This is a genomic window from Actinomadura hibisca NBRC 15177 (genome assembly GCF_001552635.1).
Taxonomy (GTDB): Bacteria; Actinomycetota; Actinomycetes; order Streptosporangiales; family Streptosporangiaceae; genus Spirillospora; species Spirillospora hibisca.
The window spans coordinates 1-114,388 of sequence record NZ_BCRO01000044.1; the positions used below are offsets into that span (position 1 = coordinate 1).

A 114,388-nucleotide genomic window follows, 5' to 3' on the forward strand; every position below is an offset into this window, starting at 1 on the left:
CGGGATGGTTCGGGCGCGGGGCTGGGGCAGGTGATCACGTGCAGAGCACGGGCTGAGGTCACTGGTCACGTGGGGCACGGGGCTGGCGTTGTTGGGCACGCGCGGAGCGCGGGCTGAGGTAGTAGCGCGGAGCGCCAAACGCGGAGCGTGCCCTTAGCGCGGAGCGTGAAGTTAGACGCGGAGCGTGAGCTTGGCGCGGAGCGTGGGGTTAAGCGCGGAACGTGCCTTTGGCGCGGAGCGCAGGGTTGGGCGCGGAGCGCAGGGTTAGGCACGAAGCGACAGTTTCAGGCACGAAGCGACAGTTTCAGGCAGTTGCACAAACGCGGAGTGCGGAGTGCGTATCCAGCAATGTCGGCCGCCAGACGCGGAACTCCGCGCAACTACACCCTCGCCGCCATACAAATCCGAGCCAGATCATTCAACGCATCCGCCCGCCGCTCGTCCAGCGTCCGCCCGTCCCCCGGACCCGCCTCCGCCAGCGTGTCTATCACCAGCGAGAACAGCGGCCACTCCGCAGGGCCGATCGCGCCCTCGAAGTCCACTCCCCCATCCAGATCGTCCAGATCCAGGTTCCGCGCGAAGGTCGCCAGTGCTGCCTCCGCCGCCACCACGCCGATCCGCATCGCCAGGGCCGCCGGTTCGCGTGTCACGCCCGCCGCTGTCACGTCCGACACCGCCGTAGCACCTGCCGTCGACACAGCCGTCGCCCTCGTCACGTCCGTCGCCATGGCCCTAGAACCCATGTTCGACAAAGTAGAGCATCGCGACGATCATCGTCGAACGTTCCTTCGAAAAGTCCGCCCCTTTCACCCCGCTATCGCCTGCACGAACACGTTCGTGTGCGTGAAGTGCGTCTCGCCCTCCACCACGCTCGGCCGCATCCCCGTCGCCGGGCCGCCCTCCAGCTCGTCGGCCAGTTCCTTCCGGATCTGCGCCGCCGCCTCCTCCGGCGTCTGCGACAGCGCCAGCCACGGTTCCAGCGGGCGTACGTGCTCGAACCGGTCCGTCCGCTTCACCTCCGCGCCCGCCTCCGTCAGCAAGTCCTTGATCTCCTGCTCGCTCAGCAGCGTGTTGTGCGACGGGTCCCGCAGGCGTTCCATCCGGTCCGCGTCGCCCTCCTCCGAGCTGCCCGAGCCCTCCGCGCGTACGAGGTCCGCCACGATCAGTGCCGCCCCCGGGCGGCTCACGCGCGCCATCTCCGCCACCACCGCCGCCGGGTCCGCCACCTGGTGCAACGAGAACCGCGTCACCACCAGCGTGAACGACCGGTCCAAGTACGGCAGCGCCGTCGCGTCGCCCCGCGTGAACGTCACGTTCGTCACGCCGTCCCGGTCGGCCTCGCGCTTCCCCTGCGCCAGCATCGCGGGCGTCAGGTCCAGCGCGGTCACGTGACGGACGCGGCGCGCGATCGCTCGCGACACCAGCGCCGTCCCGGCCGCTACTTCCAGGACCACGTCCTCCAGGTCCAGTTCCGGTTCCATGAACCGCACCAAGCGGTCCAGGTGGCGGGTGAAAGCGGTGTTCAGCCGCGTGTCCCCGAAGGAGTCCGCCTGCTTCGAGAACTCGCGTACGACCTTCTCGTCATGGGTCACCGTCACGCCGCCTCCTCCAGGTGTTGACCGGGATCATCCCCGAATAGCGGAGGCGTGAACAGTGGGCAGTGACGGTCATCACCCGGCCGCCGAGGTCAGGCCGCCGGGATCGTCTCCAGGAGTGCTTCCAGGCCCGCCGCGTCCAGCAGGTCGGCCGGGCGCACGGTCCGTTCCGCCTTCACGTAGTGGAACGCCGCGCTCACCTGCTCCACCGGCACGCCCGCCAGTTCCGCCCACGCCAGCCGGTACGCGGCCAGCTGCACCGAGATGTGGCGCAACTCCTCGTCATCCGGTGGCGCGCCCGTCTTCCAGTCCACGACGTCGTAGGTTCCGTCGTCGTTGCGGAACACCGCGTCCATCCGGCCCCGCACCAGGCGGTCGCCGATCATCGTCTCGAACGGCACCTCGATGTCGAGCGGTTCGCGCGGGCCCCACTCCGAGCGCTCGAACCGCTCCTGCAACATCGCGAGGTGCGTGTCGTCCACGGCCTCCTCGTCGGCGGCGCCCGGCAGGTCGTCCTCGTCCAGCAGGCGCTGCTGGCCCCAGCGCCCCTCCAGCCACGTGTGGAACACCGTGCCGCGCCGTGCGAACGGCGCGGGCGGGCGCGGCATCGGGCGGCGGATCTGGCGGGCCAGCGCCGCCGGGTCGCGCGCCAGCGTCACCAGTGACGACACCGTCAGGTTGGGCGGCAGCTCCACCAGCAGGCCGTCGGTTCCCCGGCCCCGGTCGCGTTCGGCCAGCAGCAGTTCCACGTCGCGCGCCCACGCCGACATCCGCTGCTTGTCGGCCGCGCCCAGGCCGTCGGTTCCCGCCCACGGGCGGGTGCGGCCGTGCATCGCGTCCTCGACCATCCGGGCCGCCTCGACGGTCGCCTCGTAGCGTTCGCGCGCGGTGGCGTCGGTGAGGCCGCGCTCGCCGGGCCACTGCGCCTCGTCAGGGTCGCTGAGCAGCGGGTTCGTCGCGTCCTCGGCGGGCGGGTCGGCCCACTTGGCGACGGGTCCGGCCCCCGCCAGGCACACCTCGCGGATCTCCTCCAGGAACGGCGACGGGCCGAGCGGACGCCCCGACGTCCCCCACCAGTACCCCGTGCACAGCAGCAGGCTCGACGCGCGCGTCACCGCGACGTACGCGAGGCGGCGGTCCTCCAGCAGGTCGCGGGCCGCGCTCTCGGCGTCGAAGTCGGCCAGGTCGTCCTTGGTCAGGCCGCGCAGCTTGGGCAGGTCCTGGTAGTCGCCGCGCAGCGGGAACGGCAGCACGCGCGGGTTGGCCGTCCAGCGCGTCGCGTTCTGCGGCGGGGACGGGAAGATCGAGCCCTTGGCGGGGCCGCCGTCCTTCTGCGGCGTGTAGGCCAGGCCCGGCACCACCACGACCGGCCACTCCAGGCCCTTGGAGGCGTGCACGGTGAGCAGCTTGACGCTGTCGGTGTCGCCGACGCGGCCGGACGCGAGGCCGAACTCCTCGGTCTCGGCGGCCTTGAGGTAGGCCAGGAACGCGCCGAGGGTGGCGTCCTCGGCGTCGCTCGCGAAGTTGTCGGCGGCGTCGATGAACGCGTCCAGGTCGGCGCGCGCCACGGCCGGGTCGAGCCCCGAGCGCGCCGCGACCTCGATGTCCAGGCCGAGGGTGCGCTCGACCTCGTGTACCAGGTCGGGCAGCGGCAGGCCGACCTGGTTGCGCAGGCCGCGCAGCTCGTCGCGCAGGCGGCGCAGGCGGCCGTAGCCCTCGGGCGAGAACTGGCCGGGGTCGCCGATGTCGTCCAGCGCGTCGACCAGGCTGCCGGTCTCGCGGTTCAGCTCCGCGACGAGCTGGCGCAGCGGGTCGGCGTCCTCGGGCGCGGGGGTCTCCAGGTTCTCCGGATCGACGGCCCCCTCGGGACGGGTCACGTCGCGCGAGGTCTCCTCGGCCAGGCGGCGGGCGCGGCGGCCGAGCGCGACCAGGTCGCGGGGGCCGAGCCGCCAGCGCGGGCCGGTGAGCAGGCGGGCCAGGGACGCGCCGGACGTCGGGTCGTGCATGACGCGCAGCGTCGCCACCACGTCCTGCACCTCGGGCACCGTCAGCAGCCCGCCCAGGCCCACGACCTCGACGGGGATGTTGCGCGCCTCCAGCGCCTTGCGGATCAGCGGGAACTGCGAGCGCTTGCGGGCCAGCACCGCGATGTCGGAGTACTTCAGCGGCTCGCCCTGCGGGCCGCCGTCCGGCGCGACGTCCGGATCGCCCGCCATCACCTTGGCGATGCGCGCGGCGATCCGGTCGGCCTCGTCCTCGACGGTGTCGAACAGCGCGCACTCGACGCGGCCGCGCTCCTCCCGGCCCGCGCCGGGCACCAGCACCGGCACCTGCGGCGTCTGCGCGCGCAACTCCTGCTGGACGCGCGCGGCCACGCGCAGGATGCGTTCGCCGTTGCGGAAGCTGCGGCTGAGCTGGCGGACCGGCGCGGGGCTGGGCGGCCGGTTCATGATCGGCGTCTGGAGCGGGAAGTCGTCGGCGAAGCGCAGCAGGCCGCCCGCGCTCGCGCCGCGCCACCCGTAGATCGACTGGCAGGGGTCGCCGACGGCGGTGACGGGGTGGCCCGCGCCGAACAACGACCGCAGCAGCACGAGCTGGGCGTGGCTGGTGTCCTGGTACTCGTCCAGCAGCACCACCGAGTAGCGGGAACGTTCGATCATCCCGACCTCGGAGTGGTTGAACGCGATGCGCGCGGCGGCGGCCATCTGGTCGCCGTGGTCGACGACCTCGCGGTCGGCCTTGGCCCGCCGGTACGCCTCGATCAGCGGGGCGAGCTGCTCGCGCACCGCCTGCTTGGCGAGGATGTCGCGCTGGGCCTTCAGCGGCTTGGGCAGCGCGGCGAACCGCTCCTCCAGCCACTGCCCGGCCTTGCGCAGGTCGGCGGGGGTCTTCAGGTGCTCGGCGAGGTCGCCGGCCAGGTCCATGACGGCCTTGGTGACGGTGTCGGGCGACCAGTCGACGTGGTCCATCGGGCCGTCGTAGGCGTCCACGGTGCGCGAGCAGATCTGCCAGGCGACGGCCGGGGAGATCAGCCGCATCGTCGGCTCCAGCGCCTCGCGCAGCGCGTGGTCGCCGAACAGCCGGGCGGCGTAGGAGTGGTAGGTGGACACGGTCGGCTCGCCGTCGAAGATCTGCTCGCCGCCGAGCCGCTCGACCTCGTCGTCGGGCAGCGCCTCGCGCAGGGTGTCCAGGCGTTTGCGGATGCGCGTGCCGAGCTCGGCGGCGGCCTTGCGGGTGAAGGTGAGGCCGAGCACGCGCTCGGGCCGCACGAACCCGTTGGCGACCAGCCACACCACGCGCGCGGCCATCGTCTCGCTCTTGCCCGACCCGGCGCCGGCGATCACCGCCATCGGCGCCAGCGGCGCCTCGATCACCCGGGCCTGCTCGTCGGTCGGTTCGGGCACCCCCAGCAGCCGCGCCAGCTCCGCCGGAGTGATCATGGCCCGACCTGTCCCCCCTCGTCCTGCACCGGACAGCAGGACCGTACGGGACACGTCCGACACTTCTCGTTGGCGCGCGCCTGGAACACGTCCGAGGCCATGCCGGTGGCCACGATCTCCACCAGCTTCTTGGGCCACTCGGGGTCGGGCGATTCGGCGGGCGGCGGCTGCTCCTGCTCGCGCACCTTGGCCGTGAAGGCGGCCTTGCCGACCTGGATCAGCTTGGCGCCGCCCGGCTCGATCAGGCCGTGCCGGGCGAACGCGCCCAGCATCACCGCGTACTGGTAGACGCCGAGCTGCGGGTGCTCGGGCAGCTCGTCCTTGGGCACGGCCTGGTTGGAGGTCTTGATGTCGATGATCACCGCGCGGCCCTGCTCGTCGCGCTCGGCCCGGTCGATCCGGCCCTTGATCACCACCCGGCCGAGATCGACCTTGAACGACTCCTCCAGCGCCACGATCTCGTTGGGGTTGTCGCGGTGCCAGGCCAGGAACTTGTCCACCATCTTCCCGGCCTGCTCGCGCTGCTTGTCGGAGTACCAGGAGGAGCGGAAGTCCAGGTCGTTCCAGATCTCGTCCAGCCGCCGCCCGACCTCCACGTCGGTGACGCCCTCGTCGGCCCCGGCCAGCTCGGCGACGGCGTGGATCACCTTGCCCATGGTGCTGAACTCGTTGGGCCCGCCCTCCTGCGCGCCGACGGCCGAGGTCAGCAACCAGCGCAGGCCGCAGGTGGTGAAGGTCTCCACCTGCGACGGGGAGATGGTGATCTGCTCGTCCTCGCCGAACGCGGGCGCGGTGTCCGACAGCGCGGTGATGGCGTACCAGTTCTCCGGCTTCGCGCCGCGCACGCCCGCGCGCGCGAGGCGCGCCAGGTGCCCGGCGGCGGCGCGGCGCATCGGCTCGGGGCGAGCCGGGTCGGTCACCGTGGCGCGCAGGTCGGCCACCAGCGAGGTCAGCGACAACCAGCGCGTCTTCTCGTCGAGCTGGGATTCCTCCAGCGCGCCGGGCAGCAGCTCGTTGAGGAAGCGGGACGGCCGCTCCTCGGTGTCGTCGCCGCCGACGGCCGTGACGACCAGGCGCTTGCGGGCGCGGGTGACCGCCACGTAGAACAGGCGGCGCTCCTCGTCCATCATCTTGGCCGCCATCGACCAGCCCGCCGCGCCGGTGCCCTCGTCGCCGGGCAGGTCGTTGCCCGCGTGGTGCTCGATCAGCTCCTCCACGCCCAGCAGCGAGCCGCGCAGCCGCAGGTCCGGCCACAGGCCCTCCTGCACGCCCGCGACGATCACCACGTCCCACTCCAGGCCCTTGGCCCGGTGCGCGGTGAGGATCTTGACGGTCTCGCCCTCGGGCGCGTGCTCGGCGAGGGTGGTGGCGGCGATCTCCTGGGCGGCGATGTCGTCCACGAACAGCTCGGGCCCGGCCTGCGGCAGCCGGTCCACGAACCGCGCGGCGTGGTCGAACAGCGCCACCACCGCGTCCAGGTCGCGGTCGGCGGCCGCGCCGCGCAGCCCGCCGCGCACGCTCTGGTCCAGCAGCGCGTCGCCGAGGCCGCTCTCCTGCCACACCTCCCAGAGCACGTCCTCGGCGGTGCCGCCGAGCGAGGCGTGCTGCCGGGCGATCTCGATCAGGCGGGCGACGCGCTCGGCGGGGCCGCGCACCTTCTCGTGCACCAGGGCGAGTTCGCGGGCGTCGTCCAGCGCGGAGATCAGCAGCTCGTTCAGCGGCCGGTCGCCGCCCGACAGGTCCTCCAGGTCGCGCAGGGCGCGCTTGAGGCGGCGCATGCCCAGCGCGTCGGCGCCGCCGAGCGGGCCGGTCAGCAGCTCCTCGGCGATCTCGGCGTCCAGGTAGTCCTTCTTCAGCGCGGCACGCAGCAGCACCAGGATGGGGCGGACGGCGGGCTCTCCCATGAGCGGCACCTCGTCGCCCGCGACCACGACCGGCACGCCCGCCTGCGACATCGCGCGGCGCAGCGCCGGGACCTGGAGGACGGCGCTGCGCACCAGGATCGCCATCCGCGACCAGGGGACGCCGTCGAGCAGGTGCGCGCGGCGCAGCTCGTCGGCGATCAGCGCGGCCTGCTGGGACTCGGAGTCGGCGAGGACGGTGCGGACCTCGCCGTCCTCGGCGTCGGGCAGCGGCTCCAGCGCGCGGTGCTCGGCGGCCCCGGCGGTGCCCGCCGGGAGGCGGCGGGCGATGTGCCGGGACGCCTTGAGGATCTCCGGGCCCATGCGGCGACAGGTCTTCAGCGCCACCACCGGCGCGGGGTCGCCGTCCAGCGTGCGGAACCGGGCCGGGAACTCCTGGATGCCGCGCACGTCCGCGCCGCGGAACCCGTAGATCGACTGGTCGGGGTCGCCGACCACGATCAGGTCGCGGCCCTCCCCCGCCAGGTGCCGCAGCAGGTCCTCCTGGGCGGGGTCGGTGTCCTGGTACTCGTCCACGAAGACCGCGTCGTAGGCGTCGCGCTCGCGGGCCTGGACGTCGTCCTCGGCCAGCAGCAGCGCCGCGACGCGGATCAGCTCGCCGTAGTCGTAGGTGGGCATCGGGTCGAGCGCGAACCGGTCGATATAGCGCTGCATGAAGCCGCCGATGGCGGGCCAGTCGTTGCGGCCCCGCAGGCGGCCGAGGCCGACCAGCGCGTCGGCGTCGTAGCCGCGTTCGGCGGCGCGCAGGGTGAAGTCGCGGACCTCCTCGGCGAACCCGCGGGTGGCGAGGGTCTGGTGCAGGCTCGCGGGCCAGCCGTACGCGCCGTCGATCAGCTCGCCCTCCAGCAGGCGGCGCACCTCAAGCAACTGCTCGGGGCCGGACAGCAGGCGGGGCGGGGGCTCGCCGTTCAGCACGGCGTCGCGGCGCAGCAGGGCGTAGGCGTAGCTGTGGAAGGTCAGCGCGAGCGGCGTGCGGGTGGTGCGGCGCAGGCGGCCGGTGATGCGGTGCCGCAACTCCTCGGCGGCCTTGCGGCTGAAGGTGAGGACGAGGACACGTTCGGGATCGGTTCCGCGGTTCTCGATGCGGTCGACGACCGCTTCCACGATCGTGGTGGTCTTGCCGGTCCCGGGGCCCGCCAGCACCAGCAACGGACCGCGCTCGTGGTCCACCACGCGCTGTTGCTGATCGTCCAGCCGGGGGGCGTCCGCACGCACCGCACCCGCGCGGCGGACGAGGCGGTAGGAGGCTGGCGGCACAAGAGAAGATTCCAGCAGATCATCGGGCCTGCTCTGACCACATTGGCGGCATGTCGCGCGGGCGACGCCGATGACCTGCGCAACCTTCGTGAAGTGAGGGGCGCGGGCGATGCGGTGTGACGGAGGTGACTAGGTGCGCAGCGCCAGCAGCAGATCCACCCGGTCGTCGAGCGACGACAGATCGCGACCGGTCAGCTCCTCGATCCGGCGTATCCGGTAACGCAGCGTGTTGACGTGCAGGTTCAACCGGCGCGCGCACGCCGTCCACGAGCCCGAGCACGCCAGGAACTGCGCCAGGGTGCCCAGCAGGTCGCTGCGGTGCCGGAGATCGTAGCCGATGACCGCGCCGAGCACCTGCTGCCGGAAGCGGCGGCGCGCGTCGGCCGGGAGCCGGGCCAGCAGCGCGGCGTGCGAGGCGGGGGCGTCGTCGGGCTCGCCGGTCTCGGCGTCCAGCCGCCGCAGCACCACCGTCATCACGCGCGACAGCGTCGTCTCGGCCGGGACCGCCACCAGCGGTATCCCGTAGCGCTCGCAGGCCGCCACCAGGTCGTCGGGGACCGGCGCGGTCGCCTCCCCCGCCGCCAGCGCCGTGATCCGCTTGGCCGCCAGCGCCGCCACGAACGGCACCGAGTCGTAGGGGCCGCGCCGCCACATCAGCCCGGTCAGCACCAGCTCGCCGCCGTCGAGGTAGCGCGTGGGGTCGGGCAGGTCGGTGACGAACACCTGCCGGACGGGACGGTCCAGCCGCTCCGGGCACGCCAGCGGCCGCAGCCGCAGTTCCGGATCGTGGAGCAGTTCAGCGGTTCTCACAGGACGAGAAGGTAGGAAAGGCGTGTTTCCGTACGTATGCACAACGTGTTACGTGCGTGAAACGCCGTCTTGGACGTCGCGCCATGACGGCCGCGCGCGGGCGGGCGGTGCACTGAGGGGGACCCCACCGCTGGAGGAGGACCCCCATGCCCACCGGCACCGAACCCCGCCCCGCCGACCCCCATCCCGTCGACGCCCGGCCGCCCGCGCGCAAGCTGGCCGCCTTCGGGCTCCAGCACGTGCTGGCCATGTACGCCGGGGCCGTCGCCGTCCCGCTGATCGTCGGCGGCGCGCTCAAGCTGCCGCCGCACGATCTGGCCTACCTCATCAACGCCGACCTGCTGATCTGCGGCGTCGCCACGCTGATCCAGTGCGTGGGGGTGCGGTGGTTCGGCGCGAAGCTGCCGCTGATGCAGGGCGTGTCGTTCGCCGCCGTCGCCCCCATGATCGCGATCGGCACGGCCGGGGGCGGGCTGCCCGCCATCTACGGCGCGGTGATCGCCGCCGGGCTGCTGATGGCGGTGGCCGCGCCGCTGTTCGGCCGGCTGGTGCGGCTGTTCCCGCCGCTGGTCACCGGCACCCTGCTGCTGATCATTGGGATCTCGCTGCTGCCGGTGGCGGTCAAGTGGGCCGCCGGGGGCGCGGGCACGCCCGGCTTCGGCACGCCGAAGAACGTGCTGACGGCGCTGGGCGTGCTGGTGTTCGTGCTGGCGGCGCAACGTTTCCTGCCCGGCTTCCTGGGCCGGATCGGGGTGCTGCTGGGCATCGTGGCGGGGACGCTGGTCGCGATCCCGCTGGGCATGACCGACTTCGGCGGCGTCACCGAGGCCGACCCGGTCGGGGTCAGCACGCCGTTCCACTTCGGCGCGCCGGTCTTCGAGGCCGGGGCCGTGGTGTCGATGCTGGTCGTGATGCTGGTGGCGATGACCGAGACGACCGGCTCGATTCTGGCGCTGGGCGAGCTGACCGGCCGCGAGGTGGACCGCCGCACGCTGGTGGACGGCCTGCGCGCCGACGCGGCGTCCACGGCGCTCGGCGGGCTGTTCAACACCTTCCCCTACACCGCCTACGCGCAGAACATCGGCCTGGTCGGGATCACCGGCGTGAAGAGCCGCTGGGTGGTGGCGTTCGCGGGCGGGGTGCTGGTGGTGCTGGGCCTGTTCCCGCCGGTGGGCGCGCTGGTGGCGGCGATCCCGGCGCCGGTGCTGGGCGGGGCCGGGCTGGTCATGTTCGGGACGGTGGCGGCGGCCGGGGTGCGGACGCTGAGCCAGGTGCGGTTCGAGGACAACCACAACCTGGTCGTGGTGGCGGCGTCGCTGGGCGTGGGCCTGATCCCGGTGGCGGTGCCGGAGTTCTACGACCGGTTCCCGGGCTGGACGGACGTGGTGCTGCACTCGGGGATCAGCGCGGGCTGCGTGACGGCGATCGCGCTGAACCTGCTGTTCAACCACACCCGCCGCCCCGAGGCCGGGGCTGAGGCCGGGCCCGAGGCCAAGGTCGCGCCTGAGGCCGCGCCGACGTCCGCGCCCACACCGGCGTCCGCGCCCGCCGAAGCCGCCCCGGCCTAGCGGCCGTCCCAGCGCGCGCGGCCCATGTCCACGCGGCGGCCGTCCGGGCGCAGCGGCGTGCCCTCGACGCGGTACTCCTCAAGGGCGCGGATCTCGTGCCCGGACGGCGGGCTGCCGTCCGCGCGCAACACCCGCCACCAGGGGACGCCGCCGCCGAAGTGCGACATGACGCGGCCGACCTGGCGCGGCCCGCCCTCCCCGATCAGCTCGGCGACGTCGCCGTAGGACAGGACGCGGCCGGGCGGGATGCGCTCGACCGCGTCCAGAACGGCTTCGGCGTACTCGTCAGGATCTGCCCGCATCCGACGATTCTGCCGGACGCCGCCGCACCGCGAGGAAGATCGCGGCCCCGAGGGCGACCAGACCGGCGACCCCGAGCGCGCCGAAGCCGATCAGCCAGGGGACGTTGTAGGGCACGGCCCGGATCGTCTCCGGGCCGCCGCCGAAGTGCGCGGAGTCGGCCACCGGGCCCTTGGGGATCGCAGCGGGGCCCGGTGTGAGCTTGGCGGCCTCCTTGAGGGCTCCCGCCGGGTTGACGTAGCCGTAGCCGATGTCGGTGTCGTATCGGCCCGCTCCGCTGGGGTGGCGGGCTGAACGGCTGATGACCTCGTTGACCTGGCCGGGGGGCAGTTTCGGGTACTTGGCCTTGACCAGCGTGACGGCGGCGGCCACCCAGGACACGGCGGGAGCGTCGCCCCAGTAGGCCCACTCCCGGCCGTCGGCTCCGATGCTGGGGGTCCTGATGCCGGGCGCGGAGACCAGCACCGTGCTGCTGGCCTTCGTGTACTTCTTGTCGCGGCGGCCGAACGCGTCGGTCGCGCCCACGCCGATCACGCCGGTCTGGGCGACCGGGTACCGGAGATCGGTCGGTGCCTGGAGCCCCGCCGCGGCGACCACGACGGCGTTCTTGCCGTGGGCGTGGGCGACCGAGCCGAGCAACTGGTCGTCCTTGCCGGCCCACGCGGACGTCACGATGACGTCGGCCCCGTGGTCGGCGGCGTAGCGGATGCCCCGGGCGATCAGGGCATTCCAGTCGTGGTTCTTCTCCAGCCAGCGTTTGCCGCCCGGATCCTCCTTGTCTGCGTGCACCCGCACGGGCAGCACACGGGCCTGCGGAGCCAGCGCGCCCTCCCCGGCGATCATCGCGGCCGCGAGGGTGCCCATCTTCCGGTACGGGCGGGGCGTGCGGACCAGATCGTGCTCCTTGTCCAGCCTCCCCTTGAGCGACGGGATCTCCGCGACGCCGTCGGCCAGTACGGCGACCTTGACGGAACGGCCCTGCGCGGACTTCTCCGCCGTATCGAAGTCGTCCAGCATCTGCTTGATCCAGTTGCCGTCGGCGCGGGCGGTCCCGCTCAGCGGCGGGGCCAGGGCGATCGTCAGTGCGGCGGCCAGCAGGCCCGCCGTGCGGCGTGTCAGCACTGCACCCTCTTCCGCTCGCACGGCTCGGTCCGGTCGCTCAGCCGGTCCAGGATCCGGCTCTGCATGAATCGGGCGAAGCTAAAGTCCTCTATCAACACCTTGCGGTCGGGTTTCCCGCGATCGAGCGTCCAACCGCTGGTCCGGAACATCAGGTAGGGCGCTTGCGGGACGTCCATCCAGAAGTCCTGCCGCAGGGCGTCGGTGAAGTCCTTCGCGGCCGTGCCGGGGAACGCGACCGCGCGCAGGCCGACGCTCTCTTTGAGCGCGCTGCCGAAGGCGGTGTTGACGGCGGCCTCCGCGCGGCCCGCCTGCCGTACGTCGCCCATCACCGCGACGCCGATCGTGGTGGCCAGCGTGCCGGTGGAGTCGATGTAGGTGGCGCGCAGCACGGTCTGGCAGCCATTCTTCGTGAGCACGTCCGCGAGCTTGGGGTCGAACGCCTGCGCGCAGGCCGCCTCCGGGGCGATCCCCGCACGCTGCACGAACCCTCTGCTGGCCTTGTTCTCTGGAGTCTGCCCGAACAGCCCTGACATGTTGCGCGGCGGGATGTCCTCCTTGACCCGCGCGGGGAAGATCTCCCCGGCGGGCAGGGTAGCCCAGCGCGTGGCGATCTCCTTCTCCCCCGCCGTCTCGATCTGCTTGGCGGTGGGCGCGCGCAGCACGCTCCAGCCGATGGCCCCGGCCGCGCCGAGCACGGCGGCCAGGCCCAGGGTCGTCAGGACCGCGATCGCCGCGCGCGGGCGACGTCGGGGCGGCGCCGGAGCCTCGGGCGCCTCGGCGGTGGTGGTTTCGGGCATCCGCCGATCCAACTGACACCGCGTCTCATTATGGCGACGATCATGCTTCGGAACGGGGACGGCGCACCGCCGCCGTCACCGCGATCACCAGGCCGATCAGCGCCAGCGCGCACACCGCCACCGACGCCACGATCACCGTCCCGTCGCGGCGCACCACCCGGATCGGCTCCGCCTCGCCCGCGCCGAACCGCTGCTCGGCCGCCGCCCCGAAGCCCGCCGGGCGCACGCCCGCCAGCCGTTCCGCCTCGGTCAGCGCCGCCAGCGCGTCCACCCGGCCGAAGCCCACGCCCAGGTCGTAGCCGCCTTGCGGGCGGTTCTGCGTGCTGGCCACGATCGCCTGGGTGACCAGCGCGGGAGCCAGTTTCGGGTGCCGGGACCGGATCAGCGCCGCCACCCCGGACACGAACGCGGTGGCGGGGCTGGTGCCGTCGCCGATCCAGTACTGCGTGCCGGGGCCCGCGCCGATGATCTGCACGCCGGGGGCCGACACCACCACCGCCGAGTTGCGGTTGGAGAAGCCCGCGTGGCGGCCCGCCGAGTCCACCGCCGCCACCGAGATCACGCCGGGGAACGAGGCCGGGTAGGTGAACTCGGCGTGCCCGCCGCGCCGCGCGGTGCGGTCGGCCCCGCCGTTGCCCGCAGCGGCCACCACCACAACGCCGCGCCGGACCGCGTAGGCGACCGCCTCGCGTTCGGCGCGCGTCGGGTAGGAGCGGCCGAGCGACAGGTTGACGACGTCCACGCCCTGGTCCACCGCGTAGCGGATGCCGGAGGCGATGGTGCCCTCGTAGCGCGGGTTGCCGGTGAACGAGGCGAAGCCCGGTTCGTCGCGTTCCAGGATCACGCGCAGGGCCAGCAGTCGCGCCTCGGGTGCCACGCCCATCATGCCGTCCGCGCCGCCGGGGCCGTGGCCGTGCCCGGCGATGATGGAGGCCATGTTGGTGCCGTGCAGCCGCTTGGGCTCGACGCCGGGCGGGATCGCGCCGCGCGTGTAGTCGGGGCCGACGGTCACCGATCCGGCCAGGTCGGCCTGGTCGGGGTCCACGCCCGAGTCCAGCACCGCCACGGTCACGCCCCGGCCGCGCGACAACGACCACGCGCGCGGCACGTTCAGCGATTCCAGGATCGGCGTCATCGCGTCCCGGACCTGGTCGGCGCGGGCGGGCGGCGCGGACGGGAGGACGAACGCGACGGCCGCCGCGAGCGCCGCGCCCCTGGTCAGGGCGCGTCTCAGCACGTCCACTCCGCCGTCCCGCACTCCACTTGGCCGGGCGCGGCCAGCGGTTTCAGGATGGCGTCGGCGAGCTGCGGGCCGAGCGCGGCCAGGTCGTTCTGCTGCTGGCGCGCCCCGATCGTGGGACGCCCGTCCGCGTAGCCCACGGTCGCGGCGACCAGGTACGGGCCGCGCCGCCGGACGGCCGCCGCCTGCCGTGCGGTGTCGCCGAACCGTGCGGCGGGTGACGCCTCGAACGGCAGCGCGCGCAACCCCGGCCGGGGCGCGGGCACCGGGAACCACGGGACGGCCTCGCGTGCGGCCCGCTCGTCGGGGAACACCACCACCCCGACCGTCACCGCCAGCCCCTGCAACTGGTCCAGGTACGTCGCGCGCAGCACCGCCATGCAGCCCCGGCTCGTCAGCGACCCGCTGAGCTGCGGGTCCACGGCCGTGTCGCAGCGCGTGCCGGAGTCGATGCCGATCCGGGTCGCCTGCTCGGCCGATCCCATGTCCAACGTGTAGGGCAGCGTCGCGGGAAACAGCCGCCCGGCGGGCCAGGTCCGGTAGCGCGCGGCGACCTCGGCGGACTGCGCGTCGGCGCGCTCGGCGGCGGTCGGGTCGCGGGTCAGCTCGCCGCCCAGCCGCAGCGCGGCCGCGCCCAGCACCGCCAGGCAGCCGAGCGCCGCGACCGCGGCGACGACCGTGCGGGACCGCGCCGGGCCGGGCTCGGGCGGCCCGTCCGGGTCGAGGTCCGGGGCTGAGAGCTCGGCGCGCGACACGGAGCGGAGCGTAGCCGACCCGGGGGTCACCTGGGGGCCTGGGACGCCCGTGGAGCGCGGCGCGCCAGCATGATCACGATCACCAGGGCGGCAACGGCGCCGAGCGCCCCGCCGCCGACCACGGCCGCGATCACCGGGCGCACCCAGAACGGCCGCTCGATCACCGGGACCGGGCCCGGCGCCGGGTCGGCGAACCGCTGCCCGGCCGCCTTGCCCTCCGCCCCGCCCGGACGCGGCGCGGTGAGCGCCGCGGCGGCGGCCAGTGCGCGGGCCGCGCTGACCTCGCCGAACCCGACGCCCGAGTCGTAGCCGCCGGTCGATCCGTAGCGGGACGCATTGATCAGCGCCTGCGCGACCAGCGGCGGCGGCAGCCTGCGGTACTTGGCCCGGATCAGCGCCGCGATGCCCGACACCAGGGCGCTGGAGTCGCTGGTGCCGGAGCTGATGACGTAGCGGCCCGGTTGGGCGGCCGGGATGCCGTCGCCGGGCGCGGCCACCAGCACCGAGTAGTTGCGGTTGGAGAACGCGGCGCGGCCGTGGCCGGGCTTGGTCGCCGCGACCGCGATCACGCCGGGGTAGGAGGCGGGGTAGGAGTAGGGCGCGAAGCCGTCCTCGTCCAGGCGGCGCTTGCGGTCGCCGTCGTTGCCCGCCGCCGACACCACCACCACGCCCTTGCCGATGGCGTAGCCGATGGCGGCGCGCTCCTCGGCGTTCTCCTGGTACTTGCCGAGGGAGAGGTTGATGACGTCGGCGCCGTGGTCCACCGCGTAGCGGATGCCGCGCGCCACGGCGCTCTCGGCGCGTTCGGAGGCGCGGAACCGCAGGTAGCTGGCGTCCTCGGGTTCGGCGATCGCGCGGACGGCCAGCACGCGCGCCTGCGGGGCCAGCCCCACGATGCCGTCGCGGCGGCCGGGCCCGTGGCCGCGCCCGGCGATCAGCGAGGCCATGGAGGTGCCGTGCAGCCGCCGGGGCGGGGACGAGCCGTCGATGTCGGCCAGCATGTTGGGGCCGGTGGTGACCGCCCCGGCCAGGTCGGGCTGGCGGGGGTCCACGCCGGTGTCCACGACGGCGACGGTCACGCCCGCGCCGCGCGTGATCTTCCAGGCGGCCTCGGCTTCCAGCAGGTCCAGCAGCGGTCGTTGCTTGTCGCGGACGATGTCGGCGTGCGCGGCGGGGGCCGAGATCGTGGCCGTCGCGAGGCCGGTGGCCAGCAGGGCGGCGGCGGCCCGTCGCAGGGTGCGCATCAGCATCGCCATTCGCGCTTGGCGCAGTCGGGCAGCGCGGCGGTGGACAGGGGCTGGGCAACGGCGCGGCCGAGCTGCGGGGCGAGCCGGAAGGGGTCGCCGGGACGGCTCTTGGGCACGGCGGTGGCGGGCCGCCCGTCGGATTGGCCGGAGACGGTCAGCACGACGTACGGGCCACCCCGGTCGGAGGTGCGGTCCTGCCGCGCCTGGTCGGTGAAGCGCGCGGCGGCCGTGCCGGGGAAGGCGGCGGCGCGCAGTGCGGGCGTCGCGCCCTTGGCCCGGTCGATCCCGGCCGAGCCGGGGAGTTCCTTCAGCGCCGCGTCGGCCTTCCACGCGTCGGGGAAGGCGATCACGCCCACGGTGACCACGACGCCCTGGAGCTGGTCGGCGTAGGTGGCGCGCAGCACGGCGCGGCAGCCGTGGCGTTGCAGGACGTTCGCCAACTCGGCGTCCACGGCGGTGACGCAGCCGGTGTCGGTGGCGATGCCGACGCGTGCGGCGTACTCGCTGCGCGCGCCCGCGACCTCGTAGCCGAGCCGTTCGGGGAAGATGCGCCCGGCGGGCCAGCTCTCCCAGCGGCGCGCGACCTCGGCGTCGGCGGCGCGCTGGAGCTCGGCGTTGGTGGGGTCGCGGTTCAACGTGGCCCAGGCCCCGGCCAGCCCCGCCGCGCTGAGCGCGAGATAGCAGCAGCCGATCGTGACCGCCACCAGCAGCCATTGCCGAGCGTGCAGGCCGAGGACGGTCGCCCGGGACGGCGGAAGGGGCGGCCTTCCGGCGGGCGGGTACCCCGGCGGCGGCCCGTACGCGGAACCGTGCGAAGGCCCAGGTGGAGGCCCGTACGGCGGCGCGGAAGGTGGTCCGGCGGGCGGCCCGAAAGAGGGGCCGGACGGCGGGACCGGGCGCTGGGAGGGGGGAGGCTGGAACGCCACAACCGTCAAGGTTACGGCCTTCCTGGGGGATCTGGGGGAACCGTCCGCTGTAGTGGCCATTTGGGGAGCAGGCCCGAGAGGAGCAAAGCAGAGCCCCGGTCCACGAGGGCCGGGGCTCACTTGCGCTGTCCAAAGGTCAGGCGCGCTTCACGGCCTCCACCAGGGCCGCCAGCGTCCCACGGTCAAGGGTGAGGTGCCCGGCGTCAGGAGCCTTGCTGTCTCGCACGCCAACGGACAGGCCAAGATCGGCAAGCTCGACGCAGTGTCCGCCGTCGTTGCCTGAAGCGCTGGCCTTACGCCACCTGATCACGTCTTCCATTTGTTCTCTGCCGTCTCCCTGATCAGCGCCTCGGACTGGTCGGCCGAGAGCGCGTACGTCCCGAGGTCCAAGAACTTCTCGTGAAGCCGTTCGATCTCCGAGGAGCCTTCTACGATCTTCCCGTGCGGCTCGCCCTCACAGTACGCGGCGTAGCCCCCACCAGGGAAGCGGGCGAGCGTGAAGGAACCAGCGTGCCCGGAATGGGGAGCGCCGTCCGGGATGATCTGGATCGACACCCGGGGCGAGATCGCGTCAGCCAGCCTCAACAACTGCTCATGCATGATCGGGGCCGTGCCGACCCGGTGCCAGAGCACCGTTTCGGGCAGCAGGTACACCAGGCGGGGAGGACTCTCCCGCCTCAGGATCTCTTGCCGCGCCATGCGGGCCTCGACCTTCTTCGCGTCGCCGTACAGCAACACCTCGGCGTAGGCCGGGGTCTGGAGCAGGCCGTCAACGAGCATCGTCTGGTAGCTGCGCAGCACCTCGGCTTCGCCTTCCCGCTCGGGCCACCCCATGAAGTACGAAGGGAACGCGGCCGACCTCCCGTCGAACAAGGCGCTGTGGAGCCTTACGAGCGCTCCGCCGGTGTTGAGGGCATCGTCGGCGTACTCAGCGAAGGAAAGATCACACCCCGTGTCGCCCCGCTCGATCTCGGAGATCGTGCTCGCGCTGAAGGGGATCATCTCCGCGAGGGCGCGCAGGCTGAGGCCCTCGCGCTCCCGGTAGAAGCGAGCCTCCGAGCCGAACAGTTCGCGTGGTCCGCGTGAGGGGTCGAGCTTCTTCGGGGCCTGCGCCATGGGGGGACTCCTATGACCGTCGATGACCGGGCGCGTCCGGGAAGTGACCGGCGTGTCCGTGAGCTGGGGGCTTGCCTCTCCAGGATGGGCCGTGCGGGGCAGCCTGTGAAGCAAGTCACAGACATCCCCCGAGGTGATCACTATGCGCGGGCCGCACACTCTGACCGTCGAAGCCAACGGGGCCGCCATGAAGGCGGCCCGCGACTGGGTGGGGAAGATCTTCGAGTCCTGGGGGCTGGACGACTACCTCGGCAAGCTGATCGTCACGGAGTTGGCGACCAACGTCGTCAAGCACACCGACGCGGAGCAAATGATCGTCCGCGTCTACGTGGCCGACGCCGGGCCCGTGGTCGAGGTGGAGGACGCGTCGCCCGTCCTGCCCGTCGTCCTTCCCCTGACCGAGGACTCCTTCTCGGGGCGCGGGCTGGCCATGGTCGAGATCTTCGCCGACGCCCTCGGCTGGAACGCCACCGGCGACGGCGGGAAGTGCGTCTGGGCCGTGCTCCCGGCGGTGGCGTAGTGCTGGACCGCGAGGTCGCCGGGCATGAAGAAGGGCCCCTCGCCGTCGAGGGGCCCCTTCTTCAGCAGCGCCTACTTGCGGAACGTGTCGCGCACTTCCTTGGCCGCGTCCTTCGCCTGCTCGCCGACCTGCTTCGCGCCGCCGGCGGTCCGCTCGCGGCGGCCCTCCGACTCCAGGTACGGGTCGCCGGTCTGGCGGCCGGCCTCTTCCTTGCTGCGGCCCTTGGTCTTCTGCGCCTTGTTCTTCAGCTTGTCGAGGAAGCCCATGTCCCCACTCCATTCGTACGAGGTCCGTACCGGGCGTGCACTGCCCGGTATCTGACGTTCTATGCGCCGGTCCTGATGTCGCGCCGGATCCGGGCCGCCTCCTCGTGGATGCGGATCTCGGTGTCCAGCAGCTTGGCCTCGGCCTTCTCCGTTCGCAGCCGCGCGCGCATCTCCCGGAAGCTGGGGGCGCGGCGGCGTTCGCGCACCGCCGTCCGCCGTCCGGCCCGCGCCCGCTGGAACCTGTTCAGCAGACTCATCTCCCTCATCCCCTCACCCGCTCGCCAGGACGACCGGGCGATGCCCCCTATGCGCCGTTTCATGCACGCTCGCGGGCTGACGTGCGGCTTTCGGGGACGGCCACGTTGGGGAATGCCGGGCGGCATGGCAAGGTTGTGCCGTGAAAGGACGACGGCGTCCGCCCCCGTAGCAGTCCGAGCGTCAACACAGGAGCACCCACCGTGTCGTTGCCACCTCTGGTCGAGCCCGCAGCGGAGCTCACCCGTGACGAGGTCAATCGTTACTCGCGGCACCTGATCATCCCCGATGTGGGCATGGCCGGGCAGAAGCGCCTCAAGAACGCCAGGGTCCTGTGCGTGGGCGCGGGCGGCCTCGGCTCGCCCGCCCTGATGTACCTGGCGGCGGCCGGGGTGGGCACGCTCGGCATCATCGACTTCGACGTGGTGGACGAGTCCAACCTCCAGCGCCAGGTCATCCACCGCCAGTCCTCGCTGGGCCTGCCCAAGGCCGAGTCGGCGGCGGCGACCGTCCGCGAGATCAACCCGCTGATCGACGTGGTCGTGCACAACGTCGCGCTCGACCGCGACAACGTCCTGGACATCTTCGGCCAGTACGACCTGATCGTCGACGGCACTGACAACTTCGCCACCCGCTACATGGTGAACGACGCCGCCGTGCTGCTCGGCAAGCCGTACGTGTGGGGCTCCATCTACCGCTTCGACGGCCAGGCCAGCGTCTTCTGGGCCGAGCACGGCCCCTGCTACCGCTGCCTGTACCCCGAGCCCCCGCCCCCCGGCATGGTGCCCTCGTGCGCCGAGGGCGGCGTGCTCGGCGTGCTGTGCGCCTCGATTGGCTCCATCCAGGTCAACGAGGCCATCAAGCTGCTGGCCGGGATCGGCGAGCCGCTGGTCGGCCGTCTGATGATCTACGACGCCCTGGAGATGAGCTACCGCCAGGTCAAGGTCCGCAAGGACCCCGAGTGCCCGCTGTGCGGCAAGAACCCGACGCAGACCGAGCTGCTGGAGGACTACGACGCCTTCTGCGGCGCGGTGTCGGAGGAGGCCACCGAGGCCGCCCGCGACTCCACCATCTCGGTGCACGACCTGAAGGCCATGCAGGACCGCGGCGACGACATCTACCTGGTGGACGTGCGCGAGGTCAACGAGTACGAGATCGTCTCGATCCCGGGCGCCACGCTGATCCCCAAGGGCGAGTTCCTCAACGGCTCGGCGCTGGAGCGGCTGCCGCAGGACAAGAAGATCGTGCTGCACTGCAAGTCGGGCGTGCGGTCGGCCGAGGCGCTGGCGGTGGTGAAGCAGGCCGGGTTCGCCGACGCGGTGCACGTCGGCGGCGGCGTGCTGGCCTGGGTCAACCAGATCGACCCCAGCCAGCCCACCTACTGACCCGCTGAACGCCTTCCCGAGCGCCCCGCGACCGTCCCCGGTCGCGGGGCGCTCGGCGTTTCCGAAAAAGATCGTCGTGCGACATCTACCAAAGCGCTTGTGATCTGCCCCACGCGCGGAAAGACTTGGGCCGACCGCACGGGCCCCGCCCGGACGCCGCGTCTCGCGTCGCCCCGGCTCGACCTGCCCGGCGGACCTCCCACATCCTGTACCGCCCTGGAGGCATGATGTCCGCGCAGGTGATCACCGAGGCCGAGGTGGCGCTCGGTCACCTGGAGCTGCTGACCGACGAGCTGCGTTCGCGCGGCTGGCGGGTCGAGGTCGCCGCGCCCGGCGACCGCTGGCCCTGCGCGACGGTCGCCAACCCCGAGATGCCCGCGTTCAACGAGACCGTCATCGCGGTGCTGGAGCAGGCCGACCGCTCCTGGTCCTTCTACTACGGCTGGGGCGAGCGCATCGCCCCGTGCGCCGACGTCGCGCGCACCGTCGCCCTGCTCGGCCGGGTGTTGTCCACCCGCCGCGACGCCTGACCCGGCGCGCCCCGCAGACTCCGCGGCGGCACGGTGCGGAGGGCCCGTGCCGCCGCGGACAGCAGCCCCACCCCGGTTCGGGGTGATTCCGCAGGTCACATAGCATCGCTCCATGTCTTGGACGCGTTATGTGGCGATCGGCGACTCCTTCACCGAGGGCATCGGCGACGCCTACCCCGACGGTTCCCCGCGCGGCTGGGCCGACCGCGCCGCCGAGGCGCTGGCCGCCCGCGAGCCCGGCTTCACCTACGCCAACCTCGCGATCCGCGGCAAGCTGCTCGACCAGATCGTCGGCGAGCAGCTCCCGGCCGCCCTCGCGCTCGGCCCGGACCTGGTGTCGATCTCCGGCGGCGGCAACGACCTGCTGCGCCCCGCCACCAAGGTGGAGGACCTGGGCGCCCGCATGGACGCGGCCGTGGCGCAGGTCCGCGCGACCGGCGCGGACGTCGTGCTGTTCACCGGCGTCGACCCCGCCGACTCGGCGGTCATCCGCCGCACCCGGGGCCGGGTCGCCGCCTTCAACGGGCAGCTCCGCGACATCGCCGAGCGGCACGGCGCGCACCTGGTGGACCAGTGGTCGATGGACATCCTGCGCGATTGGAGGATGTGGGGGGTTGATCGCCTACATATGTCGGCCGCCGGGCACCGCCGCGTGGCGCTCGCCATGCTGGAGTCCCTCGCCCTCCCCGAGGTCGAGAACTGGCGCGAGCCCGCGTTGCGGCCCCTGCCGGAGCTGAGCCGTGGCGCGCGGCTCCTGTTCGACCTGCGCTGGGCGCGCGGCTACCTCGCGCCGTGGGTGGGGCGGCGGTTGCGCGGCCGTTCCTCCGGCGACCAGATCACCGCAAAGCGCCCGACACTCGCACCTTGGGAATGACGGCCTCCCTCCCGTCCGGTGGGCATCATCGCGGTGTTCCATCCGCGACGAGAGGGAGACCATGCCACTGCTGAGGCGCACGACCATCACGCTCACCGCGGCGGGGGCCGCGGTGAGCCTGCTGTCGCCCCCCGCGCTGGCCCACGCGCGCCCGCACGTCGTCGAGGCGACGGGCCCGACCAACGTCTACAACGGCGCCTACGCCAAGGCCGTGACGAAGGTGCGCGTGACCACCCGCAAGAAGCGGACGACCGTCCGCTTCGCCGTGTCGGGCTTCCCGGACGCGGCGGCGGGCAGGCGCTTCGGGGTGCACGTCCACCAGAATGCGTGCGGCCCCAAGCCCGCCGACGCGGGCGGGCACTACCAGAACCCGGACGCCAGGCCCGACGCGCCGCCGCGCGCCAAGGAGGTCTGGCTGGACGTGCGGGTCGACCGGGACGGCAAGGGCCGGGCCCGGATGGTCGTGCCATGGCGCATCGCCAAGGGCGACGCGGGCTCGGTGGTCGTGCACACCAGGGCCACCGACCACCACACCGGTGACGCGGGCGACCGCCTGCTGTGCACGACGGTGCCGTTCGGCGACTGACGGGGCGAGCGCGCGGCCCGTCCTCCGTCGCGGGGCGGGCCGTGCCCCGTCAGGCGCTCCTGCGCCCGCCCTTCTTCGCGCCGGACTTCTCCCCGGCCTTCCGCTCGCCGCGCCCCTTCTTGGCCGCCTCGACGCTGGCGCGCAGCGCGCTCAGCAGGTCGGCGGCGGGCTCCTTGTCCTCGGCCTCCGGCCGGTGCACCTCGCGGCCCTCCACCTTGGCGTCGATGACCGCCTGCACCGCCTCCCGGTAGGCGTCGTGGTACTCCTCCGGGTGGAACTCCCCGCTCATCGACTCGATCAGCGAGGACGCCATCGCCAGCTCCTGCTTGCGGACCTCGATCTTGTCTTCGAGGAAGGGGAACTCGGGCGCGCGGACCTCGTCGGGCCAGAGCATCGTCTCCAGCACGAACACCCCGTCGCGCACCCGCAGCGTCGCCAGCGACTCGCGCTGGCGCAGCACCGCCTTCACCACCGCCACCTGCCCGGACTTCTCCAGCGCGTCGCGCAGCAGCACGTACGGCTTGACGCCCGCGTCCTCCGGCTCCAGGTAGTAGGACTTGGCGAACAGGATGGGGTCCACCTCGTCGCGGTCGACGAACCGCAACACCTCGATGTGGCGGCCGGTGGGCAGCGGCAGGTCGGCGAAGTCCTCGTCGGTCAGCACGACGATCTCGCCGCTGGGCAGCTCGTACCCCTTGGCCACGTCGCTGTAGGGCACCTCCTCGCCGTCCAGCGAGCAGATCCGCTGGTACTTGATGCGCCCGCCGTCCTGCCGGTGCACCTGGTGGAAGGCGACGTCGCGCTGCTCGGTCGCCGCGTACACCTTGACCGGGATCGTCACCAGGCCGAACGAGATCGCGCCCTTCCAGATACTGCGCATGTCCTGGCCCTACCCCGCATCGCCCCGCCGTCACCTCCCGCACCCCGCCCCGATGCACGATTTGCTCCAGTTCGTACGCTTGATCCTTTTCCCGGCGGCGGGCGCCGGGTAGAAGGCGGGTATGACGATGCCGTGGCCGATCGAGCCGATGATGGCCGCCACCGGTGACCTCCCCGAGGACGCCCAGCGCTGGGGCCTGGAACTGAAGTGGGACGGGGTGCGCGTCATCACCTACGTCTCCGCCGACGGGGTGCGCGGCAGCGGGCGGCGCTCCACCGACCTGGCCGGCCGCTACCCCGAACTGTCGGGGCTGGCCGACCTCCTCCCCCACCACGACGTGGTCCTGGACGGCGAGGTGGTGGCGTTCGAGGACGGGCGGCCGAGCTTCGCCCGCCTCCAGCGCCGCATGCACGTCGCCCGTCCCGACGCGCGCCTGATCCGCGAGGTGCCCGTCCGGTACGTGGTGTTCGACCTGCTGTTCCTGGACGGCCGCCTGCTCTACGACGTGCCCTACGCCGACCGCCGCGCCCTGCTCGGCGACCTCGACCTCGCCGAGGCCGGGGCCGTGGAGGTGCCGCCGTCGCTGCACGGCGGCGACCGCGACCAGGTCGCCGAGCTGCTGGAGTTCACCCGCGAGCAGCGGCTCGAAGGGCTCATGGCCAAGCGCCTGGACTCCCCCTACCGGCCCGGCCGCCGGGTCGACTTCTGGCGCAAGGTGAAGAACTTCCACACCCGCGACGTGGTCGTCTGCGGCTGGCGGCCCGGCCAGGGCCGCCGCGCGGGCGGCGTCGGCTCGCTGCTGCTCGGCGAGTACGACCCCAAGGGCCGCCTCTGCTACGCCGGGCACGTCGGCACCGGCCTCACCGACCGCGAATTGGAGGCGCTGCACCGGACGCTCGCGCCGCTCGCCCGGCCGACCAGCCCGTTCGACGAGCAGGTCCCCCGCGAGCACGCCCGCGACGCCCGGTGGGTTGAGCCGCGCCTGGTCGGGGAGGTCGCCTACAGCGTCCGGACCAGGGACGGAAGGTTGCGCTTCCCGGTGTGGCGCGGCCTGCGCGACGACAAGGACCCGCACGAGGTGACCCGTGACCCCTAAGAAGATCGACGTGGAGGTGGAGGGGCGCGAGCTGACCCTGTCCAACCTCGGCAAGGACCTGTACCCGGAGTTCACCAAGGGCGAGGTCATCGACTACTACGCCAAGGTCGCGCCCGCGCTGCTGCCGCACCTGCGCGACCGGCCCGCCACCCGCGTCCGCTTCCCCGACGGGGTGGACGGCGGGTCGTTCTTCGAGAAGAACGCGCCGTCCCACACGCCGGACTGGGTCCGCACCGTCACGATCAAGACGCCGGGCAGTTCGCGGGGCCGCGACACCCTCGACTTCATCGTCATCGACGACCTGCCGACGCTGGTGTGGTGCGCCAACCAGGCCGCGCTGGAACTGCACGTCCCGCAGTGGACGGTCGGGCCGCGCGGCGGGCGGCACAGCCCCGGCCTGATGGTGTTCGACCTCGACCCGGGCGCGCCCGCCTCGATCCTGGACGCCCGCAAGGTCGCCTTCCTGCTGCGCGACCTGCTCGCCGCCGACGGCCTGGACACCTACCCCAAGACCAGCGGCAAGAAGGGCCTGCACCTGTACGTGCCGGTCAAGGAGAACGACCGCACCGAGGAGTACGCCAAGAAGGCCGCCTACCGCCTGGCCACCGAGCACAAGGACCTGGTGGTGGCGAAGATGGAGCGGCAGGTGAGGCGCGACCGCGTCTTCGTGGACTGGAGTCAGAACAACCCGGCCAAGACCACCGTCGCGCCCTACTCGTTGCGCGGTGCCGAGCATCCGTGGGTCTCCACGCCGGTCACCTGGGACGAGCTGGAGGCCGCCGAACACCCCACCGACCTGCGGTTCACGCCCGAGGAGGTGCTGGCCCGCGTGGACAAGCACGGCGACCTGCTCAAGCCGCTGCTGGAGTCGCGGCAGCCCCTGCCCTGACTCGCGATCCGACTCCGCTGATGCCCTAAGTGTTTGAATCGCCACTCTCCGCCGTCGATTTCCGCCACTATGAGGACGCGGGAACATTGCGCGGAGGGATGAACAGGTGACGCAGAACCATCACTACGACGTCGTGGTGCTGGGCGGGGGGACGGCCGGCGAACTGGTGGCCGCCGAACTCGCCCGCGCCGGACGCGAGGTCGCGCTCGTGGAGAACCGCCTGGTCGGCGGCGAGTCGCCCTACTTCGCGTGCGTCCCGTCCAAGTCGCTGCTGCTGTCGGCGCGGCGCGGGGAGACGTGGGAGCTGGCCGTGGCGCGCCGCGACGAGGCCACCCGCCACCTCGACGACGGCCGCACCGTGGCGCGCATGGGCGAGGACGGGGTGACGGTGCTGCGCGGCTGGGGCGTGATCACCGGGCCCGGCGCGCTTTCCGTGGACGGCGTCGAGCACACCTGCACCGACCTCGTGATCTGCACCGGCAGCGAGCCCGCGATCCCGGCCGCCGACGGCCTGGCCGACGTGCCCACCTGGACCAGCGACGAGGCTCTGACGGTGCCCGACCTGCCGCGCCGCCTGGTGATCCTGGGCGGCGGCCCGGTCGGCTGCGAGATGGCCCAGATCTACGCCGCGTTCGGCTCGCAGGTGACGGTGGTGGAGTCCGCCGGACGGCTGCTGACCGCCGAGGCCCCGTTCGCCGGGGAGATCCTGGCCGAGACGTTGCGCCGGATGGGCGTCGACCTGCGGCTGGGCACCGAGCCCGCCCGCATCGAGCGCGGCGACGTCGGGCTGCGGCTGTGGCTCGACGACGGCGGCGCGCTGCACGCCGACCGCGTGCTGGTGGCCGCCGGGCGGCGGCCCCGGGTGGAGGGCTTCGGCCTGGAGAACCTGGGCCTCGCCGTCCCGCCCGGCCACGGCCTGCCGGTGGACGAGACCTGCCAGGTCATGCTCGGCGGCGCGCCCGGCCCGGACGGCGGCCCCGACGGCGGCGGCGTCTGGGCCGCCGGCGACGTCACCGGCGTGGCCCGCACCACCCACGCCGCCCGTCACCAGGCCCGCGTGGTGGTCTCCAACGTGCTCGGCAAGCGCCGCGAGGCCGACTACCGGGCCGTCCCGCGCGTGGTCTACACCACCCCGACCGTCTACTCGGTCGGCGTGTCGCCCGTGCACGCCGAGGAAAGGGGCTTCGAGCTGCTCAGCGCGGGGTACGACCTCGCCTCGACGACCCGGGCGGCGGTGGAGGCCGACGACCGGGGCAGGGTGGAGCTGTACGCCGACCGTTCCCGCGGCCTGCTGGTCGGGGCGGCGGCGGTCGGGCTCTACGCTGAGGAATGGATGAGCGAGATCGCGCTGGCCATCCGGGCGGAGATACCGCTGAGCCTGCTGTCCGACGTGGTGCACGCCTTCCCGACCTACGGCGAGGCGCTGGAGGCCCCGTTGCGGGCACTGGCCGACCGCCCCTGAGGCCCGTGCCGACCTACGGAGGACCTATGAGCGAGCAGACCGGTTCCGAGCCGCTGACCGACCAGGAGCCGCTTCCCGACGACGCGCCGGAGGCCGACGCCGCCGAGCAGCGCGCCGTCGTGGGCCCCGACGAGGGGGCGCGGTGGCCCGAGCGGGTGCCCTTCGACGCCGACGAGGCCGACGCCACCGAGCAGAGCCGCGAGGTCGCGCTGGACGAGGACGACTACCGCTGATCACCCGCCGCGCCGACACCGGACGCGTTGTTGGTGACCGGCGAGGTTACCGGCACGTAGGATGATGAGATTGCTTCCCGCGACGGGTACCCCCGTCCGTCGCACTGAACGGTGATCGGAGAGTGTGGTGACCGCGACCCCGGACGCCCGCCCCCGTGGCACGAGACTGCCGCGACTGGCGCGCCGTCGGCAGCTGCTCGGCGCTGCCCAGGAGGTGTTCGTCGCCCAGGGCTATCACGCCGCGGCGATGGACGAGATCGCCGAACGGGCGGGCGTCAGCAAGCCGGTGCTCTACCAGCACTTTCCCGGCAAGCTGGAGCTCTACCTGGCGCTGCTCGACGAGCACGCCGAGGCGCTGGTGCAGGCGGTGCGCGACGCATTGGCCTCCACCAACGACAACAAGCTGCGCGTGCAGGCCAGCATGCAGGCCTTCTACGACTTCGTGGCCGGCGACGGCGAGGCCTACCGCCTGGTCTTCGAGTCCGACCTGCGCAACGTCGCGCCGGTGCGCGCCCGGGTGGACCGGGCCAACCAGCAGTGCGCCGAGATGATCGCCCAGGTGATCGCCGAGGACACCGACGCGCCCGGCGAGGAGGCCCACCTGCTCGGCATGGGCCTGGTCGGCATGGCCGAGGTCAGCGCCCGCTACTGGTTGTCGCAGCACCGCTCGGTGCCCAAGGACACCGCCGAGAAGATCATCGCCCGGCTCGCCTGGCGCGGCATCTCCGGCTTTCCTCGGGTCTAGAGGCTTCGCGAACCGCCCCGGCTGGGGCCGCGCTCCACGGCGTCGGCCCTGCCGGGGCGGTCGCTTGCCCGCGCCCTTTCGGGGCGTCCCGGTCGAGCGGGCGCGGCGATCGCCGTGTCACCATCGGAGGAGGACACGGTCCGCCGAGCCGCGGCGGGCCGGGCGGAGCGCAGGGAGATCGCGTTGCAGGTTCGCATCGGCGTGCAGTTCGTGCCCAAGGAGCTGGTGGTGGAGACCGGCCAGTCCGCCGACGAGGTCCAGCGGGCGCTGGCCGACGCGCTGGCCGTCGAGCACGGGATCTTCGTGCTGCGGGACGAGCGCGGCGGCCGGGTGGTCGTCCCGGCCGACCGGGTGGGCTACCTGGAGATCAGCGAGGAGGCGGAGCGGACCGTCGGCTTCGGCGGCGGCACGCAGTACGCCTGAGCCGTGCCTGAGTTACGCCCGCGCCGGGCTGCGCGTTGTTTGAAAGCGGCACGGCGGGCATACCGATCACCGACCGACCCCGGGCGGGAACGAAGGACCCGGCCCACGCGAGACGAAATGGTGATCGACAAATGCTCACGGTTCTCTGGTTCATCATCGTAGGCGCCGTGATCGGGGCCGTGGCCCGCCTCATCGTGCCCGGCCGCAACCCGATCGGCATCCTGCTGACCGTCCTGGTCGGGATCGCGGGCGCGATCCTCGGCGGTGTCGTGGCCAACGCGCTGGGCGCCGGGACGCTGGTCGCCCTGGTGTTCGCCGTCGTGATCGCCGCGCTGGGCGTGGCCGCGCTGACCGCCTTCCAGTCGCGCAGCGCCGGTGGCAACCGCTTCGGCCGGACCCGCCGCCACAACTACTGATCCGCGGCACCACCCTCCGGAGCCGCGTTCCGGACATGAGGAAGCCCCCGTGCCGTGCGGGGGCTTCCTCATGCCCGGGGCCAGCCGGGGACCTGCGCGGCGATCTCGGGGCGCAGCAGCCCTGTCAGGCGCGCGGAGGGCACCGGGACGGAGCCGCCCCGGTGCGCCGTGCAGGAGCGCGGCTGCACCCGCCGGGTCATCGCGGCGCGCGGGTCACTTCACGCCGGCGCTGGCCAGCAGGCGCGGGTACAGCTCCGGCTTGATCATGTCCTTGACCTTCTCGAACGGCGCGGTGAAGGTGAAGTTGTTGCAGTCGGTGCCGGTGGTAGACCAGATCAGCTCCAGGCCCTTGGGCGTGAACATGATCCCGGCCGGGGCGGGCGACTCCACCGGGTCGCCGTCGCGCTTGCCGGGCGCGAAGTCCTTGCGCTGGACGTCCTCCAGATCGCAGTCCTTCCAGTCGTTCTTGGGCCCGTCCAGGGCGTCCCAGAACTTCTTCAGCCCGTCCTTCTCCAGCACCTCCGGCCGCAGCACGTCCTCGGCGGTGAGCGCCTTGCCCGCCTTGACGTCCACGATCACCGGGACGGTGGGCAGCCCGCCCTCGCCCTCCCAGCAGGGGATCATCTCGATGGCGTTGGCGGCCGAGACCACCTCGCCGCGCAGGCCGAGCCGCACCTTGGTCTGGATGGTGGTGTTGCGGTTCTCGCACTCCTTCTTCCGCTCGGGCGTCAGGGTGCCGTACGACCAGGTGATCGCCCACTCCAGCGGCGCGCGCAGCGCCTGGTTGACGCGCTGCTCGGCGGCCTTGTCCCGCATCCCGGCGATCTTGGTGGACTCGGCCTCCTTGAGCTGCACCTGCTTATCGGCCCGCACGAGGCTCTCCTCGATGACCCGGGGCCCCGATCCGGTGTCCCCGGACTTCCCGCCGTCCCCGCCGGAGCAGCCCGCCGCCCCCGCCACCGCCACGGCGGCCGCCGCGACGACCAGCCCGCCCCTGAACCTCGCCCGCATTCGTACCCGTCCTCCCAGACCGTCCCGGAGCCGTGATCGGCTCGGGCAATTGTGGCGGATGCCAGGATGTCAAGATCTGGCACCCCGGGTGGCCACTTCCGGAAACCGCGTAAAACAGGTACATACCAGGCTTCCAGGGGAGGTGGCCGACTGTGGCCGCGCAGGTCCGGACCGGGTTCGCGCAGGGTTCGGGCGGGGGTTCCGGGGCCGGCCGGATCGGTGCGCCGGGGGCCGCATGGAATACCCGGGAAGGGGGAACCGTTAGCACTGGTGATCGGCTATTGGTGTACGCATTCCAAGGTCGGTACACTGCGTCGCGGAGTGTGACCGCACGCAGCCACTCGGAGTGACTGCTTTCAACCCCTGACTGCGGTCGCCGGAAGAATTTTCGATTGACGGCCGGTCCCTCCCGCGCGAGCGCGCGGCCACGGGAAGCGATCCGGCGGACCTGTCCCCAGGCCCGCCGCCCGCACCGTGTGATCGGCCCGGACCACCGCTTCGGCGGGGCCGGGCACAGCGCAGCGCCGCGCTACGGAGTGAGGACCCCGCACTTTGGAGGCTGAAAGCCCTGACTACCTTCACCGAACTCGGGGTCGTCCCCGAGATAGCCGACGCCCTCAAGGCCGAGGGCATCGTGGAAGCGTTCCCCATCCAGGAACTCGCCCTGCCGATCGCGCTGGGCGGGCACGACATCATCGGCCAGGCCCGCACGGGCACCGGCAAGACGCTCGCCTTCGGCGTGGCGCTGCTGCAGCAGATCCGGCACGGCGGCAAGAAGCCGCAGGCCCTGGTCGTCGCGCCGACCCGTGAGCTGGCGCTCCAGGTCACCGACGACCTGCTGGTCGCCGGCGGCAAGCTCGGCAGCCGCGTGTTGTCGGTGTACGGCGGCCGCGCCTACGAGCCGCAGATCGACGCCCTCCGTGACGGCGTGGACGTCGTCGTCGGCACCCCGGGCCGGCTGCTCGACCTGGTCAAGCAGAAGCACCTGGACCTGTCCGAGGTCAAGATCCTGGTGCTGGACGAGGCCGACCGCATGCTCGACCTCGGGTTCCTGCCCGACATCGAGCGCATCGTCGAGCGCATCCCGGCCCAGCGGCAGACCATGCTGTTCTCGGCCACCATGCCCGGCGAGATCGTGGCGCTGTCGCGCCGCTACCTGACCCGGCCCACCAACGTGCGGGCCGAGTCGCACGCCGAGTCCGAGGCGACGCCGCAGGTCAAGCAGTTCGTCTACCAGGCGCACCAGATGGACAAGCCGGAGATGCTCGCCCGCCTGCTCCAGGCGGAGGGCCGCGGGCTGTCCATGGTGTTCTGCCAGACCAAGCGGGCCTGCGACCGGGTGGCCGCCGACCTCGCGCAGCGCGGCTTCGACGCCGCCGCCGTGCACGGCGACCTCGGGCAGAGCCAGCGCGAGCGGGCGCTGCGCGCGTTCCGCAACGGCAAGATCGACGTGCTGGTGGCCACCGACGTGGCCGCGCGCGGGCTCGACGTGGACGACGTCACGCACGTGGTCAACTACGAGTGCCCCGACAGCGCCGACACCTACGTGCACCGCATCGGCCGCACCGGCCGCGCGGGCAAGGAGGGCATCGCCGTCACGCTGGTCGACTGGTCCGACCTCACCCGGTGGAAGCTGATCAACAGCACGCTGGACCTGCCGTTCGCCGCGCCGGAGGAGACCTACTCCACCTCCGAGCACTTCTTCGCCGAGCTCGGCATCCCCGCCGGGACCACCGGCAAGCTCCCCAAGGCCCACCAGCACGAGCGGGCGGGCCTGGAGGCCGAGGAGCTGGAGGACATCGGCGAGACGGGCAAGGTCCGTTCGCAGGGCGGTTCGCAGGGCGGCGGCTCGCACGGCGGTTCGCACGGCCGTGACCGTGACGAGGACCGCGAGCGTCCGCGCCCGCGCCGCAAGCGGTCGCGCACGCGCACCCGCAGCGGCAAGCCCGTCGAGGGCGCCGAGGCCGGGGCTGTCAGCGGGGCCGCCAGCGGGGCCACCGCCGAGGCCAAGCAGTCCGAGGCCGTCGACAACGTGGTGGACGCCGTCGCGACCGAGCGCAAGCGCAGCCGGTCGCCGCGCCGCCGTACCCGTGGCGGCAAGACGGTCGCCGACCAGAACGGGTCGGCCGCCGAGGCGTCGTAACGCCGCAGTACCGCACCACCGCCTGAACAGGCATAACGTCTGCGGGATCACGTCGTGGGAGGTCGTGGTCTCGCGGCCGTTGGCCCGGCGCGCGCGCCGGGCCAAGCGTGAATCTCTTTCACATTTGTTACCGGGGCGACGCCGGACGGCCGTCGCCCCGTTACCGTCCGGCCGCACTGTTGCCCTCATGAGCACCGGACCCACACGCCGCTCCGTCCTCGCCTCCGGCGCCGCCGTCGCCGGGGGCGCCGCCGTCTCCTCGCTGCTGCCGCCCTCGGTGCACGCCGCGCTCGCGCGCCCGCTGCCGCCCGGCGGGCTGGCGTCGATCAAGCACGTGGTCTTCCTCATGCAGGAGAACCGCAGCTTCGACCACTACTACGGGACGCTGCGCGGGGTGCGCGGCTTCGCCGACCGCAACGCCATCGAGCTGCCCGACGGCCACCCGGTGTTCGAGCAGCCCGGCCTGGTCCGGCACGTCAAGCCGTTCCTGGCCCGCAACGCCATCGGCCACGGCCCGCTCACCGACGTGAACTACATCGCCGGGCTCGACCACTCCTGGGAGGGCGGCCAGAAGGCGCGCGGCGACGGCTGGCACAACGCCTGGATCAAGGCCAAGCTGATGCCGACGATGGTCCACTACGACCGCCGCGACCTGCCGTTCCAGTACGAGCTGGCCGACACCTTCACCGTCTGCGACGCCTACCACTCCTCGGTGTTCGGGCCCACCAACCCCAACCGGACCTACCACTGGACCGGAACCATCGGGTACGAGCCCAACGGCAAGCGCGCGATCGAGAACGACGCCTACTCCGAGGCCACCCACCCCGGCTACGATCTGACGTCCTACGCCGAGCGCCTGTCCAAGGCGGGCAAGACCTGGCGCGTGTACCAGGAGTGGGACAACTTCACCGACAACGCGCTGGAGTTCCTGACCACCTTCAAGCAGGTCATGCGCAAGGCCCTGCCCGCGCCGCACAAGAGCCTCACCGACTTCTACGGCGCGGTCGCCAAGGCCAAGCCGGAGGAGCGCAAGGCGATGCTGGCGGCGCTGGACAAGGGCGTGGCGGCGCTGTCCCCCGCCGAGCGCGACCTGTTCGAGCGGGCGCTGCGCCGCGTCGAGAGCGGCACGCTCGCCGACGCCTTCCGCGCCGACGTGGCGGCGGGCCGCCTGCCGGAGGTGTCCTACATCGTCACCTCGGCGGCCGACTCCGAGCACCCCAGCTCCGGCAGCCCGGTCCAGGGCGCGGGCGTGACCTACCAGGTGCTGGACGCGATCGCCTCGCACCCGGAGGTGTGGGAGTCCACGGCGCTGTTCCTGCTGTTCGACGAGAACGACGGCTACTTCGACCACGTCCCGCCGCCGCTGCCGCCCGCCGCCGAGCAGGGCGAGCACGCCGACGGCAAGCCGATCGGGCTGGGCTTCCGGGTGCCGATGACGGTGGTGTCGCCGTGGACGGCGGGCGGCTTCGTGTGCTCGGAGGTGTTCGACCACACCTCCACGATCCGGTTCCTGGAGCGCTGGCTCGGCGTGCGCGAGCCGAACATCAGCGCCTGGCGGCGGACGGTGGCGGGCGACCTGACCTCGGCGTTCGACTTCCGGCGGCCCGCGCGCCCGCAGCGGGTGCCCAAGCCCGCGACGCCGCCGAAGTTCTACTTCCGCTGGCCGCCGCTGCCGCCGATCGTGCAGAAGGGCGCGGCCCCCGAGCCCGGCACCCGCCCCGCCCGGCCGCTGCCCTACCGGCCCGAGGCGTCGGCGCGGTTGTCCGGCGGCACGCTGGAGATCACCATGACCGAGGGCGGGACACGGCCGTCGCACCTGGCGCTGTACCCGTACGCGGGCGAGTTCGCGACGCCCCGGCACTTCGACGCGGCGGGACGGCACGTGGAGCGCGTCGCCGTCCCCAAGGGCCGCTACCGCCTCACCCTGACCGGCCCGAACGGCTTCCGCCGCGAGTTCGCCGGGTCGGCGTCCGGCGCGGCGGCCGGGGCCGTGGTCACGGCGGCGGGGAGTGGCTCCCGGCGGTTGTCGATCACGCTGGCCAACCCGGGCCGCACGCCGCTGACCTTCGACCTGAAGGCGCTGGCCTACGGCTCGGCCGCGCGGCGCGTCACCGTCGCCCCGGGCAAGCAGGCCACGGTGCGGTGGACGACCGAGCACGGCTGGTACGACGTGCGGGTCACGGTCGCGGAAGACGCGGCGTTCCGCCGCCGCCTGATGGGCCACCTGGAGGACGGGAAGCCGAGCGTGTCCGGCTGACCCGTCCGGCTGACCAGGCCGCGTACATGAATATCTCTCGCATCAGCCACCGGCCGGACCCCTCGGGGATCACTACCGGCCATCCGGTGGCCCGACATTTCCCTGCATGACCACACGTCGCACGTTCCTCGCCTCCGGCGCCGCCCTCGCCGGAGGCGCGGCCGTCTCCTCGCTGCTGCCGCCCTCGGTGCACGCCGCGATGGCCCGTCCCGTCCGCGCGGGCGGCCTCAAGGCGATCGAGCACGTCGTCCTGCTGATGCAGGAGAACCGCTCCTTCGACCACTACTACGGGGCGCTGCGCGGGGTGCGCGGCTTCGCCGACCGCAACGCGATCACGTTGCCGGACGGCCGGTCCGTCTTCGAGCAGCCCAACGGAACCGGCTCGGTGCTGCCCTTCCCGCTGCGCGAGGCCGCGACCCTGGCGAACAAGGACCTCCAGTGGATGGGCTCGCTGCCGCACGGCTGGTCCGACGGCCAGGCCGCGCGCGGCGGCGGCTGGAACAACGGCTGGATCAAGGCCAAGACGCCCGCCACCATGGCCTACCTGGAGCGCGCCGACCTCCCGCTCCAGTACGAGCTGGCCGACACCTTCACCCTCTGCGACGCCTACCACTGCTCGGTGCTGAGCTCCACCAGTCCCAACCGCAACTACTTCGTCTCCGGCCACACCGGCTACGAGCCCGCCAGCACCAAGCGGGCCATCGACAACGCCGCCTACTCCGAGGACTCTCACTCCGGCTACACCTGGTCCACCTACGCCGAGCAGCTGGAGAAGGCCGGGGTGAGCTGGCGGGTCTACCAGGAGTGGGACAACTACCAGGACAACAACCTGGAGTTCTTCGCCGCCTTCAAGCAGGTCGCCCGCAAGGCCCTCCAGGGCGACTACAAGAGCATGGACGCCTTCTACGGCGCGTTCCGCAGCGCCAACGAGGCCAAGCGCAAGACGATGCAGGCCCGCCTGGACGAGGGCGTCGCCAAGCTCTCCCCCGCCGAGCGCAGCCTGTACGAGCGGGGCCTGCGCCGCGTGCCGACCGGTGGCCTGGCCGCCGACCTACGCGCCGACATCAGGGCCGGGCGGCTGCCCGCCGTGTCGTACCTGGTGCCGTCGGCGGCCGACTCCGAGCACCCCAGCGCGTCCTCGCCGATCCAGAGCGCGCGGATCACCTACGACGTCCTGGACGCCATCGCCTCCGACCCCGAGGTGTGGTCCAAGACGGCGCTGTTCATCACCTACGACGAGTACGACGGCCTGTTCGACCACGTCCCGCCGCCGCAGCCGCCCGCCGACCTGGCTTCCGAGCACTACCAGGGCAACCCGATCGGGCTCGGCTTCCGGGTGCCGATGACGGTGGTGTCGCCGTGGACGGTCGGCGGCTACGTCTGCTCGCAGGTGTTCGACCACTCCTCGATCACCCGGTTCATGGAGACCTGGTCGGGCGTCGCCGCGCCCGACATCAGCCCGTGGCGGCGCACCGTCGCCGGGGACCTGACCTCGGCGTTCGACTTCAAGCAGGCGGGGAAGCCGCCGAAGGTCGCCCAGCCCGGCCCCGTCCCGCCGTTCTCGGGCCGCTGGAAGCCGCAACCGCCCGCCGACCAGAAGATGCCCGTCCAGGAGCCGGGCACCCGCCCGTCCCGGCCGCTGCCCTACCAGCCCGAGGCGACCCTCCGGCGGCAGGACGGCAAGTTGCGGCTGTCGCTGTCCAACGGCGGCGCGGCCAGCGTGCACTTCGCGCTCTACCCGTACGCGGGCGAGCTGCCCGCGCCCAAGCACTACGACGTCGAGCGCACCGCCACGGAGGAGATCACTCCCGCTGGCGACGCCTACAAGCTGGTGCTGACCGGCCCGAACGGTTTCCGCCGCGAGTTCGCCGGGACCGCCGCCGACCGGGCCGAGGTCGCCTCCGCGCCCAAGCAGGACAGCCGCGACCTCACCGTCGTCCTGGAGAACACCAGCGACGCCGACCTGCACTTCACGCTGCGCGCCCTGGCCTACGGCAAGCGCTCGCGCAAGGTCGAGGTGGCGGCCGGGAAGCGCAGCACGTTGTCGTGGAACACCGACCACGGCCGGTACGACTTCGAGGTCACGATCGCCGAGGACCCGGCGTTCCGCCGCCGCCTGATGGGCCACGTCGAGAACGGCCGCCCCGGAATCGGGGGCTGACGGGGGGCGTCTCGCGCAGCTTCAGCGCGGTCTCCGGGTGGTCGGTGACCAGCACCGCCACCCGGGGATCGTGCAGGAAGCGGCGCATGAGGGGCTCGGCGTTGACCGTCCAGACCATCGCGGGGAACCCGGCGCGGGCGCACTGCCGCAACACCCCGGCCCGCGCCAGCCGGTGGTTGACCGCGACCATGTCGGCCCCGGACGCGCGGATCACCCGCAGCGGCGCGAGGTCGCCGACCGCGCCGCGCTCGAAGACCCCGCGCCCCACCGACAGGGCCGTGACGACCTCGGGGAACGCCTTCTTGATCCGCTGGAGCGAGCCCACCTCGCGGGTGGTCACGACGAACTCGCCCGCGCCGAACACCTCCAGCCCCAGGGCGACGGCCTCGTGCTCGCAGCCGTGCTCCTTGAGGTCGAGATGGCCACGCGCGCGGCGCGCGGCGATCAGCTCCATGGCGTCGGCGACCAGCGGCACCGGCCGCTCGGCCAGATCCTCGATGCGGCGGTAGGGCAGGCGGTTCAGCGGGAGCCCGGCGAGGGTGGCGTCGTGGTGGACGACCAGGCGGCCGTCCCCGGTGCGGCGCACGTCGATCTCGACGTACTCGGCGCCGGAGCGGGCGGCGGCGTGCAGCCCCGTCAGGCCCGCCTCGTCCCGGCGGTGGGCGGAGATCGCCGTCAGCACCCTCCGCACGCTACCACCGAACGTTCTTGACCGGTGTTTTCCGCAGCGTGTTTAGTATGGTGGCCCCCTGTGAGCACGCCCCCGTTCCTGACCTTGCCCGCCGGTGTCCGCCGGACGTCCGCCGAGACCTCCCGCGGCGCGTTCGCGGCCCTGGAGGCCCTGCCGGGGTCGGGCGTGCCGGAACGTTGTCCCGCCCTTCTGGTGCCCGGCTACACCGGCAGCAAGGAGGACTTCATCGCCGTCCTCCAGACGCTGGCCGCCTCCGGCCGCCGCGTGCTGGCCGTCGACATGCGCGGCCAGTACCAGACGGCGGGCGCGGGCGACGACCCGGCCGCCTACTCCCGCGCCGCGCTGGGCGAGGACGTGGCGGCCCTGCTGGAGGCGCTGGGCCCCGACCCGGCGCACCTGGTGGGCCACTCGTTCGGCGGCCTGGTCACCCGCGAGGCCGTCCTGTCCGACGGGGCGCGCCCCGCCTCCTACACGCTGATGAGCTCGGGCCCGGCCGCGGTGTCGGGCCAGGCCGCCGCCAAGGCGCGCGCGCTCAAGGAGGCCATCCCGCAGCTCGGCATGGCCAAGATCTGGGAGCTGAGCATCGGGCCGGACGCCCGCGCCCGGAACCTGGCCCCCGAGATCGTGGAGTTCCTCCGCGACCGCACCCTCGGCAACTGCGAGGCGGGCCTGATGGCGATGGCCGAGGAGCTGCTGACCGCGCCCGACCAAGTGGACGAGCTGGCCAAGGTCGCCGCCCGGACGGGCCTGCGCACGCTGGTGTTGTACGGCGAGGACGACGACACCTGGGACCCGCGCGAGCAGGCGGCGATGGCCGAACGCCTGGACGCCGCCCGCGTGGTGATCCCGGGCGCGGCGCACTCCCCCGCCGTGGAGGCGCCGGAGACCACCGCCAGCGCCTTGATCGACTTCTGGAACCAGTCCGAACGCTGCCCGCGCTGACACCGCCCTCTTCCGGACCCGCCGCTCGCCGAGCGGCGGGTCCGATCGTTTTCGCGGGGGGCGGGTATCGCCCGCCGATCGGGTAATGACACACTTACCTGAGTTTGTCTCACGACCGACCCCCCGGTGAGGTGCCCATGTCCGCGACGGTCCAGCCCCCCGAAAGTGTCACCTGGCGCGTGCACATCGACCGGTCCATGTGGATCGGCGGCGTCCGCAGCCTCATGCTCCAGGCTTTGCACCCCATGGCGATGTGGGGCGTCTGGCAGAACTCCAACTTCCAGGAGGACCCGATCGGGCGGCTCCAGCGCACGTCCGACTTCGTGGGCATGGCGACCTTCGGCAGCCCCGCCGAGATCGAGGAGCTGGCCGCCAAGGTCCGCGGCATCCACCGCAGCCTGCGCATCCTCAACCACGACACCGGCAGGAAGGAGCGCCTGGACCAGCCCGAACTGCTGCTCTGGGTGCACTGCGCCGAGGTCTACTCCTACCTGGAGGTGGCACGCCGCGCCGGGCTGCCGCTGACCGGCCGCATGGCCGACAAGTACCTCGACGAGCAGCGCCACACCGCGACCTACGTGGGCCTGCACGCCGAGGACGTGCCCGGCAGCGTGGCGGCAATGGAGGACTACTTCGCCGAGATGCGCCCCCAGTTGCGCGTCACCGAGGAGGCCGCCGCGACGGTGCGCTTCCTGATGTGGCCCACCATGCCGGAGAACCTGAAGTTCCTGAACCCCGGCAAGCCGGGCTACTTCCCGTTCGGTGCGCTGTGCTACTACTCCCTGCCGGACTGGGCCCGCCAGATGTACGGCTCGTTGCCCGAGGTCCCGCAGCCCGCGGTGACGGCGGCGCTCAAGTCGTTCCGTACGGCGCTCAGCACGGTGCCGGAGCGCGTGCACGACTACGCGTTCATGAAGCCGACCCGGGACATGCTGGAGCGCTCACGGCGGCGTCTGGCGGCCGAGGGCTACGACCTGAGCCGTGGCCTGTACGGGCTGCGCGACCCGCGCCGGTGGCCGTCCCAGCGCGAACTGGTGGACGCCTGACGCGCGGCTCCCGCTGAGGGCCCGGCCTTTCAGCGGGGGTGCCGGAGCGCGTCCCTGGCGGCGTCGGTGCCCCAACTGGCCAGCAGCCGCAGGTTCTCGACCGTGGCCGAGCCCGGCGGGGCGTGGTAGACGGTCAGGCACTGCTCGGAGTCGTCGGGCAGCCGGAACGACTCGAAGGACAGCTCCAGGTCGCCCGCCACCGGATGGTGTAGCCGCCGCGTGCCGTGGCTCTTCTCCTTGACGTCATGCGTGGCCCAAAGGCGGCGGAACTCCGGGCTCCTCGCCGACACCTCGTCCACCAGCGCCGCCAGCTCCGGGTCGTCGAGGCGCTGCCCGGCGTCCAGGCGCAGGGCACCGACGGCTTCGGCGGCTCTGGCCTCCCAGTCCGCGAAGAGCCGCCGGTGGTCGGGGCTCAGGAACAGCAGCCGTATCCAGTTGCGCTTCTGCGGCGGCGTCCCGTCCCAGTCGCCGAACAGGGCCGCCGCCATCCGGTTCCAGGCGAGGATGTCCGAGCGCCAGCCCGTGATGTAGGCGGGCACGTCCTCCATGGCGGCCAGCATCCCTTGCAGCGCGGCGCGCACCTGCCGTTGCTCGGGCGGCGCGGTGCCCTTGCGGTGCCGGTTCCGGGCCAGGTGGACGAGGTGGGCGCGCTCGTTGGCGGTGAGCCGCAGGGCGCGGGCGATCGCGTCGAGGACCTCGTCGGACACGTTGTCGCCCCGATCCTGCTCCAGCCGGGTGAGGTAGGCGACCGACACCCCGGCGAGCTGGGCCAGCTCCTCGCGGCGCAGTCCCGGCACCCGCCGGTACCGGCCCGTGGCGGGCAGCCCGACGTCTTCGGGACGCAGCCGGGCGCGGCGGCTGCGCAGGAACCCGCCGATCCCGTCGTCTGCGGCCCGTTCCGTCTCAGCAGGCTCGTCCATGGTGTCCATTATCGCCGTTCTCGCGCTCGCGCCCGCGTATGAGGCTGGTAACGGCAGTAGCAGGAACAGCGGTCGTAGGCGGAACGGAGGTCTGGGTGACCCCGTTCCGCCCAGGCAGGCTCGTCGGCACAGGATCACGACCTTGAGGAGCATCCGATGAGTCCTTCCGCCCTTCGCGACGGCCGTCCGGCGACCGCCGACGAGCTGGCCCCGCTCGCCTTCGCGGGCTACGCCCACTTCACCGCCATGCAGGTGCGCGGCGGCGGGGTGCGGGGCCTCGACCTGCACCTGGAGCGGCTGCGGCGCGCCTCGCTGGAGCTGTTCGGCCGGGCGCTGCCCGACGAGCAGGTGTTGTCCGACCTGCGGACGGCGCTGGAGACCGGCCCGGCCGACCTCTCGCTGACGGCCACGGTGTACTCGGCCGCCGGGGAGTTCACCGCCGCCGAGGGAGAGTTGCGGATGCTCGTCCGCACCGGACCGGCCGCGTCGGGTCCTGCGGGCCCGCTGGCGCTGGCGACCGTCGAGCACGAGCGCGTTCTTCCGCATCTCAAGCACGTCGGCGAGGTGGCCAAGACGTTCTTCCTGCGCCAGGCCGCCGCGCAGGGCTTCGACGACGCCGCTTTCCTCGACCGGCACGGCAGGCTCAGCGAGGCCACGATCTGGAACCTCGCCTTCTGGGACGGCAGGGCGGTGGTGTGGCCCGAGGCGGAGGTGCTGGGCGGCACGACGATGGGCATCGTGCGGCGGCAGCTCGACCGGCTCGGCGTGCCCCAGCGCGTTCAGGAGATCACGGCCGCCGACCTGCCGGACTTCGCCGGGGCGGTCGTCATGAACTCCTGGACGCCGGGGATCGCGGTGCGGCGGATCGGCGCGGTGCCCCTGCCCGACGCGCCGTCCTTCGTCGCGCTGCTGCACCGCGCCTACCAGGCCGAACCGCTCGTCGCGCCCTGACGATGCCTGACGATGCCTGACGATGCCCGACTCTCTCAGGTGATGTCGCGGCGCACCGTGGTGAAGGTCGCGATGGCCGCGAACGCCAGCCCGTACGCCAGCAGCAGCGCCGCCCCGCCCCAGGCGGGCAGGGTGTCCAGCTCCCCGCCCCCGCCGAACCCGATGTTCGCCCTGGTGATGGCGCGGACGGCCCCCGCCGGAAGCCACTGCCCCACCGACGGCAGCGCCACCGTCAGGATCGCCTCCACGAGCTGCGCCCACCCGACCGCCACGATGATCGCCGCGACCTGGTTGCGGACCAGCGCGCCGAGGCCGAGGCCCACCAGCGCGTACAGGCCCATCGCCAGGACGGTGCCGCCCAGGATCGTCGGCACGTCGTTGTCCAGCAGCGAGGTCGAGCCGCCCTTGACCGCCAGGGCGGGCAGCGCCACCGCCACCGTGACCAGCACGTTCGCCACGCCGAAGGCCAGCCCGAACAGGAAGTAGGCGACCAGCTTGGCGGCCAGCAGCCGGTACCGGCGCGGGGTGACCAGGAACGCCTGCGTGATGGTCTGGTAGCGGTACTCGCCGGTGATCCCGATGATGCCGAGGATCATCATGAACAACGTGCCCGCGCTCGCGGCGGCGTAGAAGCCGCGCACGGTGGCGGGGTCGGTGACCGGGGGCAGCGCCGCCTCGCCGTTCATCTCCACGCCCGCCAGCGCGATGTAGAAGCCCAGGCCGAGCAGCGTGAAGCCCAGGCTGAGGGCCAGCATGCCCAGCCACATCCGGGTGGAGCGGATCTTCAGCAGCTCCGCCCGGACCAGCGCGATCACGGGTCACCGCCCAGCTCGGCCATGGTCAGCTCCAGGAAGGTCTTCTCCAGGCCGGAGCGCTCCGCGCCCAGCTCGGTCAGCACCGCTCCGGCGGCCAGCGCGGCGCGGCCCACCCCGGCGGCGTCCACGCCGCTCACCCGGAGGAGGTCGCCGTCGCGGTGGACGGCGCCGCCCGCGCGGTCCAACTCGGCCGCCAGCTCGGCGGGGTGCTCGGTGCGCACGCGCAGCCCGTCCGCCTCCCCGACCAGCTCGGCCAGCGGGGCGTCCCGGACCACCTTGCCGCGCGCCACGATCACGACGTGGTCGGCGGTCTGCTCCACCTCGGCCAGCACGTGGCTCGACACCAGCACCGTGCAGCCGCCGTCGGCCAGGTGCCGCAGGAAGCCGCGCAACCAGTGGATGCCCGCCGGGTCCAGGCCGTTGGCGGGCTCGTCCAGGATCAGGACCGGCGGGCGGGCCAGCACGGCGGTCGCGAGGGCGAGGCGCTGCCGCATCCCGAGCGAGAAGCCGCCCACCCGGCGTCCGGCGGCGTCGGCCAGGCCGGTCAGGCCCAGCACCTCGTCCACGCCGTCCTCGGCGATCCCGGACGCGCGGCACACCACCCGCAGGTGGTCGCGGGCGGTGCGGCCGGGGTGGAAGCCGGTCGCCTCCAGCGCCGCGCCCACCCGGGCGACCGGCCGGTCGAGGTCGGCGTACCGCTCGCCGTCGATCAGGGCGCGGCCCGACGTCGGGGCCACCAGGCCCAGCAACATCCGCAGGGTCGTGGTCTTGCCCGCGCCGTTCGGGCCGAGGAAGCCGGTGACCTCGCCGGGACGGGCCGCGAACGACAGGCCGTCCACGGCGCGCACCGGTCCGAAGTGCTTGGTCAGCTCCTCCACGAGGATCATGACCACATCGTGTCATCGCGGGACGCGCCCGGCATCCTGCAAAGGGACGAGCTCAGCCCGCCGTCACTCGGCGGGCAGCGCCGCCCACGGCTCCTTGCGCGCGGCGGCGGCCTGGCCCTCGGGGCAGTGCCGCTGGAAGTCGCACCATCCGCACAGGCTGCCGGTGCTGGGCGGGAACACCGCGTCGAACGGCGCGTGGTCCGGGGCCTCACCGGGGCGGGGCTTGGCGGTGGGCTTGAGGCGCGTCCGGTACGCCTCGTCGGCGTCCTGCGCCTCGGCCGCGATCTGCTCGGCGCGCTGGAGATGCCGTCCCAGCGACTCGTCGGTGTGCTCCCACACCGCGACCTCACCGGACGGCAGGTGGTGCAGCTCCACCTTGTGGCAGGGCTTGCGCAGCACCCGCGACGAGGCGATCGCGTAGAGCGCCAGGGCCAGCGAGCCGCGCGCGTCGTCGGCGGTCTGCGCGCGCCGCCCGGTCTTGTAGTCGACCACGACCAGCTCCGCGCCGCGCTCGTCGAGCCGGTCGATGCGGCCCGACACCGCGATGCGGTCGGTGCGGGTGGCGACGGTGCGCTCCACGCCGACCGGCTCGTCGGACGGGTCGAGCCCGGCGGCGTAGCGCTCCACCATCTCCCGGGCCCGCGCCCGCTGCCCGGCGGACTGCGCCTGGTCGCGGAAGCCGTCGGTCAGCCAGCCGCGCTCCAGCAACGCCCCGGCGGCCTCCGGGGTGCGCTCGTGCTCGGGCAGCTTCCACCACGCCGCCAGCGCGTTGTGCACGCTGGCGCCCAGGCTGTTGTGCGCCCACGGCAGGCCCTTGGCGGGCATGGGCCGGTCCAGGTAGGTCATCCGGTACCGGCGGGGGCAGTCCAGCCAGGTGTTCAGCCGCGACGGCGTGCAGGAGTACAGCCGTCGCGGCATGCCCTCGAAACCGAGCTGCTCCATGGCGGGCGACGGCTAGTCGTCGGACTCCCGGGCGAGCGCGCCCCAGGTCTCCCAGCGGGCGTCCTCCTCGCCGACGGTGGTCTCCTCGCCCTGGCCCGGCAGCACCCGCAGGTCCTTGGGCAGCGGGGTGATCAGCGCGCCGATCGAGTTGAGCTGCTTGCGCAGGTCCTCGTAGGCCTCGCCGATCGCGCCGGGCCGGCCGCGGTGCAGGGTGTCGCCGGAGAACAACACGCCGAGCTGCTCGCTGATCACGCTCACGCTGCCGGGGGTGTGCCCGGGGGTGTGCACAATCTCCAGCTGGGCGCCGCCGATCTCGAAGATCCCGCCGTCCTCCAGCCAGATGTCGGGCTCCAGCGAGCGCAGCGCCTTGGCGTCGTCCTCGTCGTCCTCCTCCTTGGCGAGGCGGCCGAAGTAGTCGCGCCACAGCAGGCGGTCGGCGCGGTGCAGGGCGACCGGGGCCCAGTTCTCCTCGTCGTCCTCGCCCGCGGCGGCGACCTCCAGCGCGTCGGCCAGGTGGTGGTCGTTGCCGTCGGTGAGGATGACGGCCATGACCTCGCGTTCGCCGACCTTGGCGAGGATGGTCTCGGCGCTGAAGGCCGGGTCGATCACGATGACCTCGTCGTCGTCGCCGACGATGTAGGTGTTGTTCTCGACGTCGTACTCGGTGTCGTCCAGGGTGACCTTGCCCGACGTCACCACGGTTTCGATGCGCGCGTCCACGCCCCGCACCCTACCGCGCCCCGCGCGCGGCGGGGCGGCTCCCGACGATCACCCCGCGACGGGGGCGTGCCGGGCGGCCGCGACCAGCGCCTCGTAGGCGGCGGGGTCGGTGGTCTCGCAGCCGAGGCGGTCGCCGGTGAGCGCGCCGTGGTCGTCGCTGGAACCGGTCGTGACCAGGCCCAGCGCCGCCGCCAGCTCGCGCAGCCGGGCGCGGTCGGCGGCGTCGTGGCCGGGATGGTCGGTCTCGACGCCGGTCAGCCCGGCCGCCGCCATCCGCTCGATCAGTTCGTCAGGCAGTACGTAGCCGCGCCGCCGGACGCTCGGGTGGGCCAATACGGTCGCGCCCCCGGCGGCGGTGACCAGCTCGACGGCGCGGAGCGGGTCCAGCGCGTACCTGTCCACGTGGGCCCGGCCGCCGGGCGCGATCCAGTCGGCGGTGAACGCCTCGTCCACGCTCGCGACGGCCCCGGCGTCGACCATGGCGCGCGCCACGTGCGGGCGGCCCACCGCCTCCCCCTGCGCCAGCGCGCGCACCCGTTCCCAGGTGACGTCCACGCCCAGGGCCTGGAGCCGCTCCACCATGCCGCGGGCCCGGTGCACCCGGTCGTCGCGGATGTGCTCCAGCTCGGCGGCCAGCGTGGGGTCGGCCGGGTCGAACAGGTAGGCCAGCAGGTGCACGCTGTCGTCGCCGTACTTGCACGACAGTTCCATGCCGGGGACGAGGGTGAGACCCTCGGGCAGGGCGGCGGTCGCGGCGTCCCATCCGGAGGTGGTGTCGTGGTCGGTGAGGGCGAGCACGTCCAGCCCGGCGCGGCGGGCGCGCGAGACGACCTCGGCGGGCGGGCGGGTGCCGTCGGAGGCGGTGCTGTGGCTGTGCAGGTCGATGCGCATGGGCACGGGTCTAGCACGGCTCGGGCCCGGGTCTACCCGGCGGCCGGGCGGGCGCGCCTCACTCGTCCAGGCGCGGGCTGGGCGCGCCGTAGGGGAGATCGACCTCCATGCCGGGTTCGCGCAGGTCGAGCAGGGTCAGGCGGTCGGCCATGAGCACCCCGGCCTCGGCGGGCCACAACACCACCCACAACCAGTCGCCCATCGCCTCGCCCGCGTAGACCGCGCGGTCGGGCCCCGACTCCAGCGACCACAGCGGCACCGTGCGGGCGCAGGTCGCCGACGGGCCGCTCAGGTCGATCTTGGTGTGCGGCGGGCCGGTGTCGAAGCCGCTGCCGGGGTCGGGGCCGGGCAGCCCGGCGTAGTACGCGCCGAGGCCGACGCCGATCTCCTCGGCGATCAGCAACATGTCGGCCGGGCCGCTCAGCAGGTTCGGCCCCGACAGCGCGACCGCGCTGGCACGGCCGCCGCTGCGCTCGTCGCCGACCGCGCCGAACCCCGTGACCAGCCAGGCCGGGGGCAGCGGCCACGGCGTCCAGACCGGCACGCGGGTGTCGCGCACGACTGTCGCCAGGCCGTCGCCGCTGGGCCGCTTGGCGGGCGCGCGCGGCAGCACCGCGCCGTGCGCGCCACAGATCCAGTCGCTCGACCACGCGTTCGGGGCCCGGATCGGACCCGCGCAGCGTGGGCAGGTGGGCTCCGCCCTCATGACTACCAAGCGTGCGCGCCGGACCCCGCGCCGTCAAGGTCGTTACGGTCTGACCTGCGAAAAGAACGGACAAAATAGGGTCATGCGGGTGCGTTGTGTGGGCGGGATCGTACGGGACGGCGCGGGGCGACTGCTGCTGATCAAGCGGGGGCACGCCCCGGCGGCGGGCACGTGGTCGATCCCCGGCGGCCGGGTCGAGGCGGGCGAGGACGACGCCGCCGCCGTGGTCCGGGAGATGGCGGAGGAGACCGGGCTGCGGGTCGCGGTCGGGCCGCTGGTCGGCACGGTGGACCGGCCGGGCGCGGCCGGGGTCGTCTACGAGATCCACGACTACGCCGTCACCGTGACCGGCGGGACGCTGCGCGCCGGGGACGACGCCGCCGACGCCCGCTGGTTCACCCCGGCCGAGATCGCCGCCGCCGACACCGCGCCCGGCCTGGTCGAAGCGCTGACGTCCTGGGGCCTGCTGCCCTGACGCGCCCCTGCGCGGGGCGCGTCTTCCAGCGTCCGGGTTCAGCGTCCGGCTGATCCGGGGCTGAGCGGCGGGCTGTCGGCGGGCGGGACGTCCGTGGGCATGTCGTCGGCGGGTGGGGTGTCAGTGGGCCGCGCGTCGGGGGGCGGCGTGTTGGCGGGCGGGCCGTCGGCGGGCGCGCCGTCGGACGCCACGGCCACCGCCGCCGGGTCCGGCACCACGTTCTGGATCTTCTTCCGGCGCACCAGCCACGACACCGCAGCCGCGTAGAGCAGCATCGGCACCACGTCCGCGATCACGTACTGCCACGGCACGTCGCCCTGCTCCAGATCCAGCCGCCCGACCGCCGCTGGGAGCAGGAACGCCATCAGGTTGTTGAACACGTGCAGCGCGATCGCCGCCTCCAGGCCGCCGCTGCGCACGGTGATCCAGGCGGCGATCACGCCGAAGGCGAAGATGTCGAGCACGCCCCAGCCCGTGTAGCCGTGCCCGGAGGTGAACAGCGCCGCGCCCACCACCATCCCCGGCCACGGCGTGCGGAACGCCCGGCTCATCGCCCGCCCGAAGCGGCCCCGGCTGTTCTCCAGCGTGCACGCGCCGACGCCCTGGAGGATCCAGCCGCGGAACATGTACTCCTCGGCCGACGCCTGGAACGGCACCAGCAGCAGGATGATCGCGGCCGGGAGCAGGAACTCGCCCCAGCCCACCCAGTGCTGCGCCTCGTCCGCCGGGTCGTCCACCACCATGCTGGCCAGCAACGACGCCCCGAAGCCCGCGATGCAGAACAGCACCGCCAGCCCGGCGCACACCAGCAACCAGCGCCACCGCAGGCGGCCCGTCACCGACGACAACGTGCCCGGCCGCCGCCGCTGGATGCCCCACGCCGCCAGCAGCACCAGCGGCAGGAACACCGCCAGCCCGGCGAGGTTGAAGGCCAGCTCCGCGTTGACGCTGCCGAACATCGGCTCGCCGTCGGCGGGTTCGGCCGCCTCGCCCGTCACCGCGAACTGGACGATCGTGCCGACGATCATCAGCACCATCATCAGGCCCAGCCCGGCGGCCAGGATCGCCAGCGTGCCGACCAGGGGACGCCACCAGCGGTGCGCCGCCGTGCGGGCCATCTGGTGGAACGGCCGTCCCGGCTCGGGCGGCACGATCCACGGCTGCTTCACCTGCGGCGGCCCGTACTGCGGATATCCGTAGGGCGGGTATCCCTGGGGCGACTGCCCGTAAGAGGGGGCCTGCCCGTAGGGCGCGGGGTGCGGCGCGTAGGGCGGGGCCTGGCCGTACTGCGGTGGCTGGCCGTTTCCCTGCGGCTGGCCGTAGGGGACGGGATAGGGCGGCGGCTGCTGCGGGTTCTGCCCCGCGTACGGCTCCTGCCATCCCTGTGGCTGCTGCGGCTCAGGCTGTTGTGCCTGCGGAGGCGGCTCGGGCGACGCGGAGCGCCCCGGGCCGGGGTCGGGCGGCGCCCAGCCGTTCGCGTCCGACTGATCCGACACCGAAGACCCCCTGTCGCCGACCTGCTCCGAAGCACTTGGGAGGAATCGTACGCGTCAGCGGCGCGGCGACCCCGGCGACCAGGGCGGGGTCAGTCCTCCGGCGGCCGGAATTCCTTCGTGCGCGACAACCCGGCGGCCCGGCCCTTGGCGGCGATCACCAGCGCCATCTTCCGGGACGCCTCGTCGATCATCTCGTCGCCCAGCATCGCCGCGCCGCGCCCCTGCACGGTCGTGGCGTGCTCGTAGGCGTCCAGGATCAGTTCGGCGTGGTCGTAGTCCTCCTGCGCGGGCGAGAACACCTCGTTGCCCGCCTCCACCTGCGCCGGGTGCAGCACCCACTTGCCGTCGAAGCCCAGCGCCGCCGAGCGTCCCGCCACCCGGCGGAAGGCGTCCACGTCCCGGACGTTGAAGTACGGCCCGTCGATGGCCTGGAGGCCGTGCGCCCGCGCCGCCATCAGGATGCGCATCAGGATGTAGTGGTAGGCGTCGCCCTCGGTGTAGCCGGGCGGCTGCTCCCCCACCACCAGCGTCCGCATGTTGATCGACGCCATGAAGTCGCCCGGCCCGAACACCAGGGTCTCCAGCCGGGGCGAGGACGCCGCGATCGTGTCGATGTTCACCATGCCCCGCGCGTCCTCGATCTGCGCCTCGATGCCGATGCGCCCCGTCTCCAGGCCCATCGCCCGCTCGATCTGGGTGAGCAGCCGGTCCAGCCACTGCACGTGCGAGGGGTCCTGCACCTTGGGCAGCATGACGCAGTCGAGGTTCGCGCCCGCGCCCTCCACGACCTCGATCACGTCGCGGTAGGCCCAGTGCGTCTCCAGGTCGTTGATCCGCACCACCCGCGTCTTGCCCGTCCAGTCGCCCTCGTTCAGGGCGGCGACGACGCTCTTGCGCGCGTCCTCCTTGGCGGCGGGCGCGACCGCGTCCTCCAGGTCCAGGAAGATCTCGTCGGCCGGGAGGCCCTGGGCCTTCTCGATGAAGCGGGGGTTGCTGCCGGGCACCGCCAGGGTGGTACGTCGCGATCGCATGGGGCGGATGCTACCGAGCGCGCCGCGCCGCCCGGCGTCCCGGCCCATAGGACTTTCCGCTGATGGGTATCGGCGCGCCGGCGCCCGGCGCGCCGTGTGAGACGCTGCGGTCATGGGTGAGCTGAACGCCGCGCTGGTGGAAGAGGCGGCCAAGAAGTCGAGCCTGCTGTGGCTGGACCTGCCCGGCCTGCCGCAGCCCCGCGCCGCCTGGCACGTGTGGCACGACGGCGCGGCCTACGTGCTGACGGGCGGCGACGGCGAGCAGCCGCTGCCGGGCCTGCCCGAGGCCGACCGGGTCCGGGTGGTCCTGCGCAGCAAGGACAAGGGCGGGCGGCTGCTGGACTTCACCGCCGACGTGGAGGTGGTCGAGCCGGGCGGCGCGCTGTGGGACGAGGTCGCGCCGCTGCTGGCCAAGGACCGGCTGAACGCCGCCACCCATGACGGCCGGCTCGAAAGCTGGGCCGAGCACTCCTACGTCGTCCGGCTCACCCCGGTCGAGACCGTGGACGAGCCCGTCGACGGCTATGCGGCGGTGCGGCCCGTCCCGTCCCCCGCGACCACGGCCGGGCCGCCGCCGCGCCTGGTCGGCAGTAAGCGCCGCCGGGTGGACCGCTAGCTCACATCGTCAGCCGCCGCCCCTCGGCCAGCGCGCGCAGCTTGTCAGGGTTGGCGACCAGGTGGATGGCGTGCACGCGGCCGTCGTCGCCGACCTCCACGGCCAGGGTCGTGATCGGCCCGGCCGGGCCGTCGATCACGATGGCGGGCGCGCCGTTCAGCTCGACCCGCCGCAGCCGCATGTCCTCCGGCCGCACCCCCGCGTAGGGGACGCCGACGACCGCCGCCATCCAGCGGCCCACCTTGTCCGCGCCGTGGATGGTGCGCAGCGCCGCGCGGACCTTGCCGCCGCCGTCGGTCCACAACGTCACGTCCGGGGCCAGGACCTCCATCAGCTCGTTGATGTCGCCGCCGAGCGTGGCGTCCAGGAAACGTTCCGTCGCCGCGCGCCGCTCGGCCCGCCCCGTCTCGTAGCGGGGCCGCCGCGCCTCCACGTGCTTGCGGGCGCGGGTGCCGAGCTGGCGCACCGACGCCTCCGAGCGCTCCAGCGACCGCGCGATCTCGGCGTAGGGGTAGCCGAAGACCTCCTTCAGCACGAAAACCGCGCGCTCCAGCGGGCTCAGCGTCTCCAGCACCACCAGCATCGCCGTGGACACCGACTCGGCCAGCTCGGCGTCCTCGGCGACGTCCGGCGAGGTCAGCATGGGCTCGGGCAACCACGGGCCGACGTAGGTCTCGCGCTGCGCGCGGGCCGAGCGCAGCCGGTCCAGGGCGAGGTTGCCGGCGACGCGCACCAGGTAGCCCTTGGGGTCGCGGACCGCCGCCCGGTCGGCGGCCGACCAGCGCAACCACGCGTCCTGCACCACATCCTCGGCGTCGGCGGCGGTGCCGAGCATCCGGTAGGCCACCGCGAACAGCAGCCCGCGGTGTTCCTGGAAGACCTCGTCGTCCATGGTCGTCGTCCTTCCCTCGGCCGCACCGGACCACCACCCGTCACGACGGCGCGACGGGACCGGATGTGACATGCGTCCGGTTCCGGATGACCACAAAGATCATGGGTAGTGTCCCGTCCATGACCGGAACTCCGAACCGGGTGTTCACCGCCCGCCTGGCGGGGATCGCCGTCTTCGACCCCGCCGGTGACCAGGTGGGCCGGGTGCGCGACGTCGTCGTCGCCCTGCGGCTGGGCGCCCGCCCGCCCCGCGTGCTCGGCCTGGTGGTGGAGGTCGCGCCGCGCCGCGCGGTGTTCCTGCCCATCACCCGGGTCACCGTGATCGAGGCCGACGCCGTCATCTTCGACGGGCGGCTCAACGTGCGCCGCTTCCAGCAGCGCGCGTCGGAGACCCTGGTGATCTCCGAGCTGCTGGACCGCACCGTGCGCCTGTGCGAGACCGGCGACCCGGTGACGGTCGCCGACGTCGCGATGGAGCCCACCCGCACCCGCGACTGGCTCGTCTCCAAGGTCGCGGTGCGCCGGCACGGCGCGCGCGGGCGGGGGCTGCGCCGTAGCCGCGGCGAGACGATGGTGGTGGACTGGGACGCCGTCGAGGGCTTCTCCGCCGTCGAGCACGGCCAGGGCGCCGCCGGGATGATCGCGGCGTTCGAGAAGATGAAGCCCGCCGACCTCGCCGGGATCGTGCACGAGCTGTCGGAGAAGCGCCGCACCGAGGTCGCGGTCGCGCTGGACGACGAGCGCCTCGCCGACGTGCTGGAGGAGCTGCCCGAGGACGACCAGATCGAGATCCTCGGCAAACTGGAGGCCGACCGGGCCGCCGACGTCCTGGAGACGATGGACCCCGACGACGCCGCCGACCTGCTGGGCGAGCTGCCCGCCGAGCAGCGCGAGCGCCTGCTGACGCTGATGGAGCCGCGCGAGGCCGCGCCGGTGCGCCGCCTGCTCACCTACGCCGACGACATCGCCGGCGGCCTGATGACCACCGACCCGGTGGTGGTGCCGCCCGACGCCACCGTCGCCGAGGCGCTCGCGCACATCCGCAACCCCGACCTGAACCCGGCGCTGGCCGCGCAGGTGTACGTGTGCCGCCCGCCGACCGAGACCCCCACCGGCCGCTACCTGGGCACCGTGCACTTCCAGCGGTTGTTGCGCGAGCCGCCGCCCGCCCTGGTCAGCGGCATCGTGGACACCGAGCTGGAGCCGCTGCGGCCCACCATGACGCTGGAGGCGGTCGCCACGTTCCTGGCGACCTACAACCTGGTCGCGGGCGCGGTCGTGGACGACAACGGGCACCTGCTCGGCGCGGTCACCATCGACGACGTGCTGGACCACCTGCTGCCCGAGGACTGGCGCGAGACGGTCATGGACGCGACCGCCGAGCACGGTCCCGACCCCGAGGAAGAAGCGCTGCGCCAAGCCGAGGAGAGCCGATGACCCCGCGCCTGGACCAGCCCATCGAGGCCCGCCGGACGGTGCTGCCGCGCCCGCACTACGACCCCGAGTCGTTCGGGCGGTTGTCGGAGCGCATCGCCCGCTTCCTGGGCACCGCGCGGTTCCTGGTCTACATGACGGTGTTCGTGCTGGTGTGGATCGGATGGAACCTGGCCGCGCCCGCGTCGATGCGGTTCGACCCCTACCCGTTCATCTTCCTGACGCTGATGCTCTCGCTCCAGGCGTCCTACGCCGCGCCGCTGATCCTGCTCGCGCAGAACCGGCAGGACGACCGCGACCGCGTCCAGTACGAGCAGGACCGGGCCCGCAGCGACCGCAACATCGCCGACACCGAGTACCTCACCCGCGAGATCGCCGGGCTGCGGCTGGCGCTCAGCGAGGTCGCCACCCGCGACTTCCTGCGCTCGGAGCTCCAGCAGGTGATCAGGGAGCTGGACGGCAAGGACCGGCACGCGGGCCTGCCCTGACCCGGCCCCCGCTACAGGGCGGCGGGCTCGCGGGTCGGCGCGACCGGGTCGGCGGCCAGCTTGTCGAGGATCGCGCCGAACTGGCGCAGGTCCTGCTCGTCCAGGCGGCTCAGCACGTACTCGCGCACCCCGCGCTGGTAGGTCGGCGTCGCCGCGACCAGCCGGGACCGCCCGGCCGGGGTGAGCACCGCGTACAGCCCGCGCGCGTCGCTGGAGCACGACTCGCGCACCACCAGGCCCTCGCGCTGGAGCCGGTCCACCAGGCGGGTGAGGCCGCTGCGCGACAGCAGCACCCGGTCGGCCAGGTCGTTCATCCGGAGCCGCCCCTCGGGCGCCTCGCCGAGGTGCACCAGGACGTCGTAGGAGCCCAGCGCGAGGTCGTGGTCGGCCAGCAGGTCGGCCTGGAGGCGGCGCGAGATCCGTACCTGGGCGCGCAGCAGGGTGCGCCAGACCGTCAGCTCGGCGGTCGTGACGGGCCGGGACGGCCGCTGGTCAGGCTGGATGGCAGGGGACGACGTTGTCACGCCCCGATCGTACGGCGCGCGGTGACCGGGCGCGATGCTCCCCCGGAGCGGGCCGCGGTGTCGCGCGCGCCACACGCCCGGCCCCGGTTGCGCGTGTACCCGCCGGGAGTACATACCATGAAGGCATGGCCTCCCAGTTGACGATCGAGCAGGTGACCGCGGCGCTCGCCACGGTGAACGATCCTGAGATCCGCAAGCCCATCACCGAGCTCGGCATGGTCAAGAACGTCGAGATCGCGCCGGACGGGTCGGTGCAGGTCGCGCTGTACCTGACGGTGGCCGGCTGTCCGATGAAGGACACCCTGACGACCAACGTCACCGAGGCCGTCTCCCGGCTGGAGGGCGCGGGCCCGGTCAGCGTCGAGCTGGACGTGATGAGCGACGAGCAGCGCAAGGAGCTGCGCCAGAAGCTCAACCCGGGCGAGGGCCGCGAGATCCCGTTCGCCAAGCCCAACTCGCTGACCAAGGTCTACGCCGTCGCCAGCGGCAAGGGCGGCGTCGGCAAGTCCTCGGTCACCGTCAACCTGGCCGCCGCGCTGGCCGCGCAGGGCCGCAAGGTGGGCGTGGTCGACGCCGACATCTACGGCCACTCGGTGCCGCGCATGCTGGGCGTGCAGCACGCGCCGACCAAGGTCGACGACATGATCATGCCGCCGGTCGCGCACGACGTGAAGGTGATCTCGGTCGGCATGTTCACCGCCGGGAACCAGCCGGTGGTGTGGCGCGGGCCGATGTTGCACCGCGCGCTCCAGCAGTTCCTGGCCGACGTGTACTGGGGCGACCTCGACATCCTGCTGATGGACCTGCCCCCGGGCACCGGCGACATCGCGATCTCGGTGGCGCAGCTGCTGCCGTCGGCCGAGATCCTGGTGGTCACCACCCCGCAGCAGGCCGCCGCCGAGGTGGCCGAGCGCGCCGGGGCCATCGCCGCGCAGACCCACCAGCAGGTCGTCGGCGTGATCGAGAACATGTCCTACCTGACCTGCGCGCACTGCGGCGAGCGGCAGGACATCTTCGGCTCCGGCGGCGGCCAGACCGTCGCCCAGGCCCTCACCCAGACGCTGGGCACCCAGGTGCCGGTGCTGGGCCAGGTGCCGATCGACGCGCGGCTGCGCGAGGGCGGCGACAACGGCGAGCCGCTGGTGCTGGCCGACCCCGACTCCGAGGCGGGCAAGGAGCTGCGCGCCATCGCCGACAAGCTGGGCGGCCGCTCGCGCGGGCTGGCGGGCATGTCGCTGGGGATCAGCCCCCGGAACAAGTTCTGACCGGCACGCGCCGACCGACGCGAAAAGCCCCGCCCGGAATGATCCGGAGCGGGGCTTTCGCATAGGCGGGGCGGGGGCTCAGGTGGCCTCGTTGTCGAACGGCGGGCGCTCGCCGTAGTCCAGGCCGCCGGGCGTGGCGTAGGACGGCTCGTCGTCGAAGATCCGGCCGTTGGCGTAGGGGCGGTCGTCCTCGTCGTCCTCCAGCAGGTGCTTGCGGACGAAGGTCTTGGGGTTGAGGTCGGCGACGTCGAAGTCCTTGAACTCCGGCCCCAGCCCCTCCTGGAGCTCGGCCTTGGCACTGTTGGCCATCTGCCGCAACTGCCGCAACGTGCGGCCGGCCTGCTGCGCGGCCTGGGGCAGCTTCTCGCCGAACACCACCAGGGCCAGCACGACGAGAACCGCCATCTCGCCGATTCCGACGTCGAACAACCCGTCCTCCACAAGCGCCAAGGGGACCGGCCCCGCTCAGGCCCGGTCCCCCCAGCGTATCCCCAGCCGGGATGAACCCGACCTGAACGGCTTCCGGCGTGATTTAGCTGGCCGCGGCCAGGGTGACGTCGACCGTGGTCTCCTTGCCGCCCCGCACGTAGGTGATCTTGACGGTCTGGCCCGGGGCGCGGCTGCGGATCTGCGCCAGCAGGTCGGCCGAGTCCTCGATCGGCTGGTCGGCCAGCTTGGTGATCACGTCGCCGGGCTTCAGGCCCGCCTTGTCGGCCGGGCCGCCCTTGACGATCGGCTGCACGCCGCCGTTGGCCTGCTCGGTGATGCGCACGCCCGGCCCGGTGTAGCGGGTGTCGATGCCGATGCCGAGCTGGGCCCGCTTGGCGCTGCCGGTGTTGATGATCTCCTTGGCGACCCGCTTGCCCTGGTTGATCGGGATCGCGAAGCCCAGGCCGATGCTGCCGCCCTGCGTCTCGCCGCCCATCGACTGGCCGCCCAGGGTGGCGATGGCGGTGTTGATGCCGACGACCCGGCCCTTGGCGTCCACCAGCGGCCCGCCGGAGTTGCCGGGGTTGATCGCCGCGTCGGTCTGGATGGCGTTGAGCACCGAGGCGTCGCCGCCGCCCTCGCCCTTGGTGGGCACCGGGCGGTTCAGCGAGCTGATGATGCCGGTGGTGACCGAGCCCTGCAGGCCGAGCGGCGAGCCGATCGCGATCACCGGGTCGCCGACCGCGAGCTTGTCGGAGTCGCCGAACTCCAGCTGGGGCAGCGAGTGCCGGCCCTCGGGCTTCAGCACCGCCACGTCCGAGCTGGGGTCGCGGCCCTTGATCGTGGCGGGCAGCCGCTTCTTGTCGTTGAAGACGACCTCGACCTGGCCGCCCTGCGCGGCGGTGGACACCACGTGGTTGTTGGTGATCACGTAGCCGCCCTCGACGATGAAGCCGGTGCCGCTGGCCTCGGCGCTGCCCCCGCTGACCTGCACGGTGACCACGCTGGGCAGCACCTTCTGCGCCACCCCGGCGACCGACTCCGGCGGGCGGCTCTGCACGGCCGCGCCGCCGCCGGCCGGGGAGAAGCCGACCGAGCCGCCGTCGCCGCCGCCGGAGGCGACGACCGCGATCCCCGCGCCGACACCGCCCGCGACCAGCGCGACGATCAGCGCCATCACCGCGAACAGGCCGAGCCCGGGGCCGCTGCGACCGCCGGACGGCGGCGGGGGCACCGGGGACCAGTTCGGCGGCTGCCCGTAGCCGGGGACCGTGGGCGGCATGCCCATCGGGCGTCCCGGACCCCCGGGCGGGGGCGGACCCATCGGGCCGCCGGGCCGCGGGGGCTGCTGCCCGCCGTGGCCGGGCCAGCCGCCGTAGGGGCCGTTCTGGGCGCGCGGGTCGTGGTTGTGGGGGACGAAGCCGGGACGCGGCGGCCGCTGGTCGCCGTAGTCGCCGTCGGCGGGCGGGACGCCGGGCTTGTCGAGCGCGACCGGCCCGGCCGCCGCTCCCTGGCGTTCGCCCTGCCAGTCACCCTGACGTTCGCCCTGCCACTCGCCCTGCCGGTCGTCGCGCCGGTCCGGCGGCGCGAACCCGGCCACCAGCCGGTCCCCCGGCACCTCGGCCGGAGCCGCCTCGTGCGAAGCCGGGCCCGCCTTGTGCGCGGCCGGAGCCGCCTCATATGCGGCCGGGGCCCCCTCGTAGGCGGCCTGGCCCGCTTCATAGGCGGGGGTCGCCTCGTGCCCGGACTGGCCCGCCTCATACGCGGGGGTCGCCTCGTGCGCGGGAGTCGCCTCGTGCGCGGCCGAGCCCGCCTCGCGCGCGCCCGGCGTCTCCTCGTAGGCAGCCTGGCCCGCCTCGTACCCGGGCTGGCCTGCCCCGTACCCGGACGGAGTTCCCTCCTGGGCCGCTGCGGGACGGTTCCGGTCGGCGGCGGAAGCCTCCGGTGGGAGGGTGTCCTCCTGTGGTGTGTCCTCGGGGAGTCCCGCGTTCTCGGGTGCGCCCCCGGCCGATCCGGTTTCGGCAGGGACGACCAGCTCCTGGTCGACCGTCGTCGGACGGGGCGGCCGCGCGCCCTCCGCCCCGGCGTCCTGCCGCTCAGGCTCGCGGTTGTGTTCGGTCATCCCCATCTCTCCTACCGAGCATGGTTCTCAGATCTTCACGCCCATGGTGCCCAGCTGGGCATGTGATGAGCGTAAGGGCTCCTCAGTCGAAGGGGTTCACCCAGCCGCCCAGGCGGCGCAGCCCGCGGCCGATCCGGCCGCGCACCGCCGAGCGGTCGGGCGGCAGCGCCTTGGCGGCCGCGACGGCGGTGCTCTGCGGGGCCTCGGTGAGCACGGTGTAGACGTAGCCGCCGCGCTCGGCGACCGCCCAGCGGCGCAGATCGTCGCGCCGGTAGACGGTCCGGCCGCCGGAGGTGGAGCGGGTCCAGCCGCGCAGGCGGCGGCGGTCCAGCGCGCCCCGCTGGACGAAGACCGACACCGTCGCCAGCCCGTCGGTGTAGCTGAGGTGGACCGTGCCGTCGCCGGCGGCCCGGCGCGCCTCGCGCAGGCTCAGCGAGCCGAGCAGGGTGTCGGGCAGCGACCAGCCGGCGCGGCGCAGGGCGTCGAGCTCGCGGGCGTCCAGCAGGTCGGGCCAGGGACGGGTGGTGGCGGTGCTCGCCGGGACGTCGGCCCGGACGGGCTCGGGCTCCCCGGCGGCGAAGCCGCGTTCGGGCGGGCCGCCGCGCACGGTGACCGAGAAGCCGGGGCGCGGGGCCGGCATGCGGACCTGCGTGAATCCCGACACCGCGACCTGGCGGCCGGTGGCGTCGATCAGCTCGCGGTGCAGCAGCAGGCCGGTGGCGGCGTCGATCCAGAAGCGGCCCGCGGCCGAGCCGTCGGCGCGGCGGGCCTCGATCACCTGGGCGGCGCGGCCGCAGACCGTGCCGCCCGCGACCCGGACCAGCCGGTAGTTGCGGGCCAGCAGCGCGATGGTGGCGGCGTTCAGCCCGGCGTCGCGGGCGGCGGCGCTGTCGGGCTGGTAGCCGCCCGCGCTCGGCGGCCGGACGGCGGTGAAGGCGGTGCCCGCCCCGGCGGTGTGGCTGACGCGCACCTGGGCGGTGCGGGTGCCCGCCGTTCCCCAGGTGGTGAGGTAGCGCACGCCCTCGTAGGAGACCCGGCGGGCCGCGTCGGCGGCGGCGCGCAGCAGCCGGACGGCCTCGGGGTCGCCGGTGGCGCGGGCCGCGCCCGCGTCCCCGGCGAGCGCGCAGGCCGCGGCGAGCGCCCCGGCGACGCCGCCCGCCAGCAGGGTGGTCCGGCGGGCGCGGGGCGGGGGCCGCAGCGGTGCGGGCCTGGTCACGGCTCCGCGGTGAGGGGGACGGTGGTCGGTTCGGTGAGCGGGTCGGGCATCGGCGCGTCCCCGGAGATCAGGGCGTGCTCGACGGCGAACCGGTCGAAGGCCGGGGTGACGGCGGGCTCGTCGGGACGGCCGCCGACGGCGTAGGAGGCGGTGCCGAGGCCCAGCGCCAGGGTGGCGGCGCCCACGGCCAGGGCGCGGCGGCGGGTCGAGCGGTGCAGGGCGGCGGCGGCCGCGGGGCGCCCGCCGGGCCGGTTGTCGCGGGGCCGGTGGTCACGGGATCGGGCGGACGGGACGCGGCCCACGGGGCGGGTGGGGTGGTTCAGGATCGGGGCGAGGCTCGCGGGGTCGAAGGCCGCCGGGTCGAGGCTCGCGGGGTCGGCCGGGTCGCGGGCCGGGTCGGCGGCGTGCGGGCCGGGCTCGCCCATGGCGCGCAACTTCGCCAGGAAGTCGCCAGAGGGAAGATCGTCGGCGCCGTCGGACGCCGGTGCGCCGGACAGGCCGCGCAGCCTGCTCTTGAGCTGGCGCAGCCCGTCGGCCTCCGCCCGGCACCGGTCGCAGCGCGCCAGATGGGCCAGGGCGCGGTCGCGCTCCTCATGACCCAGCTCGCCATCGACCAGAGCGGTCAGGCGCTCCCCCAGACAACTCACGCGGCTCCCTCGTCATCAGATCGTCACGCGCCGGCGCTCGCGCGCCGGTGTCTCCCTGCTCTACGCGCTCTCCGGCACGCCGTCGCGCGCGCCACGGCGCTGCGGCGCCCGGTGGCCGAGCGCGGCGCGCAACTGCGCCCGTCCCCGGTGGATGCGGCTGCGCACGGTTCCCAGTTTGACATCCAACGTGGCCGCGATCTCCTCGTAGGACAGGCCCTCGATGTCGCACAGCACGACCGCGGCCCGGTACTCGGGGGCCAGGGCGTCCAGCGCGGCCTGCACGTCGGCGTCGAAGTTGCGGTCGTCGAACGCCTGCGCCGGGGTGGGCTCGCGGCCCTGGAGGCGCTCGGCGGCGTCGTCGGCCAGGCCCTCGAAGCGGATGCGCTGCCTGCGGCGCGCCCCGTCGAGGAAGAGGTTGGTGGTGATCCGGTGCAGCCAGCCCTCGAAGGTGCCGGGCGTGTAGTTGGACAACGACCGGAAGACCCGGACGAAGACCTCCTGGGTGAGGTCCTCGGCGTCGTGCTGGTTGCCGGTCAGCCGGTAGGCCAGGCGGTACACGCGGGCGGAGTGCTCGCGGACCACCTCGTCCCACGACGGCGGTGCCCACTCTGCCTCCGGCGCGTTCTCGCGCGTGCGCGAGCTGACCCCCACAGCGCCCTTAAATGTAAGTGCTGCCACTCCCATGGTGCCGGGTTGTTCCTCTCTGATGACCAACGCTGTCGCTTTGGAACGACACGGTCGCGCCTGGGCTGGGGCGGTTGTGGACCGACGTCAAGTAGAACGTGCTGACACGCCAGTTGGTTCCCGGTCAGCGATATGGTCTTTCCAGCATGAGCCAGGCGGGGGTCCCGCGAGGAGGCAGCCATCGACGCCATTCAGGCCACCCTGGCCTACGTGGAGGATTTCCTCCCCGAAGACGAGCCACTTCTGAACGCCCGGCGACGGGGCGAGGAGGTCGGCGCCATGCCCATCGGCCCGGCCGGCGGGGCGGCGCTGCGCTTCCTGGCGACCCTGCTGAACGCCCGGACGGTCGTGGAGATCGGCTCGGGCTGCGGCGTGTCCGGGATCTGGCTGCTGCGGGGCATGGCCAAGGACGCGGTGCTCACCAGCGTGGACGTCGACCACGAGAACCAGCGGCTGGCGAAGCTCGCCTACCGCGAGGCGGGCCTCGGCACCTCCCGCACCCGCATGATCGTCGGCCGCGCGCTGGAGGTGCTGCCGCGCCTCACCGACGGGGCCTACGACCTGGTCTTCTGCGACGCCGACAAGCGCGAGTACCCCGAGTACCTGGACGCGGCGCTGCGGCTGCTGCGGCCCGGCGGCGTGATGGCCTTCGACAACGCGTTGTGGCACGACCGCGTCGCCGACCCCGCCCACCGCGACCCCGAGACCGAGGCCATCCGCGAGGTGAACCGCCTGGTCCGCGAGGACGAGCGGCTGGTGCCGATGTTGCTGCCGGTCGGCGACGGCCTGCTGTGCGCGGTCAAGCGCGACTGAGGCCGCCGTGACGGACCGGGCCGACACCGGGCACGCCGAGGACGCCGAGCCCGGCGCGGTGTTCCAGGTGCGCGGGAAGCCCACCTGGCGCGCCGCCGGGCAGGTGCTGGCCTGCCTGATCCTGGTGCTGGCCTCGGTCGGCTTCCTGGGCGGCGGCGTGATGCGGGGCCTAGGCGCGGGCAGCGTGCTGTTCATGGCTCTGGGCGCGGTGGGGATCGTCCTGTTCGGCGCGGGCCTGCTGGTGTCGTCCGGCGCCCTGGCGGCCCGCCGCCCGGTCCTGGAGCTGGACGGCGCGGGCGTGCGGCGTCCGGCCCGCTGGCCGCTCCCCCGCCGCGCCGACCGGGTGTTGCCGTGGCCGGAGGTGACGGCGCTGGCGGCGCTGCGGCGGGGCGTGCACGGCTCGCGCCGGGGCGAGCAGGACTACCTGGTGTTCCTGCCGTCGCCGGAGCTGGCGGAGCTGGCCCGCACCGCCGAGCGCCCGCAACTGGTGGCGCTGACGCTGACGGACGTGCCCGCCACGGCGGCGGCGGTGCCGTGGTGCGTCCCGATCGACGCGAGCTGGGACGCGTCGCTGCCCGAGATCGTCCGGCAGGCCCGGCGGCGCAAGGAGATCCCGGTCATCGACCGCCGCAAGCGCTGAACCCTCGGCCAGGACGGGGCTCAGTGCGCCTCGTGGCGGCCCTCCCGCGCCTGCTCGGCGACCGACGAGGCGGAGTCGCGGGCCTGCCCCGCCACCTGCCCGCCCTGATCGCGGGCCTCGTCGGCGGTGGTGTGCACGGCGTCGCTCACGGTCTCCTTGACGTGCTGGGCCGCCGACGACATCGACTCCTTGGCCTGGTCCGCGATGTGCTGGGCGGACTCCTTGAGCGGCTCCGGCACCCCGTCGGCGTGCTCGCCGATCTGCCGCGCCATCCGGCTCTCGGCCCGGCTGGTCGGCAGCAACGTGGCGGCCAGCAGCCCCGCGCCGAAAGCGATCAGCCCGGCGGCCAGCGGGTTGCCCTCCGTCCGCCGCATGGCCTGCTCGGGGGCCGCCCGCACCGCCTCGACCGACTGCCCGGTGACGTTCCGGGCCGTCTCCGCGACGTGCCCGACGCCCTCCTTGGCCGATCCGGCGGCGTGCTCGGTGGCGTCCTTGACGGACCCGGCGGCGTGCCCGGTCGCGTCCCTCACCGACCCCATGGCGTCGCCGACGGCGTGGCCTGCCTGCGCGGGCTTCCCCATCACTCGCTCCTTGACCTCATGGAGACCGTGGCGCACGCGCTCGGTGCGGCGCTGGGCGATCCGGCGCGGGCTGGTCCGCTCGGCGAGCCGGTCGACGTCGGCGGCCAGCTCCGCCCGGGTGCGTTCGATCTCGCTTCTTATCTCGTCGGGTGACGAGCCCATTGCGCGTCCTCCTTCAACGTTTCGACGGTCTGCTCGGGCGTGGGCGAGACCTCGCGCATCCGGGACCGGCCGAGCGTGAACAGCACCGCCCCGGCCACCGCCCAGACGGCGGCGACCAGCAGCGCCGCCCACCCCGCGTCCATGACGTTCGCGAGGCCGAAGACGACGGCCAAGCTCACCAGCAGCAACACCATGTACGCGGCGAAGCCCGCGCCGCCGAGCATCCCGGCGGCCTTGCCCGACTTGACGGCCTCGGCGCGCAGCTCGACCTTCGCCAGCTCGATCTCCTGGCGGAACAACTTCTGGAGGTCGGCCGTGACCTCTCCCAGCAGCTCCCCCAGGGACGGCTCTTCCTGCGGCGGCGGTTCGCCGGGCGGGTAGTAGGGAGTGGCCATCTCACCTCACCTCGCCGTACGGCGGCGGACCGTCCGGCTGCCCGCTGCCGGGCACGGCGGGCCCGGACGGGTAGACGCCGCCGTCGGGCCGCAGCGGCGGCGGCCCCGCCGGAGGCCCTGACGGAGGACCGGCCGGGGGCTGGGCGGGCGGTCCCAGCGGAGGCGGCGGCTCGTTGGGCGGCCGGCCCGGTGGCTGAGCGGGCGGCTGGGTCGGCGGCTGCGACATCGGCCCCGCCGGTGGCGGAGGCGGCGAATGGGGCGGCGGCACGGGAGCGGGCGGCGGGGGCGGAGGCGGCGGTGCCGGAGCGGCGGCGGGCATCGGAGGCGACGGAGCGGGCCTGGACACCGGAGACGGCGGGACCGGAGCGCGGTCACCGTGCCGACCGTCACGATCAGCCGAGCCGTCCGACTGGGCCTTGGCCGCCTTCGCCATCCGCCCGATCGCGAACCCGGCCAGGGCGGCACCGGCGAGGAACATCCCCGGACGCCGCCGGGCGAAGTTCTGGACCTCCTCAACCACGCCGCCGACGCCGCGATCCTCCAGGTAGTCGGCGGTCTGGCGGCCACCGTCGGCGATCTGGTGCACGACCTGGCGGGCCGGGGAGTCCTCGTCGGCCTCCGAGGCCATCCTGGCCAGGTCGTCCGACCACTGGCGCAGGGTCTGCGCGGCCCGCTGCGTCTGGGAGGTCACCTCGCCGCCGACGCGGTCGCGCACCTCCCGCACGACCTGCTGCGCCTGGGCCTTGCCCTCCTCCGCGACGGTCCGGGACTGCTGGGCGGCGGTCCCGGCGACCTCGCGGACGGCCGTCTTCGACTGGTCGGCGGTGACCGCGGCCTCGTGCCGCCCGGCCTCGCCGAGCCCCCGGCCCGGCCCGGGTGGCGATTGCGGGTGTTCGCTCACCGTGGCTCCTCAAAAGTCGATGTGCTGACCTGATTCGCCTACCCGCCCTGAACACCCGTGAGCAGCGAAAACGCTATCGAGGCGCAAAAATAGGGCGTTCTTCGCCACCGTTGACCTTGCAGTGACCCCCCGGAACGACGCGTGCCCCCGGTGCCTGGAGAGGGCATCGGGGGCACTCGCGCAAGGTCAGGCGGGCAGCCGCACCGCGAAGACCGGAGCCTGCGTCGGAGCCTTCGGCCCCGGCGCGTCCTCCACCGTGATCCCCACCTGCGTCGCGCCGCCCAGGCCGCCCAGCACCACCGGCGCGGACGCCGTGGTCATCGTGCCCGCCGGGCGGGGCGCGCCCGCGCCCAGCAGCCACAGGGCGTAGACCTTGGCCGACGGCGCGTTCGCCAGCCCGTTCATCGCGACCACGGCCCGGTCGCGCGACCGGGAGGTGACCACCGTGCCCCGGCCGCCGCCCTGGACCGTCCCGGACACCGCGCGGGCGTCCGGGGCCGTCAGGACGGAGTACAGCTCGTCCTGCTGGGCCTGGACGCGGTCGGCGCGCTGGTCGGCCCGGATCGCGGCGACGCCCAGCGCCGTCATGATCACCAGGCAGGCCGCGGCGGCGAGGGCCAGCAGCCGGGGCCCCACGCCGCGCCGCGCGCCGAACACGCCGCGCGCCGCGTCCGGCCGGGGCGGCACCTGCCGGGTCCGCGCGACGGTGGCCAGCACCCGGTCCCGCATCCCGTCGGGCGCGGGGACGGCCGCCGCCGCGCCCAGCCGGGCGGCGGTCTCGTGCAGCCCCCGCACCTCCTGGGCGCAGGTGTCGCACTCGGCCAGGTGGTCCTCGAACTCACGGCGCTCGACGTCCGACAGGGCGTCCAGCGCATACGCGCCGGCCAGGGTGTGCACGGTGTGGGAGGCGTGCGTCATCGGTCCACTCCCAGGCAGTCGCGCATCCGGATCAGCCCATCGCGCATCCGAGTCTTGACGGTGCCGAGCGAGGCCCCCAGCAAATCGGCCACCTCACGGTAGGTGTACCCGCCGTAGTAGGCCAGCGTCACCGACTCGCGCTGCAACTCGGTGAGGCCGCCCAGGCAGCGGCGGACCCGTTCGCGTTCCAACCTGCCCTCCACCTCCTCGGTGACCTCGTCGAACGCCGGGACGTCGGCGCGGTGCGCGCGCTCCTCCCGGTCGCCGGCGGCCTGCTCGGACCGCACCCGGTCCACCGCGCGGCGGTGCGCCATGGTGGTCGTCCAGGCCATGACGCCGCCGCGCGCCGGGTCGAACCGGGACGCGGTGCGCCACAGCTCGACCAGCACCTCCTGCGCGACCTCCTCGGCCTGGGCCCGGTCCCGCAGGACCTTCAGGACCAGGCCGAACACCGGTCCCGACAGGCGGTCGTAGACCTCGGCGAAGGCGGCCTCGTCACCGCGGGCGACCCGGCCCACCAGCTCGGCCAGCTCGTCGCGCTCGTCGGCGCCCCGGCGGGGGGAACGTGCGTGCGGTAGCTCCACGATGGGTATTCGCCGCCCGTCCCCGTTCCGGATTGGTCGTGGGCTCACTTCGGCATGAGCACCGTGTCGACGATGTAGACGGTCGCGTTGCCGGTGGGCACGTTGCCGCACACCACGTTGGCGTCGTTCACCTTGAAGGACTCGCCCGAGCCGCTGGTGGTGACGCTACCGCCCTGGAGGGTCTTGAAGTTGCCGCCCGCCAGCGCCGCCGGGTCCTGGCGGCCGCTCACCACGTGGTAGGTGAGGATGTCGGTCAGCTTCTTCTTGTCGGCGAGGACGGCGTCCATGTCCTTCTTGGGGATCTTGGCGAACGCGTCGTTGGTGGGCGCGAACACCGTGATGTCCTTGGCGGAGTTGAGCGTGTCGACCAGCCCCGCCTTCTGCACGGCGGTGACCAGGGTGGACAGCACCGGGTTGTGCGAGGCGGCGGTGGCCACCGGGTCGTCGGCCATGCCGCTGAAGCTGCCCTCGCCCGAGGACGGGACGGCCGAGCAGGCGGGGCCGAACGGCCCGGCCATCGCCGACGCCGAGGTGCTGGCCTGAGTCGTGGGCGTGCCGGTCGAGCCGGTGGCGGCGTCCTTGGTGTCGCCGCCGCACGCCGCCGCCCCGAAGGCCAGGCCGAGGGACAGCGCGCCGATGCCGAGAATACGAGCCTTCATGATCTTCTCCTCTGTGGTTGTCAGGTGCGTGGTTGTCAGGTGACCGTGACGACGGTCGAGTGCCATCCCGTGGCCCCGTCGGGGTAGGGCGTGGCACGTTTTTCGAGCTGGACGGCCCCGGTGGCGTCGATGGCACGGGCCTCCAGCCGGTGCCTGCCGGGCGTGGCGTCCCACTCCAGGACCCACTGCCGCCAGGTGTCGGTGTGGGGCACCGGCGCGAGCCGGGCCCGCCGCCAGGGGCCGCCGTCGATGCGGACCTCGACGGCCTCGATGCCCCGGTGTTGCGCCCAGGCCACGCCCGCGACCGGCACGCGACCGGCCTTCACGCTGGCGAGCGGCTTGGGCAGGTCGATGCGGGCCATGGTCTTGATCGGGGCGTCGGCGGCCCAGCCGCGCTTCGTCCAGTACGCCCGGTCGGTGGCGAACCGGGTGACCTTGAGATCGACGACCCACTTGGTGGCCGACACGTAGCCGTACAGGCCGGGCACCACCATGCGGGCGGGGAAGCCGTGCCGGACGGGCAGCGGCTCGCCGTTCATGCCGACCGCGAGCAGCGCGTCGCGGCCGTCCAGGACGGTGGCGAGCGGCGTGCTGACGGTGAACCCGTCGATCGAGCGGCTGAGGATCTGGTCGGCCCCCGCCTGGACCCCGGCGGAGCGCAGCAGGTCGTCCAGCGCGACGCCCAGCCAGCGGGCGTGGCCCGCGTAGGGGCCGCCGACCTCGTTGGAGACGCAGGTCAGCGTGATGTCGCGCTCCAGCAGGGGGCGGCGCAGCAGGTCGTCGAAGGACAGCTCGACGGGCCGGTCCACCATGCCGTGGATGCGCAGCGTCCACTGGGCGGGATCGATCTGGGGCAGCACCAGCGCGGTGTCCACGCGGTAGAAGTCGTTGTTGGGGGTGGTGAACGGCGTCAGCCCGGGAATCCGCAGGTCAGAGCCTGCGGGCAGTGGGGGCGCGGGACTGGCGGGCCTGGGCAGCCGCACGCCGTTCCGGATGGCGGCGACGTCGCGCCGGGCGTTCCGAGCCCGCCCCAGGGCCCCGGCGGACGCCGCCGCCACCGCCGTGCCACCGGCGGCGGCCAGGAAGACGCGGCGTTGCGCGCCCGTCCCGGCCTCGTCGGCGGCAGGTCGTGCGGCGCGCAGCAGGAACAGCAGGGCGGCGATCCCCGCCGCCGTCCCCACCAGCACCGGGATCGTGTCGGCCGGTCGGGCGTCCGGCCTGCTCAGCGCCGCAACAACGCCGAGCAGGCCGAACAGCCCGAACCCCACGACGGCGGGAAGGCGCCGCGCCCGCCCCACCAGCCCCAGGATCCCGGCCAGGACGATCACCCCGGCCAGCAGCCCGCCGAGCAGGACCTGCTTGTCGTGGGTGCCGAAGGTGCGGATCGCGAAGTCCTTCAGCCACTCGGGCGTCAGGTCGATCCCCGCGCCGCCGACCGTGATCAGCGGCGCGGCCTGCGGCCGGACGAAGGCGGCGGCCAGCTCGGCGACGCCGAGCGCCACGGCCCCCGCGAGCACGCCGGCCAGCACCGCGCGGAGCGGTCCGGGGCGCTTCTCTTCATCCGTCACACAGGGGATTCGGAGCGCGCGGAGTTAAGGATGGGTGGCGGACGGTGAGAATTTTTTGCGGCTCGGCGGCTCAGCGCGATGGAAGGAGCGGGGTCAGGGCCTTCGCCGAGAGCGCGTCCGCCGGCTCAGCCCTCCTGGGCCAGCCAGTCCAGCAGCAGCCGTGTCCCGTAGCCCGTCGCGCCGCGCGTGATCTCCGCGTCGTCCGACGCCGCGCGGCCCGGCCCCGCGATGTCCAGGTGCGCCCACGTGCGCTCGCCCACGAACTCGCGCAGGAACAGCGCCGCCGTGATCGCGCCGCCGCCGTAGCCGGGGCGGCCGATGTTGGCGATGTCGGCCACGTCCGAGGTGATCGCGGGCCGGTAGTCCTCGATCAGCGGCAGCCGCCACAGCGGCTCGCCCGCCGTGCCGCCCGCCTCGGTCAGCGCGGCGGCCAGGGCGTCGTCGTTGGCGAACAGCGCGCCGTGGCGCAGGCCCAGCGCCAGCTTGGCCGCGCCGGTCAGGGTCGCGACGTCCACGACGACGTCGGGGTCCAGCTCGGCGTCGGCGTAGGCCAGCGCGTCGCCCAGCACCAGGCGGCCTTCGGCGTCGGTGTTGAGGACCTCGGAGGTGGTGCCGCCGAAGTGGGTGATCACGTCGCCGGGGCGCATGGCCGAGCCGGACGGCATGTTCTCGGCCGCCGCGACCAGGCCCGTGACGCGGGCCCGCACGCCGAGGCCGCGCAGCGCGCCCATGACCGCGAGGACGACGCCGCCCCCGGCCATGTCGGTCTTCATGGCCTTCATGTTGTCGTTGGGCTTGAGCGACAGGCCGCCGCTGTCGAAGGTGATGCCCTTGCCCACCAGCACGACGTGCCGGTCGGCGTTCCCCGGGTCGTAGGACAGCTCGATCAGGCGCGGCGGGCGCGGGGAGCCCGAGCCCACCGCCAGCAGGCCGCCGAAGCCGCCCTCGGCCAGCTCCTTCTCGTCGCGGACGCGCACGGTCAGCCCGTGGGCGTCGGCGATCTCCTGGGCGCGGGCGGCGAGCCAGGACGGGTCCTTCTCGCCGGACGGCGTGTTGGCCAGGTCGCGGGCCCGCGCGGTGGCCTCGGCGCGGGCGGCGCCGCGCTCCAGCACGGGCGCGGCGGCCTCGGGGCCGCCCTCGGTCAGCACGGCCAGGGTGCCCAGCGGGCCCCGGGAGGGGGCCTCGCCGATCTTGAAGGTGTAGGAGGCCAGCAGCGCGCCCTCGGCGAAGGCGGCGAGCGCCGCCGGGTCGCCGTCGGGCACGCCCGCGGCCAGCACGCCGCGTCCCCTGCCGCGCCGGGCCAGCGCCGCACCGGCCTTGCGCAGGTCGGCGGGGGTGCCCGCGCCGATGCCGTACAGCAGCAGCTCGATCAGGCGGTCACCGGCCTTGACCTGGGTGGCGATGACCTCGCCGGGCTCGCCCTTGCCCTTGTGCAGGGCCAGCAGCTCGTCCAGCGAGAACGGCAGGAGGCTCGCGATCTCGGCGGCCGGCGCGGCCGGACCCGCTCCGACCGGCACCGCCGCGACGTCGGCGCCCAGCTCGGCCGCGGCTTCGGAGAGGCGGCCGCCCACGGCGCGCACCCGGGTCTCGATCGGCATTGATCCCCCTGATTGGAACGTCTGGCGACTTGCGTGCGCTGCGTCTTAACGTTGGTGCTGATACGGCGAAGGTCCCGGCGGCACCGCCGGGACCGTCACCGCTGTCGGAGCCCGCGCCGCTCACGGCGCGGCGGGCGTCAGCCCACCACTTCCTTGAGGGCCGCGCCCAGGTCCTTGGCCTCGTCGGCGGAGAGCTCGACCACCAGGCGGCCGCCACCTTCCAGCGGGACGCGCATGACGATGCCGCGCCCCTCCTTGGTCACTTCGAGCGGACCGTCTCCCGTCCGCGGCTTCATCGCCGCCATGCGTGCATCCCCTTCCTGCCTAGGGCCGCGCGGGGCCGCCGGGCCCCGTTGGCCGCGTGGCCGCCTGTCAGCATCCGCGTCATCAGTAGTGGTCCATTATCTCGTCTTCCGGGCGCGAAGTGGTAACGATCAGCATCCAGATCACGAGAGTGCGGGGATGCGGGCGGCTTCGGCCCCGTTCGCCCCGGCTGACAATGATCTTCGACGCGTCGGAGAAAACGCCCTTATTGCGAAATTTGTCCGCGCGCAGGCGGCCCGCGCCGCGCCTCTTGCCCTCAGCCCGCCCCGTCCTCGATCGTTGCCTGGGTACGCACCGTGACCCGGCGCTGGACGATTGCGAGGACGAGGATGTCTGAGACCGTGCGGTACGACGTGACCGACAGTGTGGCGACAATCACACTCGACCGACCGGACGCGATGAACTCGCTGACGCTGGAGACCAAGGTCGCGCTCGGCGCGGCGGTGGAGCGCGCGGCGACCGACCCGGCGGTGCGCGCGGTCGTGCTGACCGGCGCGGGCCGGGCCTTCTGCGCCGGGCAGGACCTGCGCGAGCACGCCGACAACCTGGCGGCGGGCAAGGGCCTGGACGACACCGTGCGGCGGCACTACAACCCGGTCGTGCGGGCGATCGCCGGGATGCCCAAGCCCGTCGTCGCGGCCGTCAACGGCGTCGCGGCCGGGGCCGGGGCGGCGCTGGCCTACGCCTGCGACCTGGTGGTCGCCTCGGAGAAGGCCACCTTCGTCACCTCCTTCACCACCATCGGCCTGGCCCCCGACTCGGGCATGTCGTGGACGCTCCAGCGCCTGGTGGGCCGCGCCAAGGCCGCCGAGCTGCTGCTCCTGTCCGAGCCGGTGAAGGCCCCGCGGGCGCTGGAACTCGGCCTGGTGAGCCGGGTCGTGCCGCCGGACGAGCTGGTCCCCGCCGCGACGGAGCTGGCCCGCCGCCTGGCCGCGGGCCCCACCGTCTCCTACGGCGCGGTGAAGGCCGCCCTGGACCACGCCGCCACCCACGACCTGGCCTCGTCGCTGGAGAAGGAGGCCGAACTCCAGGACCTGTGCGAGAAGACCGCCGACCACCACAACGCCACGGCCGCCTTCCTCAAGAAGCAGAAGCCGGAGTTCGAGGGCCGCTAGCGCAGCAGCGGGGCGAGTTCGGCCGGGAACGGCTCGAAGTAGGTCTGGGCGTCCAGGTAGGCGATCTCCTCGCCCCGGGCGTGGTGCCGCAGCAGCGTCATCGGCACGTCCAGGTCCACCTCGCCCCGCCCGTAGGCGTCGATGACGCCGGTGATGTCGAGCCGCCGGATCTCGTCCAGGTGGCGGGCCATCGGGCTGTAGACGTGCAGCAGCGCGTTCACGTGGCGGCCCCGCCGGGGCCGGACGGCGAACGCCCGGCTGAACACCTCGGCGTACTCCCGCTCCAGCTCGGCGGGGGGCCGCGCCCCGGCCTGCGCGACGACCCGGCCCGCGATCCGGTAGCGGGCCGGGTCGTGAGCGAGCATCTGGAGCTTGTGCGCGGAGTGGAAGGCGACCAGCTCGCCCGGCGTCCAGCCGCCTTCGAACAGCGCGCGCAGCCGCGCGTGCGCGAAGATCCGCTCGACGAAGTGGCGGCGCAGCACCGGATCGTTGAGCCGCCCGTCCTCCTCGATCGCCAGCAGCGGGCGGCGCTCGGCCAGCTCGGCGGCGAAGACGCCCACGCCGCGCCGGTCCACCGGCATGTCCTTGCGGTAGCGCGACACCCCGCGCGGCCCGCAGCTCGGCGAGCGGGACTTCAGGATCCAGCCCTCCAGCTCCGGCAGCTCGGCCGCCCGCCGCTCGGCGAGCGCGACCATGGCGTCGGTGTGGTCGGCCGACCGGTCCTTGGTGGTGATCCGCACCGGCCCGTCGTCGGTGGTGAGCCGGAGCGTCGGGCGGGGCGCGCCGAGGCCGATCTCCATCTCCGGGCACACCGGCACCCAGTCCACGTACGCGCTCAGCGACTCGGTGAGGAACCGGTTGCGGCTGTGGCCGCCGTTGTAGCGCACCGGCTCGCCCAGCAGGCAGCTCGACACCGCGATCCGGGGCCGCAGGCTCTCCGGGCGCGGGATGGGCGTGGGCCTGTCGCGCAGCCGCTCCGGCCGGCCGACGGTGGTACCGCCGCTCATGGTCTCCCCCTTCATGCCGACGGCCTCATGCCGACGACCTCTTGCCACGGCTTCATGCCACGGCCTCACGCCGACAGCAGCACGCTCAGCCGGTGCAGCCCCCGGGCGGTGCGCGCCTTGACGGTGCCGAGCGGCGTCCCGAGCCGCTGGGCGATCTCGCGCTGGGTCAGGTCGCCGAAGTAGGCCAGCGCGATCGCCTCGCGCTGCGTGGCGGGCAGCGCGGCCAGCGCGCGCCGCACGTCCTGCTCGCGCGCGACCCGCTCGGCGGTGTCGTCGGCGGCGGGACGCTCGGCCGCCCCGGTGAGCGGTAGCGCGGGCGCGGGCCGGGCGCGCAGGTGGTCCACCGCGCGGCGGCGCGCGATGGTCAGCGTCCACGCCTCGAAGCTGCGCGCCTGGTCGAAGCGGTCCCGGCAGCGCCACAACTCCACCAGCACCGACTGCACGACGTCGTCGAGCAGGTCGGGCGGCACCCGGTGCCGCAGGTGGCGGCGGACCAGGGGGCCGAGCACGGCCTGGCACCCGGCCAGCGCCGACTCGTCGCCGTCCGCCAGCCGGGCGGCCAGGGACGCGGGGTCATCGGGCCCCCTCCGGCCCGGTGTTCCCGCCGTCGTGCCCGGCCCCTGCTCCATGCGGCCCTCCCGTGGAAAGCTGTTCAAAACTTGTTCATACCCGGGAACGGGGAGGGACACAACCCGTTCCCGGCAAAAGAGCGGGCAGGAAAACGGGCGCGCGGGACGGACCGGGCGAGCCGGGCGGGACAGAACGAGCGGACCGGGCGGACCGGGCAGGGCGGGAGCGCGGCCGGGTCAGCCGCGGCCGAAGGTGGCGCGGATCTCCTTCAGCGCCTCGGGCAGGCTGCCCACCAGCCGCGCCTCCGGCGGCAGCCGGTCGCCGGGCCAGCCCGGACCGCCCACCAGCAGGTGCGCCGGGGGCCGTCCGCCGGGCAGTTCGGCCAGCGCGGCGGGGTCGCCGGTCTCGGGCATCTGCGACCACACGAACACCACCGCCGGGCCGAGCCGCCGCATCGCGTCGGCCAGCGACCAGGCGGGCACCCGCGCGCCCAGCACCCGCACCGCCACGCGCTCGGCGGCCAGGGCCGCGCCCAGCGCGTGGATCGGCAGGCTGTGCTGCTCCTCTGCGGCGCAGGCCAGCAGCACCGGGCGGGCGGTGTCGGGCGGCTCGGCGAGCGCGATCTCCGAGGCCAGCGCGTTCTGCACGCAGCCCGACAGCAGGTGCTCCACCTCGACCAGCGCCCCGGACGCCGCGTGCCGCTCGCCGATCGCGATCAGCGCCGGGGCCAGCAGCTCCTGCCAGGTGTGCTCGACGCCGTCGCGGCGCAGCGCGGTCTCGATCTGCTCGCGCATCGCCCGCGCGTCCAGCGCCCGCGCCGACCGCATCAGCGCACGTCCGGCCGGGGTGGCGGCACTCGCCACGGGGCCGGGCTCCGGCCGGGGCTCGTCAGCGGCGGGGCGCGGCGGTCCGGCCGCCAGCGCCGTCTCGTCGGCGGCCAGCGCGGCGCGGGCGGCCTCCTCCGGTGGGACGCCCTCCTGCACCAGCCGGACCATCAGCTCCAGCCGGGCCACGTCGCGCTCGTCGTAGCGGCGGTGCCCGCCGGGGCTGTGGCGGCTCGGGCCGATGCCGTAGCGGCGGTCCCAGGTGCGCAGGGTCGAGGCGGCCACGCCCACGCGGCGCGCGACCGCGCCGACGCCCCAGCCCCATTCCTGGCCCACGTGACCGTCCCATCCGTCCGGGCTCCACAGGTCGCCCAAGATTAGAGCCCTCTCCCGACCTTCGCACGGGACCGCCGGAGAGGTTGCAACCGGCGACGGCCGCCGCCGCGAAGACAGGGGTGATGGACACCGTAATCATGCTGTTCACCCGCGACCTGCGGGTGCACGACAACCCGGCCCTGGCGGCGGCGTGCGAGCGGGCGCGGCGCGTGGTGCCGCTGTTCGTCTTCGACGACGCGCTGCTCGCCCGCTCCCCCAACCGGACCCGCTTCCTGCTGGACGCCCTAGACGATCTGCGCGCTGAGCTGCGGCGACGCGGCGGCGGGCTGGTGCTGAGGCGCGGCGACCCGGCCGTCGAGACCGCGCGGCTGGCGCGCGAGACGGGCGCGGACGCGGTCTTCCTCGCCGACGACGTCAGCCCGTACGCGCGGCGTCGCCTCGCCCGCCTGGAAGAGCTGTGCGGAGCGGAGGGGGCCGAGGTCGTCGGGCATCCCGGGCTGACGGTGGTGCCGCCGGGCGAGGTCACCCCGGCGGGCGGCGACCACTACAAGGTCTTCACGCCGTACTGGCGGGCGTGGTCCGCCACGTCCTGGCGCGCGGCCGTCCCGCCGCCCAAGCGCGTGCCGCTGTCCGATCCGCCCGCCGACAAGGCCACCCTGGACGACATCGCCGCCGCGTTCGCCAAGGACACCTCGCCCAAGCTGGCCAAGGGCGGCGAGCGGCGCGGGCGCGCCCGCGTCCGCGCCTGGCTGGACGACCACCTGGCCGACTACGACGGCGTGCACGACGCCCTGGCCGCCGACGGGACCTCCCGGCTCAGCCCCCACCTGCGCTTCGGCTGCGTGTCGCCGCTGGAGCTGGCCGCCGGGGCGCTGCGCCGTCCCGACGGGGAGCCGTACGCGCGCCAGCTCGCCTGGCGCGACTTCCACCACCAGGTCACCGCCGCGTTCCCCGAGATCGGCACCCGCGACTACCGCCCCCGGGGCGGCGGCTGGCACGACGACGCCGACGCCCTGGAGGCCTGGCGCGAGGGCCGCACCGGCCTGCCGATCGTGGACGCCGGGATGCGCCAGCTCCTGCGCGAGGGCCGGATGCACAACCGCGCCCGGATGATCACCGCCTCGTTCCTGACCCGCGACCTCAAGGTGGACTGGCGCGAGGGCCTCGCGCACTTCGACCGCTGGCTGGTGGACGGCGACCTCGCCGACAACGCGGGCAACTGGCAGTGGGTCGCCGGGACCGGCAACAACCCCCGGCCCGACCGCGTGCTGAACCCGCTGCGGCAGGCCGCCCGCTTCGACCCGCGCGGCGAGTACGTGCGCCGCTACGTCCCCGAGCTGGCCGACGTCCCCGACCCGCACCGGCCCTGGCGGCTGCCGCCCGACGAGCGGGGCGGGATCGACTACCCGCCGCCGGTCATCGAGCCGCCCGCAGGAAGGTGACCACCGCCAGCACCCGGCGGTGGTCCTCGGGCGTCTGGTGCAGGTCCAGCCGCGTGAAGATCGACCCGACGTGCTTGACCACCGCGGCCTCGCTGACCGTCAGCGCACGGGCGATGGCGCCGTTGGAGCGGCCCTCGGCCATCAGCGCCAGCACCTGGCGTTCGCGCTCGGTCAGCCGCTCCAGCGGCGAGTCCGCGCGCCGCCGCGCCAGCAGCCCGCGCACCACCTCCGGATCGATCACGGTGCCGCCCGCCGCGACCCGCTCCAGCGCCGCCACGAACTCGGCGACCTCGCCCACCCGGTCCTTCAGCAGGTAGCCGACGCCGCCGCCGGTCTCCAGCAGGTCGGCGGCGTAGGACTGCTCGACGTACTGCGACAACACCAGGATCGGCAGGCCGGGCCGCTTCGCGCGCAGCGCCAGCGCGGCCCGCAGGCCCTCGTCGCGGAATCCGGGCGGCATCCGCACGTCGGTCACCACGACGTCCGGCTCGTGCTCGTCCACCGCCGCCGCCAGGTCGGCGGCGTCACCGACGTCCGCGACCACCTCGTGGCCGAAGCGCGCCAGGATCTGGCTCAGGCCCTCGCGGAGCAGGACCGAGTCCTCGGCGATCACGATTCGCACGGGATCTCCACTTGCAGGATCGTAGGGCCGCCCGGCGGGCTGGACAGCCGCACCGACCCGTCGTAGACGGCGACCCGGTCCGCGAGGCCCTGCAAGCCGGTGCCTCCGTCCACGCGCGCGCCGCCCGTGCCGTCGTCGTGGACCTCGACGCATAGGCCAGGCCGTACGACGACGCGCGCCCGCGTAGCGCCGCTGTGCTTGGCGACGTTGGCGAGCGCTTCGGCGATGACGAAGTAGGCCGCCGATTCGGTCCCCTCAGGCGGCCGGTCGGGCAGCTCCACGTCCACCTCCACCGGGACCGGGGAACGTTCGGCCAGCGACTCCACCGCCGCGCGCAGGCCCCGGTCGGTCAGCACCGACGGGTGGATGCCGCGCACCAGGTCGCGCAGCTCGGCGAGGGCGGCGCGCGCCTCGTCCTGCGCCTTGCCGATCAGCTCGGGCGCGCCGGAGTCCAGCTTCGCCAGGCCCAGCGTCATGATCAGCCCGGTGAGGCGCTGCTGCGCGCCGTCGTGCAGGTCGCGCTCGATGCGGCGGCGCTCGGCCTCGAACGCGTCGGCCATGCGCGCCCGCGAGGCGCGCACCTCGACCAGCTCCTCTTCCACCGGCCGCACCAGCAGTGTGCGGGCGAGCGCCGCGCGGGCCCCGGCGAGCGTGCTCAGCGCGTACAGGGTCACGACGATCAGCCCCACACCGACGACGGCCAGCGCCCACGCCTCGCCCGGTTCGTCCACGGTGCCGCCGGACCCGAACTGGATCTGATCGCCCTGCTCGACCAGCATCGGGGAGGCGGTCGCCAGGCCCGATCCCACGACGAACGTGAACGCGACCACCACGTCCACCATCCCCAGCGCGACCGCCAGCAGCGCGTATCCCAGCTCGCGCCAGGTCGCCGTCTCGCGCAGCCGGAACGCCGCCCACGCCCGCAACCCGGCCTGCGCGGGCCGCCGGTGCGGGGACGGCGCGGGGCGCGAGTCCACCAGGCGCAACCGCCGCCGCTCCACCGCCGCGAGCCCAACGGCCGACAGCGGGATGCCAGCCAGCAGCGCCACGCCGACCACCACCGGCGCCAGCACGACCCCGGCTATCGCCAGCGTCACCACCAGCACCGCCCACAGCGCGCCGACCAGCGGCCCGGTCGCCACGTACAGCACCGACCGCCAGGGCCACGACGAGCAGACGAAGCGCAGCGGGTTGCCCGCCATCGCCCGCCACACCGTCCGCTGTGTCACGCCTTGACCGTATGGGACCGATCCAGCAGGTGACGAAGCCGCTCGGCCGACCGGTCCCAGCCCCACTCGTCCCGCACCCACGCGCGGCCCTTGGCGCCCATCGCGCCGGGTTCGGTCAGGAGCGTGACGAGCTTGGCGGCGATCTCGGGCACGGAGTCGTCGGTGACGAGGCCGGTCTCGCCGTCCCGCACGGCCTCGGGCGCGCCGCCGGAACGGCCTGCCAGCACCGGCAGGCCCGCCGCTGCGGCTTCCAGGAAGACGATGCCGAGCCCTTCGGTTTCCAGGCCGAACCTGCGGTCGCGGCACGGCATGGCGAACACGTCGGCGGCGGCGTAATAGCCCGGCAGCTCGGCGTGCGGCAGCCCGCCCGCGAAGCGCACCGCGTCAGGCGCGAGCTTCCCGGCCAGACCGCGCAACCAGAAGTCTTGGGGCCCTGAGCCGACGATCAGCAGCATCGCGTCGGGCACAAAGGCCCGGACGATCGGCATAGCGCGGATCAGCCGGTCCTGCCCCTTACGCGCGACAAGCCGCGACACACTCAGAATGAGCGGCCGATCCCCCAGCCCATAGGCGCGCCGAACGTCACTCCCACGGGGCCGAAACACGTCGGCGTCCACGCCAGGCACGAGCCGTTCGAGCGTCACCCCAGGCCCCCACGCGCCCGCCATCCTTGCCCGGCTGTCGGCCGTCAGGTAGGTGACGACGTCCACCTGCTCACCGATGCTCCGCAACATCTGCCGCGCGCCCGGAACCGCCGCCCACCACACCTCATGGCCGTGCGTGGTGGCCACCGAGGGCAGGCCAAGCCGTCCGGCCAGCAGGCCCAGCGGCGCGGCGGCCCCGAACCAGACCCGGTCGCACCCGTACCGCGCGATGAGCGCCCGCGCCGTCCGCGCCACGCGTCGCGTGGGCAGCAACGTGCGGGCCCGGTCGCGCACCACGGGGAACGGAAGCGTCCGGTCGAACGCGCGGTCCCCGGGCTCGGCGGAGGTGTAGACGACGACCTCGCCGGGCGGGAAGCGCCGGGCGATCTCGTACACGAAGGTCTCGATGCCGCCCTGCCGGGGCGGGAAGTCGTTGGTGATGATCAGGCAGCGCGGCATGCGCGTCCTCCGAAGTGCGCCCAGCACGCCAGCACGGCCGGGTAGACGAGGTAGCCCCACCGGGTGGCGGGCATCAGAACGGCGGCGAGCAGCAACCCGAGCGTCGGCAACACCGCAGGAGGGTTGGAAAGTCGTGCCGTCGCCATGTCACCCCTACCGCTGAGCTGCTTTTTCGCTTGTTCTCAGCGAAGCGGGGCGGCGCGCCCGGATCTCTAGGTCTGGCCGCCGACCTGAGGTAGGGCCAGCCCTACCCCCGGCCTCCACCGGAGTGGAGGTAGGGCTGTCCCCAGTACAAGATCTCCAGTGCGCGTCACTGTGCCCGAAGCCGCCCGTCGCTTGGCTGGAGGGCATGACACGAGCACAGCAGAGGGCCCGGACGGCGCGTCCGCCCGCCGACGACCGGCCGGTGGCGGTCGCGTCCGGCGTGACCAAGGTCTACGGGACCGGGGACGGCGCGGTCGCCGCGCTGCGCGGGGTGTCGGCGGAGGTCCGGCGCGGCCAGTTCACCGCGATCATGGGCCCGTCCGGCTCCGGCAAGTCGACGTTCCTGCACTGCCTGGCCGGGCTGGACGCGGTCAGCGGCGGCAGCGTCCTGATCGGCGGGGTGGACATCACCGCGCTGTCGCGCACGCGCCTGACCCGGCTGCGCCGCGACCGCCTGGGCTTCGTGTTCCAGTCGTTCAACCTGCTGCCGATGCTGACCGCCGAGGAGAACATCCGCCTCACCGGCCGCCTGGCGGGCCGCCGCGCCGACCGGCAGTGGTTCGACACCGTCGTGGACGCCCTCGGCCTGCGCGAACGCCTCGGCCACCGCCCGTCCGAGCTGTCCGGCGGCCAGCAGCAGCGCGTGGCCGTCGCACGCGCACTGCTCACCCGTCCCGAGGTGTTGTTCGCCGACGAGCCCACCGGCAACCTCGACTCGCGCGCGGGCGCGGAGGTGCTGGGCTTCCTGCGCCAGGCCGTGGACGGCTACGGCCAGACGGTCGTCATGGTCACCCACGACCCGGCCGCCGCCGCGCACGCCGATCGCGTGTTGTTCCTGGCGGACGGCCGGATCGTGGACGAGCTGGCATCGCCCGGCATCGACGAGGTCCATGCGCGCCATCCGCAGCGAAGCGAGGAATGGCGCGCAGCGCTTGCCGGGGGGTCAGGGGGGTCGCCCCTCCTGACGGAACGCAGCATGCGCCGGATGGAGGGCTGAACCCGATGTGGCTCATCGCGCGCCGCTCGTTCACCGAAGGCTGGGGCCGCCTGGTGGCGACGCTCCTGGCGGCGCTGTTCTCGGTCGGCCTGATCGCCGGATCGCTGGACTTCACGTTGCGGGCCCAGGACGCGGTGTCGGGCAACAACGCCAGCGAGTACGCCAAGGCCGACGTCCTCGTGCAGGGCGGCACCGTGGACGAGACCGACCTCTACTCCCTCCCAGACGGCCGGATCAAGCCCGCCGACGTCGCCGCGCGCCCCGGCGTCGCGGCGGTGGCAGGTGACGCCATCCTTCCCGTCACAGCGATGTCCCCCGAAGGCAAGCAACTGACCCCGTCCGCCGGAGGCCGCACGCTGCTGCGCCCCTGGATCGCCGACGCCCGCCTCAGCCCCTACAAGCTGGAGTCGGGCCGCGCGCCCGCCGCCGAGAACGAGGTCGCGGTCGTCCGGCACCTGGCCGACGCGAACGGCAAGCACGACGGCCTGCGCGTGGTGCTGCCCCAGCAGGCCCGCGACGTGAAGATCGTCGGCGTGGTGACCGTCAGCGGGCGCGGCGCGGTGGCCGGAGGCGACCTGATCCTCGCCCCGCCCGCGACCGTGCGACACCTGGCCGGACTGCCCGCCGACGCCTGGCAGACCGTCTGGGTGAAGGCGGCCCCCGGCATCACACCCGCCACGCTCAAGACCCGGCTGGCCCGCGACTTCAAGGGCACCGCCACCGTCCGCGCCGCCAAGTCGCTGCGCGACGCGCAGGCCGCCGAGATCGCCTCGTCCGGCGCGTCGGTCGGCGGCGCGCTCAGCCTCATCTCCTCGGTCGCGGTGTTCACCGGCCTGTTCGTCGTCGCCAACACCTTCGGCACCCTGGTCCGCCAGCGCACCCGGCGGCTGGCGCTGCTCAGCGCGATCGGCGCGACGCCGCGCCAGATCAAGCGGCTGATCAAGCTGGAGGCGCTGGCCCTCGGCGCGGTCGCCGGGATCGGCGGCGCGTTCGTGGGCGTTCCGGTGTCGGCGCTGCTGGCCCGGCAGTTCGCCCAGGACGGTTTCGACATCTCCGCCGGTCAGACACGGTTCGGCTGGGTGGTGCTGGTGTCGGCGCTGGCCGGGTTGCTGGTCACCCAGTTGTCGGCGTGGCGAGCGGCCCGCGCCGCCGCGCGCGTCATGCCGATGCAGGCGCTGCGCGACACCGCGACCGAGCAGCGCGGCCCGGTCCGCAAGCGGGTGTTCGGCGCGCTCGGGGTGCTCGCGCTGGCCGGGCTGTTCTGGGGGCTGGTGTTCGCCGTGCGCGCGGAGGAGCCGCCCGGCCCCGAGCGCACCGTCGGCGTCACGATGGTGTCGCTGATGGGCTCGATGATCGCGACGGCGGCGCTGGCGGTGTTGTCCCCGCTGGTCGTCGGCCCGCTGGGCGGCCTGGTGGGGCGGCTCGGCATGGCGTTCGGCGGGGAGGCGGGACGGCTGGCGCGCGCCACGATCGTGCGCAGCCCGCGCCGGGTGTCGGCGGCGGCCGCGTCGCTGATGCTGGGCGTGGCGCTGGCCGTCTCCACCGCGCTGCTGGTGATGTCGGCCGACGCGCGGTTCGCCGAGACGGGCGCGCAGGCGATGCGCGCCGACCACGCGCTGGCCCCGGACGCCCGCACGGCGGACGGCGCGTCCGCGCTGCCCCGCGACGCGGCCGGGCGGGTCGCGACCGTGCCGGGCGTGACGGCGGCGGGCACGCTCACCGACACGACCGTCACGCTGGTCCGACCGCGCGGCCGGACCATCGAGGAGGCGGTCCCGAACACCGTCCAGGTGACCGGGGCCGACCAGGCGACGCTGCCGAAACTGGTGAAGCTCGGCGGCGCCCTGCGGCCCCTCCGAGACGGCGAGATCGCCCTGACCTCGGCCATTCTGGAGACCCACGGCCTCAAGGTCGGGCAGACGATCGTGGTACGCGGTGCGCGCGGCCGCGTCACCCTGAAGATCGCCGACGCCTACCACGACCCGTCGCACGTGTTCGCCGACCAGGCCCTCGCCGGGACCGCCACCATGGACCGCCTGGACCCGGCCGCGCCCGCCAGGGCGGTGCTGGTCAAGGGCGGTTCGGCCGCCGCGATCGAGCGGGCCGCCGCCGTGCCGGGCGTGCGGGTGCTGGACCGCGCCGCCTACGTGGAGGTCGCCGCCAGCGCGATGACGAGCGGCACCCGGCTTATCTACGGGTTCATCGGGATGGCGCTACTGCTGGCGCTGTTCGGGATGGCGACGACGGTGTCGATGAGCGTCGGCGAGCGGACCCGCGAGTTCGGGCTGCTCGGCGCGGTCGGCACGACGGCGAAGCAGGTGCGCGAGATCGTGCACTGGGAGGCGGCGGCGGTGGTGCTGATCGGCACGCTGCTGGGCGTGGGCGCGGCGTTCGGCGCGCAGACGCTGGCGTACGCGGTGAGCGGCAGCTCGTTCCTGCGGCCCGCGCCGCCGTGGTGGTTGTTGCCGCTGGTGGCGGCCGGGGCGGCGGCGGTGACGCTGGGCGTCTCGGCGCTGCCGGGCCGCCGCGCGTCACAGGTGCCGGTCCTGGAGGCGGCACGTGCCGAATGACAGGGCCGAGTGATCAGCGGTACGCGCCGCGCCGGTGGCAGGCGGCCAGGTGGTCGTCCACCAGGCCGCACGCCTCCATGAGGGCGTAGGCGGTGGTCGGGCCGACGAAGCGGAACCCGTGCTTTTTCAACTCTTTGGCCATGGCCTTGGAGGCGGGCGTGGCGGCGGGCACGTCCTCGGTGGTGACGGGGGCGGGGGCGTCGGGGTCGGCGTAGCGCCACAGGGTGGCGGCGAGGCCGTTGGGCAGATCGAGGGCGGCGCGGGCGTTGGCGATCGTCGCCTCGATCTTGGCGCGGTTGCGGACGATGGCGGCGTCGTCCAGCAGCCGCACCACGTCGCCGTCGCCGAAGGCGGCGACCTTCTCGGGGTCGAACCCGGCGAACGCAGCGCGGAACGCCTCGCGTTTGCGCAGGATCGTCAGCCACGACAGGCCGGACTGGAAGGCTTCCAGGCAGAGTCGCTCGTAGAGGCCGTGATCGTCGCGGACGGGCCGTCCCCACTCCTCGTCGTGGTAGGCGACGTACTCGGGCGTGACGGGCCTCCAGGGGCAGCGCAGCAGGCCGTCGGGGCCCTCGGCGGGACCGCTCACGGCACCGCCAGCGGGGACGGCGCGGTCGCGGCGAGCCGGGCGAGACGGCGCAGCCCCAGCCCCATGAACGCGCGGACGACGGGCCCGGCCACCAGCCAGCCGACCCGGCCGAGCGGCCCGAACGGCAGGTCGACGCGCTCGGCCCACACGATGCGGCTGCCGCCCCCGGGCTCTTCCGTGATCTTGAACCACGCCTCGCCGCGCACGATCTTCCCGGTGTGCCGCACCGCGACCCGGCGGCCCGGCCGCCAGTCGGTGATGACCATGGTGTCGAGGAAGCCCACCGGCCCGATCCCGGTCCACGCCTCCAGCCGCCCGCCGACCTCGTGGCCGCCCTCGGCGCGGGTGAACGGCATCCACTCGGCGTGCCGGGGCCAGTCGGTGAGGACGGCGAACAGCGTGTCGGCGGAGACGTCGGCGCGGCTCTCGGCGTGGACGGCGGCCTGGCTCACGTGATCTCCCTGGGCTCGGGTTCATCGGCGAAGTCGGCGGCGGGCCGCTTGACCAGCACGACGGGCGCGGTCTCGGACATGGGCGCGGGGTCGTCGAACAGGCCGTCCTCGAACTTCTCGTCCTCAGCATGGTCGGCCGACGCTTCGACGGGGGCCGCGACGTCCTCGGGGCCGTAGAGGCCGTCCCACTGCTCGCCCTCGTCCTCCACCTCGCCGAGCCGGTGCCGCAGCTCGACCAGGTGCTGCTCCATGACAGCCATGCGCGCGTCGCGCTCGGCCAGGGCGTAGGCGAGGCGTTGCAGGGCCTCGTCGGTGATGCCGACCTGGTAGCCCCAGAGCCCGCGCGGCAGCCGCAACAGGGCGACCTCCGGGCCGGTGATCGGCCGCCCGGTGGGCAGCGGCAGCGGTGGATGATCGGGATGGGTCTCGGCCAGCTCGCCGCCCCGGCCCATGGCGAGGACGACGACGGCCCCCAGCACGGCCAGGCCGGCCAGGATGAGCACCACGATCACGATCATGCTCCGTTCTGTCTACGGCTCCGCCTCCCGATCGTGCCATGCTCGGGGTCATGCAGGCGCAACAGCACACACCGGTTCCGTTCGGGACGATGCCGGACGGCCCCGTGATCGACGCGGGCGTGATGCCGTCGGCGGCCCGCGTGGCGGCGCTGGTGGCGGCCGGGGAACCGGTGCGGGTGACGTTGCGGGCCGAGTCCGAGGAGGACCCGGGGATGCTGGCGGCGGCGTCGGTCTACGCGTGGCTGGGGGTGCGGCTGTTCCTGACGCCGCCCGCGAGCGTCCCGGCGCTGCGGCAGGTGCTGGACATGGTGTCGGCGATCCAGGGGACGACCCAGCCGGTGTTGTCGCGCCGGGGCCTGGCATAGGAAAAGGCCCGCCGCCTCGAAGGCGACGGGCCCTGCCCCATCCCTACGCGCGCAGGGTGTCCCAGGGGCCGGAGATGGCGAAGGTGACGCCGGGGTCCTGCCGGTTGGCGAACAGGGTGCGCCCGTCCGGGGAGAAGGTGACGCCGGTGAACTCGCTGCCGTTGAAGGCGTTGCGGCCGAACGCGAACGGCTCGCCCTTGCCGGTCGCGCCCACGAGGTACTGCTCGCCGTCGCCGTCCTCGGCGAGGATGACGCCGCCGCCGTAGGGCGAGACGGTGATGTTGTCGGGGCCGTCGAACCGGCCGCCGGGCTTGAAGACGAGCTCCAGCTCGATGGTGTCGGTGATCGGGTCGTACTTCCAGACCTGGCCCGCGTGGTCGGCCGCCGCGCCGTCCTCCTTGCGGGAGTAGCTGGCGACGAAGTAGGCCTTGCCGTGCCCCCACCACGCGCCCTCCAGCTTCTGGCTGCGCGTGATCTTGTCGAACTGCTTGCGCGTCGAGAGGGCGGCGGCGGACGGGTCGGGCACCTTGACCCAGCGGCACCGGAACTTCTCGCCGGGCTCCTGGGCGAGCGAGAGGTCGGGCAGGTCCCGCACATTCAGCGCTTCCAGCCGCCCGCCCTGGAGGTAGGAGTGGTAGTCGCCCCGGTGCGCGCGGGGACGGAAGCGGTAGAAGAGGCCGAAGGGCTTGCTGGCGTCCTCGGTGAGGTAGGCGGTATGGGTGTGCGGGTCGATGGCGACGGCCTCGTGCGCGAAGCGTCCCATACCGGTGATGGGGAGGGGCTTGGTGCGCTGGCCGGTGGGGTCGACCTCGAAGACCCAGCCGTGCGACTTGGTCTGCCCGGCGAAGCCCTCGGTCTCCTCGCAGGTGAGCCAGGTGCCCCAAGGGGTGCGGCCACCGGCGCAGTTGGTGGCCGTGCCCGCGATGCTGATGCGCTGCGCGACGACCTTGTTGTTGCGGTCCAGCTCAACAGTGGTGGTGCCGCCATAAGCAGCGGGGTCGTAGACAAGCTCGGCAGGCGCAACGGGCTTGACCCCACTGGCGGTCTGCTCGTGATTACGCACCAACCGCAGGTTCCCGGCCTTGCTGCCGGGGAAGGTGGCGGTCCCGTCATGCTTGCCGGGGACCTTGACGCCGTCGGCGATGACGTCGCCCTCGGCGGAGAGGGTGGTGTAGGAGAACCCCTGGGGGAGGTCGAGCACACCCTTGGCGTCGGGCACGAGCGGCCCATATCCGAAAGCCTCGGCACTGGCGGCGGTCTGAAAGACGGTCTCAAGGCTGCCTGCGAGCGCGATGGACAGCGCACCGGCCGCGCCGCCCTTCATGACCCCACGACGGGAAACGGACATCAGGGCTCCTTCGCATGACGGAATCACGCGAACCCTCCCGTCCGCCTCTGAACCTCACGTGAACGCCCTTCCAACACCACCCCAACCCTTAGCTCACCCGAGAAACCGAACAAAAGTTCGTGGCAATAAAGACAAAACAGGACACCAAGCAGGAAGAAGGTGGCCAATTTTCCAAAAGATATTCCCTTAACAGAAGTTTTCTTGATAGTCATGGCGATCTGACTACGCACAGCACCAATGCGCCTACGCCCCAGGGAGGCCGCCGTGGAGAAGCCCCGCCTCTGGTGGCAGGCGGTTTACCCCTCCGACTGGACCGTCTTCTCCCTCTCCGACGACCTGGCGCGCGAGCGCAACACCGCCCTGCTGGCCGCACTCGAAGAATTGTCGACCCGAGGCCCCATGGCCGACCTGGACGAGGTCGCGGCCCAGATGCGCAGCGTGGGCTTCCACGATCCGCTTTCCGAGCATGACCTCCGGATCGCGCTCGACCGGTTGGCGACGGCCGGGCTGGCCGAGCCGTTCCGCGACTACACCGCCCCCGTCCGCAACTACCAGGGGCTGATCGTGCGGCAGGAGGCGTGGGCCCTCACCCGCAAGGGGCGCAGCGTCGTCGCGGCCGTGCGGACCGCCGTGCTCGACGCCGGCCGGGCGCTCCAGCTCCCCAGCCGCCTGCTCGTCAGCGTCGCCAACACCGTCACGGCCCTCGTCGAGCACTTCGGGCCGGAGCGCGACCACGGCCTGCTGCCCATGGACCTCAACGACGTCCGCACCCGCATCGACGAGTTGCAGCGCGTGACCGCCGACTTCTACACCGCCCTCGCCCAACTGGTCCAGGCGGACGTCACCGACGACGCCCTGTTCGGCGAGAACCGGGACCGTGTCATCGAAGCCCTGCGCCAGTTCCCCCGCGAGTACGAACGCGGCCTGGCCCAGGTCGAGCAGCGGCTGGCGAACCTGAGCAAGGTGGGCCACCGGCACATCGTCGAGGCCGCCGTCGCGCACGCCGGGCTCATCGACGCCCGCGACCAGCACCACTGGATCGAGGAGCAGGTCCGGCGGTTGTCGGACCTGGAGGCGTGGTTCGTCCCGGACGGCACCGTCCAACAACTGATCACCTCGGCCTCCGGAGCCGTGCACACGCTGCTGGTCGCCATCGACCGCCGCTACTCGGCCCATCGGCGCGGCTCCGACCTGGGGGCCGACTTCCACGCGCTCGCGCGCAGCCTGCACCGGCAGGCCAGCGATGAGGACGCCCGCCGCGTCCATGCCGCCGCCTTCGGTGACTGGCCCGCCTGGCACGCGGTCACCCCGCTCTCCGAGGAGGACGTCGCGCACGGCACCGAGGCCGCCACCAGCCCCAACCCCCGCCGCATCGAAGTCACCCTTCGCGAGCACGAACGGCAGGGGCGCATCAGCGGCCGCCCTCGCAAGGTTCCCGACACCACCGCCGAACGCGACGCGGCGCTGGCGCAGGCCAGAGCCGAGGCCGAACGCAGACGCCGCCTGACCGCACTGCTGGTCACTCCCGGCGAGGTCTCCCTCGACCACTTCAACGGCCTGGACGCCGAGGCCGCCGACGCCCTGTTCCGCGCCGTCGAGACCGCGCTCGCGCAGATCAACTCCACCACCGAGGCCGGCACCGGGCGGGTCGACGGCGCGAACGTCCTGGTCGAGGTCCGCTACGGCGACACGCGCCTGACCCGGGCCGCCCTCGCCGAAGGCGGGCTGACGACCCGCGATCTGCGCATCTGCGTCATGTCCGCCGAATCCGCCCAGAGCCGGAACGCCGTCCGGAGCATCGCATGAGCGACCGTCTCCTCGACCCGGACCTGCGCACCGCCGCACGTGTCCTGAACGCCACGGGCGGCCTCCGCGCCGAGACCGATCCCGAGCAGTACCGGAAGGCGCTCAAAGGACGACAACAGCTCGCCGAGTTCTTCCGCAAGGAGCTGGACTGGACGCTGGAGGTCCTGGAGACCGCCGAGCTGATCCGCCTGCACAAAAGGAGGACCGACGTCCCCGCCGACCGGGGCCCGTGGCTGCAACGCTCCCGCGGCGACGGCCCGCTCGCCTCCAGGGCGGTCCTGGTGTGCGGCGCGCTGGTCTGCGAACAGCTCTGGCGCAGATCCCGGATGAGCCTGCGCGACCTGCTCCAGGCGATCGCCCAGACCTGCGCCGCCGAGGCCGAGGCCGGCACGCTCCCGGAGTTCCCCGTGGTCGTCGCCGAAGGCGTGTCCAAGCAGGAGGCGCGCGGCAACCGGCAGACACTGGTGGACGTCCTGAAACTCCTGGTCGCCGAGGGCACGGTCACCGTGGACGCCGACCTCGACCAGGCGGTGGACGACGAGGACGCCGACCTGGTGGTCGCGGCCTCACGGGAGCGGCTGGCCGCCAAGTTCTCCTCCCTCTCCCCCCTGCTGCTCGATCTGGAGTCGCTGCCCCCCGAACAGCACGCGGCGGCGCTCTCGCAGGGCACGTTGCCCGACCGCGTCGAGCCCGGCACCCCCGCCTCCGCCCCCTCCCTCGAAGACCGGCGCCTGCGCCTGCTGCGCCGGCTCGCCGACGACCCGGCCACCGACCCGACCGACGACGCGACGGAGGGTTCGCCCTACCTCCACACCCTCACCGGACGCGGCGTCGCCCTGGACCTGCTGACCTCCCTCGGTTACACCGCGACGGTCCGCCGGGACTGGTGGGAGGTCACCGACCCGTGCGGGGACGGCACCGTCCTCGAGTTCCCCAACGGGCGACGCACCGAACGCCAAGCAGCCCTGGCGCTCCTCGCCTCGCTCGCCAAGCGGACCGCGCCCATGTCTCCCCTGCGCATCGACGAGGTGGTCGAGATGTTGGAACAGGCGCGTCAGGACCGGCCCCGCTGGGCCGCCGCCTACGCGGAGCGCCTCCCTGCCCTCGCGCGGGCCGCCGCCGCCGAGTTGACCGCCGTCAAGCTGCTGCGCCCCGCGCCCGATGCCGCGGACGTCTGGCTCCCGACGCCCGGCATCCACCTGTGGCAGGTCAAGGTCCGTTCCGGTGCCCCTGGCAAGAGCACTCCGGCCCAGGCGGCCCGCACCACCCAGGACGCCCTGCCGCTCACCGACGAAGGATGAAGGAGCGTTCCGTGGCGAAGGACGAGGAACCGTTCCGATCGGTGGAGACGGCCGCGTTCGGCGAGCCGGGCGCCACAGGGCGCTGGCAGCCCACTCGCGCCGGTGCGGTCAACACCTGGGCGTGGGCCTACGAACCGCTGTGGTTCGCCGACGGCTGGCTCGCCCTGGCCGGCCCCAACGGCTCGGGCAAGTCCCTCACCGCCTCGATGCTGATCACCGTGCTGCTGGACGCCGAGACCTCGCAGAAGGCGCTGTCGGTGTCGGGCAAGGCGAGCGGCACGCTGCTCAGCAGGCACACCGACCGCAAGGAGCAGGAGGACCGGACCGGCGCATGGTGGCTGGAGTACGGGCGGCGGGACGAGGAGACCGGGGCCACGGTCTACCTGACGACGGGCATGTGGCTGCGCGCGGTCGGAGGCAGGCTGCACCGCGCCTTCTTCATCGTGCCCGCCCGGGTCGGACACGACCTGGTGCTGCGGCGTGCGCAGGAATCGGTGCGCATCGACGACCTCGCTGCGCAACTGGCCGCCTGCGACGGCGAACTGTTCACCTCCTCCGCCAAGCTCCATGCGCCGGCCGCCGCCGAACTCGCGTCCGTCGGCGACGAGCCGGAGTTCCGCCACGCCGTCCGGACCAGGCTGTTCGCGCCCCTCAACGAGATCCAGTTCGACGCGCTGATCGGGGTGCTGCGCAGTCTGCGCAGTGTCCGCACCGCCGAGGCGATCTCCCCCGACCGGATGCAGCAGGTCCTCACCGACGCGCTGCCCGCGTTGGAGCCCGACCGGCTCAAACTCGTCGCCGACACGATGGAGCGGATCTCCGAGCTGGAGCGGCAGCTCACCCTTTCCCGCGAGGAAGCCGATTCCCTCACCAAAACAGAACGCAACTACCGCAGCTACCGCAACGCGATCACCCAACTCCAGGCCGCCGAGCTGGCCACCGCCAACAACGCCTGTGACGACCTGACCCGGGACGCGCGCCAGGCGACCGAGGCGCTGGCCGCCGCGCAGCAGACGGCCGACCAGGTCGACGAACGGTTGCGGCGGACGCGCGCCGAAGCCGACCGCCTCGAAGGCGAGTTCTCCGCCGCCGACCGTGCTCTCAACGAGCACGCCGGAGCCGAACTCCCCCTGCGCGAGCAACGCGCCACCGAGCTGGACGACGCCGCCAAAGCCGCCGAGCAGCGAGCGGAGCAGGCGGTCCGGGCCGCCGCCGACACCGAGCAGCAGGCGGCCGATGCCGCGACCGACGCCCAGCAGACCCAGACCCATCTGGAGGATTTCGCCGACAACCTCCACAAGCAGTCCGGGCGCCTGGGAGCCGAGTCCGCCGTCGACCGGCTGCTCGCCGCCTTCCGCAACCTCATCGCCGCCGAGCCGCACGCTGTGCCGGCCGATCTCGATCTGAAGACGTTGTCCGGCACGCCGTTGGCGTGGACCGAGACCCGCACCGAGCAGGTCCGCCGCGTCCAGAAGACCCTGCTCCGGCACAGCGAAGCCCAGACGACCGAACGCATGCTCGCCGCGGCCCGCCGCAAGGCCGACGACGACGAGTCCCAGGCCCGCGACGACGCCGAGGCCGCCGCCCGGTCCGCCCAGCAGGCCGAAACGGCCTTCCTCGACGCCCTCACCGCCTGGGCCGCTTCACTGCGCCAGCTCCAGGCCCCTCCACCCGAGTTCGCCGCTCCCGAGGGCGACGACCGCTACCCCACCGACCGCTTGCGGATGTGGCTGAGCAACGAGGTCACGGCGGCCCGCGACCGCATCGACCTGACCGGTCACCAACAGCGCGCGGCGACCGACGACGCCCGCGCCCGCGAGGCCGAACGGAACGCCGCCAACGCCCGTACCGCCCATCACGGCACCCTCGCCCGGGTCGAGACCACGAACCGTGAACTGCACACCGTCCAGACCGCAACCGCCGCCGAAGCAGAAGCCGACGCGACGACGCTCGTCCAGGCCCGTTCCGACCACACCCAAGAAATCTCCGCGGCGCAGAACGCCGTCTCCGCTGCCAGGCGTCAGAGGACCGACGCCGAGGCCGAAGCGATCCAGGCCGCCCACGACTGGCTCACCGAAACCCACCGCTGGCGAGCCTCCCTGAGCTTCCTGGACCCGAACGCCATCCCGCTCCCCACCCCAGCCGACCTCAACGAACTCGACCCGGCCCCCATCCGGATCGCGGCCCACGCGGCTCACAACTCTGCCGCCGAAACCCTCCACCACCGCGTCGCGGCCGCACGCAACGCCGTCACACAGATCACCGAACGCAGGAATGCCCTCCGCGCCGACCTGGCACAGGCACGCCAGGCCGCGCCCGTCCCCGGCGCCCCGGCATGGCGCACCCGCAACACCGGCGACGGCACACCCCTGTGGGCTCTGGTCGGCTTCGCCGAACATCTCTCCCCCGAGGACGCCGACCGGATCGAAGGCGCGCTGCTGGTGTCCGGTCTCCTTGACGCCCTGGTCACCCCGCACGGCCTGCCCACCCGGGGCGATCTCGTCCTCAACGCCGACCTGCCCGTCCCCGGCCAGACGCTCGCCGACCTGCTCCGCCCCGAGCACCACCCGGACGTCCCCGCCGAGCGGATCATGCAGCTGCTCCGTGCGGTCCCCGTCGATCAGCCGGGAGCCAGGCTCGCCGACGGCGTCCTGAACCAGGGCGTGCTCACCGCCGCCTGTCCTGACGGTTACCGCGCATCGTTCATCGGCCGCACGGCCCGCGAACGCGCCCGGCAGCAGCGCGTCGCCCTCCTGGAAGCCGAACTCACCGCACTCGAAGACGACCTGTCGGCCGCCGAAGCCGACCTCCGCCGGTATGAGACCGACGTCATCGCCGCCACCGCCGAACACGACGCGCTTCCGCCGACCGACACCCTCACTTCGGCCCGGCAACGTCTGGCGGAGTCGGACCGGAACCTCGCCGCCACCGAGCAGCAAGGCGGACAACGCACCGCCCGAGCCGAAGCCCGTCTCCAAAAGGTCATCGCTGACCTCAACCAACGGGTCTCCGAGCGCTCCGCGCGGCTGGCCCACGTCCGGCAGAAGCTCGATCACGCCGAGCAGACAGCTGAAGCAGCCGCCTCCGCCGCCGCCCAAGCCGAGGAACACGCCTACGAGCAACGCCAGACCGCCGAGGCCAGCGAGACCGCCCGTCAGGAAGCCGCCACTGCTCAGCAGGAGGCGGACACCGAGCACACGCTCTTCCCCCGCACCGCGCTCGATGCCCTGAACACCGCTCACCAGGCCGGAGACCGCGCCGAAGAGGCCCTCGCCCGCGCCCGCAGCGCCGCCATCGACGCCGCCGGGCACTACGAGAAGGCCGCCGAAGAGGTCAGGAAGACCCTGCGCGTCCTCAACCAGGCGGCGGCCCTCCCCGACGGCTCGCTGCTGCCGACCTCCCGTGACGCGCTCGACGACCACACTCTCGCGATCGCCTCCCTCGAACGGCTGGTCCTGGACGCGACATCGGCGGCCCGCCGCTGCGTCGACCTCATGCAGCATGCCCATCGGGCCCACCAGGCCGCCGCCACCGCCCGGACCGGCGCCGTCCGCGTCGCCGAGCAGGCGGCCGAAGCCCGCGGCGTCGCGACGACCGCGCTGGCCGAGGTCCGCAAGCTCCGCGAGCTGCACGGAGCACGCTACGAGGAGCTGCGGCAGACCCGGGTTCAGCTGTTCGAGCAGCTCAAACAGGCCAAGGGCCAGATCGTGACCCTGGGGAACGAGCGCCATGCCGCCGCCATCGAGCAGAACACCGCCAAGCTCACCCTCGACAACATCAAGCCCAAACGCGAAGCGGCCGAGCAGCACCGCGACCGCTGTCTGCGCACCCTGGGCCGCCTGGTGGACGAGGGCCTGGCGAAGGTGCCCGACGACATCGCCACCGCCCCCTCCGGCCGCCCCGCCCACCTGACCGCGGGCCTGACGTGGGCGCGGCAGTTGCTGGCCGACCGTCCTGGCCACGCCGAACGCCGCACGCAACTCGCGACGTTCCGCGACCGCGCTCTCTCCACCCTGGAGAACAGCGCCCGCCAGACCAGCTCCGACCTGGCCCGCTTCAACCGCCAGGTCATCCTCGTCACGGTCGAGGAGACCGGCTGGCGACGCGCCCTGGTCGCCGAACCCGACGCCGCGCGCGGTGAGGACCTGATCGTGGCGCTGGAGTCCCTGAACGCGGGCATCGCCCAGCTGGAGAACGATCTGCGCGACGATGTGAAGCACGCGATGCGCACCGGCATGTTCACCCGGCTCCGCAAGGACATCCTGGTCCGCCGGGACGCCGCCCTCGAACTGGTCGGGCAGATCCGGGCGACGCTGAAGGACGTGCGCACCGGCGTCGCACAGGTCGGCATCCAGGTCGACTGGAGGATCAGGCAGCAGGACGAGCACGCCGTCCAGATGATGGACCTCATCACCCGGGCCGCGTCGGAGGAGACCTTCGAGCGGATGTACGACGTCCTGCGCAAGCGCATGGACCAGAAGGCCGGGGAGCCGTGGGTCGAGCGTGTCGCCTACGCCTTCGACTACCGACAGTGGCACGAGTGGAAGATCTCGGTGACCCACTCCTCCTTCGGCGACTCCGCGTCCGCCTCCGCCGCGTTCAAGGAGATCACCACCCGCTCCAACCCGCTGGAGTCGTTGTCCACCGGCGAGCGCAGGCTCGCCACCATGCTGCCGCTGTTGGCCGCCGCCTGGTCGATGTACTCCGGTGCAGGCTACCGGGGTCCCCGGCTGCTGACGATCGACGAGATCGACGCCGCCTTCGACGAGCCGAACCTGCGGCAGGTCCTCGCCCTGCTGCGCTCCTGGGACTTCGACGTGCTGGCGACCACCCCGTCCATCACGCCCATGATCAAGAAGGAGGCGGGCCGCGCGATGGTGCACCAGGTCGTCGCCGACGGGCGCAAGCGCATCACCGTCCCCTGGCTGTGGGAGGGCCACGGCGAGCCTCAGCCGCTCACCATCGACCTGGAGTCCGTGTCATGACCGGCGGCCTGGTCTCGCTCGCGGACGACCCGGACTTCGCGCCGTTCTGGCGAGCCCTGCACGACAGACTTTGCGAGAAGGGCTCTCCAGAAGGAATCGCCACGTTGAAGGTGGAGGGCCTGTCGTTGTACGCCCTCGCCGAGATCAGGACGTTGCTGGGCGCCACTCCTCGGCGCCGTTCACCGGTCGGCGTCTCCGGAACGACGACCACGATCCCGCTCCGTGCGCTGCTCAAGGCGACCGGCACCTCCCCGCAAGACCTCGTCGCCTTGGCCGAGCAGGTCGTCGGTAAGAACGTGGAGAGCCGTCTCGCAGTCCGACAGGCCGAGGCCGGACGTCGTCGTACTCTCTGGGAGCACGCAACCGTCCTGCTCGCCCGCTTCCCCCGCCTGGTCGACCGACTGAAAGCCAGCGGGATCGGAGCCAACGAGCCCGAGGCCCGCCGCCTCGTCAACGCGCTGGCCCAAGCGACCGGCGGTCTCCCCTACGACCCTCCGGTCAGCCTGCCGAAGCTCGCCCACGACTGCGCGGGCGACCCGCACTACTTCGATCCGGGCACCCTCAACAGGGCACGGCTCATCGACGCGGTCGCCGAGTTCACCGACCGCGCCGATCCCACGCGTCCCCACCAGGTCCACGTCCTGCTGGCGGAGGTCGGTATCATCACCGACCGTCTCTCGGCCACCGTCCTGCTGCACCGCGTCAAGACCACCGGAGACGGCGTCATCGACCGGCGGCTCCAAGATTCGGTCACCCCGGTCGCACTCACCCTGCTGGACCTGACGCGCAACCCGCCGACCCTGGCCCCGCAGACCGTGACGGTCGTGGAGAACCCCTCCCTGTTGGAAGCGGCCATGGCCCGCGGCTCCGACGTGGCGCTCGTCTGCACCAGCGGACAACTCGGCGCGGTCGACCACGTGTTCCTCCAACTGGCACGCGACCAGGGCGTCACCATCCGTTATGCGGGCGACCTCGACCACCACGGCTTCCAGATCGCGGCCACCGTCGCCGACCAGTACGGCGCGGAACTCATCGCGATGGACGCCGCGACCGTAGCCGAAGCGGCGGCCGCTTCCCCGGCGGCCTCCGCGGTGTCGCTCCTCCCGCAGTTCGATCCCATGCTCAAGCACACGCTCGGCCTCGCCGAGCACGCGGTCTTCCAGGAGAACGACGCGGTGATCCGCCGTGTCCTGGCCGTTGGTGAGCCCCATGAGACCTGAGCGGCATCCGGCCCGTCCGCCGGTACGCACCTATGACATCTTTCCATCAGCAGCCGGTCCCGCGGCCGGTGCGAATCACGGCGAAGTGCGGGGTTGAGCGGGATGCGCGAGGGGCGCTGGACGACGGTCACCGAGTCCGAGTTCGACCACGAACGCCGCGGCCTGGAGGCCATCCGCGACCGCCTGCCCGACGGCGGCCCCTGGTACGCCTGGTCCAACTTCACCTTCACCGCCTCCACCGGACACGTCCGGGAGGTGGACCTGCTGGTGATCACCCCCGGCGGCGTCCACATGATCGAGCTGAAGGACTGGCACGGTCGCCTGGCCGCCGAGAGCGGCACCTGGGTGCAGACCACGCCAGGCGGCCGCCGCATCTCCCACGGCAACCCCCTGCACCTGGTCACCAAGAAGGCCAGGGAACTCGCCGGCCTGCTCGGTCAGCACGGCCAGCGCGTCTGGGTCGGGGCCGGGGTCTGCTTCACCGCCTCCGGCCTGAGAATCCAACTGCCCGCCAACGACCAGAACGGTGTCCACTCGACCGCCGAACTCCTCCAGATGTTGCAGCACCCGCCCCACGACGCGCGCCGTCGCATCGACGGCCCCCGTGCCAAGGCGATCAAGGCGGCGCTGGAACAGGTCGGCATCCGGCGCAGCGACGCCGAGTTCAAGGTCGGCCCCTACCTGCTGGAGCGCCGCTCGTTTGAGACCGGCCCGACCTGGGCCGACTACCTGGCCAAACACAGCACGCTGCACGAGATGGCACGCGTCCGCATCTATCTGCGCGAGCGCCGCTCCGACGCGACCATCCGCCGGTCGGTGGACAACGCCGCCCGCCGCGAGGCCGCCGTCCTGCAACGTTTCCGCCACCCCGGCGCCGTCCAGCTCAAGCAGTACGATCCGTCCGGCCATTCCGCCGGGCCCGCCCTGATCTTCGACTACCACCCCGACACTCTCCGGTTGGACGAGTACCTGGTCCGCTACGGCGACAAGCTCGGCATCCTCGGCCGGATGGCCCTGGTCCGCCAACTCGCCGAGACGATCCGGTCCGCCCACTCCAGCCGTATCCACCACCGCGCGCTCGCCGCGAACACGGTGCACGTGATCCCGCGCGCCCGCCGCAAAGGTGACCCCTCCGCCGACGAGGACACCCGCTGGTTGTCCCCGTCGCTCCAGATCTCCGACTGGCAGATCGCAACCCAGCGGTCCGGATCCGCGGGCTCCACCCGCTTCGCCCCGACCAAGCTGTCGGCGATCCACCTGTCCGAGGGCTCCGACGCCTACCTGGCCCCGGAGCTGACCGCCGTCAAGCCCGACCCGGTCTCCCTGGACGTCTACGGCCTCGGCGTCCTGACGTACCTGCTGGCCACGGGCCGACCGCCCGCCGCGTCCCAGGCCGAGGTGCTGGCCCAGTTGGAGGCGGGCGACGGCCTACGTCCCAGTGCGATCGTCGACGGGCTCTCGCCGGACATCGACGAACTCGTCCAGGCCGCCACGGCCTACGCCCCGGACCGCCGCCTGTCGACGGTGGACGAGTTCCTGGAGATGCTGGAGTCGGTCGAGGACACGCTGACCACCCCGTCGAGCGTCCCCGACCCCGCTCCGACCTCCACCCCGGAGAAGGACCCGCTGGAGGCCGTCCCCGGTGATGTGCTGGCGGGACGCTGGGAGGTACGACGGCGGCTCGGCACCGGCTCGACCAGCCGCGCCCTGCTGGTCCGCGACCTGGCGGCCACCGAGCAGCTCCCTGGCGGCCGCTCCCTGGCCGTCCTGAAGATCGCGCTGTCGGACGCCCGCGCCTCGATCCTGATCCGCGAGGCCGAGATCATGCGGCGGCTGCGCGCCCACCACGGCACGATCCGCCTGGTCGAACCCGAGCCACTGCTCATCGGCGGCCGCACTGCCCTGGCGCTGGAGTACGTCGGCGACGAACGCGTCACCGACGACCAGCCGGGGAAGGGCACCCGGCACCGGCACGAGACCGTCGCGCGCCAATTGCGCGAACAGGGCCGTCTCCAGATAGACCAGCTCGAAGCCTACGGCGAGTATCTCTTTTCGGCGGTTGATTTTTGCGAAGGGGAAGGCGTCTGGCATCGTGACATCAAGCCCGACAACATCGCCATTCGAATTCGCCCCAACCGCACGCGTGAACTCGTCCTAATCGACTTTTCGCTGGCGGGTTATCCGGTGCGGCAGATCGATGCCGGAACGGATGGGTATCTTGATCCATTCATCAGCGATGTGCTGCGTTCGGTGTACGACGCGCACGCCGAACGGTACGCCGTCGCCGTCACCCTCCACGAGATGGCCTCGGGCGAGCTGCCCAAGTGGGGCGACGGCAAGGTCTCCCCCCGCCAGCTCGATGCCGACGCGTGGCCCTACCCCACCATTGCCGCCGACGCGTTCGACCCGGCGATCCGCGACGCCCTGGTCGCGTTCTTCCGTAAGGCCCTGCACCGGGACGCCGCCCAGCGGTTTCCCGATCTCAAGCCCATGCGGGACGCCTGGCGCAAAATCTTCCTCCAACTCGCCGAGACCGTCCCCTCCAATGGCCACAGCAGCCACCATCCCGTCCCCGCAGCGGGCATCGCCGACGCCGAGCCGGAGAGCGCTCAGCAGCAGCGCGACAAACTCGCCGCCCAGGCCGCTCGTGAAACGCATCTGTCGGCCGCCGGCCTGACTCCGGCTGCCGAGTCGTTCCTCTACGGCCTGAGCGTCACCACGGTCGGCGAGCTGCTGGAATACAGCCGGCGCAACCTCGTCAACGCCCCCGGCCTGGGCGCCAAGACCCGCACCGAGATCCAGCGCCGCCAGCGCGAATGGGCCGAGCGCCTCGGCCGAGCGCCACGGTCGCCGCTCACGCCTGAGGGCCGTAAGGACGCCGCCCAGGAAATGAAGGGCCTCAGCGACAAAGAATCGGCCTTCTTCGACTCGCTGGGGACGAGCGAACATGCCGACACTCTGTCGACGCACACCCTGCGCAATGTCAGCCTCGACGCGCTCGCCACCCTGTTCGTGCCGAAACTGAAGACCGACGGCTCGAACCGCAATGAGGTCGAGGCCATGCGGCTGCTGCTGCGGCTGCCCGACGAGAGCGGCGCACTACCCGACATCCCCCTATGGCCGACGCAGGCGAAGGTGGCCGAACCCTTGGGCATCACTCGGGGGCGGGTCCCGCAGATTCTGGGCGATCAGCGCAAACGTTGGCGCAAGCTGCCCGCCGTCAAGGAGCTGCGTGAGGAGATCCTGGAGCTGCTGGCCGATCTGGGGCGGATCGCTTCCGCCGTCGAGATCGCCGAAACGCTCGCCGTCCGACGCGGCACCCAGCTCCACGACCCCGTGGCGCGCCGTGCGCTCGGTTTGGCCGCCGTGCGCGCCGTTGTCGAGGTGGAACAGTCCGACCCGGAGAACAGCCGCTTCAGCTACCTCGCCAACCGCGACGGCAAGGGCAACGCCGCCAACGGCGGTCTGCTGGCCTTGGAAGTCGGCGAGGACGACGCTCCCGACACCCCTTCGGCTCCCGGCCTGCTCGACTACGCCCAGCGCCTGGGGAAGGTCGCCGACCGCCTCGCCCGCCTCGAAGCGCTCCCCACCGCCTCGACCGTGCTCGGCGAACTCAGCGCGATCACTCCGCCGCCCGGCACGATCGACTGGGACGAACGCCGCACGGTCGCGATCGCCGTCGCAGCCGCCAAGAACGCCGCCGCCACCCCCCGCTTGGAGATCTACCCCCGCACCCTGCCGCTGGTGCGAGCGCTGCGTCTGACACAGGCGGGCCTGATACGCGTACTGCCCGGCGTCCTGGAGGAGAACCAGCCCGGTCTGACCGCCGAGGACATCCATGACCGGGTGCTGGCCCGCTTCCCCCGTTTCAACGACGACGGCAGACGACTGCCCACCGGCGGTCCGCTGACCAAGGCGCTGCGGCAGGCGGGCTTCGACCTGATCCTGGCCAAACGCAAGGACACCGGAACCTACCGCTACCGGCCTACCAGGTTGGACAACGTCTCCAGCTACATGACCTCCACGGCCGACCGGCACTCCACCCGCCGGGGTGGCGCGGCCCGCTACTCCCAAGACCCGGAGCTGGCCGCCGCCTCCGAGGCCGAGGAACGTCTGGAGGCCTCGCTCCGCCGCGACGGCTTCCGGGTTCTGACGGTCCGGGCAGGCCTGAGTGAGAACGCGGTCGCCGAACTGACCAGCACCCGCTTCAATGCCCAGGCGCTGTCGGTGACGCAGTTGTTCTTGGAGACGATGCACGGCCTGGTCCCGCCGAGCGGCAAGCCGACCTGGGAAACGATCCTGCGTGCGGACGTCGCCGAACCCGGCAGCCGCGCGGCGGCGAAGTTCAGTGAATACGCGCGAACGGCGTGGGGTCGCATGGAGCCGGTGGTGCGCGAGCGGTTGACGTCAGGCAGCGGGCCGCTGCTGCTGACCGACACGACGGTCTTCGCGCGCTACCAGGCCATGGGGATGCTGACCTCGCTGGCCGCGACAGCCCGCCTGGGCGGAGGGGGACTGTGGGTGCTGTGCCCGCAGAACGACCCGTTCCGGGAGCCGCGCTTGGCGACAGTGGCGGTGCCTTACCAGGAGGCGTTGGGCGAGTGGATTCAGCTCCCCGACTCCTGGATCAGGAACGTGCACCGGGCGGGCTGACCTGGTTTCGCTGGTCGAGTGAAACTCCCTGAGAAATCGAAACGAGCCCCGGTCCGATCCGGACCGGAGGCTCGTTCGGTGCTTGGGGTCAGGTTAAGTCGAACTCGCCGCGTTTCACACGCTGAGCAAACGCGCTCCAGTCGGTAGGGGCGAGCAGCAGGTGAGGAGCCGCGAGGTTCTTGGAGTCCCGCAAGCCGATGTTTCCTGCGAGATCCGCAACTTCGACGCAGTCGCTCTGGCCAGACGTGCTGCTGCTACGGCTGGACTTACGCCAGACGGGAGCCACTGAACCCCTCCATGCTTGCATGATCACGTCGATCGAGGCATCGACGGGTAGGGCCTGATCGCTGATGCGGTCGAACCACAACCGGAACGAACGGACCTCTGTCATATCCATGACCAGTCTTCCACCTCCGTGGGCTTCGACCTAAGCCACCTCGTTACGCCCGACGTTCATGATCTTGAAGGAGCCGTCCCGGCCGACATGTTGTGCGCCCGCGCTCCGGGGGACGATCCGGAACGTGATGTTCGGTCGTTTCGCCCATTTTAAGATCGCCGCGAGCTGCTCGTACATGACTTCGGGGCCACCGACCGGCTGCTCGATGATGCCCTGATCGAGGATGACGCGGGTGAGTGGGCCGTTCTTGCGGTTCAGCATCTCCTGACGCGGCATCCGCTGGGCGAGGTGGTTGTCGATGTCCTGCAAGCCCGCCCCTTCGAACGAGGCCCGCGCGTACGCCTCGGCCTGGAACAGGCCGGGGATCCAGGCCAACTGCCAGATCCTCAACTCCGACGCACGCACCTCCATTTCCAGGTGCGCCTTGAACCACTCGGCATTATGCCCGGTTATGGCGAATCCGACCAGGGATGTGAACAGGCCGCCGGTCCGCCATTCCTCGTCGAGGATCTTCGCGTGCTTGAGTTGCAACTTCATCCCACCGGACTCAAGGCGCGAAACACTCGACCTATCAAGATCGAGGGTTCTACCCAACACCGTTCCGGAGATCTTGTGCTCCTCTTGGTGTCTGCGCAGTTGAACGGCCATGAGATCCCAGAGCGAACCGGCCGGATCGAGCGAGTCTCGGGCGCTCACCATCCACTCCTCTTTGTTGCGCTTCAAGGGAGAACGTAGCGAAGGTAATCTGCTCCTCTCATGCTTGGCCCAAGAAAGGCGAAGATGCGGAGGCCGCCATGAGCACGCAAGCAGATCTTGAAGCGAAACAAATTAATCAACTTCGTACTCAGTTCACCGGTCACCGAATCTGGCGATCGGTCCGTTCCGACGGTCTCCTCGGCGACTGGGTGGCAAGCCTCCACGATCCGGCCCACGGCGTCGACCCCACGGTGATCCGTTCGGACGCCGACGAGCCGCGCAAGGCACTGCTTGCAGAAGCCGGCCGGGCCCCCGCACGGAGCCTCCGGTGATGGACCAGGCAGGGTGGGGAGCCGCCTGGCCGCCGGGGAATGGGGCCGCGTCCCCCAACGCGGCCCCTTGGGGGAAGGTGGGGACGGCGCGGGTGGTGGGCACCCCCTCGGGCACACCACCCGCGCCGTCCCACCGCACACTCGCGCCCGTCACCAGTCCGGTCCCGATCATCGAACAGGCACACCAGACGGCCATCGCTCGCATCCAGTTCCGCTTCCCCGGAGTTCACACCCGGTGGGGCCAGCACACCAACCACTGGTGGGCTTACGTACCGACCCAACGGGGCGGGCGCTTACTGGAGGCCGTCACTCTCGAAACATTGGTGGCCTTGATCGGCCAGAGCAGGTCAGGGGACGCACAACAGTGGCGGAAGCCACCTCAGACGAACTGATGAACCTTTGGGTTCCACCTGACGCGTGCCGCGGCGCCGGAGGCGCAAACCACCTGCAAACCCTCCGAAGACCACCCCTCTTAAAGGCGCTACGGAAGAGAAGCCGCACCCGGCCTGCAGCAAGGCGAGGAGCCGTGGGCTGGCGTCGAACAAATGGTCGATGGCCATGATCAAAACGAGGTAAGCCAATATAATTTCTCACACCTCTCCCTTTTTGGAGGGTTAGCCGATAACCTGTACCCCGGACACCGTCCGGAGTTCCACAGTTGATCGGACCCCCCTCATGATCGACCGTAAAGCTCTGCTGAAAGGTCTAAGGAAAGAAGTTAAGAATCTTCAAGACGATCTGGTGCAACAGGTCAAGGTGTTGCCCGACACTGATGCGCGCCTACGGTCGGAATATGCCATGGCGCGCAAGATCAACCGCACCTCGGCGTCTTGGGGTTCCTGGCTGAGCGAACGCATCACGCAGGCCGCCGTCGCCTGGGTGCTCGGCACAGTCTTTGTCCGCTTTACTGAGGATAATGGGCTCATTTCCGAGCCGTATCTCGCAGCACCCGACCCTGACCGCCAGGTCCTCGCCCGTATCCGTTACGAGGCGTATGTCGATGAGGTCGATGACCCGACCTACCGAGGCTGGCTCGAACAAGCTTTTGCGGAACTCGGCGCAGGTCCGGCCGGACGGCTGCTTTTCGACCCGAACCACAACCCGCTCTTCCAGATCCCGATCAGTCACGATGCCGCAGGCGCTCTCATCACCTTCTGGCAGATGCGTGACGATCATGGTTCTCTGGTTCACGACTTCACCGACCCTCTAAAAGAGAACGGCACTGAAGGCTGGGACACCCGTTTCCTCGGTGACCTGTATCAGGACCTTTCCGAGGAGGCCCGCTCAACTTTTGCCTTGCTCCAAACGCCAATTTTTGTCGAGGAATTCATCCTCGACCGAGCGATGGATCCGGCCCTCCGCGAGTTCGGCCACGAAGACTTCAAAATGATCGACCCGACCTGTGGTTCAGGCCACTTCGTCTTAGGAGCCTTCCACCGCCTTCTCCGCCGCTGGCAGGACAAGCCCCTCGGCCGCGACCGACCTGAACAGGTCCGCGAAGCGCTCAACTCGGTCCACGGCGTGGACATCAATCCGTTCGCCGTCGCCATCGCTCGCTTCCGCCTACTGATCGCAGCCATGGCTGCTGCCAGCATCCGCACTCTCTCGGCAGCCTCCGCGTATGACTGGCCTATAAACCTGGCCACTGGCGATTCACTAATCAGTGATCGTCAACTTGCATTAACTATAACTAGCGATAAGACTGATATTTCACTTGCCGAATTCATCTATGACGTTGAGGACGTTCACTATTTTCCACATATTCTACAGCCAGGACGCTATCACACTGTAGTAGGAAACCCACCTTACATTGTAGTAAAGGACAGAAGCCTCAATAAACTATATCGTCAACTATACGATGCGTGCACTGGAACGTATGCACTATCAGTGCCATTTGCTCAACGCTTCTTCGAGTTGGCCAAGCAAGGCAAGGCCGAACGTGGCTATGGCAGAGTCGGTCAGATCACCGCCAATTCTTTCATGAAGCGCGAATTCGGATCTAAGCTCATCGAAAATTACTTCGGGCATCAAGTAGAACTAGCCGAAGTTATTGACACGTCTGGCGCTTACATTGCCGGCCACGGGACACCAACAGTAATTCTGATCGGCACTAGGCGGTCTGGGGCCAATAGGTCAAGTACGGTCCGCACGGTACGGAGCATTCAAGGCGAACCGGCCGTACCGGAAGATGGAGATGTTGGTTTCGTCTGGTCAGCAATCGTTGAACTGATTGACAAGCCGGGCTCAAGAAGCCAATGGGTCTCCTGCGAAGATCTCGACCGAAACCGTTATTTTGCGAAGCAGCCATGGGTGCTAGTAGACGGCGGCCTCGAGATGATCGAGCAAATAAATATCAAATCAAGAGAGAAGTTGAAGGCTAACCAAAAAACAATCGGTCGCTACACCCACACCGGTAGCGACCCTTCATATTTTGCCCCTATCGGCACGTGGTACCGTTTCGGCGTTAACCCAGAACACATCATGCAAATAATAGAGGGCGACCGAGTTAGAGACTGGAACATCTCTCCCGTCACAGAATCGATCTTCCCTTACTCCTCCTCTCTTGCCGCCGAGCTTACGCTAGACGTTAGCAAGAAACTCTGGCCGCAGCGAGCAACCCTTCGCCAACGCAGAGAGCCCGGCGGAACACACGAGCAAGTCGGCCTCACTTGGTATGAATGGAGCAGGTGGCATCCAGAACGCTTTTCGTCTCCGCTCGGGATATCTTTTGCAGAAGTTGCCACACACAATCACTTCTCACTAAGCCGCAATCATGGGGTCTTCAAACAAACGGCGCCAGTAATTAAGTTGACCGGATATAAAAATGAAGATTACCACATTGCCCTTATGGGAATTCTCAATAGTTCAACTGCCTGCCTATGGCTGAAGCTAAATTGCCATGACAAGGGGATTCGCGGCGAAGGCGGAGGCTTTACCAGTACAGAGTGGGAACGCTTCTATCAATTTAACAGTACAAACATCGAACGCTTTCCCCTTCCGACGACATATCCTACCTCCATCCCCTTCCTCCTTAATCATAAATCTCAGGAGGTTTCAACTGCCGCACTCTCAATCAGTGATTTGAATACCATACCCACTAGTTCCAAGGTGAGAGAATCGCAAGCAAAATGGCAATCAGCGCGCGCTAATATGATTGCTCTTCAAGAGGAGTTGGACTGGCAGGTCTACTCCCTCTACGGCCTCTACCCGGAAGACCTACGCGCCCCTGAGCAGGACGTCCCCAACCTCGCCCTCGGCGAGCGGGCCTTTGAGATCGCCCTAGCCCGCCACGTCGCCAACGGCGAAGCCTCCGGCGAGTGGTTCAAACGGCACGGCTCCACTCCCATCACCGAAATCCCCTCCCACTGGCCCGAGCCCTACCGCCAGACCGTCCAGAAGCGCATCGACGCCATCGAGTCCTCCCGCGCCATCAACATGATCGAGCGGCCCGAATACAAGCGTCGCTGGGCCGCCGAAGGCTGGGACTCCCTCCAGGAGAAAGCCCTCCGCTCCTGGCTACTGGACCGCATCGAGAAGCGTGAGCTCTGGTTCGACGAGATCGACGCTCCCGCCCTCGTCACCCTCTCCAGGCTCATCGACATGCTGACCCGCGACGACGATTTTGTTTCCGTCGCCAAGCTCTACCGGCCGCACGAAGAGCTTTCCAAGGTCGTCATCGGACTCATGGCCGACGAGCACGTGCCTTTCCTGCCGTCGCTGCGCTACAAGCCCTCCGGGCTCAAGAAGCGCGCCAGCTGGGAGCACGTCTGGGATCTCCAGCGCCAAGAAGACGCCGCGTCCGACGAACTCCTCAAGAGGAAGATCCGGGACTCCATTCCCGCCCCTCCCAAATACACCTCGGCCGATTTCCTCAAGCCGTCGTACTGGCGGGCCCGAGGCAAGCTCGATGTGCCCAAGGAACGCTTCATCTCCTATCCGACCGCCCTCGGCGGTCAGCCCCAACTGTTCGGCTGGGCCGGATGGGATCACCAAGAGCAGGCGTTGGCGCTCGCGACCTACGTCACCAATCAAGCTCTGTCGAGCGACGAGATCGCCCCCTTCCTCGCCGGGCTGCTGGAACTCCAGCCGTGGCTCAACCAGTGGCACGACGACTTCGACCCCCTCTACGCCGTTTCACCTGCCGCGTACTTCAACAGTTACCGACAGCAGATGCAGGGCGAGCATGGCCTGACCGACGACGCCCTCCGCACGTGGCGGCCCGATCCGTCCACGAGGGGTCGCGGAGCGACCAAGAAGTAACTCCCGGACAGCGGAAGGACACGAGAAGAAATGTCACAGCACCCCCCGCTGCTCCGTGAGGTCATCGACATCCCGGAAAAGGTCTCCACCTCGGACTACGTGCTGAGCCTCGCCGAGGCCACCACGACCGAAGGAGCCGAGCGTGCTCTCAAGAACTACGTGGTCACCGACCGTCTGCGGGACAACTTCAACGAGTCCCTCGACCTCATCAAGTCGGCCGTGGACGGGCATGCGTCCAAGGCCGCCTACCTGCACGGTTCGTTCGGCTCCGGTAAGTCGCACTTCATGGCCGTGCTGTACGCGCTGCTGTCGGGGAACCGGACCGCGACGGGCAGGTCCGACTTCGACTCGGTGCTGACCCGCCACGAATGGCTCCAGACCGACGGTAAGAAGTTCCTGCTGGTCCCGTACCACATGCTCGGCGCCAAATCTATGGAGCAGCGCGTGCTGGGCCGGTACGTCGAGTACGTCAAAACGCTGCACCCGGACGCGCCGACTCCACAGGTCTATCGCAGCGACGCCCTGTTCGCCGACATCCGCCGGTTGCGCGATCAGATGGGCGATCAGGCCGTGATTAGCGGTCTCAGCCTGTCCGGCGGCGGTGACGAAGACGAGGACGAATGGGGCGACTCCTTCGCCTGGACGTCTCTCCTGCTCGACCAAGCTCTGAACGCCGAGGAGTCCCACGAGGACGACCAAGCGCTGGACCTCCTGCAACCCTCCACCCCCGCCGAGCTACGCGCCAAGCTGGTTCAGGACGCCTCCACCCACCTGCTGCCCGGCTTCGCGCAGAACGCGGCCGAGGACGAGCACGGGTTCGTCTCCCTCGACAAGGGCTTGTCGATCATCGCTGGGCACGCCAAGACCCTCGGCTACGACGGGCTGATCCTGTTCCTGGACGAGCTGGTGTTGTGGTTGGCCACGATGATCCACGACTCCAGGCTCGTGGCGCGCGAGGCCGGGAAGATCACCAACTTCGTGGAGGGTGGGGACGCGCGGCGCGCGATCCCGGTCGTGTCTTTCATCGCCCGGCAGCGCGACCTGCGCGAGCTGGTCGGAGAGGGCGCGTCGGCGGGCGCGGCCGAGGCCGCCATCCAGGACACCCTCAACCAGGCGTCCGGCCGCTTCGACAAGATAGAGCTGGAGGACCGGAACCTCCCGCAGATCGCGCACGCCCGGCTGCTGACGCCCAAGGACGCCGACGCGGCCCGGCTGGTGGACGAGGCGTTCGAGAAGACCAAGCGGCTCGGCCCCAACATCTGGGACACGCTGCTGGGCTCCGACAAGAGCACCACCGGCGCGGACGAGGAATCGTTCCGGCTCAGCTACCCCTTCTCCCCCGCGTTCATGGACACCCTCGTCCACATCTCCTCCGCGCTCCAACGGTCCCGGACCGGTCTGAAGCTGATGGGCGAGCTGCTGGCCTCGGGCCGCGACCTGCTGCGGCTGGGCGACCTGATCGCGCTCGGCGACCTCTACCCGGTGATCGCCAGGGGCGGCGACAAGCCGTTCGTGGACGACCTGAAGGTGGTCTTCGCCGCCGCCGACAAGCTCTACCGGACCAAGCTGCGCCCCTACCTGCTGAACTCCCAGGAGATCACCGAGGACGACGTCCAGCGCTACCTGCACGCCTCCGACTCGATCACCGATCCGCGGCTGCGGCAGCGCTGCAAGGTCTTCACCGGCGACAACCGCTTGGTCTGCACACTGCTGCTGTCGGCGCTCGCACCGAGCGTGCCCGCGCTCAACGAGCTGACGATCCGGCGGCTGGCCGCGCTGAACCACGGCTCGGTCACCGCGCCGATCCCCGGCAGCGAGATCGGGATCATCACGAACAAGGTCGCCGAGTGGGCGGCCCGCTTCCCCGAGATCAAGCCGACCGGCACGCCCGCCAACCCCGGCGTGCGGCTGGAGCTGACCGGCGTGGACGTGGACTCGATCATCGAGAACGCCCGCGTCAACAACAACCGCGGCAACCGCGGCGCGCTGGCCCGCCGCCTGCTGATCGAGGAACTGGGCGTCGCCCATACCGAGGGCCGGCTCGGTGGCGGCGACGAGCTGAACTTCGTGTGGAAGGGCACCGAGCGGACCATCGAAGTCATCTTCGGGAACGTGGCCGATGACGAAGAGCTGCCCGACCACGACCTGGTGCCGCAGATCGACGGCCGGTGGCGGATCGTGGTGGACCTGCCGTTCGACGAGAGCAACTACGGCCCCGTCGAGGACGTCCTCCGCATGAACAAGATCCGGGAGCGGCAGGGCGAGCCCGCCCGCACCGTCGCGTGGCTGCCCACGCACCTGTCGGCGCAGCGCTTCGAGGACTTCCAGCGTCTGGTCATCATCGACAAGGCCCTCTCCGACGCACAGCGCTTCGCCACTCAGTACGCCTCCGGGATGAATGCCGACAAGCGCGAGCGCGCCAAGGGGTTGCTGGAGAGCCAGCGCGAAGCCCTGCTCAAGCAGGTCAAAGACGCCTTCAAACAGGCATACGGGCTCAAGCCCAAGGAGGCCGCGCACGTCGCGCTGGACTTCGACCAGCATCTTCAGCCGCTACCCGATCTGCCGGGGCTGACGGTCCAGTTCGGGCAGTCGATGCGCGACGCGATCCGGCACATCGCGGGCCAGTTGCTGGCGGCCCAGTTCTCCGCGCACCCCGACCTGGACCCCGACCACACCGGCTCGCCCGTCAAGCTGCCGGAGGCCAAGACGGTGTTCGGGCACGTGCGTGCCGCCGCCGAGTCGCCCAAGAACCAGGCCGAGATTCCGGCCAAGGACCGCAAGCTCATGGCACGGCTGGTCGGGCCGCTGGGCCTCGGCACGCAGAAGGAGGCGTACTTCACGCTGTCGCTCCAGTGGGCCGACCACTTCCGGCGGATGTCCAAGAACGACGGCGTGACCGGCGACCTCAGTCTGATCAAGCTGACCGACTGGATCGACAAGCCGCACCCACGTGGGCTGCCGCCTTTCCTCGCGAACCTGATCGTGGCGTCGTTCGCCGAGATGGACGACCGGGTCTGGGTCCACAACGGCGTGACGATGACGCCCGGCCCCGACCTGCACCAGATCAAGACCGGTGACGCGCTGCGCACCCAGCCGTTGCCGAGCGAACAGGACTGGGAGGCCGCCGGGGACCGCTACCAGCGGTTGTTCGGCAAGCCCGCGCCGACGCTGCTGCGCGGCCGGATGGTCAACCAGTTCGCCCGGCAGATCATCGAGGCCGCCCAGACCTACAAGAGCGAAGCCGAGAACCTGGTCCGGCAGTTGGAGGAGCACACCGCGTTCCTCGGCCTGGACGAGACCGACGACAGCGGGCGTCTCCAGATCGCGCGCCGGTCGGTGGAACTGCTGAAAGTGCTGGAGTCCGGCGGCCAGGGCACTGCGGGCGCGAAGAAGACGATCGAGGCCTTGGCCCGCTTCGATCTGTGCGAGGTGAACGCCGACCGTTACGGCACGTCCATCAAGCAGGCTCAAGCCGTCGCTCAAGCGCTGGCGGGAGCGTCCTGGGACGTCATCAATCTCGCCCAGGGCCGGGGAGCCGAGGGCGAAGCGCTCCTGGAGTCGCTGCGCGGCATCGCCTGTGTCGACCAGCGGACCGCCGACCTGGTCAAGGCGCTGAACGACACCCGCCGCAAGGTCACTGAACTCATCGGACGCGACCGGACGCCGCCCATCTGCCCGCCTCCGCCTCCCCCGCCACCTCCGCTCAAGACGGACCCCGACAAGGTCAAGCTGGGAGGCGGCTCCGACATCCCTCCCATCAGTGACGATCCCGACGACATCAAGCCCGTGTCCGTACCGAGGCAAGGCAAGCGCCAGACCAGGGCGGCCGACGCGGCGGCCACGCTCAACCAGGAACTGGCGAAGCTGCCCGCCAACACCACCATCGAAATCACCTGGCGGGTCGTGGGCTGATGGCCGTCTCCACCATCGACACCCCGCGCACCGGCGCGATGCGGTTGTCCGTCGCGACGGTCACCCAGTACCTGGCGGCACGCAAGAACCTGACCGTCCAGGAGAAGCGACGGATCGTGCTGCTGCGTTCGGTTCCCGACTGGGACGGCCCGCCCGAGCTGTCCTGGGGAACCGGGCAGCAGGCCCGGGTCGTCGCCGCACCCTCCCCGCTGGCGGTCCACGAACTGGTGCTCGACCACCTCGCGCCGGCGGCCCAGGGCCCGGCGATGCTGGTGGTACTGACCGACCGGGAGGAGAACGAACTCGACCCGGCGATCCTCTCCCGCGCCCACCGCAAGCGGGTGGAGACCGTCGACAGTTGGGGCGTCGTCGGTGAGGCGTTCGGGGCCGAGCAGGTCGATTCGCGGCTGCGTGAGACCGGTTGGGCCGCCGAAGCGCTGCTGGACGCCACCCCGCCGGGCGGCTGGCCGCGGCTCGCGGGCGGGATGTTGTCGCGACGCACCGCGCTGTCGTCGCTGGCGTTGCGGCGGCTGCGGCTGGGCCGTTATGACACCGACGACTCCGATCCCGGCACCGGCGAGCCCGGCGGCGACGGCCTCGACACGCACACGCTGCTGCGCTGGTCGCTCGCCGCGGGCGGCCCGGGACGGCTGCGGGGTCTTCGCGGCCCCGAACGCGAGGGGCTGATCTCCTTCCTCAGCGAGGAGGAGCAGGCGGGCACCGCAGGGCGGATCCTGTTCGCGCTCGTCGAGGCCGAGCACGGCTCGGACGCAGTGCCGTTCGGGCTGCTGTGCGCAGCCCTCTGGCTGGACGCCCCCGACGACGTCTCGGTCTACCAGGCCCGGGGACGGGTCGAGCGCTGGCTGGGCGACTCGCCGCCCGTCACCGGGGAGACCCTCGACCTGTTCCTGGACAGGTTCGGGCGGTCCTGCCAGGAGTTCGTGACGGCGCTGCTGGCCGTGGGACGAGCCGACGAGAAGGGCGACCGCGGGCGCGCGGCCCGGCGGGTCACCGACACCATCCTGGGCCGGGCCTCCGAGCTGGCCCGGCAGTTCGGCATCGAACAGCAGGTCCGCCACAGCTCGGTGCTGCCCGCCGGTCTGGCCGAACGCTTCACCGCCATGGGCAACGCGTTGGCGGCCGAAAAGCCGGACGGCATCCTGGCCTGCCTGCGGACGCTGGAGGCCCATGAGCTGGCCGCCGTCCGCGACGCCCGCGTCCGGATCGAACGGGCGCAGATGGCGGCCCGCCTGAACCGGTGGCTCGCCATCGAACCCGCCACCGACGTCCCCACGGTCGCGGCGGCGATCGACCGGCACATGGCCGAGACCGGCTGGGCCGACCAAGCCCTCGACCACATCGAGGCGGGCGGCGACCCCGACCCGGTCCTGAAGGGCGCCTACGACCGGATCGCCGAACGGGTCCGCGAGCGGCGCAAGCAGATCGACCGGTCCTTCGCCCGCATCCTGGCCGGGTGGACGGCGGCGGGCACCGATCCGGGCTCGATGCTGACCGCCGAGACGTTCCTGCCCCGCGTCGTCAAGCCGATCGCGACCGGCAAGCCCGGCCGGCGCGTGCTGCTGCTGGTGCTGGACGGCTTGAGCGCGGCCATCGCCGCCGAACTCGCCGGAGAGCTGCGGCGCAACTGGGCCGAGTTCGACCCGGTGTCCGACTCCGCCGGTGCGCCCCCGCGCCGCCGCGCGATGGCCGCGGCCCTGCCCACCCTGACCGCGGTGTCGCGGACCTCGCTGCTGACCGCCGCACTGATGAAGGGCGGCCAGGCCGACGAGAAACGACTGTTCCCGCAGCACAAGTTCTGGGGCGGAGCGCGTGCCACCGCCTTCCACAAGGACGACCTGCGCGGCGAGACCGCCGGATCGCCGTTCGGGCAGGCGCTGACCGACGCCCTCGACGACGACACCGCCCACGTCGCGGTCGTGCTGAACACCATCGACGACCGGCTCGCCAAGGAGCAGAAGCTCGGCGACGCCACCTGGCGGCTCGACGACGTCGGCAAGCTGCGCGAACTGCTGCGGGAGGCCGCCCATCGGGAAATGGCGGTACTGGTCACCAGCGACCACGGGCATGTCGTGGACCGGCACGGTTTCAAGGTCGCCGGAGAGAACGTCGCCTCCGCGCGGCACCGGCTGCCCGGCGGCTCCGCCGTCGACCCCGAGACCGAAATCGAACTGTCGGGACCGCGTGTGGTCGCCGACGCGCCCGGCGGGCGGATCGTGGCGTTGTGGAACCGGGACGCCCGGTACACGGCGCAGAAGGCGGGCTACCACGGTGGTGCGGCGCTGGCGGAGTTCGCGATCCCGGTGCTGGCGTTCCTGCCGTTCAACGCCCAGCCGCCGAAGGGCTGGCGGGAACTGGGCGACCCGCGCCCCTTCTGGTGGCGGCTGGAAGAGGAGCAGCCGCTCGTCGTCACCAGCACCGCGCCCGTCACCGCGACGCGCGCACCGTCACCGCCGGTCGAGGTGACGTCGTCCTCCGAGGCGCTGTTCGATCTGGAGCCCCGCCGGCTTGAGGCTCCGCAGGCGGCACCGGAGATGGAACCGGTCGAGATCCCTCTCGCCACAGCGCTGCTCGGCTCCGTCATCTTCGGAGACCAGGTGCGTTTGCTGGCCCGCAAACCGCCCATGGACAAGGTCGAGGCCGCGGTGCAGGCGCTGCTGGAGTCGGGCACGCTGCCCGTCACCGCCCTCGCGCAGCGTGTCGGGTATCCGATCACTCGCGCCGATGGCTTCGCCGCCGTGCTCGGGCAGCTCCTCAACTATGACGGCGTCCAGGTGCTGGAGACCCTCCCCGACGGCCGGACGCTCCGCCTGAACATCGCGTTGCTGCGCGATCAGTTCGGCCTGTCATGACGGGCTGATGGGACACTGATGAACGTGAGCACCCAGGTCAGCGTCGCCCGCCGCCGCGCTGTCATCGACGCGTTGCGGCGCGGCGCGGTGCCCGACAGCGGCCTCGACCTACTGGCGACGGGGCTAGACCGGTTCGAGGCCGCGCTCGACGCCGAGCTAGACGCGGTTGCCTCCGGCGGATCGGTGTTCAAGGCGGTGCGCGGCGAGTACGGGTCCGGCAAGACATTCTTCACCCGGTGGCTCGGTGAGCGCGCCAAGCGCCGCAACTTCGCGGTCGCCGAAATCCAGATCTCAGAGACCGAGACGCCGCTGCACCGCCTGGAGACCGTCTACCGGCGGCTCACCGAGCGCCTGGCCACCGCTGCCTTCCCGCCGAGTGCGCTGCGTCCAGTGGTGGACGCGTGGTTCTACGCACTCGAAGAGGACGCCTTGGCAGACGGGGCGTCCGAAGAAGACCTGCCCGCCGAGGTAGACGGGCTCCTCACCGCGCGCCTGGCAGAGGTGTCCCGGCACGCCCCGTCGTTCGCGACCGCACTGCGCGGCTACCGCAACGCCCTGGCCTCAGGCGACGAGGCGACGGCGGCGGCCGTGCTGGCTTGGCTCGGCGGCCAACCGCACGTCGCGGCGGCGGCCCGCCGCGCCGCCGGCGTCCGCGGCGACCTCGACCACTTCGGGGCGCTCGGCTTCCTTCAGGGCCTGCTCACCGTTCTGCGCGACTCCGGTCACCCCGGCCTCCTCGTCGTGCTGGACGAGGTCGAAACGCTCCAGCGCGTCCGCTCCGACGCCCGCGACAAGGCCCTCAACGCGCTCCGCCAGCTCATCGACGAAGTCCACTCGGGCCGCTTCCCCGGCCTCTACCTGCTGATCACCGGGACGCCCGCGTTCTACGACGGCCGCCAGGGCGTGCAGCGCTTGGCTCCGCTCGCCCAACGCCTGGCCACCGACTTCACCACCGATCCGCGCTTCGACAATCCGCGCGCCGTCCAGGTGCGGCTGCCCGGTTTCACCCTCGAATCGCTGACCGGCCTCGGCATCACCATCCGCGACCTGTACGCCGCCGGCGCCGACGCCCCCGACCGCGTCAAGGAACTCGCCGACGACGCCTACGTCACCGACCTGGCCCGCGCGGTCGGGGGCGCCCTCGGCGGCAAGGTGGGCGTTGCGCCCCGGCTGTTCCTCAAGAAACTGGTCGGCGACGTCCTGGACCGCATCGACCAGTTCCCCGACTTCGACCCGCGCGCCCACTACACCCTCACCGTCTCCGGTACCGAACTCACCGAGGTCGAACGGAACCTGACCGCGGACGACGTCGAACTGGACCTTTGATGGAACGGCTGCACCCGGTCGTTCTCCATCACATCGTCAACACCCTGGGCTGGCCGGACCTGCGCCCGATGCAGCGCCAAGCCGTCGCCCCGCTCCTCGACGGCGACGACGCGATCCTCCTCGCGCCCACCGCCGGCGGCAAAACCGAGGCGGCGGTCTTCCCGGTCCTGACCGCGATGGCCGAACAGGACTGGCGAGGTGTCTCAGTCCTGTACCTGTGCCCCCTCAAGGCCCTGCTCAACAACCTGGCCCCCCGCATCGACCAGTACGCCCAGTGGCTCGGCCGCCGTGCCGCCCTCTGGCACGGCGACACCCGCGACTCCCAGCGCCGCCGCATCCGCGCCGATCCGCCGGACGTCCTGCTGACCACGCCCGAGTCGCTGGAGTCCATGCTCATCAGCTACAAGACCGACCACGCCCACCTGCTCGGCGGGATCCGCACGGTCATCATCGACGAGGTCCACGCCTTCGCCTCCGACGACCGGGGCTGGCACCTGCTGGCCGTTCTGGAGCGCCTCACCCGCGTGACGGGCCGTCCCATCCAGCGCATCGGCCTGTCCGCGACGGTCGGTAACCCCCGCCAACTCCTGACCTGGCTGCAGGGCGCATCCGCGCCGACCCGTCCCGCGCAGGTTGTCGCCCCCGAGACCGCCCCGGCCTCCGCCCCCGCCCGCATCGACCTGGACTACGTCGGCTCGATCGAGAACGCCGCCAAGGTCATCGCCTCTCTCCACCAGGGCGAAAAGCGCTTGGTGTTCTGCGACTCCCGAGCCCAGGTGGAGCAACTCGGCGCGGCCCTGCGCGCCCGCGACGTGACCACGTTCCTCTCTCACGCCTCCCTCTCAGCCGAAGAGCGCCACCGCTCGGAAGAGGCGTTCGCCGAGGCCCGCGACTGCGTGATCGTCTCGACATCGACCCTGGAACTCGGCATCGACGTAGGCGACCTGGACCGCGTCATCCAGATCGACTCCCCCGACACGGTGGCGTCGTTCCTCCAGCGCCTGGGCCGCTCCGGCCGCCGTCCCGGCACCGAACGCTCCTGCCTGTTCCTGGCGACCAGGGACCACATGCTGCTCCAGGCGGCGGGCCTGCTGTACCTGTGGGGCCAGGGTTGGGTCGAGGACGTCATGGCCCCGCCCTCGCCCCGTCACCTGGTGGCCCAGCAGATCCTCGCGGTCACGCTCCAGGAGCACCGCGTGGGCGACAAGCTGTGGTCCGAGCAGTGGAACGGCCTGGCGCCGTTCGACCGCTCGGCCGAACCGATCCTGCGGCACCTGGTCAACGAAGGTTTCCTCGACTCCGACAACGGCCTGCTGTTCATCGGCCCCGAGGCGGAGAAGAGGTTCGGCCACCGGCACTTCATCGAACTGACGGCCTCGTTCACCGCTCCACCGCAGTTCACGGTCCTGTCGGGCCGCACCGAGATCGGTAAAACGGACCCGACGGTCCTCACCGAGGAGCGCCAGGGCCCCCGCCGCCTCCTCCTGGCGGGCCGCACGTGGCAGGCGACCTACATCGACTGGAAACGCCGCCGGTGCTTCGTCGAACCGGTCGACCACGGCGGCGGTGTGGCCAAGTGGACGACCAACGCCATCGGCGGCCTGTCGTTCGCCCTGACCCGGGCGATGCGGGACGTCCTGCTGGGCGCCGACCCGCCCGTCGCGCTGACCCGCCGGGCGACCACCCGCCTGGCCGAACTGCGGGAGAAGAGGGCTCCCGATTCCGTTCACCCGGCGGGCCTGGTCATCACACGTTCAGGGGATGACGTGCGCTGGTGGACGTGGGCGGGCTACCGCGCCAACGCGACCCTGACCTCCACGCTCTCTTCGGTGAGCGACCAGATCCAACGCCCCACGGACTTTTACGTGCGGCTCCGCGAAAACCTTACGCCGGAGATGTGGAAAGCGGCCTGCGCCGAAGCGCCACTGGTCCTGCCCGACATCGACCCTCGCGCAGTCCGGGGCCTGAAGTTCTCCGCCGCGCTCCCCGACCACCTGGCAACGGCGACAATGGCGACCCGCCTGGCCGACCTGCCCGCCGCCGAAACGGTCCTCGGGGAGCCGAGCCGATTCAACGTCATCCCTCCACCCTGATCATCTCGTTAAGGTTGGCTCATGGCCCTGCTGCGCATGGCGTTCGAGAACTACCGCTGCTTCAAGGACCGGCAAGAGATCGAACTCCGCCCCATCACCCTCGTCCTCGGCAAGAACAACTCCGGCAAGAGTGCGATCACCCGCCTTCCGCTGATCCTTCAGGCCGGCGTCCTCACCTCATCGAGCCTTCCCCTCGATCTCGACATGCTCGGGGACGACCCGCCGGAGTTCCTGGACCTGGTCTATGGCCGGAACATGCACCGGCCGCTCGTCCTGGAGTTCAGCGCCACCGGGGATGAAATCCTCATCGGGCTGAAGGCGACCATCCAGAACGTCGATGAAGTAAAGAGCCAGATCGTCAGCCGCTTGGACGTACTCCACAGCACTCCCCGCCGAGGATATGTCTGGGAACCGTCGGATGGAAAAGTATCGAACCTCTACACATACATCCAAGACGGAGAACCGGTCGACGAAGGCACAGCCGTCTTCTCTGGCTTGATCCCTTCTTTTGACGAAAAAGCAAAATTTGAAGAAATAACCATCGAGGCAGCCTCCCGCGACGCATTCAGAAACATCCGCTACATAGGTCCGTACCGGCAACGCCCGACGCGCCTGTCCCGACTGCCGTCAAAGATGGCGCAGACCGTCGGCCCGGCTGGCGAGAACGCCGTCGGAATGCTCATCAACGATCACGTTCGCGGCGATCGCCAGCTCATCGCGAAGGTCAACGAACTCCTCCGCAGCGACACGGGCCTGACGGAGTGGCAGATCGAGGTCGAGTCGCAGGGGCCGCTCTACGCGGTGATCCTCCGCTCGACCATCGACTCCGAGCTGGCGGTGAACCTGCTCGACTCCGGAACCGGAGTGGCACAGGTCCTTCCACTACTCGTGCAACGCGCACGAGACATCGACCAAGGCCAATCCCTCGACAGCGCCCTCGACATCATCGAAGAGCCAGAGCTGCACCTGCATCCCGCCTTCCATCCGGTACTGGCCGACCTGTTCATCGCCGCCGCCTCCCAGGACAATCGGTTCCTGATCGAGACG

The 114,388-nt window shown here is 72.2% G+C and carries 100 protein-coding genes (1 of these 100 cut by a window edge); 43 read left to right on the forward strand and 57 right to left on the reverse strand.

The window, feature by feature from the left end; genetic code table 11:
* Positions 1–380: 380 nt before the first annotated feature.
* The 5 genes from AH6_RS21575 to AH6_RS21595 form a co-directional block, all read right to left on the reverse strand.
* The gene (locus AH6_RS21575) at positions 381–650 is read right to left on the reverse strand and encodes a hypothetical protein (RefSeq protein WP_245679406.1); all 270 of its coding nucleotides are present in this window, start codon (positions 648–650) and stop codon (positions 381–383) included.
* Positions 651–806: 156 nt separating this feature from the next.
* Positions 807–1,598 (reverse strand): class I SAM-dependent methyltransferase, encoded by a 792-nt coding sequence (locus AH6_RS21580; protein WP_067482667.1) that lies wholly within the window; start codon positions 1,596–1,598, stop codon positions 807–809.
* Between the two features lie 89 nt (positions 1,599–1,687).
* The gene (locus AH6_RS21585) at positions 1,688–5,035 is read right to left on the reverse strand and encodes an ATP-dependent helicase (RefSeq protein ID WP_067482669.1); all 3,348 of its coding nucleotides are present in this window, start codon (positions 5,033–5,035) and stop codon (positions 1,688–1,690) included.
* Positions 5,032–8,172 carry an ATP-dependent helicase gene (locus tag AH6_RS21590; RefSeq protein ID WP_245679407.1) on the reverse strand — a complete coding sequence of 1,047 codons (3,141 nt, stop codon included), beginning with the start codon at positions 8,170–8,172 and terminating at the stop codon, positions 5,032–5,034. Before AH6_RS21590 ends, AH6_RS21585 begins: the two co-directional genes overlap by 4 nt.
* A 171-nt stretch (positions 8,173–8,343) precedes the next feature.
* Positions 8,344–9,024: a PucR family transcriptional regulator gene (locus AH6_RS21595; RefSeq protein ID WP_067482673.1), complete on the reverse strand. Its 681-nt coding sequence runs from the start codon at positions 9,022–9,024 to the stop codon at positions 8,344–8,346.
* 146 nt (positions 9,025–9,170) lie between these two features.
* On the opposite strand from AH6_RS21595, the gene AH6_RS21600 reads away from it, so the two are divergent.
* On the forward strand, positions 9,171–10,592 hold the full coding sequence (locus AH6_RS21600; RefSeq protein WP_067482675.1) for a nucleobase:cation symporter-2 family protein: 1,422 nt from the start codon (positions 9,171–9,173) through the stop codon (positions 10,590–10,592).
* Here the strand turns inward: AH6_RS21600 and AH6_RS21605 are convergent.
* The 9 genes from AH6_RS21605 to AH6_RS21645 all read right to left on the reverse strand — a co-directional run bounded on the left by AH6_RS21605 (position 10,589) and on the right by AH6_RS21645 (position 18,095).
* A complete protein-coding gene (locus AH6_RS21605) occupies positions 10,589–10,894 on the reverse strand; it encodes an MGMT family protein (protein WP_067482677.1) in 306 nt (101 codons plus the stop codon). The genes AH6_RS21600 and AH6_RS21605 overlap by 4 nt on opposite strands.
* Positions 10,878–12,014, reverse strand: coding sequence for a S8 family serine peptidase (locus tag AH6_RS21610; RefSeq protein ID WP_067482679.1), 1,137 nt, complete (start codon positions 12,012–12,014; stop codon positions 10,878–10,880). The genes AH6_RS21605 and AH6_RS21610 overlap by 17 nt, the downstream gene beginning before the upstream one ends.
* Positions 12,008–12,811, reverse strand: coding sequence for a hypothetical protein (locus tag AH6_RS21615; protein WP_067482681.1), 804 nt, complete (start codon positions 12,809–12,811; stop codon positions 12,008–12,010). Before AH6_RS21615 ends, AH6_RS21610 begins: the two co-directional genes overlap by 7 nt.
* Positions 12,812–12,851: 40 nt before the next feature.
* Positions 12,852–14,048 carry a S8 family serine peptidase gene (locus AH6_RS21620; protein WP_067482842.1) on the reverse strand — a complete coding sequence of 399 codons (1,197 nt, stop codon included), beginning with the start codon at positions 14,046–14,048 and terminating at the stop codon, positions 12,852–12,854.
* Positions 14,042–14,806, reverse strand: coding sequence for a hypothetical protein (locus tag AH6_RS21625; protein ID WP_067482683.1), 765 nt, complete (start codon positions 14,804–14,806; stop codon positions 14,042–14,044). Before AH6_RS21625 ends, AH6_RS21620 begins: the two co-directional genes overlap by 7 nt.
* Positions 14,807–14,832: 26 nt before the next feature.
* Positions 14,833–16,050, reverse strand: coding sequence for a S8 family peptidase (locus AH6_RS21630; RefSeq protein ID WP_245679408.1), 1,218 nt, complete (start codon positions 16,048–16,050; stop codon positions 14,833–14,835).
* Positions 16,050–16,757 (reverse strand): hypothetical protein, encoded by a 708-nt coding sequence (locus tag AH6_RS21635; RefSeq protein ID WP_083983309.1) that lies wholly within the window; start codon positions 16,755–16,757, stop codon positions 16,050–16,052. The genes AH6_RS21630 and AH6_RS21635 overlap by 1 nt, the downstream gene beginning before the upstream one ends.
* A gap of 358 nt (positions 16,758–17,115) precedes the next feature.
* The gene (locus AH6_RS21640; protein WP_067482687.1) at positions 17,116–17,298 is read right to left on the reverse strand and encodes a DUF397 domain-containing protein; all 183 of its coding nucleotides are present in this window, start codon (positions 17,296–17,298) and stop codon (positions 17,116–17,118) included.
* The gene (locus AH6_RS21645) at positions 17,286–18,095 is read right to left on the reverse strand and encodes a helix-turn-helix domain-containing protein (protein ID WP_067482689.1); all 810 of its coding nucleotides are present in this window, start codon (positions 18,093–18,095) and stop codon (positions 17,286–17,288) included. Before AH6_RS21645 ends, AH6_RS21640 begins: the two co-directional genes overlap by 13 nt.
* A 142-nt stretch (positions 18,096–18,237) precedes the next feature.
* Between AH6_RS21645 and AH6_RS21650 the strand changes: the two genes are divergently transcribed.
* Entirely contained in the window at positions 18,238–18,615 is a 378-nt protein-coding gene (locus tag AH6_RS21650; RefSeq protein ID WP_067482691.1) for an ATP-binding protein, read from the forward strand.
* Positions 18,616–18,686: 71 nt separating this feature from the next.
* Here AH6_RS21650 and AH6_RS21655 read toward each other — a convergent pair whose 3' ends face one another.
* Entirely contained in the window at positions 18,687–18,881 is a 195-nt protein-coding gene (locus tag AH6_RS21655; protein WP_067482693.1) for a CsbD family protein, read from the reverse strand.
* A gap of 59 nt (positions 18,882–18,940) precedes the next feature.
* Positions 18,941–19,138, reverse strand: coding sequence for a hypothetical protein (locus AH6_RS21660; RefSeq protein ID WP_067482695.1), 198 nt, complete (start codon positions 19,136–19,138; stop codon positions 18,941–18,943).
* Positions 19,139–19,339: 201 nt separating this feature from the next.
* On the opposite strand from AH6_RS21660, the gene moeZ reads away from it, so the two are divergent.
* The 4 genes from moeZ to AH6_RS21680 all read left to right on the forward strand — a co-directional run bounded on the left by moeZ (position 19,340) and on the right by AH6_RS21680 (position 22,511).
* Complete coding sequence (gene moeZ, locus AH6_RS21665) at positions 19,340–20,521, forward strand: adenylyltransferase/sulfurtransferase MoeZ (protein ID WP_067482697.1); 1,182 nt, start codon at positions 19,340–19,342, stop codon at positions 20,519–20,521.
* Positions 20,522–20,745: 224 nt separating this feature from the next.
* Positions 20,746–21,051, forward strand: coding sequence for a hypothetical protein (locus AH6_RS21670; protein WP_083983311.1), 306 nt, complete (start codon positions 20,746–20,748; stop codon positions 21,049–21,051).
* Positions 21,052–21,163: 112 nt separating this feature from the next.
* On the forward strand, positions 21,164–21,925 hold the full coding sequence (locus AH6_RS21675; RefSeq protein ID WP_083983312.1) for an SGNH/GDSL hydrolase family protein: 762 nt from the start codon (positions 21,164–21,166) through the stop codon (positions 21,923–21,925).
* Positions 21,926–21,986: 61 nt separating this feature from the next.
* The gene (locus AH6_RS21680) at positions 21,987–22,511 is read left to right on the forward strand and encodes a superoxide dismutase family protein (protein WP_067482701.1); all 525 of its coding nucleotides are present in this window, start codon (positions 21,987–21,989) and stop codon (positions 22,509–22,511) included.
* A 49-nt stretch (positions 22,512–22,560) separates the two neighbouring features.
* On the opposite strand, the gene ku is transcribed toward AH6_RS21680, so the two are convergent.
* Complete coding sequence (ku, locus tag AH6_RS21685) at positions 22,561–23,391, reverse strand: non-homologous end joining protein Ku (protein ID WP_067482703.1); 831 nt, start codon at positions 23,389–23,391, stop codon at positions 22,561–22,563.
* Between the two features lie 121 nt (positions 23,392–23,512).
* Between ku and ligD (AH6_RS21690) the strand changes: the two genes are divergently transcribed.
* From ligD (AH6_RS21690) to AH6_RS21720, 7 genes are all read left to right on the forward strand, one after another.
* A complete protein-coding gene (gene ligD / locus AH6_RS21690) occupies positions 23,513–24,487 on the forward strand; it encodes a non-homologous end-joining DNA ligase (RefSeq protein ID WP_067482705.1) in 975 nt (324 codons plus the stop codon).
* Positions 24,477–25,376 carry a non-homologous end-joining DNA ligase gene (gene ligD / locus AH6_RS21695; RefSeq protein WP_067482707.1) on the forward strand — a complete coding sequence of 300 codons (900 nt, stop codon included), beginning with the start codon at positions 24,477–24,479 and terminating at the stop codon, positions 25,374–25,376. Before ligD (AH6_RS21690) ends, ligD (AH6_RS21695) begins: the two co-directional genes overlap by 11 nt.
* Positions 25,377–25,482: 106 nt before the next feature.
* Positions 25,483–26,838 (forward strand): dihydrolipoyl dehydrogenase family protein, encoded by a 1,356-nt coding sequence (locus AH6_RS21700; RefSeq protein ID WP_245679409.1) that lies wholly within the window; start codon positions 25,483–25,485, stop codon positions 26,836–26,838.
* Positions 26,839–26,864: 26 nt separating this feature from the next.
* Complete coding sequence (locus AH6_RS21705; protein WP_067482709.1) at positions 26,865–27,071, forward strand: Rv3202a family protein; 207 nt, start codon at positions 26,865–26,867, stop codon at positions 27,069–27,071.
* 127 nt (positions 27,072–27,198) lie between these two features.
* Positions 27,199–27,816: a TetR/AcrR family transcriptional regulator gene (locus AH6_RS21710; RefSeq protein WP_067482711.1), complete on the forward strand. Its 618-nt coding sequence runs from the start codon at positions 27,199–27,201 to the stop codon at positions 27,814–27,816.
* 183 nt (positions 27,817–27,999) lie between these two features.
* Positions 28,000–28,239, forward strand: a complete 240-nt coding sequence (locus tag AH6_RS21715) for a DUF3107 domain-containing protein (RefSeq protein WP_067482713.1) — start codon at positions 28,000–28,002, stop codon at positions 28,237–28,239.
* Positions 28,240–28,406: 167 nt separating this feature from the next.
* Positions 28,407–28,655: a GlsB/YeaQ/YmgE family stress response membrane protein gene (locus tag AH6_RS21720; protein WP_245679410.1), complete on the forward strand. Its 249-nt coding sequence runs from the start codon at positions 28,407–28,409 to the stop codon at positions 28,653–28,655.
* A 213-nt stretch (positions 28,656–28,868) separates the two neighbouring features.
* Here AH6_RS21720 and AH6_RS21725 read toward each other — a convergent pair whose 3' ends face one another.
* Entirely contained in the window at positions 28,869–29,666 is a 798-nt protein-coding gene (locus AH6_RS21725) for a hypothetical protein (protein WP_067482717.1), read from the reverse strand.
* A 634-nt stretch (positions 29,667–30,300) separates the two neighbouring features.
* Between AH6_RS21725 and AH6_RS21730 the strand changes: the two genes are divergently transcribed.
* The 3 genes from AH6_RS21730 (at position 30,301) to AH6_RS21740 (ending at position 36,227) form a co-directional block, all read left to right on the forward strand.
* Positions 30,301–31,809: a DEAD/DEAH box helicase gene (locus AH6_RS21730; RefSeq protein ID WP_067482719.1), complete on the forward strand. Its 1,509-nt coding sequence runs from the start codon at positions 30,301–30,303 to the stop codon at positions 31,807–31,809.
* 187 nt (positions 31,810–31,996) lie between these two features.
* Entirely contained in the window at positions 31,997–34,066 is a 2,070-nt protein-coding gene (locus tag AH6_RS21735; RefSeq protein ID WP_067482721.1) for a phosphocholine-specific phospholipase C, read from the forward strand.
* A 106-nt stretch (positions 34,067–34,172) separates the two neighbouring features.
* Positions 34,173–36,227 (forward strand): phosphocholine-specific phospholipase C, encoded by a 2,055-nt coding sequence (locus tag AH6_RS21740; protein WP_067482723.1) that lies wholly within the window; start codon positions 34,173–34,175, stop codon positions 36,225–36,227.
* On the opposite strand, the gene AH6_RS21745 is transcribed toward AH6_RS21740, so the two are convergent.
* Positions 36,148–36,909, reverse strand: coding sequence for a glycerophosphodiester phosphodiesterase (locus AH6_RS21745; protein ID WP_157431619.1), 762 nt, complete (start codon positions 36,907–36,909; stop codon positions 36,148–36,150). The genes AH6_RS21740 and AH6_RS21745 overlap by 80 nt on opposite strands.
* A gap of 69 nt (positions 36,910–36,978) precedes the next feature.
* On the opposite strand from AH6_RS21745, the gene AH6_RS21750 reads away from it, so the two are divergent.
* Together AH6_RS21750 and AH6_RS21755 are read left to right on the forward strand one after the other, a co-directional pair.
* On the forward strand, positions 36,979–37,860 hold the full coding sequence (locus AH6_RS21750; RefSeq protein ID WP_067482725.1) for an alpha/beta fold hydrolase: 882 nt from the start codon (positions 36,979–36,981) through the stop codon (positions 37,858–37,860).
* A gap of 137 nt (positions 37,861–37,997) precedes the next feature.
* Positions 37,998–38,906 carry an oxygenase MpaB family protein gene (locus AH6_RS21755; protein ID WP_067482727.1) on the forward strand — a complete coding sequence of 303 codons (909 nt, stop codon included), beginning with the start codon at positions 37,998–38,000 and terminating at the stop codon, positions 38,904–38,906.
* A gap of 29 nt (positions 38,907–38,935) precedes the next feature.
* Here AH6_RS21755 and AH6_RS21760 read toward each other — a convergent pair whose 3' ends face one another.
* Positions 38,936–39,826 carry a helix-turn-helix domain-containing protein gene (locus AH6_RS21760; RefSeq protein WP_067482854.1) on the reverse strand — a complete coding sequence of 297 codons (891 nt, stop codon included), beginning with the start codon at positions 39,824–39,826 and terminating at the stop codon, positions 38,936–38,938.
* A gap of 156 nt (positions 39,827–39,982) precedes the next feature.
* On the opposite strand from AH6_RS21760, the gene AH6_RS21765 reads away from it, so the two are divergent.
* Positions 39,983–40,777, forward strand: coding sequence for an aminotransferase class IV family protein (locus AH6_RS21765; protein ID WP_067482729.1), 795 nt, complete (start codon positions 39,983–39,985; stop codon positions 40,775–40,777).
* Positions 40,778–40,812: 35 nt separating this feature from the next.
* On the opposite strand, the gene AH6_RS21770 is transcribed toward AH6_RS21765, so the two are convergent.
* The 6 genes from AH6_RS21770 to AH6_RS21795 form a co-directional block, all read right to left on the reverse strand.
* Positions 40,813–41,592, reverse strand: coding sequence for an ABC transporter permease (locus AH6_RS21770; protein WP_067482732.1), 780 nt, complete (start codon positions 41,590–41,592; stop codon positions 40,813–40,815).
* A complete protein-coding gene (locus AH6_RS21775) occupies positions 41,589–42,479 on the reverse strand; it encodes an ATP-binding cassette domain-containing protein (protein ID WP_067482856.1) in 891 nt (296 codons plus the stop codon). Before AH6_RS21775 ends, AH6_RS21770 begins: the two co-directional genes overlap by 4 nt.
* A 63-nt stretch (positions 42,480–42,542) precedes the next feature.
* Positions 42,543–43,421: a RecB family exonuclease gene (locus AH6_RS21780; protein ID WP_067482734.1), complete on the reverse strand. Its 879-nt coding sequence runs from the start codon at positions 43,419–43,421 to the stop codon at positions 42,543–42,545.
* 12 nt (positions 43,422–43,433) lie between these two features.
* A complete protein-coding gene (locus AH6_RS21785; RefSeq protein WP_067482736.1) occupies positions 43,434–44,141 on the reverse strand; it encodes an MBL fold metallo-hydrolase in 708 nt (235 codons plus the stop codon).
* Between the two features lie 48 nt (positions 44,142–44,189).
* A complete protein-coding gene (locus AH6_RS21790) occupies positions 44,190–45,032 on the reverse strand; it encodes a PHP domain-containing protein (protein ID WP_067482738.1) in 843 nt (280 codons plus the stop codon).
* Positions 45,033–45,090: 58 nt separating this feature from the next.
* On the reverse strand, positions 45,091–45,738 hold the full coding sequence (locus tag AH6_RS21795; RefSeq protein ID WP_067482740.1) for a DUF6758 family protein: 648 nt from the start codon (positions 45,736–45,738) through the stop codon (positions 45,091–45,093).
* An 82-nt stretch (positions 45,739–45,820) separates the two neighbouring features.
* Between AH6_RS21795 and AH6_RS21800 the strand changes: the two genes are divergently transcribed.
* Complete coding sequence (locus AH6_RS21800; RefSeq protein WP_067482742.1) at positions 45,821–46,213, forward strand: NUDIX hydrolase; 393 nt, start codon at positions 45,821–45,823, stop codon at positions 46,211–46,213.
* 38 nt (positions 46,214–46,251) lie between these two features.
* Here the strand turns inward: AH6_RS21800 and AH6_RS21805 are convergent, their stop codons facing one another.
* Positions 46,252–47,709, reverse strand: coding sequence for a CPBP family intramembrane glutamic endopeptidase (locus AH6_RS21805; RefSeq protein WP_157431620.1), 1,458 nt, complete (start codon positions 47,707–47,709; stop codon positions 46,252–46,254).
* Between the two features lie 89 nt (positions 47,710–47,798).
* Entirely contained in the window at positions 47,799–48,740 is a 942-nt protein-coding gene (locus AH6_RS21810) for an HpcH/HpaI aldolase/citrate lyase family protein (protein ID WP_067482857.1), read from the reverse strand.
* A 112-nt stretch (positions 48,741–48,852) separates the two neighbouring features.
* Here AH6_RS21810 and AH6_RS21815 point away from each other — a divergent pair, with 112 nt between their 5' ends.
* On the forward strand, positions 48,853–49,356 hold the full coding sequence (locus AH6_RS21815; RefSeq protein WP_067482746.1) for a hypothetical protein: 504 nt from the start codon (positions 48,853–48,855) through the stop codon (positions 49,354–49,356).
* Between the two features lies 1 nt (position 49,357).
* Here the strand turns inward: AH6_RS21815 and AH6_RS21820 are convergent, their stop codons facing one another.
* Positions 49,358–50,248 (reverse strand): RNA polymerase sigma-70 factor, encoded by an 891-nt coding sequence (locus AH6_RS21820; RefSeq protein WP_067482747.1) that lies wholly within the window; start codon positions 50,246–50,248, stop codon positions 49,358–49,360.
* 119 nt (positions 50,249–50,367) lie between these two features.
* Between AH6_RS21820 and AH6_RS21825 the strand changes: the two genes are divergently transcribed.
* Positions 50,368–51,684: a magnesium transporter MgtE N-terminal domain-containing protein gene (locus AH6_RS21825; RefSeq protein WP_083983316.1), complete on the forward strand. Its 1,317-nt coding sequence runs from the start codon at positions 50,368–50,370 to the stop codon at positions 51,682–51,684.
* Positions 51,681–52,169 (forward strand): DUF1003 domain-containing protein, encoded by a 489-nt coding sequence (locus tag AH6_RS21830; RefSeq protein WP_067482752.1) that lies wholly within the window; start codon positions 51,681–51,683, stop codon positions 52,167–52,169. Before AH6_RS21825 ends, AH6_RS21830 begins: the two co-directional genes overlap by 4 nt.
* An 11-nt stretch (positions 52,170–52,180) precedes the next feature.
* On the opposite strand, the gene AH6_RS21835 is transcribed toward AH6_RS21830, so the two are convergent.
* Positions 52,181–52,693, reverse strand: a complete 513-nt coding sequence (locus AH6_RS21835) for a MarR family winged helix-turn-helix transcriptional regulator (RefSeq protein ID WP_245679411.1) — start codon at positions 52,691–52,693, stop codon at positions 52,181–52,183.
* A 125-nt stretch (positions 52,694–52,818) separates the two neighbouring features.
* On the opposite strand from AH6_RS21835, the gene AH6_RS21840 reads away from it, so the two are divergent.
* Positions 52,819–53,958, forward strand: a complete 1,140-nt coding sequence (locus AH6_RS21840; RefSeq protein WP_067482754.1) for an Mrp/NBP35 family ATP-binding protein — start codon at positions 52,819–52,821, stop codon at positions 53,956–53,958.
* A gap of 78 nt (positions 53,959–54,036) precedes the next feature.
* On the opposite strand, the gene AH6_RS21845 is transcribed toward AH6_RS21840, so the two are convergent.
* The 5 genes from AH6_RS21845 to sigE all read right to left on the reverse strand — a co-directional run bounded on the left by AH6_RS21845 (position 54,037) and on the right by sigE (position 59,056).
* Entirely contained in the window at positions 54,037–54,387 is a 351-nt protein-coding gene (locus AH6_RS21845) for a sec-independent translocase (RefSeq protein WP_067482859.1), read from the reverse strand.
* Between the two features lie 103 nt (positions 54,388–54,490).
* A complete protein-coding gene (locus AH6_RS21850; protein ID WP_067482756.1) occupies positions 54,491–56,509 on the reverse strand; it encodes a trypsin-like peptidase domain-containing protein in 2,019 nt (672 codons plus the stop codon).
* Positions 56,510–56,591: 82 nt separating this feature from the next.
* A complete protein-coding gene (locus tag AH6_RS21855; protein WP_067482758.1) occupies positions 56,592–57,725 on the reverse strand; it encodes a sigma-E factor regulatory protein RseB domain-containing protein in 1,134 nt (377 codons plus the stop codon).
* Positions 57,722–58,372, reverse strand: a complete 651-nt coding sequence (locus tag AH6_RS46010) for an anti-sigma factor family protein (RefSeq protein WP_067482760.1) — start codon at positions 58,370–58,372, stop codon at positions 57,722–57,724. The genes AH6_RS21855 and AH6_RS46010 overlap by 4 nt, the downstream gene beginning before the upstream one ends.
* 60 nt (positions 58,373–58,432) lie before the next feature.
* Positions 58,433–59,056 (reverse strand): RNA polymerase sigma factor SigE, encoded by a 624-nt coding sequence (gene sigE, locus AH6_RS21865; protein ID WP_067482765.1) that lies wholly within the window; start codon positions 59,054–59,056, stop codon positions 58,433–58,435.
* A gap of 210 nt (positions 59,057–59,266) precedes the next feature.
* Between sigE and AH6_RS21870 the strand changes: the two genes are divergently transcribed.
* Entirely contained in the window at positions 59,267–59,869 is a 603-nt protein-coding gene (locus tag AH6_RS21870; protein WP_067482767.1) for an O-methyltransferase, read from the forward strand.
* 7 nt (positions 59,870–59,876) lie between these two features.
* On the forward strand, positions 59,877–60,509 hold the full coding sequence (locus AH6_RS46705; RefSeq protein WP_067482769.1) for a hypothetical protein: 633 nt from the start codon (positions 59,877–59,879) through the stop codon (positions 60,507–60,509).
* Between the two features lie 20 nt (positions 60,510–60,529).
* Here AH6_RS46705 and AH6_RS21880 read toward each other — a convergent pair whose 3' ends face one another.
* The 9 genes from AH6_RS21880 to AH6_RS42630 form a co-directional block, all read right to left on the reverse strand.
* Positions 60,530–61,252 carry a DUF3618 domain-containing protein gene (locus AH6_RS21880; RefSeq protein ID WP_067482771.1) on the reverse strand — a complete coding sequence of 241 codons (723 nt, stop codon included), beginning with the start codon at positions 61,250–61,252 and terminating at the stop codon, positions 60,530–60,532.
* The gene (locus AH6_RS21885) at positions 61,228–61,647 is read right to left on the reverse strand and encodes a phage holin family protein (protein ID WP_067482773.1); all 420 of its coding nucleotides are present in this window, start codon (positions 61,645–61,647) and stop codon (positions 61,228–61,230) included. Before AH6_RS21885 ends, AH6_RS21880 begins: the two co-directional genes overlap by 25 nt.
* A gap of 1 nt (position 61,648) precedes the next feature.
* On the reverse strand, positions 61,649–62,548 hold the full coding sequence (locus tag AH6_RS43930) for a hypothetical protein (protein ID WP_067482775.1): 900 nt from the start codon (positions 62,546–62,548) through the stop codon (positions 61,649–61,651).
* 186 nt (positions 62,549–62,734) lie between these two features.
* Positions 62,735–63,466, reverse strand: a complete 732-nt coding sequence (locus AH6_RS21895) for an anti-sigma factor (protein ID WP_067482776.1) — start codon at positions 63,464–63,466, stop codon at positions 62,735–62,737.
* Complete coding sequence (sigK, locus tag AH6_RS21900; protein WP_067482778.1) at positions 63,463–64,050, reverse strand: ECF RNA polymerase sigma factor SigK; 588 nt, start codon at positions 64,048–64,050, stop codon at positions 63,463–63,465. Before sigK ends, AH6_RS21895 begins: the two co-directional genes overlap by 4 nt.
* A gap of 44 nt (positions 64,051–64,094) precedes the next feature.
* On the reverse strand, positions 64,095–64,709 hold the full coding sequence (locus AH6_RS21905) for a fasciclin domain-containing protein (RefSeq protein WP_067482780.1): 615 nt from the start codon (positions 64,707–64,709) through the stop codon (positions 64,095–64,097).
* A 35-nt stretch (positions 64,710–64,744) separates the two neighbouring features.
* Positions 64,745–66,277 (reverse strand): molybdopterin-dependent oxidoreductase, encoded by a 1,533-nt coding sequence (locus AH6_RS21910; RefSeq protein WP_218005901.1) that lies wholly within the window; start codon positions 66,275–66,277, stop codon positions 64,745–64,747.
* A gap of 125 nt (positions 66,278–66,402) precedes the next feature.
* Positions 66,403–67,875, reverse strand: a complete 1,473-nt coding sequence (locus tag AH6_RS21915; RefSeq protein WP_067482782.1) for a leucyl aminopeptidase family protein — start codon at positions 67,873–67,875, stop codon at positions 66,403–66,405.
* A 137-nt stretch (positions 67,876–68,012) separates the two neighbouring features.
* Positions 68,013–68,180: a DUF3117 domain-containing protein gene (locus AH6_RS42630; protein ID WP_083983317.1), complete on the reverse strand. Its 168-nt coding sequence runs from the start codon at positions 68,178–68,180 to the stop codon at positions 68,013–68,015.
* A 348-nt stretch (positions 68,181–68,528) separates the two neighbouring features.
* On the opposite strand from AH6_RS42630, the gene AH6_RS21920 reads away from it, so the two are divergent.
* On the forward strand, positions 68,529–69,314 hold the full coding sequence (locus AH6_RS21920; RefSeq protein ID WP_067482784.1) for an enoyl-CoA hydratase-related protein: 786 nt from the start codon (positions 68,529–68,531) through the stop codon (positions 69,312–69,314).
* Here AH6_RS21920 and AH6_RS21925 read toward each other — a convergent pair.
* The 3 genes from AH6_RS21925 to AH6_RS21935 form a co-directional block, all read right to left on the reverse strand.
* Complete coding sequence (locus AH6_RS21925) at positions 69,311–70,321, reverse strand: YbgA family protein (RefSeq protein ID WP_083983328.1); 1,011 nt, start codon at positions 70,319–70,321, stop codon at positions 69,311–69,313. The two genes, AH6_RS21920 and AH6_RS21925, sit on opposite strands and share 4 nt — an antisense overlap.
* 65 nt (positions 70,322–70,386) lie before the next feature.
* Positions 70,387–70,950, reverse strand: coding sequence for an RNA polymerase sigma factor (locus tag AH6_RS21930; protein WP_083983318.1), 564 nt, complete (start codon positions 70,948–70,950; stop codon positions 70,387–70,389).
* 177 nt (positions 70,951–71,127) lie between these two features.
* Entirely contained in the window at positions 71,128–72,051 is a 924-nt protein-coding gene (locus tag AH6_RS21935; RefSeq protein ID WP_067482867.1) for a MerR family transcriptional regulator, read from the reverse strand.
* A gap of 122 nt (positions 72,052–72,173) precedes the next feature.
* Between AH6_RS21935 and AH6_RS21940 the strand changes: the two genes are divergently transcribed.
* Positions 72,174–73,493, forward strand: a complete 1,320-nt coding sequence (locus AH6_RS21940; protein ID WP_067482785.1) for a cryptochrome/photolyase family protein — start codon at positions 72,174–72,176, stop codon at positions 73,491–73,493.
* Here the strand turns inward: AH6_RS21940 and AH6_RS21945 are convergent.
* The 4 genes from AH6_RS21945 to AH6_RS46710 are packed head-to-tail and all read right to left on the reverse strand — an operon-like array spanning position 73,468 to position 76,560.
* The gene (locus tag AH6_RS21945) at positions 73,468–74,115 is read right to left on the reverse strand and encodes a response regulator (RefSeq protein ID WP_245679412.1); all 648 of its coding nucleotides are present in this window, start codon (positions 74,113–74,115) and stop codon (positions 73,468–73,470) included. The two genes, AH6_RS21940 and AH6_RS21945, sit on opposite strands and share 26 nt — an antisense overlap.
* Complete coding sequence (locus AH6_RS46020) at positions 74,103–75,344, reverse strand: sensor histidine kinase (RefSeq protein WP_157431622.1); 1,242 nt, start codon at positions 75,342–75,344, stop codon at positions 74,103–74,105. Before AH6_RS46020 ends, AH6_RS21945 begins: the two co-directional genes overlap by 13 nt.
* The gene (locus tag AH6_RS21955) at positions 75,341–76,447 is read right to left on the reverse strand and encodes a glycosyltransferase family 4 protein (protein ID WP_067482788.1); all 1,107 of its coding nucleotides are present in this window, start codon (positions 76,445–76,447) and stop codon (positions 75,341–75,343) included. Before AH6_RS21955 ends, AH6_RS46020 begins: the two co-directional genes overlap by 4 nt.
* Positions 76,432–76,560: a hypothetical protein gene (locus AH6_RS46710; protein ID WP_281180272.1), complete on the reverse strand. Its 129-nt coding sequence runs from the start codon at positions 76,558–76,560 to the stop codon at positions 76,432–76,434. Before AH6_RS46710 ends, AH6_RS21955 begins: the two co-directional genes overlap by 16 nt.
* A 236-nt stretch (positions 76,561–76,796) precedes the next feature.
* On the opposite strand from AH6_RS46710, the gene AH6_RS21960 reads away from it, so the two are divergent.
* Entirely contained in the window at positions 76,797–77,648 is an 852-nt protein-coding gene (locus AH6_RS21960) for an ABC transporter ATP-binding protein (protein ID WP_083983319.1), read from the forward strand.
* Between the two features lie 5 nt (positions 77,649–77,653).
* Entirely contained in the window at positions 77,654–80,218 is a 2,565-nt protein-coding gene (locus AH6_RS21965) for an FtsX-like permease family protein (RefSeq protein ID WP_067482789.1), read from the forward strand.
* A 13-nt stretch (positions 80,219–80,231) separates the two neighbouring features.
* On the opposite strand, the gene AH6_RS21970 is transcribed toward AH6_RS21965, so the two are convergent.
* The 3 genes from AH6_RS21970 to AH6_RS21980 are packed head-to-tail and all read right to left on the reverse strand — an operon-like array spanning position 80,232 to position 81,777.
* Entirely contained in the window at positions 80,232–80,807 is a 576-nt protein-coding gene (locus AH6_RS21970) for a DNA-3-methyladenine glycosylase I (RefSeq protein ID WP_067482791.1), read from the reverse strand.
* A complete protein-coding gene (locus tag AH6_RS21975) occupies positions 80,804–81,259 on the reverse strand; it encodes an SRPBCC family protein (protein ID WP_067482793.1) in 456 nt (151 codons plus the stop codon). Before AH6_RS21975 ends, AH6_RS21970 begins: the two co-directional genes overlap by 4 nt.
* On the reverse strand, positions 81,256–81,777 hold the full coding sequence (locus tag AH6_RS21980) for a hypothetical protein (protein WP_067482795.1): 522 nt from the start codon (positions 81,775–81,777) through the stop codon (positions 81,256–81,258). Before AH6_RS21980 ends, AH6_RS21975 begins: the two co-directional genes overlap by 4 nt.
* 50 nt (positions 81,778–81,827) lie before the next feature.
* Here AH6_RS21980 and AH6_RS21985 point away from each other — a divergent pair, with 50 nt between their 5' ends.
* Positions 81,828–82,142 carry a hypothetical protein gene (locus tag AH6_RS21985; RefSeq protein WP_245679413.1) on the forward strand — a complete coding sequence of 105 codons (315 nt, stop codon included), beginning with the start codon at positions 81,828–81,830 and terminating at the stop codon, positions 82,140–82,142.
* A gap of 43 nt (positions 82,143–82,185) precedes the next feature.
* On the opposite strand, the gene AH6_RS21990 is transcribed toward AH6_RS21985, so the two are convergent.
* Positions 82,186–83,490: an alkaline phosphatase PhoX gene (locus tag AH6_RS21990; RefSeq protein ID WP_067482797.1), complete on the reverse strand. Its 1,305-nt coding sequence runs from the start codon at positions 83,488–83,490 to the stop codon at positions 82,186–82,188.
* A 264-nt stretch (positions 83,491–83,754) separates the two neighbouring features.
* Between AH6_RS21990 and AH6_RS21995 the strand changes: the two genes are divergently transcribed.
* From AH6_RS21995 to pglW, 5 genes are all read left to right on the forward strand, one after another.
* The gene (locus AH6_RS21995; RefSeq protein ID WP_218005902.1) at positions 83,755–85,296 is read left to right on the forward strand and encodes a DUF2397 family protein; all 1,542 of its coding nucleotides are present in this window, start codon (positions 83,755–83,757) and stop codon (positions 85,294–85,296) included.
* Positions 85,293–86,597, forward strand: a complete 1,305-nt coding sequence (locus AH6_RS22000; protein WP_067482801.1) for a DUF2398 family protein — start codon at positions 85,293–85,295, stop codon at positions 86,595–86,597. Before AH6_RS21995 ends, AH6_RS22000 begins: the two co-directional genes overlap by 4 nt.
* 11 nt (positions 86,598–86,608) lie before the next feature.
* On the forward strand, positions 86,609–91,582 hold the full coding sequence (locus AH6_RS22005; RefSeq protein ID WP_157431623.1) for an SbcC/MukB-like Walker B domain-containing protein: 4,974 nt from the start codon (positions 86,609–86,611) through the stop codon (positions 91,580–91,582).
* Positions 91,579–92,802, forward strand: a complete 1,224-nt coding sequence (locus AH6_RS22010; RefSeq protein ID WP_067482805.1) for a DUF2399 domain-containing protein — start codon at positions 91,579–91,581, stop codon at positions 92,800–92,802. Before AH6_RS22005 ends, AH6_RS22010 begins: the two co-directional genes overlap by 4 nt.
* Before the next feature lie 102 nt (positions 92,803–92,904).
* Positions 92,905–97,455 (forward strand): BREX system serine/threonine kinase PglW, encoded by a 4,551-nt coding sequence (gene pglW / locus AH6_RS22015; protein WP_067482807.1) that lies wholly within the window; start codon positions 92,905–92,907, stop codon positions 97,453–97,455.
* Positions 97,456–97,543: 88 nt separating this feature from the next.
* On the opposite strand, the gene AH6_RS22020 is transcribed toward pglW, so the two are convergent.
* Positions 97,544–97,852, reverse strand: coding sequence for a DUF397 domain-containing protein (locus tag AH6_RS22020; RefSeq protein ID WP_307190394.1), 309 nt, complete (start codon positions 97,850–97,852; stop codon positions 97,544–97,546).
* A gap of 30 nt (positions 97,853–97,882) precedes the next feature.
* Positions 97,883–98,575 (reverse strand): DUF5753 domain-containing protein, encoded by a 693-nt coding sequence (locus AH6_RS22025; RefSeq protein ID WP_157431624.1) that lies wholly within the window; start codon positions 98,573–98,575, stop codon positions 97,883–97,885.
* 71 nt (positions 98,576–98,646) lie between these two features.
* Here AH6_RS22025 and AH6_RS43935 point away from each other — a divergent pair, with 71 nt between their 5' ends.
* The 7 genes from AH6_RS43935 to AH6_RS22055 form a co-directional block, all read left to right on the forward strand.
* The gene (locus AH6_RS43935) at positions 98,647–98,880 is read left to right on the forward strand and encodes a hypothetical protein (protein ID WP_157431625.1); all 234 of its coding nucleotides are present in this window, start codon (positions 98,647–98,649) and stop codon (positions 98,878–98,880) included.
* A gap of 675 nt (positions 98,881–99,555) precedes the next feature.
* A complete protein-coding gene (pglX, locus tag AH6_RS22030; protein ID WP_067482810.1) occupies positions 99,556–103,140 on the forward strand; it encodes a BREX-2 system adenine-specific DNA-methyltransferase PglX in 3,585 nt (1,194 codons plus the stop codon).
* A 30-nt stretch (positions 103,141–103,170) separates the two neighbouring features.
* Positions 103,171–107,052 (forward strand): BREX-2 system ATPase PglY, encoded by a 3,882-nt coding sequence (pglY, locus tag AH6_RS22035; RefSeq protein WP_067482812.1) that lies wholly within the window; start codon positions 103,171–103,173, stop codon positions 107,050–107,052.
* A complete protein-coding gene (pglZ, locus tag AH6_RS22040) occupies positions 107,052–109,922 on the forward strand; it encodes a BREX-2 system phosphatase PglZ (RefSeq protein ID WP_067482814.1) in 2,871 nt (956 codons plus the stop codon). The genes pglY and pglZ overlap by 1 nt, the downstream gene beginning before the upstream one ends.
* An 18-nt stretch (positions 109,923–109,940) precedes the next feature.
* Positions 109,941–111,248, forward strand: coding sequence for a BREX system ATP-binding protein BrxD (gene brxD / locus AH6_RS22045; RefSeq protein ID WP_067482816.1), 1,308 nt, complete (start codon positions 109,941–109,943; stop codon positions 111,246–111,248).
* On the forward strand, positions 111,248–113,341 hold the full coding sequence (locus AH6_RS22050) for a DEAD/DEAH box helicase (protein WP_067482818.1): 2,094 nt from the start codon (positions 111,248–111,250) through the stop codon (positions 113,339–113,341). The genes brxD and AH6_RS22050 overlap by 1 nt, the downstream gene beginning before the upstream one ends.
* Before the next feature lie 21 nt (positions 113,342–113,362).
* On the forward strand, positions 113,363–114,388 hold the 5' portion of the coding sequence (locus AH6_RS22055; RefSeq protein ID WP_067482820.1) for an AAA family ATPase. Its footprint extends 237 nt past the window's final position; only the first 1,026 of its 1,263 coding nucleotides appear in the window; its start codon is at positions 113,363–113,365; the stop codon falls past the right edge of the window.

What these genes read in the sequence shown, in the direction of transcription:
- AH6_RS21585 (WP_067482669.1), bottom strand. Translation starts at nt 5,035, where the DNA reads ATGATCACTCCGGCGGAGCTGGCGCGGCTGCTGGGGGTGCCCGAACCG.
- AH6_RS21600 (WP_067482675.1), top strand. Translation starts at nt 9,171, where the DNA reads ATGCCCACCGGCACCGAACCCCGCCCCGCCGACCCCCATCCCGTCGAC.
- AH6_RS21605 (WP_067482677.1), bottom strand. Translation starts at nt 10,894, where the DNA reads ATGCGGGCAGATCCTGACGAGTACGCCGAAGCCGTTCTGGACGCGGTC.
- AH6_RS21615 (WP_067482681.1), bottom strand. Translation starts at nt 12,811, where the DNA reads ATGCCCGAAACCACCACCGCCGAGGCGCCCGAGGCTCCGGCGCCGCCC.
- AH6_RS21630 (WP_245679408.1), bottom strand. Translation starts at nt 16,050, where the DNA reads ATGCGCACCCTGCGACGGGCCGCCGCCGCCCTGCTGGCCACCGGCCTC.
- AH6_RS21640 (WP_067482687.1), bottom strand. Translation starts at nt 17,298, where the DNA reads ATGGAAGACGTGATCAGGTGGCGTAAGGCCAGCGCTTCAGGCAACGAC.
- AH6_RS21645 (WP_067482689.1), bottom strand. Translation starts at nt 18,095, where the DNA reads ATGGCGCAGGCCCCGAAGAAGCTCGACCCCTCACGCGGACCACGCGAA.
- AH6_RS21650 (WP_067482691.1), top strand. Translation starts at nt 18,238, where the DNA reads ATGCGCGGGCCGCACACTCTGACCGTCGAAGCCAACGGGGCCGCCATG.
- AH6_RS21655 (WP_067482693.1), bottom strand. Translation starts at nt 18,881, where the DNA reads ATGGGCTTCCTCGACAAGCTGAAGAACAAGGCGCAGAAGACCAAGGGC.
- AH6_RS21660 (WP_067482695.1), bottom strand. Translation starts at nt 19,138, where the DNA reads ATGAGTCTGCTGAACAGGTTCCAGCGGGCGCGGGCCGGACGGCGGACG.
- AH6_RS21670 (WP_083983311.1), top strand. Translation starts at nt 20,746, where the DNA reads ATGATGTCCGCGCAGGTGATCACCGAGGCCGAGGTGGCGCTCGGTCAC.
- AH6_RS21675 (WP_083983312.1), top strand. Translation starts at nt 21,164, where the DNA reads ATGTCTTGGACGCGTTATGTGGCGATCGGCGACTCCTTCACCGAGGGC.
- AH6_RS21680 (WP_067482701.1), top strand. Translation starts at nt 21,987, where the DNA reads ATGCCACTGCTGAGGCGCACGACCATCACGCTCACCGCGGCGGGGGCC.
- ku (WP_067482703.1), bottom strand. Translation starts at nt 23,391, where the DNA reads ATGCGCAGTATCTGGAAGGGCGCGATCTCGTTCGGCCTGGTGACGATC.
- ligD (WP_067482705.1), top strand. Translation starts at nt 23,513, where the DNA reads ATGACGATGCCGTGGCCGATCGAGCCGATGATGGCCGCCACCGGTGAC.
- AH6_RS21705 (WP_067482709.1), top strand. Translation starts at nt 26,865, where the DNA reads ATGAGCGAGCAGACCGGTTCCGAGCCGCTGACCGACCAGGAGCCGCTT.
- AH6_RS21725 (WP_067482717.1), bottom strand. Translation starts at nt 29,666, where the DNA reads ATGCGGGCGAGGTTCAGGGGCGGGCTGGTCGTCGCGGCGGCCGCCGTG.
- AH6_RS21735 (WP_067482721.1), top strand. Translation starts at nt 31,997, where the DNA reads ATGAGCACCGGACCCACACGCCGCTCCGTCCTCGCCTCCGGCGCCGCC.
- AH6_RS21740 (WP_067482723.1), top strand. Translation starts at nt 34,173, where the DNA reads ATGACCACACGTCGCACGTTCCTCGCCTCCGGCGCCGCCCTCGCCGGA.
- AH6_RS21755 (WP_067482727.1), top strand. Translation starts at nt 37,998, where the DNA reads ATGTCCGCGACGGTCCAGCCCCCCGAAAGTGTCACCTGGCGCGTGCAC.
- AH6_RS21760 (WP_067482854.1), bottom strand. Translation starts at nt 39,826, where the DNA reads ATGGACGAGCCTGCTGAGACGGAACGGGCCGCAGACGACGGGATCGGC.
- AH6_RS21765 (WP_067482729.1), top strand. Translation starts at nt 39,983, where the DNA reads ATGAGTCCTTCCGCCCTTCGCGACGGCCGTCCGGCGACCGCCGACGAG.
- AH6_RS21775 (WP_067482856.1), bottom strand. Translation starts at nt 42,479, where the DNA reads ATGATCCTCGTGGAGGAGCTGACCAAGCACTTCGGACCGGTGCGCGCC.
- AH6_RS21780 (WP_067482734.1), bottom strand. Translation starts at nt 43,421, where the DNA reads ATGGAGCAGCTCGGTTTCGAGGGCATGCCGCGACGGCTGTACTCCTGC.
- AH6_RS21790 (WP_067482738.1), bottom strand. Translation starts at nt 45,032, where the DNA reads ATGCGCATCGACCTGCACAGCCACAGCACCGCCTCCGACGGCACCCGC.
- AH6_RS21795 (WP_067482740.1), bottom strand. Translation starts at nt 45,738, where the DNA reads ATGAGGGCGGAGCCCACCTGCCCACGCTGCGCGGGTCCGATCCGGGCC.
- AH6_RS21800 (WP_067482742.1), top strand. Translation starts at nt 45,821, where the DNA reads ATGCGGGTGCGTTGTGTGGGCGGGATCGTACGGGACGGCGCGGGGCGA.
- AH6_RS21810 (WP_067482857.1), bottom strand. Translation starts at nt 48,740, where the DNA reads ATGCGATCGCGACGTACCACCCTGGCGGTGCCCGGCAGCAACCCCCGC.
- AH6_RS21815 (WP_067482746.1), top strand. Translation starts at nt 48,853, where the DNA reads ATGGGTGAGCTGAACGCCGCGCTGGTGGAAGAGGCGGCCAAGAAGTCG.
- AH6_RS21820 (WP_067482747.1), bottom strand. Translation starts at nt 50,248, where the DNA reads ATGGACGACGAGGTCTTCCAGGAACACCGCGGGCTGCTGTTCGCGGTG.
- AH6_RS21825 (WP_083983316.1), top strand. Translation starts at nt 50,368, where the DNA reads ATGACCGGAACTCCGAACCGGGTGTTCACCGCCCGCCTGGCGGGGATC.
- AH6_RS21830 (WP_067482752.1), top strand. Translation starts at nt 51,681, where the DNA reads ATGACCCCGCGCCTGGACCAGCCCATCGAGGCCCGCCGGACGGTGCTG.
- AH6_RS21840 (WP_067482754.1), top strand. Translation starts at nt 52,819, where the DNA reads ATGGCCTCCCAGTTGACGATCGAGCAGGTGACCGCGGCGCTCGCCACG.
- AH6_RS21850 (WP_067482756.1), bottom strand. Translation starts at nt 56,509, where the DNA reads ATGACCGAACACAACCGCGAGCCTGAGCGGCAGGACGCCGGGGCGGAG.
- sigE (WP_067482765.1), bottom strand. Translation starts at nt 59,056, where the DNA reads ATGGGAGTGGCAGCACTTACATTTAAGGGCGCTGTGGGGGTCAGCTCG.
- AH6_RS21880 (WP_067482771.1), bottom strand. Translation starts at nt 61,252, where the DNA reads ATGGGCTCGTCACCCGACGAGATAAGAAGCGAGATCGAACGCACCCGG.
- AH6_RS21885 (WP_067482773.1), bottom strand. Translation starts at nt 61,647, where the DNA reads ATGGCCACTCCCTACTACCCGCCCGGCGAACCGCCGCCGCAGGAAGAG.
- AH6_RS21895 (WP_067482776.1), bottom strand. Translation starts at nt 63,466, where the DNA reads ATGACGCACGCCTCCCACACCGTGCACACCCTGGCCGGCGCGTATGCG.
- AH6_RS21905 (WP_067482780.1), bottom strand. Translation starts at nt 64,709, where the DNA reads ATGAAGGCTCGTATTCTCGGCATCGGCGCGCTGTCCCTCGGCCTGGCC.
- AH6_RS21915 (WP_067482782.1), bottom strand. Translation starts at nt 67,875, where the DNA reads ATGCCGATCGAGACCCGGGTGCGCGCCGTGGGCGGCCGCCTCTCCGAA.
- AH6_RS42630 (WP_083983317.1), bottom strand. Translation starts at nt 68,180, where the DNA reads ATGGCGGCGATGAAGCCGCGGACGGGAGACGGTCCGCTCGAAGTGACC.
- AH6_RS21920 (WP_067482784.1), top strand. Translation starts at nt 68,529, where the DNA reads ATGTCTGAGACCGTGCGGTACGACGTGACCGACAGTGTGGCGACAATC.
- AH6_RS21925 (WP_083983328.1), bottom strand. Translation starts at nt 70,321, where the DNA reads ATGAGCGGCGGTACCACCGTCGGCCGGCCGGAGCGGCTGCGCGACAGG.
- AH6_RS21930 (WP_083983318.1), bottom strand. Translation starts at nt 70,950, where the DNA reads ATGGAGCAGGGGCCGGGCACGACGGCGGGAACACCGGGCCGGAGGGGG.
- AH6_RS21940 (WP_067482785.1), top strand. Translation starts at nt 72,174, where the DNA reads ATGGACACCGTAATCATGCTGTTCACCCGCGACCTGCGGGTGCACGAC.
- AH6_RS21955 (WP_067482788.1), bottom strand. Translation starts at nt 76,447, where the DNA reads ATGCCGCGCTGCCTGATCATCACCAACGACTTCCCGCCCCGGCAGGGC.
- AH6_RS21960 (WP_083983319.1), top strand. Translation starts at nt 76,797, where the DNA reads ATGACACGAGCACAGCAGAGGGCCCGGACGGCGCGTCCGCCCGCCGAC.
- AH6_RS21965 (WP_067482789.1), top strand. Translation starts at nt 77,654, where the DNA reads ATGTGGCTCATCGCGCGCCGCTCGTTCACCGAAGGCTGGGGCCGCCTG.
- AH6_RS21980 (WP_067482795.1), bottom strand. Translation starts at nt 81,777, where the DNA reads ATGATCGTGATCGTGGTGCTCATCCTGGCCGGCCTGGCCGTGCTGGGG.
- AH6_RS21985 (WP_245679413.1), top strand. Translation starts at nt 81,828, where the DNA reads ATGCAGGCGCAACAGCACACACCGGTTCCGTTCGGGACGATGCCGGAC.
- AH6_RS21990 (WP_067482797.1), bottom strand. Translation starts at nt 83,490, where the DNA reads ATGTCCGTTTCCCGTCGTGGGGTCATGAAGGGCGGCGCGGCCGGTGCG.
- AH6_RS22000 (WP_067482801.1), top strand. Translation starts at nt 85,293, where the DNA reads ATGAGCGACCGTCTCCTCGACCCGGACCTGCGCACCGCCGCACGTGTC.
- AH6_RS22010 (WP_067482805.1), top strand. Translation starts at nt 91,579, where the DNA reads ATGACCGGCGGCCTGGTCTCGCTCGCGGACGACCCGGACTTCGCGCCG.
- pglW (WP_067482807.1), top strand. Translation starts at nt 92,905, where the DNA reads ATGCGCGAGGGGCGCTGGACGACGGTCACCGAGTCCGAGTTCGACCAC.
- AH6_RS22020 (WP_307190394.1), bottom strand. Translation starts at nt 97,852, where the DNA reads ATGGATATGACAGAGGTCCGTTCGTTCCGGTTGTGGTTCGACCGCATC.
- AH6_RS43935 (WP_157431625.1), top strand. Translation starts at nt 98,647, where the DNA reads ATGAGCACGCAAGCAGATCTTGAAGCGAAACAAATTAATCAACTTCGT.
- pglX (WP_067482810.1), top strand. Translation starts at nt 99,556, where the DNA reads ATGATCGACCGTAAAGCTCTGCTGAAAGGTCTAAGGAAAGAAGTTAAG.
- pglY (WP_067482812.1), top strand. Translation starts at nt 103,171, where the DNA reads ATGTCACAGCACCCCCCGCTGCTCCGTGAGGTCATCGACATCCCGGAA.
- pglZ (WP_067482814.1), top strand. Translation starts at nt 107,052, where the DNA reads ATGGCCGTCTCCACCATCGACACCCCGCGCACCGGCGCGATGCGGTTG.
- brxD (WP_067482816.1), top strand. Translation starts at nt 109,941, where the DNA reads ATGAACGTGAGCACCCAGGTCAGCGTCGCCCGCCGCCGCGCTGTCATC.
- AH6_RS22050 (WP_067482818.1), top strand. Translation starts at nt 111,248, where the DNA reads ATGGAACGGCTGCACCCGGTCGTTCTCCATCACATCGTCAACACCCTG.